At 65.1% G+C, this 111,711-nt stretch carries 106 protein-coding genes and 1 tRNA gene (2 of these 107 cut by a window edge); 49 read left to right on the top strand and 58 right to left on the bottom strand.

From position 1 onward, the window contains the following. The 3 genes in view from ACXJMY_RS00930 to ACXJMY_RS00920 are tightly spaced (at most 19 nt apart) and all read left to right on the top strand, a layout consistent with a single transcriptional unit that may run on beyond the window. Nucleotides 1-159 carry the final stretch of a DUF4153 domain-containing protein gene (locus ACXJMY_RS00930; protein ID WP_456617431.1) on the top strand. 1,350 nt of this gene lie to the left of the window's left edge, so the window shows 159 of its 1,509 coding nt (coding positions 1,351-1,509); its start codon lies off the left edge, out of view; its stop codon occupies nt 157-159. 19 nt (nt 160-178) lie between these two features. Further along, nucleotides 179-883 carry a response regulator gene (locus ACXJMY_RS00925; protein ID WP_456617430.1) on the top strand — a complete coding sequence of 235 codons (705 nt, stop codon included), beginning with the start codon at nt 179-181 and terminating at the stop codon, nt 881-883. After that, a complete protein-coding gene (locus ACXJMY_RS00920) occupies nt 880-2,466 on the top strand; it encodes an ATP-binding protein (RefSeq protein WP_456617429.1) in 1,587 nt (528 codons plus the stop codon). Before ACXJMY_RS00925 ends, ACXJMY_RS00920 begins: the two co-directional genes overlap by 4 nt. Here the strand turns inward: ACXJMY_RS00920 and ACXJMY_RS00915 are convergent. After that, on the bottom strand, nt 2,463-2,609 hold the full coding sequence (locus ACXJMY_RS00915) for a hypothetical protein (protein ID WP_369720875.1): 147 nt from the start codon (nt 2,607-2,609) through the stop codon (nt 2,463-2,465). The genes ACXJMY_RS00920 and ACXJMY_RS00915 overlap by 4 nt on opposite strands. A 272-nt stretch (nt 2,610-2,881) precedes the next feature. Between ACXJMY_RS00915 and ACXJMY_RS00910 the strand changes: the two genes are divergently transcribed. From ACXJMY_RS00910 to ACXJMY_RS00890, 5 genes are all read left to right on the top strand, one after another. Then, nucleotides 2,882-3,292 (top strand): DUF3606 domain-containing protein, encoded by a 411-nt coding sequence (locus tag ACXJMY_RS00910; protein ID WP_456617428.1) that lies wholly within the window; start codon nt 2,882-2,884, stop codon nt 3,290-3,292. A 25-nt stretch (nt 3,293-3,317) separates the two neighbouring features. Next, the gene (locus ACXJMY_RS00905) at nt 3,318-3,812 is read left to right on the top strand and encodes a hypothetical protein (RefSeq protein WP_456617427.1); all 495 of its coding nucleotides are present in this window, start codon (nt 3,318-3,320) and stop codon (nt 3,810-3,812) included. A gap of 123 nt (nt 3,813-3,935) precedes the next feature. Next, nucleotides 3,936-4,868, top strand: a complete 933-nt coding sequence (locus ACXJMY_RS00900; RefSeq protein WP_456617426.1) for an alpha/beta hydrolase — start codon at nt 3,936-3,938, stop codon at nt 4,866-4,868. Nucleotides 4,869-5,090: 222 nt separating this feature from the next. After that, nucleotides 5,091-6,095 (top strand): TRAP transporter substrate-binding protein DctP, encoded by a 1,005-nt coding sequence (gene dctP / locus ACXJMY_RS00895; protein ID WP_456617425.1) that lies wholly within the window; start codon nt 5,091-5,093, stop codon nt 6,093-6,095. A gap of 6 nt (nt 6,096-6,101) precedes the next feature. Next, a complete protein-coding gene (locus ACXJMY_RS00890; RefSeq protein WP_456617424.1) occupies nt 6,102-8,105 on the top strand; it encodes a putative bifunctional diguanylate cyclase/phosphodiesterase in 2,004 nt (667 codons plus the stop codon). A 732-nt stretch (nt 8,106-8,837) separates the two neighbouring features. Here the strand turns inward: ACXJMY_RS00890 and ACXJMY_RS00885 are convergent. Continuing rightward, the gene (locus ACXJMY_RS00885; protein ID WP_456617423.1) at nt 8,838-9,044 is read right to left on the bottom strand and encodes a response regulator; all 207 of its coding nucleotides are present in this window, start codon (nt 9,042-9,044) and stop codon (nt 8,838-8,840) included. 440 nt (nt 9,045-9,484) lie between these two features. Between ACXJMY_RS00885 and ACXJMY_RS00880 the strand changes: the two genes are divergently transcribed. Then, complete coding sequence (locus ACXJMY_RS00880; RefSeq protein WP_456617422.1) at nt 9,485-10,708, top strand: ABC transporter substrate-binding protein; 1,224 nt, start codon at nt 9,485-9,487, stop codon at nt 10,706-10,708. A 134-nt stretch (nt 10,709-10,842) separates the two neighbouring features. Here ACXJMY_RS00880 and ACXJMY_RS00875 read toward each other — a convergent pair whose 3' ends face one another. Further along, entirely contained in the window at nt 10,843-12,405 is a 1,563-nt protein-coding gene (locus ACXJMY_RS00875; protein WP_456617421.1) for an adenylate/guanylate cyclase domain-containing protein, read from the bottom strand. A 189-nt stretch (nt 12,406-12,594) separates the two neighbouring features. Here ACXJMY_RS00875 and ACXJMY_RS00870 point away from each other — a divergent pair, with 189 nt between their 5' ends. After that, the gene (locus ACXJMY_RS00870) at nt 12,595-13,686 is read left to right on the top strand and encodes an enolase C-terminal domain-like protein (protein ID WP_456617420.1); all 1,092 of its coding nucleotides are present in this window, start codon (nt 12,595-12,597) and stop codon (nt 13,684-13,686) included. A gap of 37 nt (nt 13,687-13,723) precedes the next feature. Here the strand turns inward: ACXJMY_RS00870 and ACXJMY_RS00865 are convergent, their stop codons facing one another. Next, nucleotides 13,724-14,146 (bottom strand): RidA family protein, encoded by a 423-nt coding sequence (locus tag ACXJMY_RS00865; protein ID WP_456617419.1) that lies wholly within the window; start codon nt 14,144-14,146, stop codon nt 13,724-13,726. 118 nt (nt 14,147-14,264) lie between these two features. Between ACXJMY_RS00865 and ACXJMY_RS00860 the strand changes: the two genes are divergently transcribed. After that, the gene (locus ACXJMY_RS00860) at nt 14,265-14,738 is read left to right on the top strand and encodes an NUDIX hydrolase (RefSeq protein ID WP_456617418.1); all 474 of its coding nucleotides are present in this window, start codon (nt 14,265-14,267) and stop codon (nt 14,736-14,738) included. Nucleotides 14,739-14,920: 182 nt separating this feature from the next. Here the strand turns inward: ACXJMY_RS00860 and ACXJMY_RS00855 are convergent, their stop codons facing one another. After that, nucleotides 14,921-15,166 (bottom strand): hypothetical protein, encoded by a 246-nt coding sequence (locus ACXJMY_RS00855; protein WP_456617564.1) that lies wholly within the window; start codon nt 15,164-15,166, stop codon nt 14,921-14,923. 11 nt (nt 15,167-15,177) lie between these two features. After that, nucleotides 15,178-15,663: an L-2-amino-thiazoline-4-carboxylic acid hydrolase gene (locus tag ACXJMY_RS00850; protein WP_456617417.1), complete on the bottom strand. Its 486-nt coding sequence runs from the start codon at nt 15,661-15,663 to the stop codon at nt 15,178-15,180. 211 nt (nt 15,664-15,874) lie between these two features. Here ACXJMY_RS00850 and ACXJMY_RS00845 point away from each other — a divergent pair, with 211 nt between their 5' ends. After that, nucleotides 15,875-16,399 carry a DUF4440 domain-containing protein gene (locus ACXJMY_RS00845; RefSeq protein ID WP_456617416.1) on the top strand — a complete coding sequence of 175 codons (525 nt, stop codon included), beginning with the start codon at nt 15,875-15,877 and terminating at the stop codon, nt 16,397-16,399. Nucleotides 16,400-16,676: 277 nt separating this feature from the next. On the opposite strand, the gene ACXJMY_RS00840 is transcribed toward ACXJMY_RS00845, so the two are convergent. Both ACXJMY_RS00840 and cpdR read right to left on the bottom strand, forming a co-directional pair. Then, a tRNA-Val gene (locus ACXJMY_RS00840) sits at nt 16,677-16,751 on the bottom strand. Nucleotides 16,752-16,823: 72 nt separating this feature from the next. Beyond that, on the bottom strand, nt 16,824-17,183 hold the full coding sequence (gene cpdR / locus ACXJMY_RS00835) for a cell cycle two-component system response regulator CpdR (RefSeq protein ID WP_007597092.1): 360 nt from the start codon (nt 17,181-17,183) through the stop codon (nt 16,824-16,826). A gap of 341 nt (nt 17,184-17,524) precedes the next feature. Between cpdR and ACXJMY_RS00830 the strand changes: the two genes are divergently transcribed. The 3 genes from ACXJMY_RS00830 (at nt 17,525) to ACXJMY_RS00820 (ending at nt 20,785) form a co-directional block, all read left to right on the top strand. Next, the gene (locus ACXJMY_RS00830; protein WP_456617415.1) at nt 17,525-18,415 is read left to right on the top strand and encodes an N-formylglutamate amidohydrolase; all 891 of its coding nucleotides are present in this window, start codon (nt 17,525-17,527) and stop codon (nt 18,413-18,415) included. Between the two features lie 544 nt (nt 18,416-18,959). Beyond that, nucleotides 18,960-19,742 carry a histidinol-phosphatase gene (gene hisN, locus ACXJMY_RS00825; RefSeq protein ID WP_456617414.1) on the top strand — a complete coding sequence of 261 codons (783 nt, stop codon included), beginning with the start codon at nt 18,960-18,962 and terminating at the stop codon, nt 19,740-19,742. A gap of 77 nt (nt 19,743-19,819) precedes the next feature. Continuing rightward, on the top strand, nt 19,820-20,785 hold the full coding sequence (locus ACXJMY_RS00820) for a Bug family tripartite tricarboxylate transporter substrate binding protein (protein ID WP_456617413.1): 966 nt from the start codon (nt 19,820-19,822) through the stop codon (nt 20,783-20,785). 53 nt (nt 20,786-20,838) lie between these two features. On the opposite strand, the gene ACXJMY_RS00815 is transcribed toward ACXJMY_RS00820, so the two are convergent. Next, nucleotides 20,839-21,729: a LysR substrate-binding domain-containing protein gene (locus ACXJMY_RS00815; RefSeq protein ID WP_456617412.1), complete on the bottom strand. Its 891-nt coding sequence runs from the start codon at nt 21,727-21,729 to the stop codon at nt 20,839-20,841. Between the two features lie 96 nt (nt 21,730-21,825). Here ACXJMY_RS00815 and ACXJMY_RS00810 point away from each other — a divergent pair, with 96 nt between their 5' ends. Further along, a complete protein-coding gene (locus ACXJMY_RS00810; RefSeq protein ID WP_456617411.1) occupies nt 21,826-22,581 on the top strand; it encodes a sulfite exporter TauE/SafE family protein in 756 nt (251 codons plus the stop codon). Between the two features lie 120 nt (nt 22,582-22,701). Here ACXJMY_RS00810 and ACXJMY_RS00805 read toward each other — a convergent pair whose 3' ends face one another. Then, on the bottom strand, nt 22,702-23,334 hold the full coding sequence (locus ACXJMY_RS00805) for a LysE family translocator (protein WP_456617410.1): 633 nt from the start codon (nt 23,332-23,334) through the stop codon (nt 22,702-22,704). A 226-nt stretch (nt 23,335-23,560) separates the two neighbouring features. Here ACXJMY_RS00805 and ACXJMY_RS00800 point away from each other — a divergent pair, with 226 nt between their 5' ends. Together ACXJMY_RS00800 and ACXJMY_RS00795 are read left to right on the top strand one after the other, a co-directional pair. After that, the gene (locus ACXJMY_RS00800) at nt 23,561-25,357 is read left to right on the top strand and encodes an adenylate/guanylate cyclase domain-containing protein (RefSeq protein ID WP_456617409.1); all 1,797 of its coding nucleotides are present in this window, start codon (nt 23,561-23,563) and stop codon (nt 25,355-25,357) included. Nucleotides 25,358-25,543: 186 nt separating this feature from the next. Continuing rightward, on the top strand, nt 25,544-28,300 hold the full coding sequence (locus ACXJMY_RS00795; RefSeq protein ID WP_456617408.1) for a di-heme-cytochrome C peroxidase: 2,757 nt from the start codon (nt 25,544-25,546) through the stop codon (nt 28,298-28,300). A gap of 171 nt (nt 28,301-28,471) precedes the next feature. Here the strand turns inward: ACXJMY_RS00795 and ACXJMY_RS00790 are convergent, their stop codons facing one another. After that, nucleotides 28,472-29,419 (bottom strand): alpha/beta fold hydrolase, encoded by a 948-nt coding sequence (locus ACXJMY_RS00790; RefSeq protein WP_456617407.1) that lies wholly within the window; start codon nt 29,417-29,419, stop codon nt 28,472-28,474. 221 nt (nt 29,420-29,640) lie between these two features. Here ACXJMY_RS00790 and ACXJMY_RS00785 point away from each other — a divergent pair, with 221 nt between their 5' ends. Beyond that, a complete protein-coding gene (locus tag ACXJMY_RS00785; RefSeq protein ID WP_456617406.1) occupies nt 29,641-30,111 on the top strand; it encodes an Hsp20 family protein in 471 nt (156 codons plus the stop codon). A 314-nt stretch (nt 30,112-30,425) separates the two neighbouring features. After that, on the top strand, nt 30,426-31,196 hold the full coding sequence (locus tag ACXJMY_RS00780) for an alpha/beta fold hydrolase (protein WP_456617405.1): 771 nt from the start codon (nt 30,426-30,428) through the stop codon (nt 31,194-31,196). Nucleotides 31,197-31,448: 252 nt separating this feature from the next. Here ACXJMY_RS00780 and ACXJMY_RS00775 read toward each other — a convergent pair whose 3' ends face one another. Next, nucleotides 31,449-32,237, bottom strand: a complete 789-nt coding sequence (locus ACXJMY_RS00775; RefSeq protein WP_456617404.1) for a hypothetical protein — start codon at nt 32,235-32,237, stop codon at nt 31,449-31,451. A 490-nt stretch (nt 32,238-32,727) separates the two neighbouring features. Between ACXJMY_RS00775 and gltB the strand changes: the two genes are divergently transcribed. After that, nucleotides 32,728-37,461, top strand: coding sequence for a glutamate synthase large subunit (gltB, locus tag ACXJMY_RS00770; RefSeq protein WP_456617403.1), 4,734 nt, complete (start codon nt 32,728-32,730; stop codon nt 37,459-37,461). A gap of 141 nt (nt 37,462-37,602) precedes the next feature. Further along, nucleotides 37,603-39,054 carry a glutamate synthase subunit beta gene (locus tag ACXJMY_RS00765; protein ID WP_456617402.1) on the top strand — a complete coding sequence of 484 codons (1,452 nt, stop codon included), beginning with the start codon at nt 37,603-37,605 and terminating at the stop codon, nt 39,052-39,054. A 139-nt stretch (nt 39,055-39,193) separates the two neighbouring features. Here the strand turns inward: ACXJMY_RS00765 and ACXJMY_RS00760 are convergent, their stop codons facing one another. After that, nucleotides 39,194-40,936 (bottom strand): outer membrane beta-barrel protein, encoded by a 1,743-nt coding sequence (locus tag ACXJMY_RS00760; RefSeq protein ID WP_456617401.1) that lies wholly within the window; start codon nt 40,934-40,936, stop codon nt 39,194-39,196. Nucleotides 40,937-41,127: 191 nt separating this feature from the next. Here ACXJMY_RS00760 and ACXJMY_RS00755 point away from each other — a divergent pair, with 191 nt between their 5' ends. Next, nucleotides 41,128-42,135: a KpsF/GutQ family sugar-phosphate isomerase gene (locus tag ACXJMY_RS00755; protein ID WP_456617400.1), complete on the top strand. Its 1,008-nt coding sequence runs from the start codon at nt 41,128-41,130 to the stop codon at nt 42,133-42,135. A gap of 153 nt (nt 42,136-42,288) precedes the next feature. Here ACXJMY_RS00755 and ACXJMY_RS00750 read toward each other — a convergent pair whose 3' ends face one another. After that, entirely contained in the window at nt 42,289-42,840 is a 552-nt protein-coding gene (locus ACXJMY_RS00750; RefSeq protein ID WP_456617399.1) for a carboxymuconolactone decarboxylase family protein, read from the bottom strand. A 72-nt stretch (nt 42,841-42,912) separates the two neighbouring features. Here ACXJMY_RS00750 and ACXJMY_RS00745 point away from each other — a divergent pair, with 72 nt between their 5' ends. After that, nucleotides 42,913-43,239 carry a winged helix-turn-helix transcriptional regulator gene (locus ACXJMY_RS00745; RefSeq protein ID WP_456617398.1) on the top strand — a complete coding sequence of 109 codons (327 nt, stop codon included), beginning with the start codon at nt 42,913-42,915 and terminating at the stop codon, nt 43,237-43,239. 158 nt (nt 43,240-43,397) lie between these two features. Here the strand turns inward: ACXJMY_RS00745 and ACXJMY_RS00740 are convergent, their stop codons facing one another. The 4 genes from ACXJMY_RS00740 to hemH all read right to left on the bottom strand — a co-directional run bounded on the left by ACXJMY_RS00740 (nt 43,398) and on the right by hemH (nt 47,191). After that, the gene (locus ACXJMY_RS00740) at nt 43,398-43,841 is read right to left on the bottom strand and encodes an NfeD family protein (RefSeq protein ID WP_456617397.1); all 444 of its coding nucleotides are present in this window, start codon (nt 43,839-43,841) and stop codon (nt 43,398-43,400) included. Between the two features lie 75 nt (nt 43,842-43,916). Beyond that, complete coding sequence (locus ACXJMY_RS00735) at nt 43,917-44,909, bottom strand: SPFH domain-containing protein (RefSeq protein WP_456617396.1); 993 nt, start codon at nt 44,907-44,909, stop codon at nt 43,917-43,919. A gap of 232 nt (nt 44,910-45,141) precedes the next feature. After that, nucleotides 45,142-46,116, bottom strand: a complete 975-nt coding sequence (locus ACXJMY_RS00730; protein WP_456617395.1) for an ABC transporter substrate-binding protein — start codon at nt 46,114-46,116, stop codon at nt 45,142-45,144. 37 nt (nt 46,117-46,153) lie between these two features. After that, entirely contained in the window at nt 46,154-47,191 is a 1,038-nt protein-coding gene (gene hemH, locus ACXJMY_RS00725; RefSeq protein ID WP_456617394.1) for a ferrochelatase, read from the bottom strand. A gap of 80 nt (nt 47,192-47,271) precedes the next feature. Between hemH and ACXJMY_RS00720 the strand changes: the two genes are divergently transcribed. Further along, nucleotides 47,272-47,670 (top strand): MAPEG family protein, encoded by a 399-nt coding sequence (locus ACXJMY_RS00720; protein ID WP_456617393.1) that lies wholly within the window; start codon nt 47,272-47,274, stop codon nt 47,668-47,670. 109 nt (nt 47,671-47,779) lie between these two features. Here ACXJMY_RS00720 and ACXJMY_RS00715 read toward each other — a convergent pair whose 3' ends face one another. The 3 genes from ACXJMY_RS00715 to ACXJMY_RS00705 are packed head-to-tail and all read right to left on the bottom strand — an operon-like array spanning nt 47,780 to nt 51,620. Then, nucleotides 47,780-48,904 carry a nickel/cobalt transporter gene (locus tag ACXJMY_RS00715; RefSeq protein WP_456617392.1) on the bottom strand — a complete coding sequence of 375 codons (1,125 nt, stop codon included), beginning with the start codon at nt 48,902-48,904 and terminating at the stop codon, nt 47,780-47,782. Beyond that, entirely contained in the window at nt 48,901-49,539 is a 639-nt protein-coding gene (locus ACXJMY_RS00710; RefSeq protein ID WP_456617391.1) for a DUF1007 family protein, read from the bottom strand. Before ACXJMY_RS00710 ends, ACXJMY_RS00715 begins: the two co-directional genes overlap by 4 nt. Beyond that, nucleotides 49,539-51,620, bottom strand: coding sequence for a M3 family metallopeptidase (locus ACXJMY_RS00705; RefSeq protein ID WP_456617390.1), 2,082 nt, complete (start codon nt 51,618-51,620; stop codon nt 49,539-49,541). The genes ACXJMY_RS00710 and ACXJMY_RS00705 overlap by 1 nt, the downstream gene beginning before the upstream one ends. 138 nt (nt 51,621-51,758) lie before the next feature. Here ACXJMY_RS00705 and ACXJMY_RS00700 point away from each other — a divergent pair, with 138 nt between their 5' ends. The 5 genes from ACXJMY_RS00700 to ACXJMY_RS00680 all read left to right on the top strand — a co-directional run bounded on the left by ACXJMY_RS00700 (nt 51,759) and on the right by ACXJMY_RS00680 (nt 56,562). Beyond that, complete coding sequence (locus tag ACXJMY_RS00700; protein ID WP_045004054.1) at nt 51,759-52,013, top strand: hypothetical protein; 255 nt, start codon at nt 51,759-51,761, stop codon at nt 52,011-52,013. Nucleotides 52,014-52,671: 658 nt separating this feature from the next. Next, nucleotides 52,672-53,814: a type III PLP-dependent enzyme gene (locus tag ACXJMY_RS00695; protein ID WP_456617389.1), complete on the top strand. Its 1,143-nt coding sequence runs from the start codon at nt 52,672-52,674 to the stop codon at nt 53,812-53,814. A gap of 131 nt (nt 53,815-53,945) precedes the next feature. Beyond that, on the top strand, nt 53,946-54,533 hold the full coding sequence (locus tag ACXJMY_RS00690) for a GNAT family N-acetyltransferase (protein WP_456617388.1): 588 nt from the start codon (nt 53,946-53,948) through the stop codon (nt 54,531-54,533). Nucleotides 54,534-54,680: 147 nt separating this feature from the next. After that, on the top strand, nt 54,681-55,070 hold the full coding sequence (locus ACXJMY_RS00685) for a RidA family protein (protein WP_456617387.1): 390 nt from the start codon (nt 54,681-54,683) through the stop codon (nt 55,068-55,070). A gap of 49 nt (nt 55,071-55,119) precedes the next feature. Further along, nucleotides 55,120-56,562, top strand: coding sequence for a homospermidine synthase (locus tag ACXJMY_RS00680; protein WP_456617386.1), 1,443 nt, complete (start codon nt 55,120-55,122; stop codon nt 56,560-56,562). Nucleotides 56,563-56,650: 88 nt separating this feature from the next. On the opposite strand, the gene ACXJMY_RS00675 is transcribed toward ACXJMY_RS00680, so the two are convergent. From ACXJMY_RS00675 to ACXJMY_RS00615, 13 genes are all read right to left on the bottom strand, one after another. After that, on the bottom strand, nt 56,651-57,391 hold the full coding sequence (locus tag ACXJMY_RS00675; protein ID WP_456617385.1) for an acetoacetate decarboxylase: 741 nt from the start codon (nt 57,389-57,391) through the stop codon (nt 56,651-56,653). Between the two features lie 94 nt (nt 57,392-57,485). Next, nucleotides 57,486-57,818 carry a hypothetical protein gene (locus tag ACXJMY_RS00670; protein WP_456617384.1) on the bottom strand — a complete coding sequence of 111 codons (333 nt, stop codon included), beginning with the start codon at nt 57,816-57,818 and terminating at the stop codon, nt 57,486-57,488. A 102-nt stretch (nt 57,819-57,920) separates the two neighbouring features. Beyond that, nucleotides 57,921-58,637, bottom strand: coding sequence for an MgtC/SapB family protein (locus ACXJMY_RS00665; RefSeq protein ID WP_314952911.1), 717 nt, complete (start codon nt 58,635-58,637; stop codon nt 57,921-57,923). Between the two features lie 107 nt (nt 58,638-58,744). Beyond that, entirely contained in the window at nt 58,745-61,897 is a 3,153-nt protein-coding gene (locus ACXJMY_RS00660) for an FG-GAP-like repeat-containing protein (RefSeq protein WP_456617383.1), read from the bottom strand. 203 nt (nt 61,898-62,100) lie between these two features. Next, a complete protein-coding gene (locus tag ACXJMY_RS00655; protein WP_456617563.1) occupies nt 62,101-63,120 on the bottom strand; it encodes a WD40 repeat domain-containing protein in 1,020 nt (339 codons plus the stop codon). Then, on the bottom strand, nt 63,120-64,163 hold the full coding sequence (locus ACXJMY_RS00650) for a CobW family GTP-binding protein (protein ID WP_456617382.1): 1,044 nt from the start codon (nt 64,161-64,163) through the stop codon (nt 63,120-63,122). The genes ACXJMY_RS00655 and ACXJMY_RS00650 overlap by 1 nt, the downstream gene beginning before the upstream one ends. A 53-nt stretch (nt 64,164-64,216) precedes the next feature. After that, on the bottom strand, nt 64,217-65,080 hold the full coding sequence (locus ACXJMY_RS00645; protein ID WP_456617381.1) for a metal ABC transporter substrate-binding protein: 864 nt from the start codon (nt 65,078-65,080) through the stop codon (nt 64,217-64,219). 6 nt (nt 65,081-65,086) lie between these two features. Continuing rightward, on the bottom strand, nt 65,087-65,956 hold the full coding sequence (locus tag ACXJMY_RS00640) for a metal ABC transporter permease (RefSeq protein ID WP_456617380.1): 870 nt from the start codon (nt 65,954-65,956) through the stop codon (nt 65,087-65,089). A 6-nt stretch (nt 65,957-65,962) separates the two neighbouring features. Further along, nucleotides 65,963-66,718, bottom strand: coding sequence for a metal ABC transporter ATP-binding protein (locus ACXJMY_RS00635; RefSeq protein ID WP_456617379.1), 756 nt, complete (start codon nt 66,716-66,718; stop codon nt 65,963-65,965). Between the two features lie 2 nt (nt 66,719-66,720). Beyond that, nucleotides 66,721-66,945, bottom strand: a complete 225-nt coding sequence (locus tag ACXJMY_RS00630; protein WP_456617378.1) for a hypothetical protein — start codon at nt 66,943-66,945, stop codon at nt 66,721-66,723. 43 nt (nt 66,946-66,988) lie between these two features. Further along, nucleotides 66,989-67,489: a hypothetical protein gene (locus ACXJMY_RS00625; RefSeq protein ID WP_456617377.1), complete on the bottom strand. Its 501-nt coding sequence runs from the start codon at nt 67,487-67,489 to the stop codon at nt 66,989-66,991. Further along, a complete protein-coding gene (locus ACXJMY_RS00620; protein ID WP_456617376.1) occupies nt 67,486-68,097 on the bottom strand; it encodes a permease in 612 nt (203 codons plus the stop codon). Before ACXJMY_RS00620 ends, ACXJMY_RS00625 begins: the two co-directional genes overlap by 4 nt. Nucleotides 68,098-68,349: 252 nt before the next feature. Continuing rightward, nucleotides 68,350-68,946, bottom strand: coding sequence for a superoxide dismutase (locus tag ACXJMY_RS00615; RefSeq protein ID WP_456617375.1), 597 nt, complete (start codon nt 68,944-68,946; stop codon nt 68,350-68,352). A 233-nt stretch (nt 68,947-69,179) separates the two neighbouring features. Between ACXJMY_RS00615 and ACXJMY_RS00610 the strand changes: the two genes are divergently transcribed. From ACXJMY_RS00610 to ACXJMY_RS00600, 3 genes are all read left to right on the top strand, one after another. Next, nucleotides 69,180-69,707 carry a GNAT family N-acetyltransferase gene (locus ACXJMY_RS00610; protein ID WP_456617374.1) on the top strand — a complete coding sequence of 176 codons (528 nt, stop codon included), beginning with the start codon at nt 69,180-69,182 and terminating at the stop codon, nt 69,705-69,707. 81 nt (nt 69,708-69,788) lie between these two features. Then, complete coding sequence (locus ACXJMY_RS00605; protein ID WP_456617373.1) at nt 69,789-71,174, top strand: MATE family efflux transporter; 1,386 nt, start codon at nt 69,789-69,791, stop codon at nt 71,172-71,174. Between the two features lie 93 nt (nt 71,175-71,267). Continuing rightward, complete coding sequence (locus ACXJMY_RS00600; protein WP_456617372.1) at nt 71,268-71,708, top strand: DUF2147 domain-containing protein; 441 nt, start codon at nt 71,268-71,270, stop codon at nt 71,706-71,708. Here the strand turns inward: ACXJMY_RS00600 and ACXJMY_RS00595 are convergent. Continuing rightward, nucleotides 71,705-72,853, bottom strand: coding sequence for a DUF3095 domain-containing protein (locus tag ACXJMY_RS00595; protein WP_456617371.1), 1,149 nt, complete (start codon nt 72,851-72,853; stop codon nt 71,705-71,707). The genes ACXJMY_RS00600 and ACXJMY_RS00595 overlap by 4 nt on opposite strands. 223 nt (nt 72,854-73,076) lie before the next feature. On the opposite strand from ACXJMY_RS00595, the gene ACXJMY_RS00590 reads away from it, so the two are divergent. Beyond that, nucleotides 73,077-73,466: a hypothetical protein gene (locus ACXJMY_RS00590; protein ID WP_456617562.1), complete on the top strand. Its 390-nt coding sequence runs from the start codon at nt 73,077-73,079 to the stop codon at nt 73,464-73,466. Nucleotides 73,467-73,476: 10 nt separating this feature from the next. Here the strand turns inward: ACXJMY_RS00590 and ACXJMY_RS00585 are convergent, their stop codons facing one another. From ACXJMY_RS00585 to ACXJMY_RS00565, 5 genes are all read right to left on the bottom strand, one after another. Beyond that, nucleotides 73,477-73,686, bottom strand: coding sequence for a hypothetical protein (locus tag ACXJMY_RS00585; protein WP_456617370.1), 210 nt, complete (start codon nt 73,684-73,686; stop codon nt 73,477-73,479). Nucleotides 73,687-73,812: 126 nt separating this feature from the next. Beyond that, nucleotides 73,813-74,535, bottom strand: coding sequence for an SDR family NAD(P)-dependent oxidoreductase (locus ACXJMY_RS00580; protein ID WP_456617369.1), 723 nt, complete (start codon nt 74,533-74,535; stop codon nt 73,813-73,815). After that, entirely contained in the window at nt 74,528-75,910 is a 1,383-nt protein-coding gene (locus ACXJMY_RS00575) for a class I adenylate-forming enzyme family protein (protein WP_456617368.1), read from the bottom strand. The genes ACXJMY_RS00580 and ACXJMY_RS00575 overlap by 8 nt, the downstream gene beginning before the upstream one ends. Next, nucleotides 75,897-76,142 (bottom strand): acyl carrier protein, encoded by a 246-nt coding sequence (locus ACXJMY_RS00570; protein ID WP_027552082.1) that lies wholly within the window; start codon nt 76,140-76,142, stop codon nt 75,897-75,899. Before ACXJMY_RS00570 ends, ACXJMY_RS00575 begins: the two co-directional genes overlap by 14 nt. A 196-nt stretch (nt 76,143-76,338) precedes the next feature. Then, entirely contained in the window at nt 76,339-78,153 is a 1,815-nt protein-coding gene (locus ACXJMY_RS00565) for a long-chain-acyl-CoA synthetase (RefSeq protein WP_456617367.1), read from the bottom strand. Between the two features lie 336 nt (nt 78,154-78,489). On the opposite strand from ACXJMY_RS00565, the gene ACXJMY_RS00560 reads away from it, so the two are divergent. After that, nucleotides 78,490-79,470 (top strand): Bug family tripartite tricarboxylate transporter substrate binding protein, encoded by a 981-nt coding sequence (locus ACXJMY_RS00560; protein ID WP_456617366.1) that lies wholly within the window; start codon nt 78,490-78,492, stop codon nt 79,468-79,470. A 27-nt stretch (nt 79,471-79,497) separates the two neighbouring features. Here the strand turns inward: ACXJMY_RS00560 and ACXJMY_RS00555 are convergent, their stop codons facing one another. Beyond that, nucleotides 79,498-79,983, bottom strand: coding sequence for a MarR family winged helix-turn-helix transcriptional regulator (locus ACXJMY_RS00555; RefSeq protein WP_456617561.1), 486 nt, complete (start codon nt 79,981-79,983; stop codon nt 79,498-79,500). Nucleotides 79,984-80,073: 90 nt separating this feature from the next. Between ACXJMY_RS00555 and ACXJMY_RS00550 the strand changes: the two genes are divergently transcribed. Next, complete coding sequence (locus ACXJMY_RS00550; protein ID WP_456617365.1) at nt 80,074-81,252, top strand: FAD-dependent oxidoreductase; 1,179 nt, start codon at nt 80,074-80,076, stop codon at nt 81,250-81,252. Between the two features lie 9 nt (nt 81,253-81,261). On the opposite strand, the gene ACXJMY_RS00545 is transcribed toward ACXJMY_RS00550, so the two are convergent. From ACXJMY_RS00545 to ACXJMY_RS00525, 5 genes are all read right to left on the bottom strand, one after another. After that, a complete protein-coding gene (locus ACXJMY_RS00545; RefSeq protein ID WP_456617364.1) occupies nt 81,262-81,531 on the bottom strand; it encodes a DUF3551 domain-containing protein in 270 nt (89 codons plus the stop codon). Between the two features lie 31 nt (nt 81,532-81,562). After that, nucleotides 81,563-81,847, bottom strand: coding sequence for a DUF3551 domain-containing protein (locus ACXJMY_RS00540; RefSeq protein ID WP_456617363.1), 285 nt, complete (start codon nt 81,845-81,847; stop codon nt 81,563-81,565). 221 nt (nt 81,848-82,068) lie between these two features. Then, nucleotides 82,069-83,946, bottom strand: a complete 1,878-nt coding sequence (gene htpG / locus ACXJMY_RS00535) for a molecular chaperone HtpG (RefSeq protein WP_456617362.1) — start codon at nt 83,944-83,946, stop codon at nt 82,069-82,071. 138 nt (nt 83,947-84,084) lie between these two features. Continuing rightward, on the bottom strand, nt 84,085-84,507 hold the full coding sequence (locus ACXJMY_RS00530; protein ID WP_456617361.1) for a hypothetical protein: 423 nt from the start codon (nt 84,505-84,507) through the stop codon (nt 84,085-84,087). A gap of 266 nt (nt 84,508-84,773) precedes the next feature. After that, nucleotides 84,774-85,373, bottom strand: a complete 600-nt coding sequence (locus tag ACXJMY_RS00525) for a nuclear transport factor 2 family protein (RefSeq protein ID WP_456617360.1) — start codon at nt 85,371-85,373, stop codon at nt 84,774-84,776. A 178-nt stretch (nt 85,374-85,551) separates the two neighbouring features. Between ACXJMY_RS00525 and ACXJMY_RS00520 the strand changes: the two genes are divergently transcribed. Next, the gene (locus ACXJMY_RS00520) at nt 85,552-86,406 is read left to right on the top strand and encodes an energy transducer TonB family protein (protein ID WP_456617560.1); all 855 of its coding nucleotides are present in this window, start codon (nt 85,552-85,554) and stop codon (nt 86,404-86,406) included. Between the two features lie 76 nt (nt 86,407-86,482). On the opposite strand, the gene ACXJMY_RS00515 is transcribed toward ACXJMY_RS00520, so the two are convergent. Next, the gene (locus tag ACXJMY_RS00515) at nt 86,483-87,289 is read right to left on the bottom strand and encodes a response regulator (protein ID WP_456617359.1); all 807 of its coding nucleotides are present in this window, start codon (nt 87,287-87,289) and stop codon (nt 86,483-86,485) included. A gap of 222 nt (nt 87,290-87,511) precedes the next feature. On the opposite strand from ACXJMY_RS00515, the gene ACXJMY_RS00510 reads away from it, so the two are divergent. After that, a complete protein-coding gene (locus ACXJMY_RS00510) occupies nt 87,512-87,745 on the top strand; it encodes a NepR family anti-sigma factor (protein ID WP_456617358.1) in 234 nt (77 codons plus the stop codon). Next, on the top strand, nt 87,745-88,293 hold the full coding sequence (locus ACXJMY_RS00505) for a sigma-70 family RNA polymerase sigma factor (protein ID WP_128954138.1): 549 nt from the start codon (nt 87,745-87,747) through the stop codon (nt 88,291-88,293). Before ACXJMY_RS00510 ends, ACXJMY_RS00505 begins: the two co-directional genes overlap by 1 nt. 118 nt (nt 88,294-88,411) lie before the next feature. Here the strand turns inward: ACXJMY_RS00505 and ACXJMY_RS00500 are convergent, their stop codons facing one another. From ACXJMY_RS00500 to ACXJMY_RS00465, 8 genes are all read right to left on the bottom strand, one after another. Beyond that, nucleotides 88,412-89,110, bottom strand: coding sequence for a nitroreductase (locus ACXJMY_RS00500; protein WP_456617357.1), 699 nt, complete (start codon nt 89,108-89,110; stop codon nt 88,412-88,414). Between the two features lie 141 nt (nt 89,111-89,251). Continuing rightward, nucleotides 89,252-90,496 carry an acyl-CoA dehydrogenase gene (locus tag ACXJMY_RS00495; RefSeq protein ID WP_456617356.1) on the bottom strand — a complete coding sequence of 415 codons (1,245 nt, stop codon included), beginning with the start codon at nt 90,494-90,496 and terminating at the stop codon, nt 89,252-89,254. A gap of 137 nt (nt 90,497-90,633) precedes the next feature. Beyond that, nucleotides 90,634-91,881 (bottom strand): acyl-CoA dehydrogenase, encoded by a 1,248-nt coding sequence (locus ACXJMY_RS00490; protein WP_456617355.1) that lies wholly within the window; start codon nt 91,879-91,881, stop codon nt 90,634-90,636. A gap of 121 nt (nt 91,882-92,002) precedes the next feature. Continuing rightward, a complete protein-coding gene (locus tag ACXJMY_RS00485) occupies nt 92,003-93,130 on the bottom strand; it encodes an acyl-CoA dehydrogenase family protein (RefSeq protein WP_456617354.1) in 1,128 nt (375 codons plus the stop codon). Nucleotides 93,131-93,259: 129 nt separating this feature from the next. Further along, nucleotides 93,260-95,131, bottom strand: coding sequence for an AMP-binding protein (locus ACXJMY_RS00480; protein WP_456617353.1), 1,872 nt, complete (start codon nt 95,129-95,131; stop codon nt 93,260-93,262). Nucleotides 95,132-95,175: 44 nt separating this feature from the next. Then, the gene (locus tag ACXJMY_RS00475; protein WP_456617352.1) at nt 95,176-95,982 is read right to left on the bottom strand and encodes an enoyl-CoA hydratase/isomerase family protein; all 807 of its coding nucleotides are present in this window, start codon (nt 95,980-95,982) and stop codon (nt 95,176-95,178) included. A gap of 189 nt (nt 95,983-96,171) precedes the next feature. Continuing rightward, nucleotides 96,172-96,930, bottom strand: a complete 759-nt coding sequence (locus tag ACXJMY_RS00470) for an SDR family NAD(P)-dependent oxidoreductase (RefSeq protein WP_456617351.1) — start codon at nt 96,928-96,930, stop codon at nt 96,172-96,174. A 54-nt stretch (nt 96,931-96,984) separates the two neighbouring features. After that, nucleotides 96,985-97,587: a TetR family transcriptional regulator gene (locus ACXJMY_RS00465; RefSeq protein ID WP_456617559.1), complete on the bottom strand. Its 603-nt coding sequence runs from the start codon at nt 97,585-97,587 to the stop codon at nt 96,985-96,987. A 210-nt stretch (nt 97,588-97,797) separates the two neighbouring features. Between ACXJMY_RS00465 and ACXJMY_RS00460 the strand changes: the two genes are divergently transcribed. Both ACXJMY_RS00460 and ACXJMY_RS00455 read left to right on the top strand, forming a co-directional pair. Beyond that, complete coding sequence (locus ACXJMY_RS00460; RefSeq protein WP_456617350.1) at nt 97,798-98,970, top strand: acetyl-CoA C-acetyltransferase; 1,173 nt, start codon at nt 97,798-97,800, stop codon at nt 98,968-98,970. A gap of 169 nt (nt 98,971-99,139) precedes the next feature. Continuing rightward, complete coding sequence (locus ACXJMY_RS00455) at nt 99,140-100,684, top strand: acyl-CoA synthetase (RefSeq protein WP_456617349.1); 1,545 nt, start codon at nt 99,140-99,142, stop codon at nt 100,682-100,684. 132 nt (nt 100,685-100,816) lie between these two features. Here ACXJMY_RS00455 and ACXJMY_RS00450 read toward each other — a convergent pair whose 3' ends face one another. Next, on the bottom strand, nt 100,817-101,359 hold the full coding sequence (locus ACXJMY_RS00450) for a methylated-DNA--[protein]-cysteine S-methyltransferase (RefSeq protein WP_456617348.1): 543 nt from the start codon (nt 101,357-101,359) through the stop codon (nt 100,817-100,819). 139 nt (nt 101,360-101,498) lie between these two features. Here ACXJMY_RS00450 and ACXJMY_RS00445 point away from each other — a divergent pair, with 139 nt between their 5' ends. Together ACXJMY_RS00445 and ACXJMY_RS00440 are read left to right on the top strand one after the other, a co-directional pair. After that, complete coding sequence (locus ACXJMY_RS00445; RefSeq protein ID WP_456617347.1) at nt 101,499-102,317, top strand: alpha/beta fold hydrolase; 819 nt, start codon at nt 101,499-101,501, stop codon at nt 102,315-102,317. 2 nt (nt 102,318-102,319) lie between these two features. Then, nucleotides 102,320-103,132 carry an alpha/beta fold hydrolase gene (locus tag ACXJMY_RS00440; protein ID WP_456617346.1) on the top strand — a complete coding sequence of 271 codons (813 nt, stop codon included), beginning with the start codon at nt 102,320-102,322 and terminating at the stop codon, nt 103,130-103,132. Nucleotides 103,133-103,308: 176 nt separating this feature from the next. Here ACXJMY_RS00440 and ACXJMY_RS00435 read toward each other — a convergent pair whose 3' ends face one another. Beyond that, on the bottom strand, nt 103,309-103,767 hold the full coding sequence (locus tag ACXJMY_RS00435) for a carboxymuconolactone decarboxylase family protein (RefSeq protein ID WP_456617558.1): 459 nt from the start codon (nt 103,765-103,767) through the stop codon (nt 103,309-103,311). Nucleotides 103,768-103,866: 99 nt separating this feature from the next. Here ACXJMY_RS00435 and ACXJMY_RS00430 point away from each other — a divergent pair, with 99 nt between their 5' ends. From ACXJMY_RS00430 to ACXJMY_RS00405, 6 genes are all read left to right on the top strand, one after another. After that, nucleotides 103,867-104,778: a sigma-70 family RNA polymerase sigma factor gene (locus ACXJMY_RS00430; protein WP_456617345.1), complete on the top strand. Its 912-nt coding sequence runs from the start codon at nt 103,867-103,869 to the stop codon at nt 104,776-104,778. A 136-nt stretch (nt 104,779-104,914) separates the two neighbouring features. Next, nucleotides 104,915-105,592, top strand: a complete 678-nt coding sequence (locus ACXJMY_RS00425; RefSeq protein WP_456617344.1) for a GntR family transcriptional regulator — start codon at nt 104,915-104,917, stop codon at nt 105,590-105,592. Nucleotides 105,593-105,711: 119 nt separating this feature from the next. After that, on the top strand, nt 105,712-106,512 hold the full coding sequence (locus ACXJMY_RS00420) for a phytanoyl-CoA dioxygenase family protein (RefSeq protein WP_456617343.1): 801 nt from the start codon (nt 105,712-105,714) through the stop codon (nt 106,510-106,512). A 167-nt stretch (nt 106,513-106,679) separates the two neighbouring features. Continuing rightward, nucleotides 106,680-107,993, top strand: coding sequence for an NAD(P)H-dependent oxidoreductase (locus ACXJMY_RS00415; RefSeq protein ID WP_456617342.1), 1,314 nt, complete (start codon nt 106,680-106,682; stop codon nt 107,991-107,993). Nucleotides 107,994-108,175: 182 nt separating this feature from the next. Continuing rightward, nucleotides 108,176-109,264: a TRAP transporter substrate-binding protein gene (locus tag ACXJMY_RS00410; protein ID WP_456617341.1), complete on the top strand. Its 1,089-nt coding sequence runs from the start codon at nt 108,176-108,178 to the stop codon at nt 109,262-109,264. 183 nt (nt 109,265-109,447) lie between these two features. After that, nucleotides 109,448-110,953, top strand: a complete 1,506-nt coding sequence (locus ACXJMY_RS00405; RefSeq protein ID WP_456617340.1) for a tetratricopeptide repeat protein — start codon at nt 109,448-109,450, stop codon at nt 110,951-110,953. Nucleotides 110,954-111,535: 582 nt separating this feature from the next. Here the strand turns inward: ACXJMY_RS00405 and ACXJMY_RS00400 are convergent. Further along, nucleotides 111,536-111,711, bottom strand: the final stretch of a protein-coding gene (locus tag ACXJMY_RS00400) for a hypothetical protein (RefSeq protein WP_456617339.1). 415 nt of this gene lie beyond the right edge of the window; the window shows 176 of its 591 coding nt (coding positions 416-591); the start codon falls outside the window, past its right edge; it ends in the stop codon at nt 111,536-111,538.

The raw sequence follows: 111,711 nt of genomic DNA, 5'->3' as shown, positions 1-111,711 counted from the left end.
GGCGCAAGCGAAAGCTGCCTTGTGTCGCGCCGCGACCGCCTTGTAGAACTTCAGCGTCAGGATCTGGCCTGGCGGGCCTGGGGCTTTCGCAGCTGGCGGCTACAACGCCGGCTGGATGCGCAGGCGAAGACTCAGCCCGGCGACCAACCGGCGGGCTGACGAGGAAGCGGAGAGGGTCTTGGCGCATCGCATTCTCATCGTCGACGACGAAGGCCACATCCGCGAGGTCATCCGCGTGGCGCTGAAGAAGGCCGGCATGGACGTGATCGAGGCGCGCGACGGCAAGGAGGCACTCAGCCGATTTGCCGCCGACCGGCCCGACCTGATCGTGCTCGACATCGGCATGCCGGAGTTCGACGGCCTCGACGTCTGCCGCGAGATACGCAAGACCTCGGACGTGCCGATCCTGTTCCTGTCGGCGCGCGACGAGGAGATCGACCGCATCCTCGGCCTCGAGATCGGCGGCGACGATTACGTGACAAAGCCGTTCAGCCCGCGCGAGCTGGTGGCGCGGGTCAACGTCATCCTCCGCCGCCTCAGCCCGCGCAACGGCGACGCCAAGGCCGGGCCGAGCGCGCTGTCGCAAGGCGGCCTCCTGATCGATCCCGAGCAGCATGTGGCGTCCTTTGCCGGCACGCCGCTGAAACTGACTGCGATCGAGTTCGGGATCCTGCGCGCGTTCCTGACCCGGCCGACTTCGGTGTTCAACCGCGAGCAGCTGATGCGGGCGGCCTATCAGCTCAACATCCAGGTCTCCGACCGCACCATCGACAGCCACATCCGCAACATCCGCGCCAAGCTTGCGGCGCTCGCTTGCGACAATGTGATCGAGACCATCCATGGCGTCGGCTTCAAGCTCGGCCGCTGCGAGAAACAGGCATGAGCGCGGCCCCCGACAAATGGCGGCCGTCGCTCACCCTCGTGATCTTCGCGGTGCTGACCACCGTCGGCGTGCTGCCGCTGGTCGGCCTGTTCTTCTTCCGCCTCTACGACAACCAGCTGATCCGCCAGACCCAGGCCGAGCTGATCGCGCAGAGCCGCGTGGTGGCGACGATCTATGCGCAGGAGGTCACGGCCCGGCTCGATGGCGGCCTGACGCTCGGCATCGAGGTGCCGCCCGGCGTGCTGCCCGATCCCGGCGACCAGGTCACGCCGATCCGTCCGGCGCTTGACCTCACCGCCAACGACCTGTTGCGGCGGCGGCCGGATGCGCAAGCAGCGACCCGGCCGGCGCAGCCAGCCTATGTCGAGATCGGCGCCAGGCTGACACCGATCATCCGCGAGACCCAGAAGGTGACGCTGGCGGGCTTTCGCATCCTCGATCCGCAAGGCGTGGTGATCGCAGGGCGCCAGGAGGTCGGGCAATCGCTCGCCCATATCGAGGAGGTGGCCGACGCGCTGCGCGGCCAATACCGCGCCACCTTGCGCAACCGCGTGCCGGACAAGCCGCCGCCGCCGATCTATTCCTTCAGCCGCGGGCTCGGCGTGCACGTGTTCTCGGCGATGCCCGTCATCGTCAACAACCGCGTTGCGGGGGTGATCTACACCACGCGGACGCCGAGCAACATCTTCGACCATCTCTACCAGGAGCGGGCCAAGTTCGTGCTGGCGGGGCTCGCCGTGATCCTCGGCACCATCGCGATCGGGCTGGTGTTCTCGCGCACCATCACGCTGCCGATGCGCGAACTGATCGATCGCGCCGCGCGGATCGGCCGCGGCGACCGGGAAGCCTTCAAGCCGCTCAGGCATTACGGCACCCGCGAGTTCGCCCAGCTCTCGCACAGCTTCCTCGGCATGGCCGAGCAGCTGGCGCGACGCTCGGATTACATCGCGACGTTCTCGGCGCATCTCACCCACGAACTGAAATCGCCGTTGACCTCGATCAAGGGCGCAGCCGAGCTGTTGCAGGATTCGCTTCAGGGCAGGGCCGACGGCCTGACGCCCGCCGAGCAGAAGACCTTCATCGCCAACATCCTGTCGGACACACAGCGGCTGGAGGCGATGGCGCAGCGGCTGCGCGAACTGGCCCGCGCCGAGAGCCTGCCGCAGAACGAGCGCACCGAGCTCGCGCCCGTCATCGCCGACCTCAAGAGCCGGTTTCCGGCAAGCGCGATTCTAGCCAGCGGCAGCCTCGACCGGCCGATCGGCATGTCCGGCGAAAAAGCGCTGATCGTCCTGTCGCATCTCGCCGACAACGCGATGCGGCACAAGGCGAGGTCAATCCGGCTGGAGGCGGTCGACGAGCGCACGACCTTGCTTCTGACGGTGAGCAATGACGGGGAGCCGATCTCGGCGCCGAACCGCGACAGGATATTTGACGCCTTCTTCACCACCCGCCGCGACCAGGGCGGGACCGGGATGGGGCTCGCGATTGCGCGCGCGGTGATGGCGAGCCATGGCGGCTCGATCCGGCTCAAGCCGACCGACGAGGGCGCGGCGTTCGAGCTCCGGTTTCCCGCAGCCTAGATCGCGAACACCCAGGCGGCGACGATGGTGCCGATGGTGACCAGGCCGGCGATGGTCCAGCCGGCGGCATATTCCAGCTCAGGGTGACCATTCGCCCGCATGATCTCGGCCGGATCGGCGGTATGCTTCCACTGCTCTGCCATTACAGCCTCGCACGTTTCTCCCCGCGTCATAGGTAAGTCGCCACAGCCGCCATAAGGTTCCATCACGGAAGCGCGAGGGACAAAAACGCGCAAACAACCCCATGCACAGTAGAACGACCTGGCCCGGCATGAAGCAGGGTCGCGCTGCGCAAGCGCTTGAGGCGTCGGGGCAAAACAGCCGCGACGCGCAACCGCCGCGGGGTTGGCAGGCTTGCCTTCCGAATCCGATTGCATGCTACAGTGCACGCACGCATCCATGGCGGGAGGGACGCATGGCCGACAACAAGGCAAAACGGGGCGGAGCCGATCGCGCGCTGATTGCGCTCACCGAGAGGTACGAAGTCGCCTACTGGTCGAAGAAGTTCAAGGTGACGCCGGCCAAGCTGAAATACGCCGTCAAGAAGGTCGGCCACTCCGCCAGGAAGGTCGAGGACTACATCAAGCTCCAGAAGCACCGCGCCTCCGACAAGAGCCGGATCGCCTTGAGCGAGGCCTATGAAGTCCGCTATTGGTCGAAGAAATTCAAGATCACCCCGGCAAAGCTGAAGGCCGCCGTCGCGGCGGCCGGCCATTCCTCCAGGAAGGTCGAAGCCTACCTCGCTGCCCAGAAGGCGGCGAAGAAGGCCAAGAAGGCTGCCAAGAAGACTGCGAAGAAGACGATCAAGCGGAAAAAGGCGGCCTAAGGCTTCGGGTCCGGGGGAGACAAGAATGAAATCGGGTCGCGTGATCCTCACCTGCGCCGTCGTTCTTGCCGGCGCCTTCCACGCCGCCGGCGCGTCCGCTGCGGAGCCCGCAAAGGTCTCGGGCGCCACGGCGCTGGCGCTCGCGGGCGTGATCGCACCGCTGTCGCCGGTCCTGTCGGGCGCCGAGAAGAAGGCGATGGCGATGCTGTTCGCCGCCAACAGCGACGTTCCCTACAAGAAGGCGATCGTGGTGACCGCGGACCGGATCGTCTGCCGCACCAGCAATGTCGACATCACGTTACGCAACTGCGAAGTCTCCTTCGGCAAGAAGGTCAAGAACGTGAACGGCTCCACGGCCAACGAGATCTTCGCGACCGAGGCGCTGGCCGGCGTTCCGCCGGATGGCGCGGCGGGATCGAATTTCGAGAGCCTGACCCGGCTGAGCTGCACGATCGACCCCAATGCCATCCGGCGGAAGGACGGCAGCGGGGCGGATTGCACGTTCCAGCCGGAGAATTGAGCCGAACCTGGCGGACAAAACCGGGCGCCGTGAAATCGCCTCAGACGAACTCACTAATAAGGCGAATTGAAAAGACAGGCCAAACCAGCGACGCCATATCAGGCACGCAAGGCCGGCACCAACATGAAGAATTATCTCGCATTTTTCCTTGTTCTGAGTGTCACGGCGGCGTCCGCGCACGGTCCGCTGCCGGCGCGGCTGACGGCGCCCTCCGATCTTGTCCGGGTGGGCCTCACCGATAGCGACACGACCGCCGGCGGCACCGCGCGGCTGTGCGAGCCGGTCTCGTTCTCGCGAGGCCTGCGCTACGGCGAGAGCGAGGCCAACGTGCTCGACGTCGCCACCACCGGCGAGACCAAGGCGGATACGCCCCGGCCCGTGCTGCTGTTCGTGGGGGGCGACACGTTCACCGGTGACCGCGGAGCGCCGGACCTGTCCCGCGAGATCCAGGACCAGGCGATGTGCTTTGCCGCCCGCAACGGCATGATTGGCGTGCGCGTGACCTATCGCCTGGCGCCCGCGGCCGCCTGGCCGATGGGTGCGACCGATGTCGCGGCCGCGCTGTCCTGGGTCCACCAGAACATCGACCTGTTCAACGGCGACGCCCGCGAGATCGTCGCGGTCGGCTATGGCGCCGGCGCCTTCCATGTCGCCAGCCTGCTGGCACATCCCGAATTCCAGACCGACCGCGCCGACGTCGCCGCCGTCGTGCTGGTGTCCGGTATCTACCGCGTGGGCAAGGACGCCAGCGACAGCGAGAAGGCCTATTTCGGCACCGATGCCAGCCAGTACGACAAGCGGTCGGTCTTCCCCGGCATCCTCAACGTCGATGCGCCGATCGTGCTGGCCTGGGCCGCGAACGATCCCGCGAACCTCGTGTCGCAGGGCGAGGTGCTGAAGAAGACGCTGTGCGGCGCCGGCCACTGTCCGCGCAGCACGCTGCTGCGCAGCCGCGACGGCATCGCCGCCGCGTTCGGCCTCGACGGCTCCGGCGACAGCCTCGCCGAGCCGACGCTGCTGCTGGTGCATCAGCTCGAGGCGCGCGGGCTGCCGTAGCCGCCGAAGTAAGCCAAATCGCATTGGCGCCTCCCAGACAATTGTCTCGCTCGCGTTAGCATGCCTCCAACCACGATTCGCGATTTCGTCGCCGCCCGGCATCGCCGCGTGCTATCTAGGAGAGTTATCTGGAGAATTTCTATCTGTGGGGGGTCACTAGGACTAAGGAAATCGGCGTCTCGCACCACTGTGTGACGCGCCGCCGCCACGATCGGAAAACCGATGCTCAAGTTGCTGGCACGATGCGCGGTGATCTCTTTTGTGTTGATTTCGGCGTCGGCCGCCGAACCGGTCAAGCTCAAATTGGCCTTCCCCAGCTCCGACCGCTCGACGAGTTATCTCGCCGCGGTCAGACCGTTTGTCGACGCGGTCAACGCCGAGGCAAGAGGCCTGATCGAAATCGAAACCTATTTCAGCGGCGCGCTCGGCAAGGATCCGGCTGAACAGCCCCAGCTCGTGCTCGATGGTACGGCCGACATCGCCTACGTCGTGACAGGCCTGACGCGCAACCGGTTCGCAGATAATGCAATCGTCGAGATGCCGGGTCTGTTTACGAGCATGCGGGAGTCCGTTCCTGTGTTCACCCGGCTCGTGGCCGCCAACGCATTGCAAGGATACGATGACTACACCGTGATCGGCGCCTACGTCACCGAACCGGAGACGATCCACAGCAAGATCCCGATCACGTCGCTGAATGATTTGAAGGGCAAGAGAATTCGCGTCAACAATCCCGGCGAAGCCGCCGCGCTGGAAAAGCTCGGAGCGCAGCCCGTGTTTCTGCCGGTCACCAAGATCTCGGAAGCCATCGGCAACGGCAGCATCGATGGCGCGCTCGTGCCACCGTCTCCATTGGTCGATTATGGCATCAAACGCGTTGCAACCTATCATTACCTTCTTGGAATCAGCGGCGCGCCATTGATGGTTTTGATGAGCCGGAAAACGTTCAATCGGCTGCCCGAATTGGCCCAGGCGATCATCCTCAAATACAGCGGTGAGTGGGCTGCCGCGCGCTTCATGGATACCTACGAAGCGGCGGAAAACAGCATTATGCGGGAACTGAAGTCCGATCCGAAGCGCCAGGTGATCATGCCCTCGTCGTCGGACCTCGATGCGGCAAATGCCGTGTTCGCAGCCATTGCCAATGATTGGGCTTCAAAAAGTGAGCACAATGCCGAGCTGCTGAAAACGGTCCGGACCGAGCTCACGAAAATGCGATCGACCCGGTAGCCGCGGATGCCGTCGCTCGCCAACATCTGGCCTCAGCGAAACATCGTCACCATCGTCGCTGCGCTCGCCATTCTGTTGACGGGCACCGGGATGACCCTGAAGATCACGACCGATCACCTTCTCCGCCAAGATGCGATGTCGACCGCGCGCAGCTGGGCGAGGTTCCTGGCGGCCAGCGTCACCGATCTTGAGCAGATCGCCGGCGGCGAGCAGCCTTCAGCCGCGAGTCTGAGGTTCTTCCTGTCGGCGCGAAATTCCGGCGAGGTCTTTCACTACGAAATATTCAACCGCAATGGCTACTCCCAGCTCGTTTCGACGCGCGAAAAGATCGCGCTCGTCGACTTGTCCGAATACAGCCCCGACGCGGCGCGATCAGTCGCTGACGGTCGGCCGATCGTCGACGTCAGGGAGGGCACTTCGGCCGACCGGCCGGCATTCTTCGCCCTCGCCTATGTCCCGGTCCAGACCGATGGTCGCCTCACCGCGGTCGTTGCGGCCTACGTGGATGAAACCGAGCAACGCAAGAATGTCCACAATACGTTCCTGACCGCGGCCGTATTCCTTTGCCTGCTGTCGGGCCTCGCCTTCTCCATTCCCGCGATTGCGTGGTATCGTGAAACAAAGGTGAAACAGGCTGACCGACGCATCCGATTCCTCGCCCACCATGACGCGTTGACCGGACTGGCCAATCGTCCCCATCTGATCGAAAAACTGGAGAGAGCTCTCGCTCACTTGCCGAAGCGGGGCGGCAGCCTTGCCGTGCACTTCATCGACGTCGACCGCTTCAAGGAGGTCAACGATACGCTTGGTCATGACGGCGGCGATTTTCTGCTCAAGTCCATCGCGGAGCGTTTGCGTGCAACGGTCCGGATCGACGACGTGGTGGCCCGGCTCGGCGGGGACGAGTTCGTCGTCGTGCAGTATGACGTCGCCGGCAGGACGCAGGCCGAGGCGTTTGCGCGCCATCTTGCCACCGCTGTAAATGCTCCGGTGAAGTTCAAGCAGCACGAGATCCTCACCACCGCCAGCATCGGCGTGGCCCTGGCGCCGGAGGAAGGCACCACCGCGGAGCAGTTGCTCAAGAGCGCCGATCTGGCGCTGTACGCGGCCAAGGCTGCCGGCCGCAATTGCATCCGGTTTTTCCTGCCCGAGATGGATACTGCGTTGCACGCGCGGATCGAGCTCGAGAGGACGATCCGCGAGGCGGTGCTAGATGATCGCTTCGAACTGCATTACCAGCCGCTCTTCGAAATGTCTCAGCGCCGCCTTGTCGGCTTCGAAGCGCTGATCCGCATGCCCGCGGCGGACGGAACGTTCATTCCGCCATTGACCTTCATTCCCGTCGCCGAGGAGTTGCGGCTTATCGACCAGATCGGGGCGTGGGTCTTGCGGGAGGCATGCCGCACCGCCGCGACCTGGCCGGAGCACCTGACCGTTGCAGTGAACCTGTCGCCCGCGCAGTTCGTTGCGGGCAGCATCAGCGACATCGTCGCCGCCGCACTGAAAGAGGCGGGCCTCGCGGCGCACCGGCTCGAATTGGAGATCACCGAAAGCCTGCTGCTCGGTAACACCGAAACGATCATGGCGCAGCTCCTGACGCTCAAGGCGATGGGCGTGGCCATCGTGATGGACGATTTCGGGGCCGGCTATTCGAGCTTCAGCTATCTGTGGCGCTTTCCGTTCGACAAGATCAAGATCGATCGAAGCTTCATACAGGGCCTCGACGGCTCCCATTGTCAGGTCGGGACGGTGGTGAAAGCGATCATCGCGCTCGGACGCGAGCTGCACATGCGAGTGACGGTCGAGGGCGTCGAAACCGCCAACCAGGCGGCTTTTCTCGAATCGGCCGACGGTGATCAGGCCCAGGGGTTCTTCTTCGGCCGGCCGGTCCCCGCCTCGGAGCTCGGCGCCAGCATTCTCGCGGACTTTGAGAAGACAACGCCGGCACCTTCGTCCGCGACTGCACAAGCGCCCAAGCCGCGCCTCGTCAACCTATCGGCTGAACGGTAGCACGGCCCCTTGCCTGTATCGGCAAAGCAATAATGATGCGGATTTTCGGATGACTACGTCTGCTGATGGCGCAGTTAACCGACCTCGATATTGCGCGCGATGTCGGCTTTTCGCATGATGACACAAGGCGCTGGAGCGACTTGTTGGTGCAAGGTTTCGCAACCCGTCGGGGCACCCACCAAACGGGTTGGACAACATGGCTATCCTAGCAGCAGACCCTCGCAGCGAGCAGATTCGCTACAAAGAGCATCATGTCCAAGCATCGCGACGGAGAGCGTCGTCCCGGCAAATCGGGACTTCTGATACCCAATGCGGTGGCCGTCGAAACTGAGCAATATTGACCTGCGAATCAGCGTCCTTGAGAGCATGTAGTCTTGGGGGTCGTCATGCCAAAGAGTGCGACAAGGCAGGTAGCGCTGTTGGGAGGGAGGAATGACCACGGAGCGAAGGCAGCCAACCCTTTGGCCCCAGAGTCTCGAAGACGAGATCCGAATGAGGCTCGCTCTCCACTCTCTCGAAAATGAGAACAAGGGCCTGCAAGAATTGGTCGTGCGTCTTTCGGAGACTGTCCTACGACTTGTTTGTCGAAGCGCAGCGCCAAACTCAACGCCCGATACCGATCCATACTGAGCACGTCACTGTCGTTGCCAAGCCGAGCGCTGCTATCGGTTCTTCTCGACCAATGCCCACGTTTGGGCTTTCGGCGCTCGGCCGTTCCCGGTAGCGCGCGTCCTACGTAGGCGCCCGCAATTCGCTCTGAAACCAAGCCAGGGTAATGGCCGATCTCATCGGGTCGACCAGCTCGACCGCGATCTGATCGACGAAATCGCAAGCGGGACATTCGAAGGTATGAATATCAAAACCGGCGAGGCCGGGCGTGATGCGCGCCAGCATCGTTGTTGTCTGGCATTTAGGACATGGTGGTCGCTGAATGGTCATGAGGCTCGCCTGGATGCGGCGGGAGCGCAATACTCTCCGTCACCGATGGATGCCAATGGGGGCGGTGATGGACGATCATGAAATCGTAAGCTCTGCTGCCACTGGTCAATATTGACCGCCATCCAAATTAAGGCCCGCCATCCCAAACGTGATCTTTCACAGATCGATTCATTTTTCATCGGACGATTGCCAAACCAAACCCGCCGAGTGCAAACCCGAGTTCGCCAAGACGGCCTACGGTGCCACACGACACACTCTCTCACCCTAGCGGCCCGTCGGCGCGTCAGCACGCCTGCCATTTTCTTTCGCGGATGACAGGTGCGCGGCTTCGCAACAAGCTATCAAGCCACACGATTGACAAACGCTTGACCTAGATCAAGCGGCCTTGGTGCAGATTGAGCCGACCTCGACGAGGGGCCAATATCAACAAGGTGTCGAACATGCGCGTCATCGGCAAGGTGCTGTTCGTTGGGACGATCGCCATTGCGTCGCTGGGGGCGATGTCTCAACGCGATGCGGAGCGGCCCGGAAGCGACAAGGAAATCCGCATCGGCAATGTGATGCCGTATTCGGGACCGCTTTCGGAATTCGGCGCGATCGGCCAGGCGGAGGCGGCCTATTTCGACATGATCAACGATCGCGGCGGCATCAATGGCCGCAAGGTCCGTTTCATCACGCGCGACGACAATTCCGACCCGACGACGGCGCTGGAGCTGACCCGCAATCTGGTCGAGAAGGACGACGTGCATTTGATGTTCGGGTCGTTCGGCACGCCCGGCAATCTCGCCACGCGCTGGTATCTGAACGAAAAGAAAATCCCGCAGCTTTTCGTCGCCTCCGGCGACGAGGAACTGAGCCAGGCCAAGGCGTTTCCCTGGACCATGGGCTGGCAGCCGTCGTTCCGGTCGGAGGGGCGCATCTACGCCAACTACATCCAGGCCTATTATCCGCGAAAGAAGATCGTGGTGCTCTGGCAGAACGATCAGTTCGGCCGCATGCTCTACAGGGGCATCCAGGAAGGCCTTGGCGACCTCAACCGTCTCGTCCTCGTCGACATCGCCTTCGACATCGCCGACGAGCATCTCGAAGGGCACGTCTCGATCCTCAAGCGCGCCGGCGCCGATATCTTCGTCTTTCTCGGCGTGCCGTCGACGGCGTCCAAGGTGATCAGGCTGGCGGCATCACTCAAATGGCGCCCGGTCTTCATCGTGAGCGACGCCTCCGCCTCGATCGCCAATGCGATGGCGCCCGCGGGCCTGGAGAATTCGGCCGGCGTGATCTCGGCGGCCTTTCTGAAGGATCCGAGCGATCCGGCATGGAAAGACGATCCTGCCATGAAGGACTGGTTCGCCTTCATGGACAAGTATCATCACGTCGAGAGTACGAACAACAGCGCTGCGCTCTACGGCTACGCCGCGGCCGAGTCGCTGACGCAGGTGCTGAAGCAATGCGGCGACGATCTATCGCGCGAGAACATCATGCGTCAGGCGGCCTCGCTCAGGGGTTATGAGCCCTCCGTCGCGTTGCCCAACATCAGGATGAACACCTCGCCGAACAGCTATCTCCCGATCAGGCAGATGCGGCTGGTGCAGTTCGACGGGCGCTCGTGGCAGCCTTTTGGCGAGGTGATCGAGACGGCGTTTACGGAAGGTGCGGCGCGGTGAGAGGTGAGCGTTGGGCGCACTGAAACTTCCACGGCGTCATGGCCGGGCTTGTCCCGGCCATCCACGTGTTTCTTGCGGCACAAAGAACGTGGATGCCCGGGACAAGCCCGGGCATGACGACCTCTACACCCGCCTCACGCCGGCTTCAGCGACGCCAGTGCGCTCTCCAGCAGTGAGCGCACCCGCGCCGCATCGCCGGACTTCACCACCGCAGGGTCGAGATAGAGCTCGAGCCCCGGCGCGCGTTCGGTGATCACCCCGCTCTTCTCCGCCGCGGCATCGTTCAGCGCGTCGACCGAATAGGGAATCACCTCGCGGCTGATGCCCTTCATCGTGATCGCGGGCAGCGCGTGCGCGCGCACCGTCTCGCTGACCAGCGCAAAGGTCTCGTAGCTCAGCACGATGCCGCCGGGCTCGGCGATCGATTGCAGACGCGCGGCGAGGTTCGCTTCCGCACCGATGATGGTGTAGTCCATGCGATCGCTGCTGCCGAAATTGCCGACATTGCAATAGCCGGAATTGATGCCCATGCGGGCCTTGAACGGCAGCTCGATGCCGGAGGCGCGCCATTTCGCATTGAGCTCGACGAGGCGATGCTGCATGCGCCAGGCCATCTGAAGGCAGGCCTGCGCGTCGGCACGGTCGCCCTTGGTCTCGGGGTCGCCGAAGAAGATCAGCATGGCGTCGCCGATGAACTTGTCGATGGTGCCGCCATATTGGTGGGCGATCGCCGACATCTCGGTGAAATATTCGTTGAGGAGCTGGGTCAACAATTCGGGTTGAAGCCGCTCGGCGGTCGCGGTGAAATTCTGGATGTCGGAGAAGAAGATGGTGAGCTTCTTGCGCTCGGTGTGGATGGTGACGTCCTTCTGGCCGGAGAAGATGCTCCTGTAGACCTGCGGCGGGATGTAGCGCGAGATCTTCATCGAGAGCGAGGCGAGGAAGTCGTTCGCGGATTCGAGCTCCTTGTTCATGTTCTTGATACGCCCGGCCTGGCGGCGCTGGAGCGAGAGGAAGGACAGGCCGCTGCCCGCGGCGATCAGGAAATAGGCCAGCAGGAACTTGAACGAGAAGATGTTGGCGGCGATCGGCTGCGCGATGATCACCTCCTGGATGCCTCTGACGTCGCCGACCTTCCAGTCCTTCTTCGGGCTCTCGGGATGGCTGTTGTGGCAGCTCACGCAGGCCGGTCCCATCAAGACGGGGGCGACCAGGCGGACCTTGTCGTTAAACAGCGAGGTCTCGGTTTCGACGATCTTCCGCTCGGGGTCGGCGCGCAGGGCCTCCAGCGCATCCTTCTCGAATTTGTCGAGCTGGTGCGGCGCGCGGTTCTGGAACGGGAAGTCCGAGACGAAACGGTAGGTGATGTTTTCCTGCTGCGCCCCGATCACCCGTCCGAGCTCCAGCGACAGCGTGGCCGGGATCGGGATCGCGCCGGGAACGGATTCGTAGTTGTGAACGACCCTGGTGGTGCCGTTGGGGTTGGCGAGGACACGGCCGACCACATTGGCCGCATAATAGCCGCGCACGCTCGATATGACCGAATTGAGATCGGCGGCCTGACGGCGCAACGCCGTCTTGCTGAGCTCCGTCAGGTCCAGCCACACCGCGAGCGGCAAAGCGAGCAGGAGGAAGGCGATCACGGCGCCGGTCAGGATGCCGCTCTTGTGCTGTTCTTCGGAGATCTCTTGTTTCACTCTGTGGCTCCGTTATGTGCGATTTTGTCGCAAAATCGGGGGTTTTGCGGCAAGGAATGCGGCGGCACAGAGCCAATAAACGCGGACCGGCGCAACCCCATTTTATGGTGGTCGCCTCAGGCGGCTTTTCGTTTCATCACAGATGCTTAAGATCGGCAACGAGCTGCATCCGCTCCGCCGGGAGATCCCATGACCGAATCCATCCGCATCAAACGCTTCCATGCGCGGCCCGTGATCGTGCCGATGAACCTGCCGCTCCAGACCTCGACCGGCGCCGTCGCAAAGGCACCGCTGGTGCTGATCGATTGCGAGACCGACCAGGGCGCAACGGGGCACGCCTATCTGTTCTCGATCACGCCCTCGGCCTTGAAGCCGCTGACGGCGATGGTCGCGGAAATGTCGGAGCTGCTCACAGGCGACGCGCTGCTGCCGTTCGAGATAGAGCGCAAGCTGACCCAGCGCTTCACGCTGTTGGGTTTGGCCGGCCTGCAGCGGCTGGCGCAATCCGGCATCGACATGGCGGCGTGGGATGCGCTGGCGCGCACACGCGGCCTGCCACTGGCGCGCCTGCTCGGCGGCGCGCCGAAGCCGGTCAGGGCCTACAATTCGAAGGGGCTCGGCATCATGCCGGCGGGCGCTGCGGTCGACGAGGCGCATAAGCTGCTGGCCGAGGGTTTTCACGCCGCCAAGATCCGCGTCGGCCGGCCCGATGCGCGGGAGGATCTCGCCGTGGTGCGCGCGGTGCGAAAAGCGGTCGGCGACCAGGTGACGCTGATGTGCGACTACAATCAGGCACTGACGGTGACCGAGGCCATCCGCCGCGGCGAGATGCTCGACGACGAGGGGCTGACCTGGATCGAGGAGCCGATCCGCCACGACGACTACGCCGGTTGCGCCCGCATCGCGGACGCGCTGCGCACGCCGGTCCAGATCGGCGAGAACTTCGACAGCGCCTTCGCGATGCAGTCGGCGCTGTCTGCGGAGGCCTGCGATTACGTGATGCCGGACGTGCAGCGCATCGGCGGCGTCACCGGCTGGCTCCGCGCCGCGTCACTGGCGCACGCCGCCGGCATCGAAATGTCCACCCACCTGTTCTCGGAAGTCAGCGCGCATCTGCTGTGCGTGACCCCGACCGCGCATTGGCTGGAATATGTCGACTGGGCCGACGCAGTGCTTTCGACGCGGCTGAAGATCAAGGACGGTTTTGCGCTGCCGGGCGAGGAGCCCGGCAACGGGATTGCGTGGGACGAGGCGGCGGTCGCCAAATATCTCGTGACATAGGGCCGCCTGTCGCCGCGTCGATCACCGATCGACAGGCCTACGGCCGAACAGCAGCCATCATATTCAGCTCGACCGGAGCGCCCCGCGGCAATTCGGCGACGCCAGCGGATGTCCGGGCGTGACGGCCGCGATCGCCGAGCCGTTCGATCAGCCGGTCCGAGGCACCGTTCATGACTTGCGACTGCTGGGTGAATCCCGGCGCCGAGGCGATGTATCCGACCAGCTGGAGGACCTGGACGATCCTGTCTTCGCCGCCTGTTGCGTGGTTGATCGCCGCAATGCAGAGATCGGCGCAGAGGGCCGCCGCCTCTTTTGCGGCCTCGATATCGACACCCGCCCCGACTTTGCCGGCGTACAGCAGGTCTTCACCACGACGCGGCAGCTGACCGCTGACATACGCAATTCCGCCATGGATGATCACCGGCAGGTAGTTTCCGCCCGGCTTGTTCACGCTGCTCATCTCGGTCACCTGCCTTCATTTCTCGTTGCCGTGGTGGGCGGCCGAACAATGGCAGGCGAGGAGTCGCGGATCAAGGCTGCGCATTGCACCGAGGTGGCGCGCACGATAACGATGCTCCATGACTACCTGGCGCCCGCATACCCATATCCGCGTCGTCGCGATCGGCCTGCACTGGCGGGACGGGCGGCTGCTCGCGGCCGAGGTGCGCGACGATGCGGGACGGATCAAGGGCGTGCGCCCGCTCGGCGGCGAGATCGAGTTCGGCGAGAGCTGGCGCGCCGCGCTGGTGCGTGAGTTCAACGAGGAGCTCGGCATCGACATCACCATCACAGGCGAGCCGTTGGTGATGGAGAACATCTTTGTGCACGAAGGATCGACCGGGCACGAGGTGATGTTCATCGCCGAGGTCGCGTTTCCAGAGGGCGCGTTCGCCGGCCAGGACCGGATTGATTTCCGCGAGGATAACGGCGAGCAGATTGTCGCGCGCTGGTTCGACCTTGGCGAGCTCGATATGGATGGTGGGCCGAGCCTCTATCCGACCGGGCTGAACGCGTTGCTGCTCGGAAGCAAGCTCTCCGTCCCGTCATCCTGAGGTGCGAGTGGCGCGATGCGAAAAGCATCGCGCCGGGAGCCTCGAAGGATGCACGGCCGAACTCGCAGCGGGGCCGTCGCCCTTCGAGGCTCGCCTAAGAGGCGAGCACCTCCAGCGACAATGGCTTCGCCATTGCGCGGGGGTGACGGTGTGAGATTGGGGCGCTCCGCAATGACGGAGAGCTACCAAACCTCCGCGCCGGGGATCTTCTTGCGGACCGCGATGCGCTGGATCCAGATGCAGCGGCGGACGGATTTGTTGGAGCGGCCGACGGCCGAGATGCCCTCGCCGGCCTGAAGCAGCGGCGCAACGCTTTCGCGCAGCGCGCGGCAGCGCTGCAGCTCGGCTTGCCAGTCGACGATCGCGGCATCGGTGCGCGACGCCATTAACGCCAGCGCTGCCATGGCAAGACAGCTCGCCCGCATCATCTGCATTCCCTTCACTTTGATCCGCCCGCGTCGCGCCGGTAGCGGAAATCGCAATGAGACGCGCCTTGCATGATGGTTTGCGTGCGCGTGAGCCTGATGTCGGCGCCAAATCCATCCGCGGTCGCGAAGTCGGCGGTGCAGACCAGCAGAAAGCCGAGCTCCGGTTCGCCCAGCGCCTTGTAGAATTCGGCATAGGCGCAGCGCGTGACGTCGAAGGCGAAGGCATCCTGGGTCTGCTCGAGGATGTCATAGGCGAGCGCGTCGTCGCGGGCATAGGTCTTGAAGGCGGACGCGACGGCCTTGCCGAGATCTGCCTCGTTCTCGGCCTTGTTCTTGGCGTTCCAGAATTCCGCGCCGAAGCCGCGATAGAGATCGCCGAGCGCCTTGCGCACCAGCGCATTGGCGCGCGCCTCGCCGAGCTCGGCCTGGAGCGCCTTGACCAGCGGCACCAGCACCTGCGCCTGGATTTTTGCCTGTTCGATGACGGAAACGCTCATGGGCAGGCTCGCGTCTGGGATGAAATCGTAGCCCGCGACACGATAACTCAACTTGACGCTGGCGACGAGGGTTTGCTGTTACGTCCCGCGGCATCCGACATGGTCTGAACCAACGCATCTGTGATGCAGCGGTGATCGCTGATCGTGCGATCCTGAAATGCCGGCGCGGCGATCAATGGTATGATTATCGTCATCCAAAAGAGAGGTGAACATGCCCCCGTCCGAGATGTCTCCAGTCTACGTCAGGTCACGCCCATTTGCGCGGCGCCGTCATCTTGCGGCAATTGCTGCAGCGCTGTTTCTCGCGGCGACCGTCTGGTCAGGCGGGCCCGCGCTGGCTGCCGCGAATGATGCCGAGGCGCGGACCGTCTTCGAAAAATTCATTGCCGCGCAGAATGCGCACAATGCGGACGATGTGAAGGCCATGCTCTGGAATTCGCCCGGCGCGCTGCTGTTTGCGCGAGGCATCGAGACGAGAGGCCGAGATGCGGTCGCGGACCGCTTCAAGGCGTATTACGAGGGCACCTGGCACCTCGAGCCCGACATGTCGAAATTCCACGTCGCCGTGATCTCGAACGAGGTCATGCAGGTCCTCGTGCCGATCGTCTTCACGCGTGGTCTTCCCGGCAAGCCACCGCAACAGAATACGTTTCTGATCAGCCAGACCTACGTGCACGATGCGAACGGCTGGTCCGTCGCTTCCATCCTGCCGGTGGCGAACACGGAATTGAAATAGCCGCGACCAGCGTCGGCAGGGTGCGGCTCGCTGCAGCACCGTAGCCCGGATGGAGCCAACGGGTCGGCGCAAAGCGCCGCCCGATGACAGGCTCCGCGCAATCCGGGACAGCGTCCGAGGGGATAGCCCCCGGATTGCGCTTCGCTCCATCCGGGCTACGCGCACGCTATTGAAAGTGAGATCGTGGCTTGCAGGGCCGAGATTTGCGGATGCAGGCCCGCCTGCGCCCGTTGGGCTCTAGCGTGGCATCCTCCTCTCGGCTATCGCGAGCGGAGGATGGTGGGCACGACAGGGATCGAACCTGTGACCCCTACCATGTCAAGGTAGTGCTCTCCCGCTGAGCTACGTGCCCTAGAGGTCATTTCATCGATGGGGTCCCTATAACGGCTCAGGGGACCCGGCGCAAGGACAGAGGCTGGCCGATTTAGGCCGCCAGCATCTTGTTCACTTCACTCACCAATTCGCGCAGGTGGACGGGTTTCGACAGCACCTTGGCGTTCTTGGGGGCGTCCGAATCCGAGTTCAGGGCCACCGCGGCGAAACCGGTAATGAACATGATCTTGATGTCGGGATCGAGTTCCGAGGCCCGGCGGGCGAGCTCGATGCCGTCCATCTCCGGCATCACGATGTCGGTGAGCAGCATCTCGAACGGCTCCTCCCGCAACCGCTGATAGGCGGCCATGCCATTGTCGTGGGACGAGACCTGAAAACCGGCGTTTTCCAGCGCCTTGACCAGGAAACGGCGCATGTCGTTGTCGTCTTCGGCGAGCAGGATTTTTGGCATGGCAGGAACGTTGAATCCCCAAGGCATCAGCAGAGGTCACTAAGCCCGACAGAGGGTAAATTTCGGGTGAAAATCTTTACCCTGAGCGTGCGCGGCAGGCCCCTTGTGAACCGGAATGCGGCGCGAATCAATCGAGCCGCGCCAGTGGCCCCCCGCCTCCGTGGCCGCAGGGTTAAGACACGTTCCAGTACCGATCACATCTTTTCGCTTGGCAGAATGGTTGCGATTCCGGACAATGACGACACATAAGAGCCGCTCGACCGGCCGAATCGATTCGATCCGGACCTTGCCGGATCTTGTGGCGCCGGATCTTGCGGCACGAAGGGACGAAGCCTGAGAAGATGACCCGGTTTGACGGCGACACGTCGCCAGCGTTCGAAATCGTGGAGCCCGCCGAATGGCGCGCGCCGATCATCTTCAACTCGCCCCATTCCGGCTCGACCTATCCGGACGAATTCCTCAGCGCCTCGCGAATCGACCTGCCGACGCTCCGCCGGTCGGAAGATTCCTTCATGGACGAGCTGATCGGCCATTTGAGCCAGCGCGGCTTTCCGACCGTGCGGGTCAACTTCCCGCGCTCCTATGTCGACGTCAATCGCGAGCCCTATGAGCTCGATCCCCGGATGTTCTCCGGACGCCTGCCGAGCTTTGCCAATACCCGCTCGATGCGGGTCGCGGGCGGGCTCGGCACCATCCCGCGCGTGGTCGGCGACGGCCAGGAGATCTATCGCGACCGCATTCTGGTCGACGATGCGCTGGCGCGGATCGAGACGCTCTACAAGCCCTACCACCGCGCGCTGCGCCGGCTGATCAACAAGGTGCACCAGATGTTCGGCACCGTGGTGCTGGTCGACTGCCACTCGATGCCCTCGGTCGGCGTCAGCAGAGACGAGCCGCGCCGGCCCGACATCGTGATCGGCGACCGCTACGGCACGAGCTGCACGCCGCTGCTCCCCGATCGGGTCGAGGAGACCCTGGGCGGGCTCGGCTATTCGATCGGCCGCAACAAGCCCTATGCCGGCGGCTTCATCACCGAGCACTACGGCAATCCGGCCAGCGGCCTGCATGCCGTCCAGCTCGAGCTGAACCGTGCCATCTACATGGACGAGCGGCGGCGCGAGCGCAGCCCGCGCTTTGCGCAGGTCGCCTCCGACTTCGCGGTGCTCGCCGACGTGCTGGCAACGACGATTCCGTTCGGCGATCTCGGCCCGTTCCAGGCCGCGGCGGAATAGGCGCAAGCCTTCGCCGCGCCGACGTCGCGCATCAAAGACCAGACCGAGCTGCGAGCGTATCGGGCGCCGAATCTTCGCTTCGCGTTTTCGCGCAGCTGAAGTGAAACAGATGGCCCAAAGAAAAAAGGGCCGCTTCTGATGAAGAAGCGGCCCAAGTCTAGGGAGGAAACGCCCAAGGAGGGCAGCGGTAACGCAGAGCGCTACCGCACCGCAACAATATGCGGCCGCGGCGCACAAAGTGCAAGGGCTTTTGAGCCGTTTCCCATGCAATACGGACATGGCTCAGTTGCTTCCAGAGAAACCCAGATTCAGTTTCTTTGATAAGGAAATTCAATGGGTTGATAGTCATTTGCATACGAACGAGGCATACTCGGAACTAAGTATTCAACTCAATGATCGATATTTGGCCAGCATATGGCTCGAAGGAGGCAATGGCTCCGGCATCCAAAATACCAGGGTGCAAATCAAGACAGCGCTGCACGTCACAGGCGAATTGAGATAGGCAGATGCGAGCTTCACCCGACTTTCGTTTCGAGGATTCGCCGTGACGGTGATCGACTTCTCAGCCTTCATCGGACAGCTCGCCACCGCCTCCGGCGAAACCATCCTGCCGTTCTTCCGCACCTCGCTTTCGATCGACGACAAGAGCAAGACCAAGGATTTCGACCCGGTGACGGAAGCCGACCGCGCCGCGGAGGCGGTGATGCGGCGGCTGATCAAGGCCAACTTCCCCCAGCACGGCATCGTCGGCGAGGAATTCGGCAACGAGCGCGAGGATTCGGACTATGTCTGGGTGCTCGACCCCATCGACGGCACGAAATCCTTCATCGGCGGCTTTCCGATCTGGGGCACGCTGATCGCGCTGCTGCACAAGGGCGCGCCAGTGTATGGCATGATGCACCAGCCCTTCATCGGCGAGCGCTTCTCCGGCGACAACGGCTCGGCCACCTATAAGGGCCCTTCCGGCGAGCGCCGGCTCCAGGTCCGCCGCTGCGCTTCGCTGTCGGAAGCGACGAGCTACACCACCAGCCCGCTGCTGATGAACGAGCGCGACCGCGCCATCTTCGGCCGCATCGAGACCGGCGCGCGGCTGTCGCGCTATGGCGGCGACTGCTACTCCTACTGCATGCTGGCGGCAGGCCATGTCGATCTCGTGGTCGAGACCGAGCTGAAGCCCTACGACATCGCGGCCCTGATCCCGATCGTGACCGGCGCCGGCGGCGTCGTCACCACCTGGGAAGGCAAGCCGGCCCAGGGCGGCGGCCGCATCATCGCCGCCGGCGATCCGCGCGTTCACGAAGAAGCACTGAAACTACTCAACGGTTAAAGCGACACATCGTTTGCGCATGATCCGTTCGGAAAACCGCTGCACACTTTTCCGGATCATGCTTCAGGGGACTTGGAATGAAAAACTGGCACAAGCTCGTATTCGCTAGCCTGCTGCTGTTTCCCACCCTCGCCTCCGCCCAGAATTTCCCGGCCAAGCCGATCAAGCTGATCGTGCCGTTCCCGGCCGGCGGCCCCAACGACATCATCGCCCGCGTCATCGGCCAGCGCATGTCGGAACTCTCCGGCCAGCCGGTGCTGATCGACAATCGCGGCGGACAGGGCGGCGTGCTCGGCACCGACGCGGTCGCAAAGGCTCCGCCCGATGGCTACACCATCGCGATCTCCTCGGCCGGCGCGCTCGCGATCAGCCCGAGCATGGAACGGGTCGCCTACGACACGCTCTCGGACCTGACACCGGTGACGCTGGTTGCCACCGTGCCGGAAATGCTGGTGGTGGCAACCAACGTGCCCGTCAAGGACATCGGCGAGCTGATTGCGCTCGCCAAAGCGCAGCCCGGAAAGCTCAACTTCGCCTCCTCCGGCCCCGGCAGCCTGCCGCATCTGGCCGGCGAATTGTTCAAGCTGACGGCGAAGATCGACATCGTGCACGTGCCCTATCGCGGCGCGGCGCCCGCGGTGAACGACCTGCTGGGCCAGCAGGTGCAGATGACCTTCCTCGACCTTCCGGTGCTGCTGCCGCAGGTCAAGGCGGGCTCCTTGCATGCCATCGCGGTCGGCTCGCCCGAACGCGCACCGACCGTGCCGGATGTGCCGACCACGGCGGAAGCGGGCTTTCCTGATCTGCGTATCGAGAACTGGTACGGCATGGTGGCGCCCAAGGGCACGCCGAAGGAAATCGTCACCGCGCTGCATGGCCTGGCGACCAAAGCCATGGCGGATCCGGCGGTGAAGGAGAAGCTCGCCGCCCAAGGCGCCACGCTGATCGGCGACGAGCCGGAGCATTTTCGCTCATTCATCGCGGACGAGACCAAGAAGTGGGCGAAGGTGATCAAGGACGCCGGCGTCGAGACGGCGAAGTAGGCCTCCGTCATGGCCGGGCTTGTCCCGGCCATGACGAGTTTGTGGCGCCCCCCTCACACCGCCGCCGCGCGCAGATGCTCCACCAGCATCTTGGCCGGCCGCGGCAGCGTCTTGAAGCTGCGCGCGCAGATCACGAGCTTGCGGTTGGCGAAGGCGTCGCGCAGGCGGACCATGGCGAGCGGCATCAGTTTTGCGCAGCGGCGGGCGGCCGCTTCGGGCACGAGGGCGACGCCGACATCGGCGGCGACCATCTGGCAGATCGCATCGAAGTCGCGCAAGCGTGCGCGGAAATGCGGCCGCATGCCGAGCCGCGCAGCGTGCTTGGAGATATGTACCTGGAGCGCGGTGGCGCTGGTCAGCCCGACGAACTCGCAAGCTCCCGCCTCCTTGAAATCGATCTGGCGGCGGCCGGCGAACGGGCCGCGGCGCGACGTCACCAGCGTCAGACGATCCTCGCTGAAGGGAAAGCGCTCGATATGGTCGGGCAGCGCGTGCTCGGCGGCAAATCCGAGATCGGCGGCGCCCGCGGTGATCGCCGCCGCAATGTCGGTGCTCTCGCGCTCCTCGATGTCGATGGCGACGTCGCGATGCTCGCGCAGGAAGCCGGCGAGCGCCTTCGGCAGATGCTCCGACAGGCCCGAGGTGTTGGCGAGGAAATGCACGCTCGCCCGCACGCCGCTGGCAAAGCCCGCGAGATCGCCGCGCATGGCGTCGATCTGGTGGATCACGACCCTCGCATGATCGAGCAGGCTCTCGCCCGCCGCGGTCAACTCGACACCGCGCCGTCCGCGCTTGAGCAGCGCGACACCGAGCGCGTCCTCGAGCCCCTTGATGCGCGCGCTGGCGGAGGCCAGCGCCAGGTGCGACCGCTCGGCGCCGCGGGTGATGCTGCGCTGGTCGGCGACCGCGATGAAGAGCTGGAGGTCGACGAGGTCGAAACGCATGGCAGGCCTCCTCCGGCTTAGCCTTCGCTGTTGACGAAGGCTGTCTCCGTAACCTCCAGATTGTGCCGGGCCGCGGCTTCGGTCAATGTGCGCCGCATGATCGACCCGCTCCTCATTGTCATCGCCGCCGTCTTCCTGATCGCCGGATTCGTCAAGGGCGTGGTCGGGCTCGGCCTGCCGACCGTCTCGATGGGCCTGCTCGCGGTCAGCATGGCCCCGGGCCGGGCGATTGCCATCGTCATCGTGCCGGCCATCGTCACCAACATCTGGCAGACTTTTGGCGGCCCCTATTTGCGCGACATCCTGAGGCGGCTGTGGCCGCTGATGATCGGAACCGTGATCGGATGCTGGCTCAATGCCGGTGCGCTGACCGGTCCCCATGCACGCTACGGCACGATCGTGCTCGGCGCCCTGCTCGTCGTCTACGCGGTGGTCGGGCTGAACAAGTTCCAGTTCAGCGTCGCGCCGAAGAACGAGAAATGGGTCGGCGGGGTGGTCGGCGTCGTCACCGGCGTGATCTCGGCCTCCACCGGCGTGCAGGTGATTCCCTCGATGCCGTTCATGCAGGCGATCGGCATGGAGAAGGACGAGCTGGTGCAGGCGCTCGGCGTGTTCTTCACGACAGCGACACTGGCGCTCGCCTTCAACCTCACCGCCGGCGGATTGCTGACGCCGGCCAATGCCGTACCGGGCGCCGTGGGCCTGGCCTGTGCCTTTGCCGGCATGTTCATCGGCCAGTCGGTGCGGGCGCGGATGCCGGCGGAAGCGTTCCGCCGCTGGTTCCTGATCGCGATGATTTTGCTAGGCCTGTATCTGGCGGGCAGCGCACTGCTGAAGGAATTCGCTTCGTAGGGTGGGTTAGCCGCAGCGTAACCCACCACGTCGCTCCACAGTCGCAGAAGCATGGTGGGTTACGCCTTGCGACTGCGCTTCGCGCAGCCGCGAGGCTAACCCACCCTACGCAGCCCTCACCTACCGCGTCTCCAGCATGGCGACGCGGATGCCGAGATAGATGAAGAGGCCGCCCAGCGCCCGGTTGACCCAGGCGATCGCGCCCTCGGAGGTCCGCAAGCGGTGGGCGGCCTTGGCCGCGAACGCCGCCAGCACCAGGCACCACAGCGTTCCCGTGCAGATGAAGATCAGGCCCAGCGTCAGGAAGGCGAGCGGCTTGTGGGGCGAGTCGGCTGCGACGAATTGTGGCAGGAAGGCCAGGAAGAACAGCGCGACCTTGGGATTGAGCGCGTTGGTGAAGACGCCCTGGAGAAACACGCGCCGCAGCGAGCTCCGCTCGGGCTCGTCGATGGCTGCCGCCAGCGCCGGCCGCGACCACAGCATCTGAAGTCCGGTCACGACGAGATAGGCGGCGCCGACCAGCTTCAGGATCGAGAATGCCGTGGACGAGGCCATCAGCAGGGCCGAAAGGCCAATCGCCGCGCCCGCGACGTGGAAAAAGCAGCCACAACTGATGCCGAGGGCCGCAGCGGCGCCGCCCCGCCACCCCATCTGCATGCTGCGGCCGATGACATAGACCGTATCAGGTCCGGGTGTGATGTTGAGCAGCACGCCCGAGAGGACGAACAGCCAGATCTCGTGAATGCCCAGCATGCCGGTCCCCCGCCGCCCCGACCGGGCGGCCTCAAGGAATTCGGCTTAATCGGTTCGGCCGCCACCGTCCACCGCCGCGATTGCGTAGGATTTACCGCGAATTTGCAATGCGGATCATACTTTCACTCGGCCTCATCTGCTCTATAAAGGCAGGGTTCTTGAAATGCGGGATTCGGGGCGACTGCCACACCGTGGCCGGTCCGCCCTCGCTTGGAGCTCCGAGGATATGGAAAGACGTCTGGCTGCCATCGTCTGCGCCGATGTCGCCGGCTATTCGCGCATGATGGGCAGCGACGAGGCCGGCACCCATGCCGCCTTCAAGGCCCACCGCAACGCGATCCATCCCATCATCCTCAATCATGGCGGCCGCGTCGTGAAGAACACCGGCGACGGTTTCCTGCTGGAGTTCCCGAGCATCGTCGGCGCCGCCGAGGCCGCAATTGCGATGCAGACGCTGATGGCGGAGCGCAATCACCATCTGCCGGCCGATCGCGCCATGCAGTTCCGCCTCGGCATCCATATGGGTGACGTCATCGCCGATGAGGACGAGGTCTTCGGTGACGATGTCAACATTGCCGTCCGGCTCGAATCCGTGGCGAGCCCCGGCGGCTTCGCCATCTCGGCCAAGGCCTACAAGGAGGCGAGCAAGCATCTCACCGTGCCGCTGGTCGATGCCGGCAACCATCGCTTCAAGAACATCAAGGATCCGATCGGCGTCTGGACCTGGACGCACGAGGGCGCACCGGCGCTGGCGCCCGCGCTGAAGGAGACGTCCCCCCTCTCGCCGCAGTCCCGGACCGCGATCGTCGGCGTGCTGCCCTTCGCCAATCTCAGCGACGCCCAGGATGAATATTTCTCCGACGGCCTCACCGAGGACCTGATCCACGCGCTGTCGCTGCAATCCTTCTATCGCGTGCTGAGCCGCAACTCGACCTTCGCGTTCAAGGGCAACAACGGCAGCACCCGCCTGATCGCGCGGGAGATCGATGCGACCTATTTGATCCAGGGCTCGGTGCGGCGCGCCGGAGCCAAGATCCGCGTCACCGCCGAGCTGATCGCGCCGGAGACCGGCGAGCAGCTCTGGACCGGCCGCTACGACCGCGACATCGGCGACCTCTTCGCGATGCAGGACGAGATCACCACGAACCTGTCCGCCGCCATCGCCACCGAGATCGTCCGGGCCGAGGCCTCGGCGCCGGCGCGGCTCTCGACCGACGTGACGGCCTGGGACCGCTTCCTCAAGGGGCTGTCCCACTACTACCGGCAGACCAAGGAAGATTTGACCGCCGCCGTCGAATTGTTCCGGGAGGCCATCAGGCTCGAGCCCAAACTGTCGATCGCGCATGCCTATCTCGCCACGATCCAGATCCAGAGCATCCAGTTCGGCTGGGTCAAGGGCACGCGCCAGATGTGGGCCGAGGCGATGAACCTCGCCGAGACCAGCGTCCGGCTCGACCCGCGCTCCTCCTTCGCGTTCTCGATCCTGTCCTGGGCCCACGCCATGGAGGGGCATGACGAGGCGGCGATGGACGCCGCCAAGCGCGCGGTCGCCCTCAATCCCTACGACATGGGCGCGCGCGGCGTGCTCGGCATCTGCCATTTCGTCATCGGCGAGCACCGCGAGGCGATCGAGCTGTTTTCGATGGCGGCGCAGCGCGACAACAGCGACCCGCGCTACCAATGGGCGGCGCTGAACGCCTTCAGCCATTATCTCCTGGGGCAGTATGACGCGACCCTGTCATGGGCCCGCGAGCAGCTCTACATCAATCCCAACCACATGCAGGCGCTGGCGATCCGCGCCGCGGCGCTGGCGCAATTGGGGCGGGCCGGCGAAGCGAGCGAGGCGACCTGCGTGCTCATGGGCAACTACCCGACCCTGAATGTCGACCGGCACTTGCGTAATTTTCACTGGAAACGGCCCGAGGACATCGCCCATTACCGCGAGGGCCTGCTCAAAGCGGGCGTCCCGCTCGGCAAATTGACCCTGGTCCAGAGCGACGTCAAACGCGCCGCCGAATCTTGAGGGCAAGCCGCGACCGCGCGACGACCTCACGTCCGCTCTTGTTGACAGCACAGTGAATTCGGCCACACTTTGTCACACGCTGAAGTAGTATAGTCGGCGGCGGCCGCGCTGGCGGTTTGTTAGGACTTTCCGCGCTCTATCGGCGCGCCTGCTTTTCACGATTCGCTGTTTTCAGGAATTTGGGCCATGCATCACCCCGCCTCGAAGCCCCCCTTCGATCCCTCGATCCAGGTCTCGCCCGACAATCCCTGCCCGTTCCTGCGCGGCCTGGTCGGCGAAGGCTTCGTCGACGGCGGGACCGTCCCGCTCGTCACGCTGTCGCAGACCATCGCGAATGCGAGTGGCGAAACCGGACCGACGAAGGTCTGGGCCCGCATCCAGGTCCGCGGGGTGGCGCTCATCGCCAACGGCATCCGTCACATCCTGAAGAGCATCTGGTCGGGCGCGCAGCTCGACGCGTTGCGCGGCGGCCCGCTGGACAAGCGCGGCGCCGGCTCGCGCATTCTCGGCGTCGACGGCAAGGTCAACGAAGACGAGATCGCGCGGCTTGCGAGCTTCGGCCGTACCTACACCGATCCGGACGGCGGCAACGCCGAGCAAGGTCTCAACGCGTCGGAAATCAAGACCTTCATGAGTGACAACCTCAAGCGCGCCGGCAGCGCCGCGCGCTGGTACTACCCGCTGCTGATGAAATTCGAATGGCCGGTCCTCCTGAAGATCATGGGCAAGGGCAAAGGTGAAGACCGCTACCTCAGCATCGCCGATGTGCGCACGCTGTTCAACGAACGCCAATTCCCCGATCGCATCAACCACCGGCTCGTGTCACAGCCGCTGCTGTCGGCCTGCCAGCTCAGGTTCCGCTGGGCATTCGCGTTCGCAGCGCTCCTCATCGGCCTCGGTCTTGTCGCGCTCGTCGCGGTCGCCGAATTCCCCAACCAGGTCCGCGCCATGCTGCCGCAGAAGGGAATCCTGGCGCAGCTGCTGCCGCCGCCCTTGCCGAGGGTCCCGGAGACGACGGCCGCCTATTGGCTCGAGCAGAACTGGTCGCTGAAGGACCGGCACTGGTTTCATCACGCCAGCCAGGGCACCGCGACCTTCCCGGTGCCCTACAATTGGTTCCTGGCGCTGGAGCAGCCGCGCCTCCATCTGTTCTCACGGCCCGGCATGATGAAGGACAGCGCCTATCTCGAGCGCTTCGGCTTCATCTCGAGCCCGCAGTCGATCCAGACCGACGTGACGACGCTCCGCCGCTTCGGTTACGCCAATGTCTATGAGACGACGCAGGCGTCGGACTGGTCGACCAGATGGACCCCGGCGGAGAACGTCGACGGCCTGCCGGTCGGCTTCGCGCGGATGACCGGCGTCGCCGATCCCGCGACCGGCCGTCGCGAAGAGGACAAGATCGGGCTGACCTGCGCGGCCTGCCATACCGGCCAGATCCACTACAAGGGCGTGGACGTGCGCTTCGACGGCGGGCCCGCGATGACCGACCTGAAGAAGCTCGAGCTCTCGACCGGCCTGTCGATCGCCTACACGCTGTACGTCCCGTTCCGCTTCCAGCGCTTCGCCGATCGCGTGCTCGGCCCCGAGGCCAGCAAGGCGGACCACGACGCGCTCAAGCAGCAGCTCGGCGCGATCGGCAAGTTTCTGATCGACTGGCAGAACAAGTACAACGAGACGATCGAGCACAAGGAGACCTGGGACAAGAAGGTGCAGAAGGACACCGAGGAAGGGTTCGGCCGCCTCGACGCCCTCAATCGCATCGGCAACCAGGTCTTTTCGCAGGATCTCGCGTTGAGCGGGCTCAGCGGCTTCGAGAAGAACCTGCATGCCCAGGACGCGCCGGTCAGCTATCCCGCGATCTGGACCGTGCCGTGGTTCAAGTTCGCTCAATACGACGCCTCGATCGAGCAGCCGCTGATCCGCAACGCCGGCGAAGCGCTCGGCGTGACCGCACTGCTCAATCTGTCCGACGCCTATCCCGAGGACAGGCTGTGGCGGTCCTCGGTCCATATCAACACACTCGGCTGGATCGAGGACATGCTGAGGGGGCCCGATCCGTTCAAGGCCGCCGAGCCGAAATTCGGCGGCCTGCTGGCGCCGAAATGGCCGTCGCAGATCCTCGACGACGCGTGGAAGCTGAAAACCGATCGCATCGAACGCGGCCGTGCGATCTACGCCGAGATGTGCTCCGGGTGTCACCTGCCGGCCGTCGACACCCCGGCTTTCTGGTCCTCGCGGCATTGGGAGCCAAGCGGCGACAGCAAGGTCTTGAACGCGGTGACGATTCCCACGGAGGAGATCAAGACCGATCCCGAACAGTCGCTCGTGCTCAGCAACAGGGTTGTCGATGTACCCGGCTTCCTGAAGGTGAATACGGCCGACCTCCAGACCTGGTGGCAATGCGACGTCCCGACCGCGAGCTCGCCGACCGAGATGGTGTATGCGCTCGGCCTCATGACGGTCGTCGATCTCGTGGCCCGCAAGTGGATGGACGACGACAAGACCCCGGAAGCGGAGCGGGCGAAATTGTGGAACCTCGCGCGCAAGAACTGTCTCAACCCGGCACCCGGGCCGCGCTATCGCGCGCGGCCGCTGAACGGCATCTGGGCCACCGCTCCCTATCTGCACAACGGTTCGGTGCCTTCGCTGTACTGGCTGCTCAAGCCGCAGAACGAGCGCCCGACGAAATTCTGCATGGGCCACCGCGACTATGATCCCGTGACTGTCGGCTTCGCGGTTGCTGCGGACGAGCGCTGCCAGACCGGCGAAACGCAGTTCTCGATGACGGGATCCGACGGCAAGCCGATCCAGGGCAACAGCGTGCTCGGCCATTCCTTCGAGCGCAAGGACGGCGAACCGAAACGTCCGGGCGTGATCGGCCGCGTGTTCAAGGACGATGCGGAACGCTACGATCTGATCGAGTATCTGAAGACGCTGTGAGCCTCTTCACCTCTCCCCGCTTGCGGGGAGAGGTCGGATTGCATCGAAGATGCAATCCGGGTGAGGGGGACTCTCCGCGAGTCCAGCTCTCACCGCTTTTGCGGATGCAGCCCCTCACCCCAACCCTCTCCCCGTAAGAACGGGGCGAGGGAGCGCACTGTCACGGCCCTCTCACTTGAACAGCGGCGTGCCCGGAACGAAGGCGTCGAAGGCGGCCCAGAACTGGGTGCGGTAGCGGTCCTGCTCCTGGAGGATCTCGTGCTTCGAGCCGGCGATCACGAGATGCGAGCCGGCGCGGAGATGATAGGCGAACTCCTCGATCGCGGCGGTCGAGACCACGGTGTCGTTGGAGGCCGCCAGCATCAGGATCGGCTGGCGGATCTCGGACGGGTAGCTCATGCCCTTGAAGGTGTTCATCGCCCTGAAGGCGGTGTCGGCCCAGGCGACCGTCGGTGACGCCAGCCCGAGCGTCGGATCCTCCTCCAGGATCGCGGCATTGCGCGCATAGCGCACGGGGTCGCTGGTCAGGGGATTGTTGATGAAGGGATCGAGCCCGGTCAGGCGGTCGCCGCCGCCGGGAACGTAGCGCCCGCCCTGCCCCATCAGACGCATCGTCTTGAGCAGCGCCCGCACCGGAAACGAGGTGGCGCGGCCCGGCAGGTCGATCATCGGCGCCGACAGCACCATGCGATCGAACCAACGCTTGCCCGCATGCGCCACCCGAAGCATCACCGCGCCCCCCATGGAATGAGCGAGCGCGAAGAAGGGTGGCGGGCAGTCCGGCAGCACCACCTGCTGCACGAAGGTCTCGACATCGATCTCGAAGTCGGCGAAGTCGCGGACATAGCCCTTGCGCGGATCGCGCAGACGGCGCGAGGAATGGCCCTGCCCGCGCCAGTCGATCATCGCCACCGCAAAGCCGCGGTCGCGCAGGTCGCGCACCGTCTCGAAATATTTCTCGATCTGCTCGCTGCGCCCGGTGAAGACGCAGACGGTGCCCTTGCGGTTCGCCGGCGGCGCCCAGCGCGCAAAGCGCAGCTCGGCGCCGTCGGGCGTCCTGATGGTGCCACTGACGACGTTCTCGGGCACGGGATTGGAGGGTATCGAGACCAGCGTCATGATTGGAAGTGGTTGGGCGGGACGTGCTGAAGATCGAGGGGCGGCAGCGCCGAAAAGGCGCTGTTTGCCGCCCTCTTGAACGCAGTTTCCCAAAACCCATATCACCTTGGTGCAGGCCGCTACCAGTGTTTCGGAACCGGAACATCAGGCTGCACACAGACGAAAGCCCGGCCCGATAGGCGGGCGGGTTGCCCAACAGTCGCTCAATGGAGGACTTGACCATGCGTACCTACGATCTGACTCCCTTCTATCGTTCCACCGTCGGCTTTGACCGCCTCTTCAACCTGCTCGACCAGGCGGGTTCGGACGGCAGCCCCGGTTATCCCCCCTACAATATCGAGCGCACCGGCGAGAACGCCTACCGCATCACCGTCGCGGTCTCCGGCTTCGCCAAGGATGAGCTCTCCATCGTCGCGAAGGAAAACACGCTGACGATCAAGGGCGAGAAAGTCGCAGGCGAGAACAGCAAGTCCGAGGTGCTCTACCGCGGCATCGCCGCGCGTGCCTTCGAGCGCGCCTTCCAGCTCGCCGACTTCGTGCAGGTGAAGGACGCCTCGCTCGAGAACGGCCTGCTTCACGTCGACCTCGTGCGCGAGATTCCCGAGGCCAAGAAGCCGCGCCAGATCGCGATCAACACCGGTGCGCAAGGCGCGCAGGTGATCGAGAACTCGGCCGCGAAGGCTGCCGCCTAAAGCACGCATCGCTTCCAGGTTGCGAAAACGCCCCGGTGCCCCGGGGCGTTTTTTTATGCCCCGCTCCCCCTCCAGCGTCGTCCTGGCGAAAGCCAGGACCCATTACCCCAAAAGGAAGTTTGGCGAAGACTCGTCGTTCGGTACTCCTACCGCACGCGATCGACAGACCTCGCGGTATGGGTCCTGGCTTTCGCCAGGACGACACCGTTTGCTTGGTTGCTCTATTGCCGCATCACAGAGCGGTGAACACGCGTAACGGCGCCGCCCTGCGCTCCGTCCTTTGGACATCGAACCCAAAAAGACGGAGACCGATCTTGACACTTTGGCGCAGCCTTTTCGTCGCCGCGAGCCTGCTGGCGGCCCCCATCAGCCTTGCTCACGCGCAGACCCCGCAGACCGTGAAGGCGAAGAACGTCGTGCTGGTGCACGGCGCCTGGGCCGACGGTTCGAGCTGGTCGGAGGTGATCCCGATCCTTCAGGCGGCCGGATTGCACGTCACCGCCGTGCAAAATCCGCTGTCGTCGCTTGCGGACTCCGTCGAGGCGACCAAGCGCGCGCTGGCCGAGCAGGACGGTCCGACCGTGCTGGTCGCGCATTCCTGGGGCGGCACCGTGATCAGCCAGGTCGGCACCGACCCGAAGGTCACCGGGCTCGTCTACGTCGCCGCACGCGCGCCCGATGCGAACGAGGATTTCGTCGCGCTGTCGAAGCAATTCCCGACCGGTCCGGTCCGCGCCGGCATCGTCGAGCGCGACGGCTACACCAAGCTCTCCGAAGACGCGTTCCTGAAGTATTTCGCCAATGGCGTGAAGCCGGAGCAGGCCAAGGAGCTCTACGCCGTGCAATGGCCGACGGCGGCCTCGATCTTCGCCGGCCGCACCACCGAAGCCGCCTGGCACACCAGGCCGAGCTGGTACGCGGTGTCGAAGAGCGACTACACCATCAATCCCGATCTCGAACGCTTCCTCGCCAAGCGCATGAACGCAACCACGATCGAGCTCGATGCCGGCCACCTCTCGCTGGTGTCGCATCCCAGGGAGGTGGCGAATTTGATTCTGGAAGCGGCGGGGTATGGGCGGAGTTGAGCGGCGGTTGCCGTAACGCGAAAGGCGCCCGACCTTTCGGGCGCCTTTTTGTTTTGCTCGGCCTTCTCCCCAACGTCGTCCTGGCGAAAGCCAGGACCCATTACCCGAGGGAGCAGTTTGGCGAAGGCTCATCGTCCGGTACTGGCATCTCCTACGATCGATAGACCTCGCGGTATGGGTCCTGGCCTTCGCCAGGACGACACCGTGTGTGCGGCGTGCAGCGTGCGATCAAACGAACACCGCGCGTGAGCGCTAATCCAGCCCCTGCGCTGCCGGCATGTCCTGCGTCGGCAAAATCGTCGGTGCGGGCTTCACTAGTCCAACCGTCGGCGCGGCAGCTTGCGCAGCCTCGGCGGGCTTGGGCTGCACGGCGGCGGTCTGCTGCGCGGGCTGAGCCTGCGGGGCCTGAGCCTGCGGGGCCTGAGCCTGCTGCGGCGCCGGCTCGGGCGAGGTCGGCCTGGCGGCGGCTACCGGTGTCTCGCCGCGCGGCGGCGCGGCCTTGGGCAGCGGCACGGCGCGGCTTGCGACATGCGGGATCGAGGCTGGCGGCCGCGGCGGGCCGCTGCGGATCGCGGTCGGCGGCGGCAGCGCGCCTTGCGGCCCGTACGGCGCGACCGCGCGCTCCTGATAGGCGGGAGCCATGCCGTAGGCATCGGCGGCCGGCATGAAACGCAAAATCCGTCCGTCGCGGGCGTCGATCACCAGCCGGCCGTCGTCGCCGCGGCGGTCGATCACCGCGATGGTGTAGACGGCGCCGCGCAGGCGCGGGATGCCGAGCGGCAAGAAGCCGTTCTCACGCAAGACCGCGTAGACCTCGGTAGCCGGCAGCAGCGCCGGCGCGAGCCCGCGATCATCGCCATAGCCATAGCCGTAGCGCGGCGGCGGTGGCGGGCCGGCGTCGGGCGGCGCGTATGGCCCGTCGAAATCCGACACGGCGATGCTGGCCCCTCCCGCAATACCGTTCGCCGGAACTTGCGCCTCAGCAGCCGTCGCAGCCAGCGCAAGCGCGGCGGCAGCCACACATCCTGTGAAAAACTTCATGGTCGAAACGCTCCTGTCAGGCCCCGGGACGGCTTGCGCTCTTTCGCTTCTTGTAGCGTGGCGCGCTTTTCGAAGGACCGATCCGAAGCTTCCCTCCGGATTCCGGCGTCCCCGGGGCCGGATCGCGGCGCGTTTGCTTCAAATCCGGGGCGCGCGCCCAACCGAAAGCGCTGATTGACACGTTGGGAATCGGGACTTTCGCGTGCTTGTGTGGTAGACAAAAATTTGGCAAGGTGCGGGTTAGGACAGGAAGACTGTCTCAATTTTGCCTGCGATCCCGGCATGGGGATTGCAACGAAAGTACGGTGCTCTCGAGCGCCAAGAAGGTACCAGGCAAAGCCGTTCTCGGGGACGAGGAACGCCTTGGCCTGAATCTAAGAAAATGCGGCTCGCAGCGGACGAGCGGTGGCCCAGAAGCGGGTGCCGCGGGACGCCCAAGGTGCGCCGAAGATGGCGGTGAGGCAGCTTGCCGCATGGAGAGGACGAGGACATGAACGGGTCGCAATTCGAGCGCGCAAACATCGTGGCAGAAGAACTGTCGGCGACGGTCGCCTCGAAAACGACTGATCCGATCCAGGAACACAATTCGCGCCCGCCGGCCGAAGGTCTCTACGATCCGAGCCTGGAAAAGGATTCCTGCGGCGTCGGCTTCATCGCCAACATCAAGGGCAAGAAGTCCCACGAGATCGTCTCGGACGCGCTCAGCATCCTCTGCAACCTCGAGCATCGCGGCGCCGTCGGCGCCGACCCACGCGCCGGCGACGGCGCCGGCATCCTGGTGCAGATCCCGCACGCCTTCTTCGCCCGCAAGGCCAAGGAGAACGGCTTCGCGCTGCCGCAGCCCGGCGAATACGCCATCGGCGCGCTGTTCATGCCGCGCGACACCGCCTGGCGCAACGTCATCAAGAGCATCATCTCCGACCAGATCAAGGAAGAAGGCCTCACCCTGCTCGGCTGGCGCGACGTGCCGACCGACAATTCCTCGCTCGGCGTCACCGTGAAGCCGACCGAGCCCGCCTGCATGCAGGTGTTCATCGGCCGCAACGGCACCGCCAAGACCGAGGACGATTTCGAGCGACGGCTCTACATCCTGCGCAAGTCGATCTCGCAGGCGATCTACCAGCGCCGCGACCGCGGGCTCGCGGGCTATTACCCCTGCTCGATGTCCTGCCGCACCGTGATCTACAAGGGCATGTTCCTCGCCGACCAGCTCGGCAAGTACTATCCCGACCTGCATGAGCCGGACTTCGAGAGCGCGCTGGCGCTGGTGCATCAGCGCTTCTCGACCAACACCTTCCCGGCGTGGTCGCTGGCGCATCCCTACCGCATGATCGCGCATAACGGCGAGATCAACACGCTGCGCGGCAACGTCAACTGGATGGCGGCACGCCAGGCCTCCGTCAGTTCGCACCTTTACGGCAAGGACATCAACCGGCTCTGGCCGATCTCGTATGAAGGCCAGTCGGACACCGCCTGTTTCGACAACGCGCTCGAATTCCTGGTGCAGGGCGGCTACTCGCTGCCGCACGCGGTGATGATGATGATTCCGGAAGCGTGGGCCGGAAATCCGCTGATGGATGAGACGCGCCGCGCCTTCTACGAATATCACGCCGCGCTGATGGAGCCGTGGGACGGCCCCGCCGCGATCGCCTTCACCGACGGCCGCCAGATCGGCGCCACGCTGGACCGCAACGGCCTGCGGCCGGCGCGCTATCTCGTGACCAAGGACGACCGCATCGTGATGGCGTCCGAGATGGGCGTGCTCACGATCCCCGAGGACCAGATCATCACCAAGTGGCGGCTTCAGCCCGGCAAGATGCTGCTGGTCGACCTCGAACAGGGCCGCCTGATCCCCGACGACGAGATCAAGGCCGATCTCGCCCGGAGCCATCCCTACAAGGAGTGGCTCGAGCGGACCCAGATCGTGCTGGAAGAGCTGCCCAAGGTGCCGACCACCGGCGTGCGCTCCAACCTGTCTCTGTTGGATCGCCAGCAGGCGTTCGGCTACAGCCAGGAAGACATCACCATCCTGATGACGCCGATGGCCTCCATCGGCGAGGAAGCCGCCGGCTCGATGGGCAACGACACCCCGATCTCGGCGCTGTCGGACAAGGCCAAGCCGCTCTTCACCTATTTCAAGCAGAACTTCGCGCAGGTCACCAACCCGCCGATCGACCCGATCCGCGAGGAGCTGGTGATGAGCCTGGTCTCGATCATCGGACCGCGGCCCAACCTGTTCGACCTCCAGGGGCTTGCCACCACCAAGCGCCTCGAAGCCCGCCAGCCGATCCTGACCGACGCGGACCTGGAAAAAATCCGCTCGATCTCGGACGTGGCCGAATCCCACTTCAAGTCGCGCACGCTCGACACCACGTTCCACGCCGGCCTCGGTGCCGCCGGCATGGACCAGGTGCTCGACGAGCTCTGCGCGCGCGCCGAAAGCGCGGTGCGCGAAGGCGTCAACATCATCATCCTGTCCGACCGCATGGTTGGAAGCGACCGCGTGCCGATCCCGTCGCTGCTCGCCTGCGCCGCCGTGCATCATCATCTGATCCGCACCGGCCTGCGCACCTCGGTCGGCCTCGTCGTCGAATCCGGCGAGCCGCGCGAAGTGCATCACTTCGCCTGCCTGGCCGGCTACGGCGCCGAGGCGATCAACCCCTATCTCGCGTTCGAGACCATCATCGCGATGAAGGACCGCCTGCCCGGCTCGCTCGACGATTACGAGATCGTCAAGCGCTACATCAAGTCGATCGGCAAGGGCCTTCTGAAGGTGATGTCCAAGATGGGCATCTCGACCTACCAGTCCTATTGCGGCGCGCAGATCTTCGACGCCGTCGGCCTCAAGGCCGACTTCGTCGGAAAGTTCTTCGCCGGCACGCACACCCGCGTCGAGGGCGTGGGTCTCGCCGAGATCGCCGAAGAGGCCGTGCGCCGTCATGCCGACGCGTTCGGTGAGGCGCTGGTCTACAAGACCGCGCTCGACGTCGGCGGCGAATATGCCTACCGCAGCCGCGGCGAGGACCATGCCTGGACCGCGGAGTCGGTCGGGCTGCTCCAGCATGCCGCGCGCGGCAATTCGCTGGAACGCTACCGCGCCTTCGCAAAGATTCTCAACGAGCAGTCCGAGCGGCTGCTGACGCTGCGCGGCCTGTTCCGGGTCAAGACGGCCGAGGAAGAGAAGCGCAAGCCTATCCCGCTCGACCAGGTCGAGCCGGCCAAGGACATCGTCAAGCGTTTCGCCACAGGCGCGATGAGCTTCGGCTCGATCTCGCGCGAGGCGCACACCACGCTCGCGATCGCCATGAACAGGATCGGCGGCAAGTCCAACACCGGCGAAGGCGGCGAGGAAGCCGACCGCTTCAAGCCGATGCCGAACGGCGACAGCATGCGCTCGGCGATCAAGCAGGTCGCCTCGGGCCGCTTCGGCGTCACCACGGAGTATCTCGTCAACTCCGACATGATGCAGATCAAGATGGCGCAGGGCGCCAAGCCCGGCGAAGGCGGCCAGTTGCCCGGCCACAAGGTCGACGCGACCATCGCCAAGGTCCGGCACTCGACGCCGGGCGTCGGCCTGATCTCGCCGCCGCCGCACCACGACATCTACTCGATCGAGGACCTGGCGCAGCTCATCTACGACCTCAAGAACGTCAACCCGACGGGCGACGTCTCGGTCAAGCTCGTCTCCGAGATCGGCGTCGGCACGGTTGCCGCGGGCGTCGCCAAGGCGCGCGCCGACCACGTCACCATCGCGGGCTTCGAGGGCGGCACCGGTGCATCGCCGCTGACCTCGATCAAGCATGCCGGCAGCCCTTGGGAAATCGGCCTCGCAGAAACCCACCAGACCCTGGTGCGCGAGCGGCTGCGCAGCCGCATCGTGGTCCAGGTCGACGGCGGCTTCCGCACCGGGCGTGACGTCGTGATCGGCGCGCTGCTCGGGGCCGACGAGTTCGGCTTCGCCACCGCGCCGCTGATCGCGGCCGGCTGCATCATGATGCGCAAGTGCCATCTCAACACCTGCCCGGTCGGCGTCGCGACCCAGGACCCGGTCCTGCGCAAGCGCTTCACCGGCCAGCCCGAGCACGTCATCAACTACTTCTTCTTCGTCGCCGAGGAAGTCCGCGAGATCATGGCATCGCTCGGCTTCCGCACCTTCAACGAGATGATCGGCCAGGTGCAGTTCCTCGACCAGACCAGGCTGGTCGCGCACTGGAAGGCCAAGGGGCTCGACTTCTCGAAGCTGTTCGTCAAGCAGAAGGAAGAGAAAGGCCAGAAGATCTACCACTCCGAGCGCCAGAACCATCATCTGGAAGCCGTGCTCGACCGCACGCTGATCGAGAAGGCCACGCCCGCGCTCGACCGCGGCGCGCCGGTCAAGATCGAGGCCGCGATCAACAGCACCAACCGTTCCGCCGGCGCGATGCTGTCGGGCGCGCTGGCCAAGATCTACGGCCATGCCGGCCTGCCGCATGACACCATCCATGTCAGCCTCAAGGGCACCGCGGGCCAGGCCTTCGGCGCGTGGCTGGCGCAAGGCGTCACCTTCGAGCTCGAAGGTGAAGCCAACGACTATGTCGGCAAGGGCCTCTCCGGCGGCAAGATCATCGTCAAGCCGCCGAAGAACAGCGCCATCGTGCCGGAAGAGAGCATCATCGTCGGCAACACCGTGATGTACGGCGCGATCCAGGGCGAGTGCTACTTCCGCGGCGTCGCCGGCGAACGCTTTGCCGTGCGCAACTCCGGCGCGGTCGCGGTGGTCGAGGGCGCGGGCGATCATTGCTGCGAATACATGACCGGCGGCATCGTGGTCGTGCTCGGCAAGACCGGGCGCAACTTCGCGGCCGGCATGTCGGGCGGCATCGCCTATGTGCTCGACGAGACCGGCGACTTCGACAAGCTCTGCAACATGGCGATGGTCGAGCTCGAACCGGTGCTGTCGGAGGAGCTGATCAACGCCGGCACCTATAATCACGCCGGTGACCTCGAGGCGCACGGCCGGGTCGACGTGTTCAAGAACCTGCTCGACTCCGACGTCGAGCGGCTGCACGTCCTGATCTCGCGCCACGCCAAGGCGACCGGCTCCAGGCGCGCCGCCGACATCCTTGCCAACTGGAAGGATTGGCTGCCCAAATTCCGCAAGGTGATGCCGGTCGAGTACCGGCGCGCGCTGCGCGAAATGGCCGCCAACGCGGACGCCGAGCCGAAGATCGCGATCGGGGCGTAATTCTTACAACGCGTCATTCCGGGGCGCGCAAAGCGCGAACCCGGAATCTCGCAAGGCAATCTCCAGGTTCCGGGTCTGCGCGCAGCGCGCGCATCCCGGAACGACGGCAAACAAACCTAAGCGGCAGGGACTTCGGGTTTAATGGGCAAGATCACGGGTTTTCTCGAAATCGAACGGCACGACCGCAAGTACTCCCCGGTCGCCGAGCGCGTGAAGCATTTCAACGAGTTCGTCGTTCCCTTGACCGAGAAGGAAACGCGCGACCAGGCCGCACGCTGCATGAACTGTGGCATTCCCTATTGCCACGGCACCGGCTCGGTCGCGCCCGGCACGCCCGGCTGCCCGGTCAACAACCAGATCCCCGACTTCAACGACCTCGTCTATCAGGGCAATTGGGAAGAGGCCTCGCGCAACCTGCACTCGACCAACAATTTTCCGGAGTTCACCGGGCGCATCTGCCCGGCGCCGTGCGAGGCGTCCTGCACGCTCAACATCGACGACAACCCGGTCACCATCAAGACCATCGAATGCGCGATCGTCGACCGCGCCTGGGACAATGGCTGGCTGAAGCCTGAAGTCGCCGCGGTCAAGACCGGCAAGAAGGTCGCGGTGATCGGCTCGGGTCCGGCCGGCATGGCCTGCGCGCAGCAGCTCGCGCGCGCCGGCCACGACGTGCATCTGTTCGAGAAGTTCGCCAAGGCCGGCGGCCTGCTGCGCTACGGCATTCCCGACTTCAAGATGGAGAAGGGCATCATCGACCGCCGTGTGGCGCAGATGGAAGGCGAAGGCGTCACCTTCCACTACAACAGCCATGTCGGCGCCGAGGGCAATGTCGATCCGCGCGAGCTGCTCAACGAATACGACGCGGTGGCGCTGACCGGCGGCGCGGAAGCCCCGCGCGACCTGCCGATCCCCGGCCGCGACCTCGACGGCATCCACTACGCGATGGACTTCCTGCCGCAGCAGAACCGCCGCGTCTCCGAGGAGCCGCTGGGCGGCGTCACCGAGATTCTGGCCGGCGGCAAGCATGTCGTCGTCATCGGCGGCGGCGACACCGGAAGCGACTGCATCGGCACCTCGCTGCGCCAGGGCGCCCTGTCCGTGACCCAGCTCGAGATCATGCCCGCCCCGCCCGAGCGCGAGAACAAGGGCCTGACCTGGCCGAACTGGCCGCTGAAGATGCGGACGTCCTCCAGCCAGGCCGAAGGCGCGATCCGCGAATATGCCGTGCTGACCCAGAAGTTCTCCGGCGAGAACGGCAAGGTCAAGAAGCTGCACTGCGTCCGCGTCGACGACAAGTTCAAGCCGATTGCCGGCACCGAGTTCGAGCTCGATGCCGAGCTGGTCCTGCTCGCCATGGGTTTCGTGCATCCCGTGCACGAGGGCCTGTTGAAGCTGCTCTCGGTCGAGCTCGACCCGCGCGGCAATGTCAAGGCCAACGTGCTGGACTACCAGACCTCGCGTCCCAACGTGTTCTCGGCCGGCGACATGCGCCGCGGCCAGTCGCTGGTGGTGTGGGCGATCCGCGAAGGCCGGCTGTGCGCGCGGTCGATCGATACGTTCCTGATGGGGAAGACGGACCTGCCGCGGTAGGTTTTCGCTTCACCGTCGGATTTATAAGAGCTGTCATCGCCCGCGAAAGCGGGCGATCCAGTATTCCAGAGACGTCAGTCGTAGACGGATAGGCTGCGGCGTACTGGATGCCCCGCCTTCGCGGGGCATGACAGCGGAATTAATTCTGCAGCCTCACCCCCAGCATCACCACCGTCCCCTGCGAGCTCGATCCCGGCTGGTTCGAGTTCAGGATGTCGTGGCGGAGCGTGCCCTTGATCCAGATGTTGCGGTTGAGCTTGTAGATCAGATTGCCTTCGAGCGAGTAGGTTTTGTCGTTGCGGTTCTGGTTCTGGTAGTCGTAGGTGCCGAAGGTGAACTTGCCGACGGCGGTCAGCCAGCGGCGGAAGTCGTGGTCGACCTCGGCGGCGTAGGTGTGCACCAGCACGCCGGAGGAGCCGGGGACCGTGGACTCCGCGATCTGCGTGTCGGTGGCGAATTTCACAGTGGTCAGGCCGCTCGCATTCCAGATCAGCGAGCCCGCGGTCAGGAAGCCCGCGAGCTGGCTCAGCCGCGGGTCGACATAGTTGCGCGCGGTATAGCCGACCGATATCTCGCCGGTGAGGATGCGCGAGAACTCGAAGGTCGAGCCGACCTTGGCATAGCCGCCGTTTGAGTCGCGGAAGTAGCCGTTGCGGTCGGCGGGCTGGTCGTGCACGCGGCTGTCGCCTTCGATCTCGACGAACGGCTTCAGCCCCGGCTTGAGGTCGTAGGAGAAACGGCCGATGCCGCCATATTGGTTGAAGTCGCGGTCATCGTTGCTGGACACTGTGCCGTCGGTGAGCTTGGAGTTCGTGTACGCCGTGCGGTCGACGGTGGCACCGGCCGCGACCTGGAAGCGGTTGAAGGTCTGGTCGAAGCCGAAGGTGCCGCCATAGCTGGCGTAGATCGGATATTTCAGCAGGCCGGCCTGCACGTTCGGGCTGCCGGGATTGTCGGTGGCGAGCCGCAGGCGCAATTGCGAGGTCAGCTTGAAATCGCGGGTGACGTCGACGCGGCCGTCGACATGGCCGGTGAAATCGGGGCGGTCGATCTCGACCGGCGACGGCGAGGCAAGGCCGTCGATCGTCGCCGGCATGTTGTTGGTGTAGCCCGAGAACGAGCCGCGTAAGTCAGCGACCAGCGCGTGGCGCTCCCAGTCGGACATCACGAGGAGATCGGGCGCGACCACGTAGGCCGGCGAGCCGACCGGCTTCTGGAGGCGCGCCGGATTGGTGTCGTAGCCGGCGGAGAGCTCGAGCCCGCCCTTGATCAGGAAGCTGCCGGCATAGTCGCCGACCGCGCCGAACGCATCGTCGTCGAGCTTGAGGCGGCGGCGCAGCGGCTGGCCCGGCACGGTGCCGGCCATCGCGCGCGGGATCGGCGCCTTGTTCGCAGTCTCGGAGGGCGGCGGCGCGATGCGCGGCGGCCCGAGCGTCCTGTCCGGTGTCGCGGGCGGCACCGGAGAGCCGGGACCGGCGGCACGCTTCGGCTTCGGTTGGCCCGGATAAAGCTTTGGCTGCTGCCGCTTGCGGTTGAGCGAGTCGTAGCCGGAGCTGCTCGCGCCATTGGCGGCCGGCAGGCCATAGGTCGGGACCTGACCGATGCGCGAGGTCGCCGGAGCCTGTTGGCTCCTGCGCGGATCGGCGTTGGGATCGGGCGGCGCCGGGATCGCATCCGACGGCGCCTGCGGCACGCCGGCCGTGCGGCGCGTCGGCAGCGTGTCGGGCGAGGCGAAACCGCCGCGGCTCGGATTGAACAGGTCGGGCGTGAGGCTCTGGGCCGTCGCCGGTGCGCTTTCCAGCGCGGTCAGCAGCAGGCATGGCAAAGCGGCGCGAAAGGCGTACGCGCGACGGCTCCGGCCCCTACCTGGAGGCGACCCCACGATGGAATAACTCCAACGAAATCAGACACTTCTTTGACGACCCTCCGCGAACAGCGGGAACCATCGTTAATGGAGTTAAAACAATTATGGTTAATGACCCGTTGCGTGCATTGGCGGTCGCGTCGCCTCGCGGGCCCGGGCGTGCTAAGCAGGCGCCAACCGGGCAATCGCCCACCCTCCTGGATCAAAGCATGCCGAGCTCGAAACCGCTGATGACCCCATCATCCGGCCCCACCCCTACAAGCGTCGAATCCGCGCTCCGCACGCTGGAGACGGAGAGCGGCGGCATCAACGCGCTCGCAGCCGCGCTGCGCGGCCCGCTGGGCGAGACCTTTGCCAGGGCGGTCGACCTGATCCGCAACGCAAAAGGCCGCGTCATCGTCACCGGGCTCGGCAAGTCCGGCCACATGGCGCGCAAGATCGCGGCGACCTTGGCCTCGACCGGCACGCCGGCCTTCTTCGTTCACACCGCCGAAGCCGCCCATGGCGACCTCGGCATGATCACCGCGGACGACGTCATCATGGCGTTGTCCTGGTCCGGCGAGCAGCCGGAGATGAAGACCCTCGTGAACTATTCGGCGCGGTTCGCGATTCCGATGATCGCAGTGACGTCGAACGCGGCATCCTCGCTCGGACAGGCCGCCGACATCGTGATCGAGCTGCCGAAGGCGCGCGAGGCCTGCCCGCACAATCTGGCGCCCACCACCTCGACGATGATGCAGGTCGCGATCGGCGACGCGATTGCGATCGCTTTGCTCGAAGGCCGCGGCTTCACCGCGCTGGAGTTCGCGCATTTCCATCCCGGCGGAAAGCTCGGTGCGATGCTGAAATTCGTCCGCGACTACATGCGCACCGGCGCGGAGATCCCGGTGAAGCCGGCCGGCACCAAGATGTCGGACGCCGTGGTCGAGATGTCGGCCAAGGGCCTGGGATGTGTCTGCATCGTCAACGAGGCTAACGAGATCGCCGGCATCATCACCGACGGCGATCTGCGCCGCCATATGCGTCCCGATCTCCTGACCGCCTCGGTCGACGACATCATGACGAAGCAGCCCAGGACCGTGCCGCCCTCGATGCTCGCGACCGAGATGATCGAGGTGCTGAACACGCGCAAGATCACGACGCTGGTCGTGACCGAGGCGGACAAGGTGGTCGGCATCGTGCACCTGCACGATCTGCTGCGGGCGGGCGTGGCTTAATCTTTCTTACCTCGCCCCGCCTGCGGGGAGAGGTCGGATCGCATCGCCAGATGCGATCCGGGTGAGGGGGACTCTCCACGAGTCCAACTGCCACCTCCCCCGCGGAGACTCCCCCTCACCCCAACCCTCTCCCCGCAAGCGGGGCGAGGGAGTCTATCGCGGAAACCGCGCCGCCTTGTCCTCCAGCGGCAGTCGCAGCCCGTTCGCCAGATACGACACCGTGCGATAGAAGCCGCACAGCAGCATGATCTCCAGGACCTGCGCCGCATCGTAATGCGCCGACAGCGCGGCGAATTCGGCGTCGGCAAGCGTCGCGCGATGATGCAGCGCGTCGACGGCGGCGATCAGCGCCTGCTCGGCCGGCGACCAGCAGGGTGACGCCGCATCGCCGCGTACGGTGGCGCGGACCTCGTCCTCGGTGAGCTGCGCGGCCCCGGCGAAGATCGCGACATGCACGCCCCATTCATATTCGCAATCGTTCAGCGCGGTCGTCCGGTCGATGACGATCTCGCGCTGGCGCAGGGACAGCGGCCCGGGATCGAGCAGGCCACCGGCGCGAAACTTGTCCCAGGCGCGGGTATGGCCCGCCATCACCCGGAACAGCAGCAGCGGCGGCGCGCCGCGCATGATGCGGTCGAACTGCGCCTGGATCTCCGGGGGATAAGGCGGCGCGAGCGGCGCGATGCGCGGCGTGGCCAGGGACATGGGCCGTCTCCATTGCTACAATTATCGTAGCAGTACGCTACACTATCCGTAGCATCGCGCAAGGACGCATCGATGGCGAAACAGGCCCCTTCCAGGTCACGCAACGTCCGCGGTTCGCGCACCGGACGGCCGATCATGGCGCTGCTGGACTTGCTCGGCCGGCGCTGGTCGTTGCGGATATTGTGGGAATTGCGCGGCACTCCCCTCACCTCCCGCGCACTGCGCACCGCCTGCGACGAAGCCTCGCCCACGGTGCTGCAAGCGCGGCTGAGCGAGTTGCGCGAGGCGGGGTTCGTGGAGCTGGGCGAGGCCGGCGGCTACGGGCTGACACCGCTCGGGCGGGAGCTGTGCGAGACGTTCATGCCGCTGCACAGGTTTGCGGAGAGGTGGGGGAAGTGATGGACTCCCTCTCCCCGTTCTTACGGGGAGAGGGCTGGGGTGAGGGGCTACCTCCGCAAATGCGGTGAGAGATAGATTCGCGGAAGGTCCCCCTCACCCGGATTGCATCTTCGATGCAATCCGGCCTCTCCCCGCGCGCGGGGAGAGGCGAACAGTCGTCACGCCGCCGCCACCGTCAGATTCGCGCCATCCACCCGCACCACCTTCACCCGCGTCCCCGCTGGCGTATCGGGGCCGGCCACGCGCCACACCGTGTCGCCGATGCGCACCGTGCCATTGCCGTCGATGATCGGCTTCTCCAGCGTGAACTCGCGGCCGAGCAGCGCGTCCGCGCGCTTGTTGAGGAAGGGGCTTGCGCCCGTGCCGAGTTTCGGCCGGGCGAGCCGGCGCCACACCGGCACGGCGGCGGCTGCGAACACCGCGAACATCACGAGCTGGATCTGCCAGGACACGGCGACGGTGAACGAGATCAGGCCGACCAACAATGCGGCAAGCCCGAGCCAGAACAGGAACACGCCCGGCGCCAGCACCTCTAGCGCCATCAGGATGAAGCCGAAGATCAGCCAGTTCCAGGTACCGAGCGAAACGAACATGTCGGTCATGACACGACCTCTTTATATTGGCGCATGACCTTATCGGAAAACCGGTATCCACTTTTCCGGGTCATGCGCCGAGCCCTATTGCGGCACCGCGGGCGGCGTCGGTCCGGCCGGCGGCACCGAGCCGCGGCGGGCGGCCGCGGCGGCCGAGGCCGCACTCTCGCCGAACGTCGCCTTGGCGATCTCGCCGATGCCGGCGAGCGAGCCGAGCATGCTCATCGCTTCCACCGGCAGCATGATGACCTTCTGGTTCGGCGAGTCCGCCAGTTGGCCGAATGCCTTGATATACTTGTCGGCGATGAAATAGTTCAGCGCGGCGACGTCACCCTTGCTGATGGCCTCGCTGACCATCTGGGTCGCCTTGGCCTCGGCTTCGGCCAGGCGCTCGCGCGCCTCGGCGTCGCGGAAGGCGGCCTCGCGGCGGCCCTCGGCCTGGAGGATCTGGCCCTGCTTGGCGCCCTCGGCGCGCAGGATCTCGGACTGGCGCGCGCCTTCGGCCTGAAGAATGTCGGCGCGCTTGACGCGCTCGGCCTTCATCTGCCGTCCCATCGCCTCGACCAGATCGGCCGGCGGCACGATGTCCTTGATCTCGATCCGGTTGACCTTCAGGCCCCACGGCGAGACCGCGGCATCGACCACGCGCAACAGGCGCTCGTTGATCTCGTCGCGGTGCGACAGCACCTGGTCGAGATCCATCGAGCCCATCACCGAGCGGATGTTGGTCATGGTCAGCACGATGATCGCCTGCTCGAGATTGGAGACCTCGTAGCTGGCTTTCGCCGCGTCGAACACCTGGAAGAAGGCGACGCCGTCCACCGTGACGGTGGCGTTGTCCTTGGTGATCACCTCCTGCTCGGGAATGTTGATCACCTGCTCCATCATGTTGATCTTGCGTCCGACACGATCGAAATAGGGTACGATCAGATTGAGCCCCGGTGTCAGCGTCTGGGTGTATTTGCCGAACCGTTCGATGGTCCAGTCATAGCCCTGCGGCACCGTCTTCACGCCGGCAATGAGCGTGACGATGACGAGCAATACCAGAACAATCGCGAAAATATCGAAGCCGCTCATATATCCTCCAAGGCGGGAAAAAGCCCTTTCCCGCGCTGTCATTGGTCGGGATGATCACCCTACCGGTTCAGCGGTCGCAATTCACGTCGGCATTCGTGCGATTCTTCACAAGACGCACGGAGAGGGAACGGTCACGATTAAGTATTTGCAAGACACTCTTGAAAGCGCGCAGGCGCAGACCTAGCGACAAAAGTTAACATTTCCAGCCAAACCGCCCGTCATAGGGACCAGCCTATTCGATGACCTCGTTCGCAAGCGCGAGCAGACTGGCGGGAACGGCGACGCCAAGCGCCTTGGCTGCCTTGAGGTTGATCGCAAGCTCGAACTTGGTGGGGTTCTGGACCGGGAGGTCGGCAGGCAGCGCGCCCTTCAGGATGCGATCGATGTAGGAGGCGGCGCGGCGCAGCTGCTCGGTGCTGTCGGTGCTGTAGGACATCAGCCCGCCCTCGTCGACGAAGGTGCGGCTCCAGTACACCGCCGGCACGCGCGCCTCATTGATCGCCGCCAGCAGATGCGCGCGATTGGCCATGGTGAAGAAGTCCGGCAGGATCAGGAAGCCGCCGTCCTTGCGCGAGGCCAGCGCAGCGATCGAAGCGGCGTCGTGCACCGTCGCGGGCTCGACCGCTACGCCGAGCGTGCGCGCGGCGTCCTCGATCGTGCGCAGCATGATGCCGGCGAACGGCGCGGTGGCGGGATTGTACACGACGAAGACGCGGGCGACCCGCGGCGTGACCTGCGTCAGCATCTCCAGCCATTTGCCGGCCAGGGGGCCGTCATAATCGGTGAAGCCGGTGATGTTGCCGCCGGGATGGGCGAGGTTCTGGACAAAACCCTGGCTGACGGGATCGGTCACCACGGCGAACACGATCGGGGTCGTCGCGGTGCGCTTGCGCAGCTCTTCGACGGAGGGCGTGCCGACCGCCAGCAGGATGTCGGGCTTGAGCGCGATCAGCTCGTCCGCAAGCCGCGCGATGCGCGCCCGGTCGCCGCCGCCGCTGCGCCAGTCGACCTTGAGGTTACCGTGCTCCTTCCAGCCATGCCCGGCGAGCGCCTCGACCAGGATGGCGCTGCGGGTCTGTCCGACCGCATCGTCATCGGCCGTGACGGTGAGCACGCCGAGCCGGCGCGTCGCGTTCGACTGCGCCAGTGCCGCCGGCGGCAGCGCGGCGATCGTCCCGAGAAGCGCCAGGACCTCGCGGCGGTTCATCGGGCGCCCCTCAGATCCAGACTCATCATATCCAGCCTTATATCCAGCCTTGGAGCTCGCGCAGCACCAGGGTGCGGATCACGTCCATGCCCGGCTCGCTGTCGTTGAGGCAGGGGATCGCGGAAAACTGCTCGCCGCCATTGTGCCCGAAGATCTCGGCATTCTCCTGCGCGATCTCCTCCAGCGTCTCCAGGCAGTCGGCGGCAAAGCCCGGCGTCACCACCGCGATGCGGCGCACGCCTTCCTTGGCGAGACGCTCCATCGTCTTGTCGGTATAGGGCTGGAGCCACTCGTCATTGCCGAAGCGCGACTGGAAGGTCAGCAGCAGTTTCGAGGCGTCCATCCCGAGCCGGCGGCGCAGCGCCTCGGTGGTGGCGACGCAGTGGCCCTGATAGGGATCGCCCTTGTCGACATAGGATTTCGGCATGCCGTGGAAGGAGGCGACGATCAGCTCCGGCTTGAACGGCAGCGTGGCGAGATGCGCCTCGATCGAGGTCGCGAGCGCCTCGATATAGGCCTCGTCCTCGTAGTAGGGCGGCGTCACCCGCAGCGTCGGCTGCGCCCGCAGGCGGGCGAGCACGCGAAACACCTCGTCGCAGACGGTGGCCGAGGTCGGGGCGGAATATTGCGGATAGAGCGGCACGGCCAGGATGCGTTCGCAGCCCTTTGCGATCAGCGCCTCGATGCCCGACTTGATCGAGGGATTGCCGTAGCGCATCGCCCAATCCACCACGACGTGGTCGCGGTCCAGCAGCGCGGCTGCGAGCTTGTCGGCTTGCGACCGCGTGATGGTCTTGAGCGGTGACTCGTTCTTCTCGGTATTCCAGATCTTCAGATAGTCGAGCGCCTTGGTGCGCGGCCGGCTGCGCAGGATGATCCCGTTCAGCACCAGTTGCCAGATCAGGCCCTGGTCCTCGATGACGCGGGGGTCCGAGAGGAATTCCTTGAGATAAACCCGCACGCCGGGGGCGTCGGCCGTATCGGGCGTGCCGAGATTGACCAGCAGCACGCCGACGCGCGAGGGGCCGGGCTGCGCGGCCCGCTTTGCGGTCTCGATGGGGACAATCGTGGTCATGGTCCGTTGGGTCGCGCGTTGCTCCGAACTTGTCAAGATTGGGCCGGTTTCGCTAGGGTCGGTGCACAGGGGGAGGAACCATGACGCTTGCGGAATGGTGCGTTTTCGGAGCACTGCTGCTCTATCTGGCGACGATAGCCTCGATCAAATGGATCCGGTTTGGCGGCTTCGACAATTCCCGGCCGCGCGATCCCGCCTTCTATGAGGATGCCATCGCGCAGCGCGCGCTCGGCGCCCATCAGAACGGCATCGAGACCTTTCCGTTCTTCGCCTTCGCGGTGCTGCTCGCCGAATTCAGGGACGCGCCGCAGCGGCTGATCGACGAGCTCGCGGTGCTGTTCCTGATCGTGCGGATCGCCTACGTGCTGACCTATCTCGGCAACCGCCCGACGCTGCGCTCGATCCTCTGGAGCATCGGCTTTGCGATCAATCTCGGGATTTTCTTCATGCCGATGTTGAAGCGGTTTTTGCCGGTGTGAGCTTGTCAGAGATCGTAGCCCGGATGGAGCGAAGCGTAATCCGGGGTCCTTCCGCAGCGGCACTGTCCCGGATTGCGCTTCGCTCCATCCGGGCTACGAGGCTTTCGGCTCAAAAACACGTCGTCCGTTCGGCCGCGATGTAGCCGAACAGCAGGCCCGCGCCGAACAGCAGCACGAGACCGGCGGCGCCGAATTCGATGCCGCGCATGAACAGCGCGCCGCCGCCGTCGCGCCCTGCGCTCAGGCGGCCGGCGATGTCCTTGGCGGAGACGGCGATGACCGCAATGGCCGCGACCGTGATCGCGGTGCCGAGCCCCATCAGCAGGGTCGCGGCGATGCCGGCCCAGAACAGGCCCTGGGCGAGCGCGAACACCAGCACCAGGATCGCGCCCGAGCACGGACGGATGCCGACGGTCAAGATCGCGGCAAAACCGCGCCGCCAGCCGCCGGGACCGGCGAGCTCGCTCGGCGCGGGACCGTGGGAATGGCCGCAATGTTCGTCATGGACGTGCTCATGTGCGTGATGGGCGTGGGCGTGACCATGATCGTGGTGACGATGATCATGGCCGTGAGCATGGTCATGATGGTCATGCGCATCATGATGGTGATGGCCGTGATCATGGTGATGCGGCACGCCCGCGATCGCCGGCACCGGCTGCGCGGCCTGGAGCGCGCGAATAAAGGCGCCGCCCTTGACCCAGACTAGGCGCAGGCCGAACAGCGCGATCAGGGCGTAGCTGGCGATCTCGATCGCGCCTTCCGCCTTGCACATGGTTTTCGCCGTCGCATTCAGCACCCAGGCCGAGATGCCGACGATCAGGATCGCCACCAGCGACTGCATCAGGGCCGAGGCAAACGACAGCGCGATGCCGCGCCGCGCGGTCTCGCGGTTGGCGACAAGATAGGAGGCGATCACCGCCTTGCCGTGGCCGGGACCGGCGGCGTGGAAGATGCCGTAGGCAAACGAGATGAAGAGCAGCGTCCACACCGCCGAGCCGTCGGTCTTGGCGGCGCGGATCGTCGCCGACATCTGGCGATAGAATTCCGACTGTTTTGCCAGCAGCCAGCCGATGATGCCGCTGGCCTCGGGTTCGGCCGCCTGCGCGGGGCGCGGCGCGCCGAACGGATTTTGCGCGAGCAGATCGTGAAGCGCGGCATCGGCCACGATCGCGACCAGCAGAACGGCCACGCAGGCGATCAGCCCGCGGGTGAGCAGGGAGAGATGCTGCTTCAAGGGCAATCCACCGTGATCTTGTTGGCGAACATCATGCCGAAATTGGAGTTCTCGCCGTTCAGGAAGGTCTGCTCATTGAGCTTCTGGGCGGTGGCCGAGCCGTCGCTGGGACGGTCGAGCTTCATCTGGCAGCCCGCGGGGGCGCCGACCAGCTTGACCGGGTTGTCCTTGGCCATCTGGAAGTCGATGAAGAAGGAGCGGTCGAACACCTCGAGCACCAATTGCCTGGGCTTGACCGGGTTCTTCAGCGGCAGCGTGAAGTGCAGGGTCAGCACCGTGTCCTTGTAGTCGAGGAAGTAGTCGACCGGCTCCTGGAATCGCTCCTTCTTGCCGTCGGCTCGCGCAAAGGTGAAGTAGGCATATTCCTTCAGCGACTCGACATTGGTCTGCGCCAGCGGCCCGAGTTCCTCGCGCGTATAGGCGCCCTTGGTCTTGCTCTCGAGCCCCTGCACCGCATAGGCCGAGAACATGTCGTCAAACGTCCAGGCGTGGCGCACGCCGGTGATGGTGCCGTCCGCGGCATAGAGCAGCTCGCTGGTCGCCGTGATCCAGACATGGGGATGCGCGCTCGCTGCGCCCGCCGCAAGCGACAGGACGGCGGCGAGCAGCAGCCCGAGAAGGGCGCGCATGCGCATCAGGCCGCCTTCGGGGCGTCGAGCAGGCCGCGGCGGCGGAGCAGCGCGTCGGGCTCCGGCGGGCGGCCGCGGAAGGCCTCATAGGCGGCTTCCGGATCGACCGATCCGCCCGAGGAGTAGATGTCGTCGTGGAGGCGCTTTGCGACCGCCGGGTCGAAGATGTCGCCGGCCTCCTCGAACGCGCCGAACGCGTCGGCGTCCATCACCTCCGACCACATGTAGCTGTAATAGCCGGCGGCATAATGATCGCCGGTGAAGATGTGGCCGAACTGCGTCGGCCGGTGCCGCATCGCGATCTCCTCGGGCATGCCGATCTTCTCCAGCTCGCGCTTCTCGAAGGCGCGCACGTCCTGCGCGGCCGAGGCCGGCTGGGTGTGGAATTCGAGATCGACCAGGGCCGAAGAGACGAACTCGACGGTGGCGAAGCCCTGATTGAATTTTCGTGCGGCCAGGAAGCGTTGCAGCAGGTCGTCGGGCAGCGGCTCGCCGGTCTGATAATGACGGGCGAACTGTTGCAGCACCTCGGGCCGCTCCTGCCAGTGCTCGTAGAGCTGCGAGGGCAGCTCGACGAAGTCGGTGAACACGGAGGTGCCCGACAGCGACGGATAGGTCACGTTGGAGAGCATGCCGTGCAGGCCGTGGCCGAACTCGTGGAACAGGGTGCGGGCATCGTCGGGCGACAGCAGCGAGGGCTCCCCGTCCGCCCCCTTGGAGAAGTTGCAGATATTGAGAACCAGCGGCGCAGTGTCGCCGTCGAGCTTCTGCTGGTCGCGCAGCGAGGTCATCCAGGCGCCGGAGCGCTTTGACGGCCGGGCGAAGTAGTCGCCGTAGAACAGCGCCTTGTGCTTGCCGTCGCGGCCCTTCACTTCCCAGACCCGGACGTCCGGGTGCCAGACGGGCACGTCCTTGCGCTCCGCGAAGGTGATGCCGAACAGGCGCGTGGCGCAGTCGAAGGCCGCGTCGATCATGTGATCGAGCGCGAGATAGGGCTTGATCGCGGCGTCGTCGAAATTGGCGCGCTGGAGGCGGAGCTTCTCGGCGTAGAAGCGCCAGTCCCAGGGCGCGAGCTTGAAATTGCCGCCCTCTTCCGTGATCAGCGTCTGCATCTCGTCGCGATCGGCGAGCGCCCGGGCGCGAGCCGGCTTCCAGACGCGCTCGAGCAGGCCCCGCACCGCATCCGGCGTCTTGGCCATGGAGTCCTCGAGCCGGTAGGCGGCGAAGGTCGGATAGCCCAGCAGCTTGGCGCTCTCCTCGCGCAGCTGCAGGATCTCGACGATCGTCGCGTTGTTGTCATTGGCGTTGCCGTTGTCGCCCCGCGCGGTGAAGGCCTTGTAGACCTTCTCGCGCAGGTCGCGCCGCGCCGAGCTCTTCAGGAACGGCTCGACCGAGGAGCGCGACAGCGTCACGATGGCCTTGCCGGCCATGCCGCGCTCGTCTGCCGCGGCCTTGGCGGCGGCGACGAAACTCTCCGGCAGGCCCTGGCGATCGGCCTCGCCGAGCTCCATGAACCACTCCTGCTCGTCGCCGAGCAGATGATGGCTGAAGCCGGTGCCGAGCTGGGCGAGCTTCTCGTTGATCTCGGCCATCCGCGCCTTGGCCTCCTCGGAGAGGCCGGCGCCCGAGCGGTGGAAGCGGGTGTAGGTGCGCTCGAGCAGGCGGAGCTGCTCGGGATCCAGACCAAGATTGGCGCGGTTCTCGTGCAGCTGGGCCATGCGGCCAAACAGCACGGCATTCATCATGATCGGATTCCAGTGCCGCGCCATCCGCAAGGAGACCTCCTTGTCGATCTCCAGGATGGCCGGGTTGGAATGCGCCGAGACGAGGTCGTAGAAGACGGAAGCGACTTTGTTCAGAAGCTTGCCGGAGCGCTCCAGCGCCGTGATGGTGTTGGCGAAGTCGGCCGCGGCCGGATCATGGGCGATCGCCGCGATCTCGGCGGAATGGTCGGCGAAGGCCTGCTCGAAGGCCGGGAGGAAGTGCTCCGGCCTGATCTCGTCGAAGGGCGGGGTCGCGAACGGCGTCACCCAGGCCTTCAGCAGCGGGTTGGTCTCGGGGTCCGTAGTTTGGCGGGGGTCTGACATCGCAAGTCCCGGTTTTTGAGGCTCGATTGTTGGGGGCCAGCTATAGCACGCGATGGGGCTTTTTTGGGCCATTTGGCCTTGCTCCCGCCCGCCTTTTCGGGGAGATTGCGGCCCTCGAAGCCTAGGACCCCTGAGCTCATGAACGCGCCTTCCTCGTCCTCCCGCCAGATCGTCTGGCCGAGCGTCATCACCGTCATCAGCGCCGCCATCCTGATCGGCGCCGAAGTGTTCGGCGCGGCGTTTGCCGGTGGTTGGGCGCTCGCGATCCTGTTCGGGCTCGGCGATCAGGGCGCACACATCCTTCAGGCCGTGCTGTTCGCACTCGGCGTGCTCGTGATGACCGCCTTCATCCGCGCGGCTCAGCGCGTCGAGCCCTTCACCAAGCGCGGCTGAAGCGTGCACGCGCGCGAGACGCGCGCGCGGCGCAGAAAAACTTAACGCCTGTTCATCTTCCCCGTCGCTCGCGCAACACAGCGCAAGCAGATGTTAGGTAATCTTGTCGCCAGCCTAAAAAAATTCTTGCGATCGAGATTCAAAACGCTTATGTGCGTTCTTGCCCAATTTCGCACGTGCCTGTGGTCGTGTGTCAGTCGGTAGGTATCCGGACAAGAGGCCGGACAGCCGCCAAGGGGTGAAGAAGCCGAGGGGCTCTTCGGAAGTGCGGAAGTCGAAAGACCCAAGCAAACCCGGAGCGTCCAGCATCTCTCTCAAAGAGATGCCTTGTCGAAGGTGACTTCACTTTTTGCAACCGTGACTGGCAGCCGGAGGCGAACCGGCGCACCCCGCTCTCAACGGGGGACGCGACTTAAAGCAACGACGGATCGGGCTTTTTTGGTCTCTACCGGCAGTCCAACGCCGGCGCGGGCTACTGAAAAGGCTTGTCCTTCATTGCCAGGTGTGCGGGCGGGAAATTCCCAACCAATCCACGGCAGCACAGTCTGATGTGAGTCTTTGGCTCGTCACGCCTCCATCGCGTGATCTGGCCGGAGCGCTCTTATCCGACGTCATTTTTTGAACGGATCCCCGTCGCTGGGCCGTTTGGGAGAGTGCTATGACCGAACGTATTCAGGAATTCCTGCGCAACCGCCGCAGCGAGGGCCGGGACACCGAGCCTTGCCTCGTCGTCGACCTCGAGGTCGTGCGCGACAATTACCAGAGCTTTGCCAAGGCGCTGCCCGACAGCCGCGTGTTCTATGCCGTCAAGGCGAACCCGGCGCCGGAAGTGCTGGCGCTGCTCGCCTCCATGGGCTCCTGCTTCGACACCGCGACGGTCGCCGAGATCGAGATGGCGCTGGCCGCTGGCGCTACGCCCGACCGCATCTCCTTCGGCAACACGATCAAGAAGGAGCGCGACATCGCGCGCGCCTTCGCGCTCGGCATTCGCCTGTTCGCAGTCGACTGCGCCGCCGAGGTCGAGAAGGTTTCCCGTGCCGCTCCCGGCGCGAAGGTGTTCTGCCGCATCCTCTATGACTGCGCCGGCGCCGAGTGGCCGCTGTCGCGCAAGTTCGGCTGCGACCCGGAGATGGCCGTCGAGGTGCTCGACGTCGCCAAGCGCCTGGGCCTGGAGCCGTGCGGCATCTCGTTCCATGTCGGCTCGCAGCAGCGCAAGGTGAAGGCGTGGGACCGCGCGCTGGCGATGGCCTCGCAGGTGTTCCGCGACTGCGCCGAGCGCGGCATCAACCTGACCATGGTCAACATGGGCGGCGGCTTCCCGACCAAGTACCTGAAGGACGTGCCGCCGGTCGTCACCTACGGCCGCTCGATCTTCCGCGCGTTGCGCAAGCACTTCGGCAACCAGATTCCGGAGACCATCATCGAGCCGGGCCGCGGCATGGTGGGCAACGCCGGCATCATCGAATCCGAGGTCGTGCTGATCTCGAAGAAGAGCGACGAGGACGAGGTGCGCTGGGTCTATCTGGACATCGGCAAGTTCGGCGGTCTCGCCGAGACCATGGACGAGTCGATCCGCTACGCCATCCGCACCCCGCATGACGGTGCGGACATGACGCCGTGCGTGCTCGCGGGCCCGACCTGCGACAGCGCCGACGTGCTGTACGAGAAGAACCCGTATCCGCTCCCGGTGACGCTCGAGATCGGCGACAAGCTGCTGATCGAAGGCACCGGGGCCTATACGTCGACCTACTCGGCGGTGGCGTTCAACGGCATCCCGCCGCTGAAGACCTATCACATCTGATCCGCCTCTTGTTCTGAGGCCTGACGAACCCGGGAGCCGGCTTGCCGGCTCCTCCCTGACATTTCGATTTCTGACGACGCCTTGGACCGGCGTGCTTCGCGCACGCAGGTCCAAGCGGGGACTGACGCGCCATGACTGCTTTTCGGAAGCCACAAGTCGCCCTCACTTCGAAAGCCGCTCCGTTCGCGATCCGTGCGGAACGTGCTGCCGACGTCGCCGCCCGTGAAGCGCTGCTGGATGCCTCCTTTGGCGAGAACCGCCATGGCCGCACCTGCCAGCGCCTGCGCGACGGACGTGCACCCGCCGCCGGCCTTGCGCTGGCCGCCGTGCACGAGGGACAATTCGTGGGAACCGTGCGTCTCTGGCACGTCAGCGCCGGAGGCAGGCCCGCTCTGGTCCTCGGACCACTGGCGGTCGATCCTGCCTGCCGCGAGCTCGGGATCGGCGCCGCGCTGATGCGACAAGCGCTGGCCGCCGCCCGGGCGCGCGGGCATGCCGCCGTGATCCTGCTCGGCGATGCCCCCTATTACGCCCGCTTCGGCTTCTCGGCTGAGAAGACCGGCGCACTGGTGCTGCCCGGCCCGTTCGAGCGCGACCGCCTGCTGGCGGTCGAATTCGAGGCCGGTGCGCTGGATGGCGCCGAGGGGATGATCGCCCCGACCGGCGAGGCCCTGCCCAAACGGAGGGTAGTTCGCGCCCTCCAGGCGCACGCGGCCTAAGGGATCGTCATGATGGCGACGACCGAAGCCGCGTTGAGCGGCAACGTCCGGCCGCGCCTGCCCTAAGCTCCGTTCCTTTGGGGTTGCGCAGGCCCCAGAAACGCCCTTTAACCCCGCGAAACACCTCTTTCAGTCGAGGTCCAAACCATGTCCCGTCGCCTGATCTCCACCGGCTCTCCCCTCGAGAAGACCGTCGGCTACAGCCGCGCCGTGATCGACGGCGATTTCGCCTTCGTCGCCGGAACCACCGGCTATGATTACACGACGATGACGATGCCGGCCGATGTCACGAGCCAGTCACGCAACTGCTTCAAGACCATCGAAGCCGCCCTAAAGGAGGGCGGATTCGAGATGGCCGATATCGTCCGTGCGACCTACTACGTCACCGACGCCAGCTACATCGATGCCCACTTCGCCGTCTGCGGCGAGGTTCTCGGCGACATCAGGCCGGCTGCGACGTTGCTGGTCGTCACCGCCCTCGCCAAGCCCGAGATGAAGGTCGAAATCGAAGCGACCGCCAAGCGCCGCAGCGCCTGATCCACCCCTCACCCTTTGCCCGCCAGCACGTTCCGGAGAAACCATCCCCATGAGCCACCCCTCGCAGATCTACGCGAAGATTACTGGTCCCATCGTCATGGTCGGCTTCGGCTCCATCGGCAAAGGCACCTTGCCGATGATCGAGCGGCATCTCGATTACGACAAGTCGCGCATCACCGTGATCGATCCCAAGGACGAGGGCCGCAAGGCGCATTGCGAGAAGCACAATGTGCGCTTCATCCAGAAGGGCGTGACCAGGGACAATTATCGCGAGTTGCTGACCCCGCTGCTCACTGAGGGCGGCGGCCAGGGCTTTTGCGTCAATCTCTCGGTCGATACCGGCTCCACCGACATCATGGAGCTCTGCAACGAGCTCGGCGCTCTCTATATCGACACCGTCAACGAGCCCTGGCTCGGCTTCTATTTCGATTCGTCGAAGGGCCCGGAAGCGCGCTCCAACTACGCGCTGCGCGAGGTGACGCTTGCCGCCAAGAAGGCACGCCCCGCGGGCTCGACGACGGCCGTCTCCTGCTGCGGCGCCAATCCAGGCATGGTCTCCTTCTTCGTCAAGCAGGCGCTGCTCAATGTCGCCGCCGATCTGAAGCTCAATGCCCCCAAGCCGAAGACCAAGGCCGAGTGGGCGGATTTGATGCGGCAGGCCGGCATCAAGGGCATCCACATCGCCGAACGCGACACCCAGCGCTCCAAGTCGCCGAAAGAGCCCGATGTCTTCGTCAACACCTGGTCGGTGGAAGGTTTTCTGTCGGAAGGCGTGCAGCCGTCCGAGCTCGGTTGGGGCACCCACGAGAAATGGATGCCCGAGAATGCGCGGACCCACGAAGCCGGCTGCGGCGCTGCCATCTATCTGATGCAGCCCGGCGCCAACACGCGCGTGCGCACCTGGTGCCCGACCCGCGGCGCGCAGTATGGCTTCCTCGTCACCCACAACGAGTCGATCTCGATCTCCGATTACTTCACGGTGCGCGACGCATCGGGCACGGCGGTCTATCGGCCGACCTGCCACTATGCCTATCATCCGGCCGACGATGCCGTGCTGTCGCTGCATGAAATGTTCGGCCGCGCCGCGAAGATGCAGGAAAAGCACCACATCCTCGATGAGAACGAAATCGTCGACGGCATCGACGAACTCGGCGTGCTGCTGTTCGGCCATGACAACAATGCCTATTGGTACGGCTCGCAGCTCTCCATCGAAGAGACCCGCAAGCTCGCGCCCTACCAGAACGCCACCGGCCTGCAGGTGACCTCGGCCGTGCTCGGCGGCATGGTGTGGGCGCTGGAAAACCCGAACGAGGGCATCGTCGAAGCCGACGAGATGGATTTCGATCGCCTGCTGGAAATCCAGCTGCCGTATCTCGGCCCGGTGAAGGGTTTCTACACCGACTGGACGCCGCTCACGGATCGTCCGGGACTGTTTCCGGAGGACATCGATACCAGCGATCCCTGGCAGTTCCGGAATATCCTGGTGCGCTGATCGCGCACCACGCCTGACCGATCATGATGCCCGGCCTCGCGCCGGGCATCTCGTTTCGCGGCCTACCTCGCCTTGTTACTTCGCCAGATTACTTGGCCAGGTAATCGAACGCCACGCTGCCGAGCCCGAGCGTCAGGTCCGCTTTGAAATGCAGCGCCGAGACCACCTCGCGCACCGGCAGGCGGGCGACGTCGCAGAGTGCGTGGGGAAACAGGCCGAGTGCAGCAGGGCCGGTCCATGCTTCCTTCAGCACGACGTCATCGAGATAAAAACGCACCAGCTCGCAGATCCGCGGGCTGCCGTCGACATGCGGGATGATCTTCAGGATGAAGTTCGGCGTCGCCATCGACTTCAGCACCGCGTCGTGGTCGACCTTGCGGTGCTTGTAACCCATCGTGGCCGAAGCGCAGAGGACCGAGCCGTAATGCAGCGAGCCGACCAGGACGTCGCTCTCGACCTCGATCTTGGGCCTTGCAAGCTTCTTCGGAAAGCCCCACAGCTCGCGGCCGCCGGCGATCGGGGCCTCGTCGTCCAGATACATCGCGTGGGTGTAGCCGCCCTCCTCGCCCTTGAAGCGGACCGGGATCACCTGCCCGGTTTCCGTGTAGTCGCCGAAGCCGGTCGAGTCGGGCATGCGAATGAATTCGTATTTCACCAGCGGCTCCGCCACCTCAAGCGGCTCGGGCACGATGGCGGCGAGGGCTTCGGGATCGGTCCTGTAGGTGATGATGAAGTATTCGCGGTCGAAGAAGCGATATGGCCCCGGCGGGAATGACGGGTTGGTGAGCGGCATCGAATAGGCGGTGCGGCGGACGTCTTCGATCTTCATGGGAGGCCCCATCTGTCGTTGGCGCGACGGATTATGGATCGGGCCGCCGGCAGAGGCGAGGTCAAATGCGCGTCACAATGCGCTAGCCGCCGAACTACTTCTCCTTCATCGGCGGCGCGATCTTCTCGGCCGGCGCCTGCGGCAGCGCCGGCTTGGTGGCCGCGCCTTGCGTTTGCGGTTCGGGGCGCGCGGGCTCGGGGGCCGGCGTGGTCGGCCGGTCGCCGCCGGGCTTGGCTTCCGCGGGCGTCTTGTTCTGATCGTCGGATGGCGTGCCCTGGAGCGGCCCCGTCGCCTGCGCCGTCTGCATCCGGCTCTCAGCGCGGATTTGCGCCAGCGAGAGGCCCGAGACCACGATGCCTGCCGCAAACAGCGAGCAGGCGATCAGGATATCTCGTCGAAATCCGCGCTTGTCATATTGGCCGGGCATGTTGATCACCACCAATGGTTGGCAGGATCAACGAAATTCGCGGACGGCGGTTCCTTACGCCGGAAGCCGGGAACCGCCCGTTCGCGTGCCAAAACGCCGCGCTCAATCCGTCGTGCTGACTTCCCAGGTGGCGTGGCGCACGCCCGGCAGGTGCTGGAGATCGGTCGCCACCGCATTCAGCTCGTTCGGATCGACCGCGGTCGCGACCAGCTTTGCGACGATCTCGATCAGATCGTCCCCGGTCTCGACCACGTCGATATCGGCCACCGGATATTTTGCGCCCTCGAGCTTCTCGACGAGCCGGTCGCGCATGTCGGGCAGGGCGTCCGGCGCGACCGCGAGCTTGAAATAGTAGGTCGCCTCCGACGCCTTCTCGTTCAGCGGGATGCGGTTGATGGCATTGACCAGCGGACGCAGCATGGTGTTGCCGGCGATGACGAACACGGTGAGCGCGGCCGCCTGCGCGACCATGTCGGCGCCGGCGCAGGAGCCGACCGCCGCCGAGGCCCACAGCGTCGCCGCGGTGTTGAGCCCGCGCACGTCCATGCCCTGCTTCATGATGACACCGGCGCCGAGGAAGCCGATGCCGGACACGACATAGGAGATCACCCGGACCGCGCCGTCGGCACCCGTCAGATGCATGGCGAGATCGACGAAGGCAGCGGCGCCGACCGCAACCAGCACGTTGGTGCGCAGGCCCGCGGTGCGCTGCCGGTATTGCCGCTCGGCGCCGATCAGCGTGCCCAGCACGAAGGCCGTGAACAGGCTGACCAGCGTGTCGGCGAAATCAGCAATCTGGAAGGTCGTCAGAAACCGCATGGCCCCTCGCACAGTCGCCACACGATCTATGCGAGAGTGCCGCTGAGGTCAATTTGAACGGGCACCGGCCGTGGAAGCCGATGCCCGTTCGTCTTGGTTTGCCTGCCTTAGTGAGCGGCCGCGAGCAACGTCTGCTGGGGCGGCGTGTAGCTCAGCACAGTGCCGCCATTGCCGTCGGCCGACAGCGCGAAGGACGAGGCCGCGTATTGCGCCAGCAGAGCCCAGGAGTAGCTCTGGCCGCCGTCGGTCGTGACCGTCAGATTGTTCGAGCTGTCGACATCGACGCTGCTGATCACGGTGTTGCGGAAGTCGATGTGGTCGTCGGCGCCGAAATTGGCGATCGCGCCGGCGAGACCGGACGGCACGTCCAGCACCAGCGTTGCGCCGTCGGAGCCGCCGAAGTCGACGTTCTGGAGCAGGCCGCCGGCGTAGACGTGCTCGCTGCCACCGTCCAGATGCGAGTTCGAGGCGATGCCGCCCGCCCCCACTTCCTGCTCGCCACCGCCGCTGACGGTCGCGGCGGTCGCAGCACCTGCGACGAACTGATAGCCGCCATTGATCGTCGCGCTGCCGTCGGTCGCGCCCGCGTCCACATACTGGAAGCCGTCGGCTGCGATCGTCGTGCCCGTTGTCGCACCACCGGAGCCGACATATTGCCGCCCACCGGCATTGATGGTGGTGCCGGCGGCATGGCCGTTGCCGAGCACCTGCTGATTGCCGTCGAGCACGGTGTTGGTGACGGTCCCTTGGTAAACATCCTGGTAGCCACCGGCCGCAACCGTCGTGGCATCGGCGCTACCGCCCTGATAGACGTGTTGTGCGCCGCCACTCGCGACGAGGACGCCGTTTGCCGTGCCGTAGTCGTATTGATTGCCGCCGGCGCCCACCGTCGTGCCCGTCGCCGTTCCGCTCAGATATTGCGTTCCGCCGTCGATCGTCGAGTTGACGTCGCGGCCGCCGGCGGCAACGGACTGCTGTCCGCCAGCCTTGATCGTGGTGTGGGCGGAGGTGCCGTTAGCGTAGACCTGCCCGAAACCGTAGAGCAGGGTATCGGTCGCGGTTGCGCCGGCGCGCACGTCCTGATAGCCGCCGGCTTCGATCGTCGCAGCGGTTACGGTACCGCTCAACACGTGCTGCTCTCCGCCACTCTTGACCACAGATCCGGTCGACGTACCTCCGCGGACCTCTTCGACGCCCTTACGAAGGACGGTCGCCCCGACCGAGGTCGCGCCACCGCCGACGACGAGGCTCGGGCTGAAGGACGAGGAGGCCGCCACGACGATCGCGTTCTCAAGTGAGGCCCCGCTCGCTATCGTGTAGCCGAAGGCCAGCGGGATCGACTGCGACACGCCGGTATTGCCGGCGGCGTCGCGCAGACGGGCCGTCACATAGGAAAGTCCGGTGGCCGGAGACAGATTGTCCAGCCGCCAGGTGCCGTCGGTGCTGGTCACGGAGAGATCCGTCGCACCGAACGACAGGGTGAGCGCGGCCGGCGTGTCGGCAAGATCGAGCGTGCCCTGGATGTTGACGCGGCTGGATGTTGCATCGGAGCTTTCGATGCTTGTGATCGCAAGGACCGGAGCGGTGACATCGACCTTGAAAGTGAGCGCCGCCGCGGAATTGCTGTGGCCAAGCGCGTCCGTCGCAGTCGCGACGTAGCTGTAGGTCGAGCCGTCCTGCAGGCCGGACACGCCAAGGCTCCAGTTGCCGTTGCTGCCAACCGTGGTGACGCCAACGACGGAATTGCCGCCGGCATTCGTGACCGTAACGGTGTCTCCGGCATTGCCGGAACCGGACAGGGTCGTCGTCCCGCCATGAAAGTGCGCCGCGTTGATGTAGTAGCTGCCGTCGGCCCCCGGCGTCACGTCCGCATCGACGATCGTCAGAGCCGGAGGCGTGCGGCTGATCGTATATTGCGTGGTGGTCGAATTGGGCGCGGTGAGGAAAACATCCTCGCCGGTCGAGGAGTTGCTCGTTGTCCACTCCACCACCACGTCGGCTTTTCCGTCTCCATTGAGGTCACCGACGGTGATTCCGTTGGCGCCCGAATCGAGCGGCAACGTCACCGCCGGGCCGAACGTGCCGTCGCCGCGACTGTAAAAGGTCGAAAGCGTATTGTTGCTGGTAGCGACCACGGCGAGGTCCGTTTTACCGTCGCCATTGAAGTCCGCGGCCGCCAAGTTCCAGATGGGCGCCGGTGTCTGGAAGGTCTGCGGCGAGGCGAAAGTGCCGTCGCCGTTGCCGAGCAGGATCGCAATCGAGTTGTTGGTTCCGAGTGCAAGATCAAGCTTGCCGTCGCCGTTGAAGTCGCCGCTGATCGTTCTAGATGAGGTGCCGGCCGCGATCGGGGATTGGAACGTGCCGTCCCCGTTGCCAAGCCGCACGGCAACCGGCGAACTTGACGAGTCCTGCACCAGCAGATCGATCTTTCCATCGCCGTTGAAATCGCCGCTCGCGAAGGCGTTGGAGGCATCCGTGGCAACGGGCGATCCGAAAGAGCCATCGCCGTTACCGAGCAGCAGCGACGTGCCGATGTTGTTCGACATGATCACGTCGGCCTTGCCGTCGCCATTGAAGTCGGCAAACGCCCTGATAGAGCCGCCATTACTGCCACCCGTCGCATACTTCGTCGTCGCCGCGAACGTGCCGTTGCCATTGCCCAGCTTGACGTCCAGGGTTCCGGTGCTGATGTTGCCCATCAGCACGTCCAGTTTGCCGTCGCCGTTGACGTCGCCGAGTCGAATCGACCCTTCCAGCTCCGAGGCGCCGGTCAGCGAGGTTTGCGTGAACTGGCCCGTGCCGGTATTGGTCCTGACATCGAGAAAATATGCGGAAGCGCTGACGGTCCGGATATACACCATATCCTGCTTGCCATCGCCGTTGACGTCGCCGACCGCCGCCGTGTTGATGATGCTGAAGCGCGGGCCGGCCATCTGCGTCTCGGACTGGAATGGTCCGACATAGTAGCCGCTGGAATCGTGCACGTTAGTGCCGCTGAGCTGAAGCCCCAGTGAGCCGCTCCCCGAACCAGTGTTCACCGTGACCACGTAGCTCGCGCCATTGCTGCCCGCCACCGGCGTGATGTCCGCGATACCCGCACCGCTGATGCCACCCGTCGTCGCGAGGGTGAACTGGTCGACCGTGACCCCGGACACCGGCTTGGAAAAGGTGACGGTGTAGTGCACGACGGAAGCATCGGTCGACGACGGATCGGTGCCCGTGATGCTGACGAGCGTCGGAAGAACGGGGATGAGCGGCATGGCGATTCCCTGAGGTGAGCGTCGATGCGGGGGTCGACTGCGCACCGGTACCRGACGAACCAGCACCAAGCGCAAACCGATCGGAGCCGACGGCAATCCAAGATTGCCCATCGCGCTCCCTGCATCTGCGACTCTACAGGGACTGCTTGTAAGTTATGTTACACGATAACATAAATAACATAATGGGGGAAAGGCAGCGAGCCTCACAGCTCCAGCAATCCACCCTCGCCATCTTCATCGGAGAACGCGAGCAGCGTGCCCTTGGCGTTCCAGGCCAGCGCGGCCACGGGCGAAGTGCCGTTACGGCGGACCAGGATCTCGGCGCCATCCTCCAGCCGCACCATCAGCACGGTGCCGTCGCTGTAGCCGGCGGCGAAGATGTCGTTCTTGGGGTGGCAGGCAACCACCGACACGCGCGCCTGCAGCGGCGCAAGCATCGCGGGCTCCTTGCCCATCGGGCCGTCCTTGCTGGCGAACGGCCACAGGATCACCGTGTCGGCGCCCGACGTCGCCAGCGCCTTGCCGCCCGCGCTCCAGGACATCGAGCGGACGCGGCCGGGATAGCCGGTCATGCGCATGTGCCGGTTGTCGGCAAGCCGCCAGCCGTGCAGCGCCGCCTCATGCATCGTCGTGACCAGGAATTTGTTGTCCGGGCTGAAGGTGACGCCGAGATGCGAGCCGGYCCAGGGCAGGAATTCGGCCGATCCTTCCATATTCGGAAACCACAGCGTCGCGCCGTTGTAGTGCGCGATCGCGAGCCGCAGCCCTTTCGGCGCAAACGCAAGCCCGCCGACGGTCGAGGGCACCTCGAGCGACTTCTCCTCGTTCTTGCCGCTCTTGACGAACGCGAATTTCCCGGCCGACCAGGCGTAGGCGCCGTCGGCATGCAGCGCCACCGCATCGATCCAGCGCCGCTTCGGGTCGGTCGCAAGCAGCGTCACCTCGCCCTTGGCATCGAGCGAGACGACCTTGCCGTCGTCACCGCCCATCACGAGGCGCTTGCCGTCGGAGGCGGTCGAGAGAATGCCGCCGCTGTGCACGGCGATCGTGCTGATCTCGCCCTTGGCATCGACCAGCGCGACGTTCTCCTCGCCGCCGACGAAGGCGGCACGAGGCCCAAGGAAATGCACCGAGGTCACGGCCATCCCCAGCGCGACCGGCTTGACGCGGTCGGTGACGGAGACGATCGAGGCGGAATCGGGGGCCGGCGTAAACTCTTTCATCACGAGACGATGCAGCTCTCAAAACCCTCGCGAATGGCCTGTTCCGGCAATTCGCGGCCGATGAAGACGAGGCGGCTCTCGCGCGCCTCGCCGTCCTTCCATTTCCGCTGATGGTTGCCCTCCAGCATCATGTGGACGCCCTGGAAGACGTAGCGGTCGTCATCGTCGTGGAAGGCGAGGATACCCTTGGAGCGCAGGATCTTGCCGCCCTCGACCTGCACCAGATTCTGGAGCCAGGGCATGAACACGTTCGGATCGAGCGGCTTGTCGGTCTTGAGCGACAGCGACTGCATGTCCTCGTCGTGATAGTGCTTCAGGCCGTGGCCGTGATCGTGGTGGTGATGGTCGTGACCATGATGATGATCATGGTCGTGGTCATGATCGTCGGCATTGAGGAAGTCCGGCTCGATATCGAGGATGCGGTCGAGGTCGAACGCGCCACGATCGAGCACGTCGGCCAGCGCCACCGAGCAGCGCTCGGTGCGGTGCAGCTTCGCATAGGGGTTGATGGCGCGGATGCGGGCCTCGACCTCGGCAAGCTCGGGCTTGGTGACGAGATCGGTCTTGTTGAGCACGATGACGTCGGCGAAGGCGATCTGGTTCTTGGCCTCGGGCGCGTCCTTGAGCCGGTCGGACAGCCATTTGGCGTCCGCGACCGTGACGACCGCATCGAGCCGGGCGTTCCTCTGCACGTCCTCGTCGACGAAGAAGGTCTGGGCCACCGGCGCCGGATCGGCAAGGCCCGTGGTCTCGACGATGATAGCGTCGAACTTGCCCTTGCGCTTCATCAAGCCGTCCATGATGCGCACGAGGTCGCCGCGCACGGTGCAGCAGATGCAGCCATTGTTCATTTCGAACACTTCCTCATCGGCGCCGATGATGAGGTCGTTGTCGATGCCGATCTCGCCGAATTCGTTGACGATGACGGCGTATTTCTTGCCGTGGTTCTCCGACAGGATGCGGTTCAAAAGCGTGGTCTTGCCGGCGCCGAGATAGCCGGTCAGGACGGTCACGGGAATCTTGCTGGAAGTCGCTTCAGACATAACTACTCCGACATCGGGCTGGTCGCGCGACGCGAGGCGGGGTGGCCCCTGCCCTAGTGGTCAAGCGCGCTGGTCAGGGCCTTTATATTGTGCCTGACCATATCAATGTAAGTGGGGGCGAGCCCCTTTTCGCCGGTCAAACCGTCCGAAATCAGGGTCCCGCCGACCTTTGAGCCGGTCTCCGCCGCGATCCGCCGGATCAGCCGGTCGTCGCTGATATTCTCCAGGAACACCGCCGGGATCCTCGCGGCCTTGATCTGGCCGATAATACTAGCGATATCCCGCGCGCTGGGCTCGGTTTCGGTGGAAACCCCAAGCGGCGCGATGAACTGGACGCCGTATTCGGCGGCAAAATAACCAAAGGCGTCGTGAGTCGAGATCACCTTGCGCCGCTCCGGCGGGATCTTTGCAACGGCCTCGCGGACCTCCCGGTCGAGCGTTTCGAGCTTTTCCAGATAGGCTTTGGCCTGCGCACGGAAGACGTCCGCGCCGTCCGGATCGGCGGCGGCCAGCGCGTTGGCGATGTCGATCACGTAGATTTTGGCGTTGGGGACGGACTGCCAGGCATGGGGGTCTGCGGCCGCGCCGAGCTTCAGGGGCGCGATGCCGGCGCTCACGGTGACCACCTGCGCCTTCCTGCCGGAGGACTGCACCAGCCGCGGCAGCCAGCCTTCGAGGCCGAGCCCGTTGACGATGACGAGCTTTGCGTCCGCGATCCGCTTCGCATCGCTCGGCGCGGGCGTGTAGACGTGGACGTCGCTGTCGGGTCCAACCAGCGTCGTGACGTTGACCCGGTCCCCGCCAACGTTACGGACGAAATCGCCGAGGATCGAGAAGCTCGCGACCACGTTGAGCCGCTCCGCGGCATGCAGCGGCGAAGCGATCAGCAACAGCACACAAAGCAGGACACGCAGCATTGCCGGTCACGCTTCCAGATGCCGGCCGGGAAACAGCTGCCGGACGATGCCGCCGACGCGGCCGAACAGGACGGAGACGATGTAGAATACGCTCGCCACCAGAATGATCGCAGGGCCCGACGGCACGCGGGTCTGGAACGACAGCACGAGGCCGGCATAGCCCGAGACCGCGGCGGCGATCACGGCGATGCAGATCATGGCCGTGAGATCGCGCGACCAGAACCGCGCGATCCCGGCGGGCAGGATCATCAGGCCCACTGCGAGCAAGGTGCCGAGCGCCTGAAAGCCGTTGACGAGGTTGATGACGACCAGCGCGAGGAAGGCGAGATGCGCGGGTCCGCCGGCGCGGCTCACGGTGCGCAGGAACAAGGGATCGACGCTCTCGATCACCAGCGGGCGATAGATCACGGCGAGCACCAAGAGCGTGACGGTGGCGTTGAAGGCGACCACCAGCAGCGTCTGGTCGTCCATGGCGAGGATGTTGCCGAACAGCACGTGCAGGAGATCGATATTGGTGCCCTTGATCGAGACGATGGTGACACCCAGCGCCAGCGAGGCCAGATAGAAGGTCGCCAGCGAGGCATCCTCCTTCAGCCCGGTCGAGCGCGCGACCACGCCGGCGAGGATTGCGACCGCAAAGCCGGCGATCAGGCCGCCGGCGGTCATCGCGAACAGATTGAGGCCGGAGAGCAGGAAGCCTACGGCTGCGCCCGGCAGGATCGCATGTGCCATGGCATCGCCGACGAGACTCATCCGCCGCAGCATGAGGAACACCCCGATCGGGGCGCCGGCCAGCGACAGCGCAATGACGGCGGCGAGCGCGCGCCGCATGAACTCGAATTCGGTGAACGGGCCGATCAGCGCGTCGTGGAGCATCTCGGATCACGCCGCCCGCGAGCTGGCGTCATCGGCCGCGCAGGCGGCTGCGCTGTCGTCGAAGGCCTCGCACATCCGCATCGCGACCATCAGGTTTTCCGGCGTCAGAACCTCCGCCGTCGGCCCCCAGGCCACGGGGCCACGCGCCAGCACCAGTGTTTCGCTGAAATGGTTGCGCACCATCTCCATGTCGTGCAGCGCGGCGAGCACGGTGCGGCCCTCGCCGTGCCAGTGCTTCACCAGCGCGAGCAGATCGATCGTGGTCTTGCTGTCGATGGCGTTGAAGGGCTCGTCGAGCACGATGAGGCTCGCGTCCTGGAGCAGCACGCGCGCGAACAGCACGCGCTGCATCTGGCCGCCGGAGAGCGTGCCGATCGGGCGGTTCTCGAAGCCGTTGAGGCCAACGGCGCCGATCGCATGCAGGATTTTCTCGCGCGCCGCCTTGCCGATGCCGCCGAACAGGCCGGTCGCGCGCCAGAGGCCGGTGGCAACGAAATCGAACACCGAGATCGGAAAGCTGCGGTCGATCTCCGTACTCTGCGGCAGATAGGCGATGTCGCGGGAGTCGAGCTCGCCGAGATGGATGCTGCCGTCGAGCGGCTTGAGGATGCCGACGATGCCGCGCAGCAGGGTCGACTTGCCGGCGCCGTTCGGGCCGATCACGGCGACCAGCGCGCCAGAGGCGACCTCGCCATTGAGGTGATGCACCGCCGGGTGCCGGTCATAGCCGAGCGTGACGTTGTGGAAATGCACGGCCGCCATGGTCACCTCATCGCCAGCCACACCATGGCCCAGAGCACGGCGCAGACGGCAACCGCCGCCGACAGCCGCGCAGCCATGGTCATGCGCAGGATCGACCACGGTGCCGCCTGCGCCGGATGCGGGGAAGCCGCATCGTGGACATGGGCATGCGTGTGGTCGTGCCCGTGCGAATGCCCGTGGGCATGGGAATGGTCGTGCTGGTGGGTGTGGGACGCGGCGGGAACCATTTCAGGACGTTATATTATAACATTACGCCTGTCCACGCCGGCTCTAGGGCTTCCCAATCACCATTGCGATGGCCGCCGCCACGAAGGGAAACGGAACCGAAGCCGCGCAGCGGAACCAGACGAAACGGGCGGGCATGAACGGAATTTCCCACAAAATCACCCGCTGGAAGGCGAACAGCGCCCAGGCAACGACATAGGCGACCACCTGCGGCACCCCGCCGCCCGATTTCAGCGCCACCGTGCCGATGGAGAAGCCGATCACCGGGCCGCCGGGCGTGGCGGCGCCGGCGACCACGGCGGTCGCGACCCCAAGCCAGCAGCTGTCAGGCCCGAGCCAGCCGGTGATCACCTCCTGCGGGATGATGGCGGCGATATAGCCGGAGCCGATCACCCCCAACGCAATCCGCGGCACGATGTTGATGAAATCCATCGAACCTTCGCGGAGCGAGGCCTTGAACACCGGTGGGCCGCGGCGGAAGGCGATCAAACCGACGCCGAAGACCGAGCCCCACAGCAGGATGTCGATGAGAAGCGCGGCGCTCAAGTCTCGTCGTCCTTCATGGCTGGCTTCGGATACATCCGGACATAGACGAAGCGGCCGAGCGCGCCGGCGAGCACCGGCAGCGGCAGCGAGATGACGATGCGCCACAGCGTGAAGTCGGTGCCCATGATCGGGATTTCCCAGGCCACCGCCCGGCCATAGCCGATCAGGGTCCAACTCACGACCATGGCGATGGTGGCGCCGAAATCGGCCCCGACCGCCAGCAGCGCGCTCGCCACCGGGTAGGCCGTGAAGGGTCCGCCCGGCAGGATCGCGCCGAAGGCGGTGCCGATCAGGAGGCCCTTCAGCCCGGACTTCGGCCCCAGCGAGCGCGAGACCTTTTCGTGCGGCAGGATCTCGGAGATGAAGGCCCCGAGCAGGCAGCCCGCCAGCACGCGCGGCAGGATGCCGCCGAACAGCGAGAGGTCGTGGGTGAGGATTTCGAGGACACCGCTGGTGCCGTCACGCCGCCAGACCAGCGCCGCGCTCACCGCCACCAGGGCTGCAATGATGATCGTCGACCAGCCGATCGGCTTGCGCACACGGCCCGGCCGCGGCTCGGACTCGGCGTCAGCGGCAGGCGCCGGGTCTTTTGGGGAAGATTCTGACAACGGGCTTGGATCGGATGGAGGGAGGCCCGTCCTGATTAAGGAGGCCCTGCCCCCGATGCAAACGGAACGATGACGGGGCCCATGCGCGCCCTGCGCAGGGCTATGCGGGCGGCAGGCAGACTGTGCGCAGCAAAAAGGCGGCCGCATGCGGCCGCCTTTTCTGTCATTCCGGGGCGCACGCAGTGCGAACCCGGAATCTCGAGATTCCGGGTCTGGTGCTGGCGCACCATCCCGGAATGACGAGGTGAGATCTCACGCCTTGTCGAACAGCGACTCGACGTATTCCCAGTTCACGAGGTTCTCGACGAACGCCTTCAGATAGTCCGGGCGACGGTTGCGATAGTCGATGTAGTAGGAATGCTCCCAGACGTCGCAGCCGAGGATCGGGGTGGCGCCGTGCACCAGCGGATTCTCGCCGTTCGGGGTCTTGGAGATCTCGAGCTTGCCGTTCTTGACCTGGAGCCAGCACCAGCCGGAGCCAAACTGGCCGACGCCGGCCGCCTGGAAGTCGGTCTTGAACTTCTCGAAGCCGCCGAGGTCCTCGTTGATCTTCTTCTCGAGCTTGCCCGGCAGCTTGGTGCCGCCGCCATTGGGCTTCATCCAGCTCCAGAAGTGGATGTGGTTGTAGTGCTGGCCGGCATTGTTGAACACCGCGGGGTTCTTGCCGAACGAGCCCTTGACGATCTCCTCAAGGGACTTGTCTTCCCATTCGGTGCCCTTGAGCGCGTTGTTGCCGTTGGTGACGTAGGCCTGATGATGCTTGTCGTGGTGGAATTCCAGCGTCTCCTTCGACATGAACTGGCCGAGGGCGTCATAGGCGTAAGGGAGTGGGGGCAGCGTAAAGGTCATGGGTTGTTGTCCGCGACTGATGGGGAACTGGCTTAACGGGGACTCTTATAGAAGGTTCCACGGCCGTAAAATACCGCCAATTTGCGAAAATGCGTGATGCGGCCGATTGGCCGGATTGCATAAAATCGACGCAAGCGTGCGGGGCGCTTCGACAGGCCGTAAAATATCATTGCCTTTGAGGCGCTTATGGCAGAACGAACGCACCACGACGCGGAGATGCGGAAGAGAGAGCGATGAGCATCGAGATCGACATTCTGAACGGCGACGCCGCGTGGCCGATCGCAAAGCCGCTGCTCAGCGCGGTCTGGGGCCAAGACGCCGCGGAGAAGCCAGCCTGGGCTCACATCAAATGGGCCAATGCCGATCTTCGCGTGCTGATCGAGACGCCCGAGGACGGCCTGGTCTGCCATGTCGGCATCTATTTCCGGACCGTCACCTGGAACGGGCAGAAGGTCCATGCCGGCGGCATCGGCGGCGTCTGCACGCGCGAGGATCGGCGCGGTCGCGGCTACGCGACCGTGGCGATCGACGCGGCCATCCACACCATGCGCGCCAACGAGGCGGTCCGCTTCGGGCTGCTGTTCTCCGAACCGCACAATTTTGCGTTCTACGAAGCCCGCAGCTGGCTACCCTTCAAGGGCGAGGTCTATTGCGAGCAGCCGGAGGGTCGGATCCGCTTCGACGACATGGCGCCGTACGTCTTCAACATCGTCCGCGCGCCGACGCTGGGCACCATCGACCTCTGCGGCCTGCCCTGGTGAGCCCTGCGTGACGAGCGGCTGGCGCGGGCGCAGACCACCCGGTAATATGTCGATCATCATCTGATATTCCGCCCGGTGGACATGACGATCGACGCCCCGATAGACACCGTCCCGCCGCGCGCGCCGGTCGCTTCTCCCATTGCCAGCCTGCTGACGGCGCCGATCCTGCCGACGCTGCTGCGGCTGGCGATCCCCAACATGATCGCGATGGTCGGCAGCACGCTGGTTGCGATCGCCGAGACCTCCTATATCGCCCGGCTCGGCACCGTGCCGCTCGCCGCCATCGCGCTGGTGTTTCCGTTCGCGATGCTGACGCAGATGATGAGTGCGGGCGCGATGGGCGGCGGGGTCTCGTCCGCGATCAGCCGCGCGCTCGGCGCGGGCCATCGCGACCGTGCGGCGACGCTGGCGCTGCATGCCGGCATCATCGGCCTCTCCGGCGGACTGTTGTTCACGGTGATGATGCTCGCTTTCGGCCGCTCGCTCTTCACGCTGCTCGGCGGCCGCGAGCGCGTGCTCGAGGAGGCCTCCGGCTATTCCCAGGTGCTGTTCTCCGGCGCGATCGCGATCTGGCTCGTCAACACGCTGGCCTCGGTGATCCGCGGCACCGGCGACATGCGCCTGCCCTCGATGACGCTGATCGGGGCGAGCCTGGTGCAGGTCGCGCTCGGCGGCACGCTGGGGCTCGGCCTGTTCGGCGTGCCGCAATTCGGCATGCGCGGGGTCGCTGCCGGCCAGTTGATCGCCTTCAGCTGCGCCGCGATCTTCTTCCTCTGGTATCTGCTGTCCGGCCGCAGCCGGCTGCCGCTGAATGTCCGCGCGTTTCATTTCGAGCGCGCGATGTTCTTCGACATTCTCAAGGTCGGCGCGGTCGCCTGCCTGTCGCCGCTCCAGACCGTGCTCACGATCCTGATCTTCACAAAAATCCTGGCGACCTTCGGCACCGAGATGCTGGCCGGCTATGGCATCGGCTCGCGGCTGGAATTCTTGCTGATCCCGATCACTTTCGCGTTCGGCATCGCCTCGGTGCCGATGGTCGGCATGGCGATCGGCGCGGGACAGTTGAAGCGCGCGCGACGTGTCGCCTGGACCGCGGCTGCGGCCTCCGGGATCACCGTCGGCCTGATCGGCCTCGTCGTCGCACTCGATCCGTCGCTGTGGGTGTCGCTCTTCACTGGCGATCCCGGCGTCACCGCCGCCGCACACAGCTATTTCCACTGGGCCGGCCCAGCCTTCGTGTTCTTCGGCATCGGCGTGTCGCTGTATTTCTCCTCGCAAGGCGCGGCGCGCGTCGGCGGCCCCGTGCTCGCCTCCACCGCGCGGCTTCTGATCGTCGCGATCGGCGGCGTTGGCCTCGTCGTGGCGCAGGCGCCGGCCTGGACGCTGTTCGCGCTGATCGGCGGCGCGATGGTCGCGTTCGGGCTCTTGACCGCGGCCTCGGTCGCCCTGGTGCGCTGGGGCAAATGAGCGCAGGCAAATAAGCGCGGGAATGTGATTCCATCGGACGTTGCACTATCCTGACGGGCTGCTATGGAGGCGCTCCATTTCGGGGCTGTCTCCATGACATTCAGATTCGCTGCTTTTCCTCTCCTCCTGGCTGCGCTCCTCGGTGCGACAGCCGCCCATGCGCAGAGCACTGACGCAAGCGGGACCTGGCTGACCCAGGCGGGCGATGCACGGGTGAAGATCAGCAAGTGCGGCGGCGGCATCTGTGGCGTCATCGTCTGGCTGCGCGAGCCCCACGACACCGCGACCGGCCAGCCCGCGACCGACAGCAAGAACCCCAATCCCGCGCTGGCCAGGCGCCCGATGCTCGGATTGCCGCTGTTCAGCGGCATGCAGCCCGCCGGCCCGAACAAATGGTCCGGCCAGATCTACAATGCCGACGACGGCAGCACCTATGCGAGCAGCGTCACCGTCACGGGCGCCGACGCGCTGCGGGTCGAAGGCTGCGTCGGCGCGCTCTGCGGCGGCGAGACCTGGACGCGGGCCGGACGCTAACTCGCCAGCATCGCCTTCAACGCCGTCGCCGCCGAGGCGTAACCGCCCCGCGCGCCGTCGATGAAGTGCACGTGATCGCTGCGCAGCGCCGAGGGCGTGAAGCATGTCATCATCGCCGCGTCCTGCTGGTAGAGGCCGTAGCGCACGATGCCGTCGCGCGCCGCCGCCGCAAGGCGATCGCTCAGCGCGCGCGCGAGCTCCGGCGTGCAGTCCAGGATCATGCGCAGGCTGTCGTCATATTTTCGGAAGTCGGAATTCTCGACCACCTGCCGCGTGTAGAGCTTCGGCACGAAGCCGCCGACCTTGAGATCGAAGCGCATGATGAGATAGACGAACAGCGTGTAGGCCAGCACGCTGGCGCGACGCGTGAGCAGCGAACCACCGCGCTTGGTGCGAGCTTCATAGTCCAGCCCCTGCGGCGGCCATTTCAGCGGCGGCCCCTGCGACGGCACGGGCCGGCCGGCATCCGGACTGCGCTCGACGAGATGGATGACATCCTCGATCACCTCCCGGAACGCCTCCGCCTCGGCGCCGCGCGCCGGCACCACCAGCACCGACAGGATCGTTCCGCGCGAGGCTGGAATCTCCTCGAACCGGCAGGACAGCCCGGAGAGATCGGGCTGCGTGCCGGCGGGCGCCTCGGTGACTGCGAACTCGCCGCGCTTCATCGCGGCATCGGCCCAGCCGAGCCCGCCGCCGGAGAACATCGCATAGGACAGGTTCGCCGACGGACCGAAGCGCGCGACGCGCACGTCGAGGCCCCGGGAGCGAATGGCACTCACCGGCACCAGCGCGACGCGCATCTTCAGATCGAGATCTTCCCGCACCCAGGTCGCGGTCGCGGCCAGCGCGTCGCGGGCGGAAACGAGATCGCCGGGCGCGACCGCAAAGCTCGCGCCGTCGCCGCCGAACACGAAGGGGAATTCGCGCCCCTCTAGCGCATTCGTCACCGCCGCGATCACCGCGGCTCCCGCCATATTGACCGCCTTGTAGCGCTGCGCCGCGATCGCCTTGGTGGACTCGACGATGTCGGCGACGCCGATGGTCCAATCGTCAGGCAGCGGCGAATACAGCTTGGGATCCATCAGGCTGGTGAAGCCGCGGAAGACGGGAATGCTGCCGTAGAAGGATTCGCCTGATGTCATCGGGGAATGCCGGATGGTTGGGAAGCGTGTCCGAAGCAGATACGTGGCAGGATCGATCCGGGTTCGCGGCGGGCGCGGCCCTCGTAGTCCCGATCATTGGCTGAAATTCAGGCGGACAACAAGGTCACGCCGCGCCGCATTGCCGCAGTTCGTCATTGATCGGCATCAAACAGCCGGCCGCAAAGGGCGCCTAGGATCACCCGATCTGGCGTCGTCGCGAGGGATCATCGCCGTGTCTGACTTCGGCAACAAGGACCGGACGCCTCCGCTGCGCCGGCGAACGGGGCTCGACCCGATCAGCGCGGTGAAGATGCCGGAACAACTGACCTCGGCCGTCGATGCCTGGGCCGAAGCGCGCCATCTGTCACGCTCTGATGCGATCTGCAGGCTGGTCGAGCTCGGCCTGAGGATCGCGCCCGCGGCGCCTGCAGCATCGGCGCACACCACCGCGTCGGAGGCGGCCAGGATCGAAGAGCTGGCGGTGCACGAGATCGACAGCCTGCTCGATCCCGCGTTGCCGCCGGACGAACGCGAGCGCCGCATTCGTCGCCTCACCGAGGGACCGCCGGAATTTTCACACGAACGGATTGATCTGCCGAAGCACGAGACGTGAGCGATGCACGCTAGTGCAGCTTCTCGTCCTGACGCTTGCGCAGCGAGGGCGCCGGCACATCGTGGCAACCCACGAGCCGTACGAATTGCTGCGGATACATTTCATGGCCGTGACCGCCGGAATTTTGATGTGTCATCGGCGGGCAAAGAGAGTCGTCCGGCTTCGCGCGGGATTGCTCGGTCCGGCCCTGATGTGAAGCGGTCATGTTCGACGCGGTCATGCACTGCTCCCTGTCGATTAGGGCAGATCGATTGACGTAACCCAATCGATTGCGGGGCATCTTACGACCAAATCCGGCTTGATGTCATTGAGCCGGATCAACTCAATTGTGGCGGCGGAGTTCCGATTACGCCGTGTTCCCCGCATCGATCGTGAACACGGTGCCGGTTACGTTGCGGCCGCCCTCGCCCAGGAGATATTCCACCATGCGCGCAACGTCGTCCGTCTCCGGCAGGCGCCGCAGCGCGCTGCGGCCGGCGATGCGCTTGCGTCCTTCATCGGAGAGATTATGCGTGAGCTCGGTGTCGATGAAGCCGGGCGCGATCGCATTCACGGTGATGCCGAGCTTGCCGACCTCGCGCGCGAGCGAGCGGGTGAAGCCGGTGGCGGCGGCCTTGGTCGCGCCGTAGACCGCGAGGCCATTGTAGCCTGTGGTGGCGATGATGGAGGAGATGTTGATGATGCGGCCCGCACCGTCCGCCATCATCTGGCGCGCGACATATTTGGTGAGGATGATCGGCGACAGCACGTTGAGCTGGACCAGCGCCTCGATCTGGGAATTGTGCATGGTGGCGAGCAGGCCTTCGGTACCGAGGCCGGCATTGTTGACGAGGCCATAGATCGCGCCGAACTCCTCGCGGACGAGCTTCGCGAATGCCGGGATCGCATCGATCACGGCAAGATCGCAGGCGCGGAAATGCAGGCGGCCCTCGGACTCGGCGATCGCCGCCTTGAGCTCCTCGCTCTCGCGCCGCGCCGCCGCGATCACGTTGTAGCCGGCGCCAGCCAGGCGCCTGCCGATCGCAAGGCCGATGCCGCGGCTGCCGCCGGTGACGAGAACATTATGCATCGGTGCGCGCCAATTTGCCGGCCGGGGTGACGTCGAGCGCCTCGACGAAGCGGATCACCGCCGGCACCTTGTGGGAGGCGAGTTGCGCGCGGCACTGATGGACGATCTGCTCACGGATCTCTTTCGCCCGCGCCGGATCGGTGCCGTCGGCGAGGATCACGTCGGCAACCACGATGCCGCCGGTGATCGGGCTGCGCCGCGATTTCGCCCGCGACATCCTTACGTCGGGATGACGATTGATCACCGCCTCGATCTCCTCGGGATGAACCTTCAACCCGCCGATATTGATGATGCCGCCACGGCGGCCGACGAAATAGTAGCGGTCGCCGCGCAGCTCGACCATGTCGCCGCTGTCGACGAACCCGTCGTCGTCGGCCAGTGCGGACGCCTCGCGGCCGATATAGGCATGCGCGGTGCGGTTGGAGCGGATGCGGAGCGAGCCATCGACGACCTTCATCTCGACCCCGTTGCGATTGCCGAGATAGTTTTGCGGAAAGCCTTCCAGCCCGTCATTGACGGCGAAGCCAACGCCCGCCTCGGTCGACGCATAGGCATGGCCGATCGAGGAATCCGGGAACGCCACCTTCAGGCCGTCGAGCACCGCTTGATCCGCGATCTCGCCGGAGAGACGGACGTAACCCGGCCTGAATTGCGCGGCCGAGCCGCTCATCAACAGCTTGCGCCAATGCGAGGGCGTACCGGAAATGTGGGAGACACCACGCGCATTGAGCCGCGCGACATGATCGGCGAGCGCCTCATGCGGATCCGACAGCACCATCGAACCGCCGGAGAGCACGGCGCGGAGGAAGATTTGCAAGCCGCCATAGCGGCGAATGTCGTAGAATGTGGCCCACACCGGCGCCGGCACGCGCGCGGGACCTTCGGCCACGATGGCGCCGGTGAGTGCTTCCAGCGTATGCCCGGCGATCTTGGGCACACCGGACGTGCCCGAGGTGAGCATCAGCCATTCGGTGGCGCGCTCGGTCTGGGCGGGAGCGGTTGATACCAGCGGCAATTGTGCGGTGACGACCAGCGGAACGCCGGTCTCGGCCCAGCGATCGGGCTCATCGGTGATGACGGCATCGATCCCGGCATCCGCGATCAGCGCGTCCAGATGCGCCGGGTTGAGATCCGGCGGGCACAGCAGCATGCGGCGGGCGATGCCGTCGAGCTCGATCATGGCAAGGCCCGACCGGAGCTGGTCGGACAGTTTCAACAGCACCGACCGGCCGGACAGCTCGCGCAGGCGGCCGCCCAGAACCGTGTGCGACAGGATGTCCGTCAGCGACACGACATCGTGTGCATCGGACAGCGTGCGGCCCGTCAGCTCCGCGCCGAGATGGTCGCGAAGCGCGAAGATTTCACGCGGGGACATTTTCGTAGGCCCGCACGAAATCGCCCACGGTGGCGGGGAACGCAGCGTCCTCGGAAATGGTGAAGGGATCGACGCCGGTCTCGTCCTCCAGGCGCGCGACCAGGATCGCGAAGGCGAGCGAGTCGAAGCCCGTCTCGTGCAACGACAAATCGTCCGAGAGTTCGGGGAGCGTGACGTGCTGCTCTTTGGCGATCTGCTTGATCGCTTCAATAACCTTTAACCTTACCGACATGGCTGGCTCGCTTCTGTTATCGATCGTTCGTGTTGCGGCGGCTCTTGATGACCGCCTCCCCATGGCCGTCTGTTTACCCGACAGAAGTAAATGTCCTCTTGGACAATTCAGATAAAATTGGACCTATCTCCGGATTTGCCGTGAGCTCACTGTGAGGTGAGCACTACTCTCTCATTCCCTCCCCCCTTTTATCCGTTTAGAACCTGATCGCACCGTCGACGATTTGGGCATAAGCCTCGGAAGTCAGTGCGACATAGTCGCCGGATTTCGGCTCCGCCACGAACAGCGGGTCGCCGATCGCGACCGGATCGAATCCCTCGCGCGCGAGCTCGCCCTTCTTCTGCTTGAAGGTCTCGGTCGCATCGAGCTCGTGCGAGATGCGGATGAAGAGCGGCCGCGCATAGGCCGGCAGGCGTTGCGCCAGATGCGCAGGCAGCGCCGCGATATCAAAACCCTCGTTCACGACGATCGCGCTCATGCCGGCGCGGCCGTCGGTGCCGGGAACGCTGACGCCGTAGGTGGTGGCATCGACCACCCCGGTGAAATCGCGCACGGCGTCGTTGACCTCCGAGGTCGCGACGTTCTCGCCCTTCCAGCGGAAGGTGTCGCCGATCCGGTCGACGAAATGGAAGAAGCCCTTGTCGTCGAGCCGCATCAAATCGCCGGTGCGGAACCAGGAATCGCCCTTGGCGAAGACGTTGCGCAAAATCTTCTTCTCGGTCTCGCCGGCATCGGTATAGCCCTCGAAGCGGCCGCCGCCCTGGTCTGCGGTGCCGATGCGACCGATGGCTTCGCCGGCCTCGCCGCGGGCGCAGGCGAAGCAGAGCCCGTCTTCGTCGCGCAGCGGCGCACCGCTGTCGGGATCGAGCTTGACGAGGCTCGCCGGAAAACGGTGCGCGAGCAGCGGCGGAATCCGGCCGATCGCGCCCGGCTGGCCCTCGACGTTGAACAGCGAGAAATTGCCTTCGGTCGCGGCGTAGAATTCGAGGATGCGGGGGATAGCGAAGCGCGTCTGGAAATCCTGCCAGATGTCGCCGCGCAGGCCATTGCCGCAGGCGAGCCGCAGGCGATGGCTGTTCTCGTATTCCGACGGCGGCGCTTTCAGCAGATAGCGGCAGAGTTCCCCGATATACTGGAACAGCGTGCAATCATGCCGCGCGACGTCATGCCAGAAATTCGACGCCGAGAATTTTTCCGCGATCACCACCGAGCCGCCGGCGGCGAGCATGCTGCACGGCGCGACGATGCCGCCGACCGAGTGGAACAGCGGCAGGCAGTCATAGAGCCGGTCTTGCGGCGCGGCCCCCGTGAGGCCGGCGAACCAGAAACCCCAGTTGAGGATGCGGCGGTGGCTGATGCTGGCGGCCTTTGGCAGGCCGGTGGTGCCGGAGGTGTAGATCAGGAGCGCACGGTCGTCGATGGTGACGTTGCCATGCTCATCCGGCGCGAGCGGGCCGTCGTCGAGTGCCGCGAGCGCAACGTCGATGGCCCGCTCGCTGCGGGCATCGCCGTGGGTCCAGATTTTTGCGTCGGTCTTCAGATGCGGTTTTGCACTCTCCAGCGTCTCCGCCAGGTCGTGCGCGACGATGATGTGCGAGGGCTTTGCGACGTCGATGCAATGGGCCAGCGACTGTCCCACCAGCTTTATGTTGATCAGCGCGACAACACCGCCGACGCGGCTGATGCCGAGCCAGGCGGCGACGTAATCGATGCCGTTCGGCATGATCAGCCCGACGGTGTCGCCCTTGGCCACGCCGACCGAGCGCGCCCATCGCGCATAGCGGTTGATGCGCTGCGACAGGCCCTGATAGTCGAGGCTTGTGTCATCGGTGACCAGCGCGGCGCGATCGGGCTGGCGCCGTGCCCAGTCGTCGACGACGTCGGCGAACAGCCGGCCCGGCAACGTCTCGATCCGCGCGGTGAGCTCGATCGCCTTCAGCCAGATCTTTGAGGCCGAAGGTGCGCGCGCGGTTTTCGGGGACTCGATGACACCGGTGGTCATGCCGTTCATTCTTTCGGAACGTATTTGCTGGTTCCGGCAGCTTAAACCCGCGCGCCCTGCCCAGGTGTTAAGAGACAAGGTAAAACTCGGTTAGCTCACGATTAACTCCAGTCATCCTTTACCAAGCCGACGGGAACGGCGTGCGGCGTGGGACGATTCTTGCGATAGCAAATCCAGTCATTCGGACGCTGTGCGCGTGTCCCCTCGCCCCGCTTGCGGGAGAGGGTCAGGGTGAGGGGGACTCTCCACCAGGTAGGTGACAGACGACTCGCGGAGAGTCCCCCTCACCCGGCGCTTCGCGCCGACCTCTCCCCGCAAGCGGGGCGAGGTGAACTGGAGGCGACCATGATCACCAGGCGACATTTCATTCAGACCGCCGCCTGCGCCGCAGCCGCGCTGGCCGCGCCGCGCGCATTCGCGATCGGCAACCCGTCCTATCCCTCGCGCAGCGTGAAATGGGTGGTGCCTTATCCGCCGGGCGGCGCCACGGACGTGCTGTCGCGGCTGATCTGCCAGCGGCTGTCCGACCGGCTCGGCCAGACCTTTGTGGTCGAGAACAAGCCCGGCGCCGGCAGCAATATCGGTACACAGGCGGTGATTACGTCCACACCGGATGGCTATACGCTGCTGCTGACCTCGACGGCGAATGCGATCAACGCCTCGTTCGATCCGGCGCTGCCATATGATTTCGCCAAGGGCATCGCACCGGTCGCCGGTGTCGCGCGCATTCCGCTGGTGCTGGTCGTCAACAACGACCTGCCGGTGAAGACCGTCGCCGACTTCGTCGCCTACGCCAAGGCCAATCCCGGCAAGATGTCGATCGCCTCCTCCGGCATCGGCACCTCGCTGCATCTGTCCGGCGAATTGTTCAAGTCGCTCGCCGGCGTCCAGTTCACCCACGTGCCCTATCGCGGCTCGGCACCGGGACTGACCGATGTGATGAGCGGCCAGATCCAGGGCATGTTCGACAACGTCACCTCGTCCTTCGAGCTGGTGCGCGCCGGCAAGCTGCGTGCGCTCGGCGTCACCACGCGCGAACGCTCGGAGATTCTGCCGGACGTGCCGCCGATCGCCGCGACCCTCCCCGGCTACGAGACCAGTTCGTTCTACGGCGTCGGCGCCCCGCATGACACGCCGCGCGAGATCGTCGATCTCCTCAATCGCGAGATCGACGCCGCCCTCTCCGATGCCGGGATCAAAGCGCGCATCGCCGAGCTCGGCGCTATCCCGCTGCACGGCAATGCCGACGAGTTCGCCAGCATGCTGACCGCGGAGACCGACCGCTGGCGCAAGGTGGTGCAGCTGTCGGGGATCAAGAAGGAATAGCGGCGGACAACTTCGCCACGGCAGCATCTATTCGGCGATCTCCCTGCTAATCCCGCGATCCAGATTGCGATTGAGACGTTTCAGGAGGTCGCACAAGGTCGCGACCTCGGCATCGCTAAAGCCCTCGACCAGTTCGGCCCGACCGGCGTGCAGCGCCGCGCGCAGCGCCGGCATCCTGGCCAGCGCCTTCTTCGTCAGCGAGACCAGGCTGCTGCGGCCGTCCGTGGGATCGGGCGCCCGGCGGATCAGGCCGTCACGCGCCATGCGGGCGAGCGTCTGCGCCATCGAGGGTTGCTCGATCCGCGCCAGCCGGGCCAGGTCCCGCTGCGACATTGCGCCACCATCGCGCAAGAGATAAAGGACCGGGAGCTGGCCGGCGCTGGCGCCGAACGGCTTCAGGCGGCGCTCGGCAAGCCGCATCAATCCGCGCGATGCCATGTTGATGAGCGGCGCCGGCGTGCTGAACAATTCCAGATCGAAGTCAGCAAGCGGCGCCTGCTCGTCGGTCGCCATCGTCGCACCTTCCCGCTTCGAATCAGCCATTGCATAGGTACCTATGTTTAATATATAGGAGCCTATATATCAGTTGTCAGGAGTCTGTCCATGGTCTCGCGTCCCCGTATCGCCGTCATCGGCGCCGGTCCCGGCGGGCTGACGCTCGCCCGCATCCTGCATTGCGCCGGGATCACTGCGACGGTCTTCGAGAAGGAGACGCATGCGCTGGAGCGCCCGCAGGGCGGCACGCTCGACCTGCACGCCGATGACGGCCAGCTCGCGCTGAAGCGCGCCGGGCTCGAGGCCGAATTCCGCCGCATTGCCCGCTACGAGGACCAGGGCAGCCGGCTCTGCGACAAGCACGGTACGCTGCTGTTCGCCGACGACGATGCCACCGACGGTGACCGGCCCGAGGTGGACCGCACCGCGCTCAGGGAGATCCTGCTTACGTCGCTGCCCGACGGCGCCGTCCGCTGGGACCGCGCGTTGCGCGAGGTGTTTCCCGAAAGCGACGGCACGTTCACGCTCCAGTTCGAGAACGCGACCGAGGGCCCGTTCGATCTCGTGGTCGGAGCTGACGGCACCTGGTCGCGCGTGCGCCCGCTGGTCTCGTATTATGAGCCGCAATATACCGGCATCACGTTCATCGAATTCGGCATCGACGATGCGGACGCGCGCCACCCGGCGCTTGCAGCGCTGGTCGGCCGCGGCAAGCTCGGCGCAGAGGGCGACGGCCGCGGCCTGATCGTGATACGCAACGGCAACGCTCATCTCCGCGGCTACGCCATTTTTCGCGTCCCGGGCGATTGGGCTGCGCGGACCTTCGATTTCACCTCGCCCGCAGCGGTCCGCACGCGGCTGATCGCCGAGTTTGCAGGCTGGTCGCCAAAACTGCTCGATCTCATTCGCGCCAGCAACGATATGCTGGTGGCGCGCTCGATCTATGCGCTGCCGGTCGGCCATCATTGGCCGAACCGTCCCGGACTGACGCTGCTCGGCGACGCCGCGCACGTGATGTCGCCGTTCGGCGGCGACGGCGTCAACATGGCGATGCTCGATGGTGCGGAGCTCGGCCGGCATCTCGCCGAGCATGCCGACTGGCGCGTGGCGGTCCGCACCTACGAGCGCGAGATGTTCGCGCGCGTGGCGCTTCCTGCCGCCCACGCTGCAGAAGCGGTCGCGACCGAGCTCTCCCACATCGGGCCGGAGCTGTCGTTGCAACACATGCAAGGCTACCTCGCCGCCCGCGCGGCAGCTGGCGCCGCGGTTACTGGAGAGCAGCGATAACGTCCGGCGCTAGCCGCTTCTGTTGTGGCGCCAACGCGGCGGCGGTGCGTTCACGGGATAGTAGGGATTGAGATCGCAGGTCGCGGCGCGGCCCGCCGCCGTGGCGCGGCACTGCGGCAGCGAGGTGAAGGAGCAGTCATACCACTCCCCGCCGCCACCGCTCGAGCCGGAATAGACGTGCATGCAGACGGGATAGCGGGGATCGAAGGTCTGCGCATGCGACGGTGCGGCGGTGAGCAATGCACCGACGGTCGCGATCAGGCCGAATGAGCGACGCATGAAAACCGTCCCTGGAAGCCGCATCGCGGCGCTACTGCTGCACCTTCTTGTGACGCCGGCGCGGCGGCGGCGGCGGTTCGTCGAAGGCATAATAAGGATTGAGGTCGCAGCTCGCCGAGCGGCCAGAAGCCGTGGCGCGGCACTGCGGCAGCGAGGTGAAGGAGCAATCGAAATAGTCGCCGCCGCCACCGCCGAAGCCGCCCGGCATGTAGACGTGCATGCACACCGGGTAGCGCGGATCATAGGTCTGGGCGCTGGCATCCGCCGCAACGAACAGCGTGGCAATCGCGGTGAGGGTCAGGATCGGCAAACGCATGGAAACATCCTCGAATCGGTGGCGTCGGCGACCTGATGCCGACGGCCTCATATGGCATAACACCACGCCGGAGGCGACTGTTCCGGGGGACAGATGACGGCAAGGTGAGTGCGGCGCGTGATGCACCGCACGGAAGCGATCGGTCCGCTCCGTCACCCTCCGCCAGCGGCCTCGCAGCATATCGTCGTCAAGCCCGGGCACGACGACTGCGATCAATGGCGCTAACCGCCGAGCCCCTGCAACACCAGCCGGTTCAGCCGCGCGGCAAACGCAGCCGGATCCTCCGGCAGCTCACCATCCAGAATCTGCGCCTGTTCGAGCAGCAGCATGCTGAGATCGTCCACCGCCCTGGAGCCGGCCTGCGCCTTGGTGATCGCCGAGACCAGCGCATGGCGCAGATTTATCTCCAGGATCGGCTTGGTGTGCGTGCCGCGGTTCTGCTGCGCCAGGATGCGCTCGAGCTCGCGGCTCGGACCCTGGCTGTCGGCGACGAGGCAGGAGGCGGAGCTGGTCAGGCGCGTCGAGGCCTTGACGTCGCTGACGCGGTCGCCGAGCGCGGCCTTGATCACGGCGATGGTGGCGGCTTCATCGACGGCCGGCTCGTCCTTCTTCGCGTCATCGGCCGCGTCGACGCGCGGGATCAGGTCGAGGTTGAGATCGCCCTGGCTCAGCGACTTCAGCGGCTTGCCCTCGAAGTCCGATGGCATCGAGGTCCAGAAGGCATCGACGGGATCGGACAGCAGCAGCACCTCGATGCCGCGCGCGGTCGCAGCTTCCAGCCGCGGATTGGACTTCAGCCGCTCGATGCTGTCACCGACGAGGTAATAGATCTCGGTCTGGTTCGGCTTGAAATCGGCGATGACCTCCTTGAGCGAGCGCCTCTCGCCCGACGTCGTGGTGAAGCGCGACAGCGCCAGCAGCTTTTCGCGACGCTCGAAATCCTCGTAGATGCCTTCTTTCAGCACCGCGCCGAAGGCGTCCCAGATCTTTGCGAAATTCTCGGCGTCCTTCTCGGCGAGGCTTTCGAGCTCGTTGACGACGCGGGTGGCCACCGCCTTGCGGATCTGCGCGAGCTGCGGATTGTTCTGGAGCATCTCGCGGGAGATGTTGAGCGGGAGATCCTCGCTGTCGACGACGCCGCGGACGAAGCGCAGATATCCCGGCAGCAGATCGGCATCGTCGGTGATGAAGACGCGACGGACGTAGAGCTTGACGCGGCCCTTGCGCGACGGCTCGAACAGGTCGAACGGCTTGGTCGCCGGCGCGAACAGCAGCACGGCGTAGGAGTAACGCCCCTCGGCGCGATAGTGCAGCGTCATCGCGGGATCGTCGAAGGCGGAGGCGATCTGCTGATAGGCCTTCTTGTAATCCTCCGCCGAAAGCTCGGATTTCGAGCGCTGCCACAGCGCGCTCGCCGAGTTGATCTGGCGCGGCTCGCCCTCATCCGGCACGAGCTCGATCGGGAACAGGATGTTGTCGGAATAGGCGCCGACGACCCGCTCGATCTCGTAGGTCTCGAGATATTTCCTGGCGTCGTCCTTCAGGTGCAGGACGATCTCGGTGCCGCGCTGCACGCGCGCGGCATCCTCGTCGCTGGCGCGGGCGATCTCGAAGCCCGAGCCGCCCGAGGAGGTCCAGGTCCAGACGTCGCTCTCGCCGGCGCGGCGGCTGACCACGACGATCTTCTCGGCGACCATGAAGGCGGAGTAGAAGCCAACGCCGAACTGGCCAATCAGGCCGAGGCCATCCTTGGCCTCCTTCAGCTTCGACACGAACGCCTTGGTGCCGGAGCGGGCGATGGTGCCGAGATGGTCGATCAGCTCCTGCCGCTCCATGCCGATGCCATTGTCGGCGACCGTGAGCGTGCCGGCCGTCTTGCTCGGGATGATGCGGATCTTGGGCGCGTCGCCCTCACCCAGCAGCGCCGGACTTTCGATCGCCTCGTAGCGCAGTTTGTCGCAGGCATCCGAGGCGTTGGAGACGAGCTCGCGCAGAAAGATATCGGTCTCCGAATAGACGGAGTGCACCATCAGGTGCAGGAGCTCGGAAACCTCGGCCTGGAAGGGCTGCGTATGCGCAGCCGTGTCTGACGTCGTCATGCGTTTACCCGGTCAAAACGAAGGGGAAGAAACCCGGGATATAACGCGAAGGGATAGGGGATCAAGTGGACGTGAAGGATCGCCCTCCCGGCGGGAGGGCGAATGGCCCCGGGGCCGATCGCGGAGGCCGATCGCGGATCAGGTCACGCAGCGGCCGGGCTGGAGCAGCTTGGCGACCTCGGTCAGGGAGCTGACCATCGGCTCGCAGGCGATGGTCGGCTTGTTGCGCCCCTGCTTCTGGTTCTGATTCTGGAGCATCGTCGCCGGCTTGGCATTGCCGGTCTCGATGACGGCGGGGACCCGCAACAGGACCGACGTTTCGGCCAGGTCGTTCAGCCGCATCGACACGGTGCGGGTGGGAACCGCCGCCTGCTTGAGATCGGAGAGCCGGTCGGCCTTGCCGGAACGGTTGACGGCATGAGTGGGCTTCTCGGCCTGGCCGGGCTTGTCGGCGACCCCCTGCCAGCGGTCGGCCAGATCATGGCCGAAGGCCAGTTGCGCGGCGCCAAGCGTCGCGGCGATTGCAATAGCGCTCAAAAATGCCTTGAAAATCTGTGACATGGCTGTCGGTCCCTCGCCCCATGGCGATCGTGGGAACAACGCAGGGGGAGGACCGGGAGTTCTCAACAGTTAAGATCACTTAACCGTGTGCAAAAAGTCGCGAACCCACCAAAAAAAATCGCAACCGCCGGGAACGACTTCCGCGCCCGGGAGTCGTCTCAACAGCCGGCTATTCCCCCCTGCCCCATAAGCCGGCGACGTAGGGCGCGACTGTGGTGATGCCAGTCGCGCCTTACTTTTGTCTGGGGTTCACTTCTGTCTGGCGTCTACTTCGCTTTCCCCGCGAGCCAGTTCCGCCCCTCGCCATAGAGCTTCTCGACCTCGGCGCCGGTAAGCCCCGGCATGTCGCGCTTGACCTTGTAGCCGATCAGCTCCTGCATGTAGGCGAGGTGGCGGTAGCCTTCGGGCAGCGCGGCCAGCGCCTTCTGATCGAGTTGAAGCGTCGCGGCGGGGTCGACCGGATCGATCCGGTCCTTCTCGTAGATCGGCTGGCGGCGGACGATGCCCCATGTGCCCTGCCGCTTCTCCAGGAAATCGTAGAAGCGCCCGGTGCAGACGACGTCGCAGAGCACGTCGTGCACGGGGGCGCGCTGCGAGATCGTCATCTTGGTCTGGGCGATGGCCCGCTCGCCTGAAAGATCAATGCTGGTGCCGCCGAGGAAATGCAGGATACGCACCCCCTTGGCAAACCCCTCCTGGCTGACGCGCATGAAATCCCGCGCCGGCCCCTGAAACCAGGTGGCGGACATCCAGCCCTCTTCGTGCCAGACGGTAGCAAAGCGCTCCCAGTCACCGGCATCGCGCCACACCGCCCAGTTCTCGACGAGGTCGCGGATGGCGAGACGATCGAGGAGTTGCTGGTCCATGGTACGTCTCTCCCGGCGGCTTGAGGCTGCGATGATTGTCATCGCTCCGAAATATCAACGGGGCAATTTGGCCGCCGTCAAGCGGGCCTTCCAGCCCTTCGAATTGCCCACACCTGCGCGAACGCCATACGAGCAGCGAGCCTTGCAATCAACCTGATGGCGATTAGTATTGGCATCGATGCAGATGAAATTCCCTTTGCTTGCCGCCCTCCTCGGATTGCTCGCGGCCTTTCCCTCTTATGCCCAGACTGAACCGCAGAGCGACAGCGTCAAAGCCTGGAAGGCGGGGGTGGCGGCGCACATTAACAGCAACAGGTTTTTCCCAGTTGAAGCATGGGGGCAAACCGGCCAAGCCAAAGTCGCATTCATCATCGACCGGTCCGGCAGGTTGATCTCGCGGGCGGTGGCTGAAAGCGCCGGCTCGCGGCCGCTCGACGATGCTGCGCTGGCGATCATCGCCCGCGCCGAACCGTTTCCGGCGCCGCCTTCGGAGCTGAAGGACAACTCGTTCTCTTTCACCGTGCCGATTGTCTTCAGCGGTCGTCAATTTCAGGTGCCCTCCTTTCGGGTCGTGCTGAGCGGAGCGGATCCCGCCCCCACGGCGTCTGATCCCATGGCCGCCTGGCGCAAGGCGGTCACCGAACATGTCTGGCGCCACAGGGTGTTCCCTCCGGGGGCGATAGGGCAGAAAGGCGATGCCGGTGTCACATTCGTGGTCGATCGTTCGGGCAAATTGATCTCAAACGCTTTGGTGGAAAGCACCGGCTTCGCGCCGCTGGATGCCGCGACGCTCGCCATGGTCGAGCGATCCGTGCCGTTCCCGAAACCGCCCGCCGAGGCGAAGGACGATCTTCAGAGAATGACCGTCCTCATAACTTTCGACGGGACGCAACAAAGCTTGGCCCCGTCGCCGGAACGAGAAAAATTGCTCCAATCCTGGATCGAGGACCAGGCCAAGCTGAATGCGAAGTCCCCGAGGCCAGACGATACCAAGCTGAATTCCATACTTCGCGGCATCTGCCGCGGCTGTTGAAGCAAAGCGACATCCCGCCACATGCAAAGACGGCGCGCCTTGCGACGCGCCGTCTTCATGTTCGATGCAAGCCTTATCAGGCCGCCGGCGCCTTCGGCGCGCGGTTGCGGGAGTTGCGCTGGAAGAACAGCGCCTGGCTCGCCACCGCCGACACCATCGCCGGCTGGAACGGTTTCGAGATCAGGAACGCCGGCTCGGGGCGCTCACCGGTGAGGAAGCGCTCCGGATAGGCGGTGATGAACACCACCGGCACCTCGAAGGTCCGCAGCAATTCGTTGACGGCGTCCAAGCCCGACGATCCGTCGGCGAGCTGGATGTCGGCGAGGATCAGGCCGGGCCGCCTGTTCTTGGCAAGCGCCACCGCGTCGGCATGGGTGCGCGCGACACCGACGACATTATGGCCGAGATTCTTCACCAGGCTCTCGAGGTCCATGGCGATGAAGGTCTCGTCCTCGATGATCAGCACGTCGGTGGCGATCTCGGCCGCCATCTCGCGGCCCGCGGCATCCGCCAGCCGCCGCGTCTCGGCGACGTCGGTACCGAGGATGTAACCGACTTCCTCTTCCGAAAAGCCCTCGAGCGACAGCAGCAGGAAGGCCTGCCGCGGCAGCGGGGTGATGTTCGACAGCCGCCGCTCGGGCGGCATCGGCAAGGTCGCGACCTCGGCGTCGTCATTGACCGAGACCGAATTCCAGATCTGGGTGAACAGCCGGAACAGGCCGGCGCGCGGCCCATGGCTCTCGTCGAGCACCGACGGGTCCCCCAGCATGGCTTCCAACATGGCTGCGACATAGGCGTCGCCGGAGGGCTGGCTGCCCGTCAGGGCACGTGCATACCGGCGCAACAACGGCAAGTGCTCAGCAACAAGCTGTGAACGGGACATCCCCACTCCATTCCTCATCGGGCCAATCCTTCAGAACCAGGCATAACAGGGGGAGGCCCGGGTTCCCCTGCTGGGGCTGACTACGCCTCAGGACAAGAAAAGTTCCGTATGAGGCGGAACTTTTGTTCGAACCTGGAATTGTGCCTATCCAGGGAACGGCTCCCGGTTGAGAAAACTTCTCGATACTACAGTCACTTAACTCGGGGAAACGTGGAACAGGTCATGAAAGATCTCAAGTCTCAAGCCAGCAAAAGCACGACCCCCGGCAAGGGAGGGCTCACTCCGGAGATCCAATCCCGGATCGGGCACCAACTCCGCGCCATGTACGACGACGTCGTACGGCAGGGGGTTCCTGACCGGTTTGCGGAACTGATCAAGAAGCTTGATGCGCCGGGAGGCGTACCCCAAGTGGAAACTGACGGGGGCTCTAACGACAACAACAATGGGAGGGATTAATGCCTCTCACGAATTCCCTGCGCGACGACATCCTGGCGGCCGTGCCGAGCCTGCGCGCGTTCGCCATCTCTCTCAGCGGCAATGCGGACCGCGCTGACGATCTGGTCCAGGAGACGCTGCTGCGCGCGCTCGCCAACATCGACTCGTTCCAGCCCGGCTCGAACCTGCCGGCGTGGCTGTTCACGATTCTGCGCAACCTGTTCCGCTCCGACTATCGCAAGCGGCGGCGGGAGGTCGAGGATGCGGAAGGCAACTACGCCAAGACGCTGAAGACGCAGCCCTCGCAGAATGCGCATCTCGAGTTCGAAGAGTTTCGCACCGCGCTCGAAAAGCTTCCGCAGGACCAGCGCGAGGCGCTGATCCTGGTCGGTGCCTCCGGCTTCTCCTATGAGGACGCGGCCTCGATCTGCGGCTGCGCGGTCGGCACCATCAAAAGCCGCGTCAACCGCGCCCGCTCGAAGCTCGCAGCACTGCTCTATGTCGATGGCGCCGAAGATTTCGGGCCGGACGAGACCGTGCGCGCCGTGATCGGCGGCAGCGGCGGATAGCGGCCGCCGTCAAACGGATCTCGTCAAGTCAAGAGGCGGCCGTTCACGCGGCCGTCTCTTCGTGCGTGGCTGGGAAACCCGTTGCGCCGTGAACCGCAGGTTATTCGTCCACGCCAGGTCATTCCTCCACGAACGTCACGGTATCAGCGACGCTCGCGCGCGAGGTGCGGTAGCTGTTGACCTTGTGGGCGTTGTCGGCATAGCCGAACGAGATGCCGCAGACGACGCGGCGATCGTCGGGCAGATTGAAGTGGCGGCGGATCAGGCCGGAGTGGCGCGCCAGCGCGGCCTGCGGAATCGTGCCGAGCCCGAGGGCCTGGGCGGCCAGCATGAAATTGGAGACATAGGCGCCGCAATCGATCGCACCGTAGATGCCGAGCGGCTCGTCGGTGTGGATGATCGCCACATGCGGCGCGCCGAAGAAATTGTAATTCTCCAGCGCTTGTTTCGCATACGCCATTTTGTCGCCGCGGGCGATGCCAAGCGTGTTGTAGAGCTGGAAGCCGCTTTCACGCCGGCGCTCGAGATAGGCGCCGACATATTCGCGCGGCGGCGTGAAATCGTAATCGTCGCCGAGACCGCCCGAGGCCTCGGCATAGATCGCCTTGCGGAAGCGTTCCTTGGCCTCCCCGCTGGCGATGACGACCTGCCACGGCTGGCTGTTGCACCAGGACGCGGTGCGTTGCGCGGTCTTCAGCACCTGCTCGATGGTGGCGCGGTCGACCGCTTTCGGCAGGAAAGCGCGCACGGAGTAACGCTCGTTGAGGAGCTCCTCGAGCACGCCGATGCGGTTATTCTGGTTGACTTTAGCATCCATGGATCAGCTCGCATTGTTCTCTTCGTAGGGTGGGCAAAGGCGCCGTAGCGCCGTGCCCACCAACAGACGCGCCCCGGAGCATCTGCATATGGTGGGCACGCTTCGCTTTGCCCACCCTACAAGATGCGGAGACGCAAGGGCTCAACGCCCCTTGGTCGGGATCTTGTTATACGGCACGTCCTTGTCGACGCGAATGTCGCCCGGCAGGCGGAGCACGCGCTCGGCGATGATGTTGCGCAAAATCTCGTCGGTGCCGCCGGCGATCCGCATCGAGGGCGAGGACAGCAGCATCTGCTGGAACTGGCCGTGCACGGTCTCCTCATCGCTGCCGGTGAGAACGCCGGCCGCGCCCTGGAGGTCCATGGCGTAGGTCGCGATGTCCTGGAGCATCATGCCCGACACCAGCTTGCCGATGGAGTTTTCCGGACCCGGCTGCTCGCCCTTGGACAGCGCCGAGATCGCGCGGTAGCTGGTGTATTTCAGCCCGCTCGACTTCACCGCCCAGCTCGCGAGCTTGGAGCGCACGGCGGGATCGTCGATGGCAAGCCCGTCCTCCAGCATCAAATTGGAGCAGAACTCGAACATCTCGGGCACGCCGGTCGCGAGCCGCGAGCCGATCGACATCCGCTCGTTCATCAGCGTGGTCAGCGAGACGCTCCAGCCCGCGCCGACCGCACCGAGGCGCTGGCTGTCCGGGATCACGACGTCGGTAAAATAGACCTCGTTGAACTCCTGCATGCCGTTGGCCTGCTTGATCGGGCGGACCTCGACGCCCGGGCTCTTCATGTCCAGGAAGAACATGGTGAGGCCCTTGTGCTTGGGCACATTCGGATCGGTGCGCGCGATCAGGAGGCCGAAGTCGGAATAATGCGCGCCCGAGGTCCAGATCTTCTGGCCGTTGACGACCCAATTATCGCCCTTCTTCTCCGCGCGCGTGCGCAAGCCCGCGACGTCGGAGCCGGCGGACGGTTCGGAGAACAGCTGGCACCAGATCTCCTCGCCCGAGGCGAGCTTCGGCAGATGGCGCCGCTTGGCGTCCTCGCTGCCCCAGGCCATCACGGTCGGGCCGCACATGCCCTCGCCGATCTGGAACGGCTGCGTCAGCTTGCCGTAGACGCCCTCCTCCTGCTGCCAGATCACGCGCTCGATCGGCGTCGCACCGCGGCCGCCATACTCCTTCGGCCAGTGCAGGCAGGCCCAGTTGCCTTCGAACTTCTTCTTCTGCCAGGCCTTGCCGACATCGACGATGTCGTGGTGAGCGAGCCGGATCCGGCCGAGCGAGGACTTTGACAGCTCCGCATGGAGCTCTTTCGGCGCGTTGGCGTCGACCCATTTGCGCGCGGTCTCGCGAAAGGCGGCTTCCTGCGGCGTGTCGTCGAAATTCATTTTCGAACTCTCCTCTCTCGTGCCCCGGACGCAGCGCAGCGCCTAAGCGGTGCGCTGCAGAGCCGGGGCCCATTGTGGCTTTCTGGGTCCCGGCTCTGCGAAGCAGCGCGGCGCGCTGCATCGCGTCCGGGACACGATCAGTTTCTTCCCTTGGTCGGGATCTTGTTGAACGGCACGTCCTTGTCGACACGGATGTCGCCGGGCAGGCCCAGCACGCGTTCCGCGATGATGTTGCGCATGATCTCGTCAGTGCCGCCTTCGACACGGGTGCCGGGCGCCCGCAACAGCATCGCCTGGAAACGCCCGGCGACCTCGGCATCCTCCGGCCCGCTGACCACGCCGGCGGCGCCCTGCAGATCCAGCGCATAGGTCGCGACGTCCTGGATCATCGAGCCCGCCACCAGCTTGCCGATGGAATTTTCCGGTCCCGGCCGCTCGCCCTTCGACAGCGCCGAGATCGCGCGCATGCTGGTGTAGCGCAAGCCACTCGCCTTTACCGCCCAGTTCGCGAGCTTCGAGCGCACCGCGCGGTCCTCGATCGCCGGACCATCGTCCAGCACCAGGCTGGAGCAATAGTCGAACAGCTCCGGGAAGCCGGTCGAGACGCCCGCGCCGATCGACATGCGCTCGTTCATCAGCGTGGTCAGCGAGACGTTCCAGCCGTCATTGACCTCGCCGAGGCGCTGGTGATCGGGAATGCGAACGTTGGTGAAGTAGACCTCGTTGAAGTCGGAGGCGCCGCTCGCCTGCTTGATCGGCCGCACCTCGACGCCGGGGCTCTTCATGTCCAGGAAGAACATGGTGAGGCCCTTGTGCTTGGGCACGGTCGGATCGGTGCGGGTCAAGAGGATGCCGTAGTCCGAGTAGTGCGCGCCCGACGTCCAGATCTTCTGGCCGTTGATGACCCAGTCGTCGCCGTCCTTCTCGGCGCGCGTGCGCAGGCCCGCGACGTCGGAGCCGCCGGCAGGCTCGGAGAACAGCTGGCACCAGACCTTTTCGCCGGAGGCGAGCGGCGGCAGATAGGTGCGTTTATGCTCCTCGCGCGCGAACGCCATCATGGTCGGCCCGCACATTCCGTGGCCGATGATGAACATGCCGGAGAGCTTGCCGAACGGGCCCTCCTCCTGCTGCCAGATCACGCGCTCGATCGGCGAGGCGCCGCGGCCGCCATACTCCTTGGGCCAGTGCAGGCAGGCCCAGCCGGCATCGGCCTTCTTCTTCTGCCAGGCCTTTGCGACTTCCAGGATGTTGGCGTTCTTGAGCTGCGTGCGGCCGAGCGAGGATTTGCGCAGCTCATCCTCATATTGCTTCGGCGCGTTCGCCGCGATCCAGGCGCGGGCGGTAGCGCGGAATTCGGCTTCCTGCGGGGTGTCGTCGAAGTTCATGACGTCTCTCTTTATCCGTCATTCCGGGGCGCGCGCAGCGTGAACCCGGAATCTCGATGTAATTCGCTCATCTCTGGATTCCGGGTTCGCCGCGTCGCGGCGCCCCGGAATGACGACATCATCACGCCGCGTTCTTCTTCCGCATGCGGTCGATCAACTGGTCTTCCCAATAGGACAGGCTGCCGAGCCCGAGCGCCATCGCATTGGCGCGGCGGTAGTACATGTGGCAGTCGAACTCCCAGGTGAAACCCATGCCGCCGTGAACCTGGATGTTGTTCTTGGCGCAATGCTGGAACGCCTGCGTCGCGCTGATGCGCGCAGCCGCAGCCGCTTCCGGCAATTCGGCCGCGTTGGTCGACAGCGCCCAGGCGCCGTAATAGCTGTTGGAGCGCGCCAGCGTCGCCGAGACGTACATGTCCGCGAGGATGTGCTTGACCGCCTGGAACGAGCCGATCTGGCGGCCGAAGGCGATGCGGTCGAGCGCGTAATCGCGGCCCATCTCCAATGCCCGGTCGGCACCGCCGACCTGCTCGAATGCGCACAGCACCGCGGCGCGGTCGAGCACCTGGGTGAGAATGCTCCAGCCCTCGCCGGCGGCGCCCAGCGGCTCGGCCTTGCAGTCGTTGAAGGTGATCTCCGCCTGGCCGCGGGTCGGATCGAGATTGGTCAGGCTCCTTACTTCGACGCCGCCGGCCTTGAGATCGACCAGGAACAGCGAGATCTCGCTCTCGCGCCCGCCCGATCCGGTGCGCGCAGCCACCACCGCGAAATCGGCGATCGCACCATCGGCGACCGGCTTCTTGACGCCATTGAGCACGCCGCCAGCCGCAGCGAGCTTGATGTTCTTCGGCGACGGATTGCCCTTGCCCTCGAACAGCGCCAGCGTGCCGATCGCATCACCCGAGGCGATCGCCGGCAGCCATTTCTTCTTCTGCGCGTCGCTGCCGGCGATCAGGATCGCTTCGGCCGCGAGATAGACGGTCGACGAGAACGGCACCGGCGCATTCGCCCGCCCCATTTCCTCGGCGATCACGCAGAGCTCGAGATGGCCGGCACCAGCGCCGCCGAACTCCTCGGGAATCGCGACGCCGAGAAAGCCCATCTCGGCAAGGCCCTTCCAGAGTTCCTTGTCATATGGCGCCTTGCCGTCGAGCACGACGCGTACTGCCTTCGGGGAGCATTTTTCGGCGAGGAACTTGCGCGCCTGATCGCGGAGCTGTTTCTGGTCGTCAGAGAAATCGAAGTTCATGGCGGGCAGCCCTTTCACTTGCTGTCATTCCGGGGCGGCGCGGAGCGCCGAACCCGGAATCTCATCTACGTAACCTCTGGATTCCGGGTTCGCGCTACGCGCGCCCCGGAATGACGAATTCACTCGGACTCATCGCAGCACGATCACGTCTTCATCCAGCTGATCCGCATAGAGCCGCTCCACCAGCGCGGCTCGTCGCTCCAGGCCGGCGCGCTGGTTGATGTAGCCCTTGTCGGTGAGCTCGTTGCCGTCGATCGAGGGTGGCTCGGCCATCAGCATGGCGCGGGCGATGATGCGGCTGCTCGCGCCTTCGCACTCCTTGTTATGAGCCTCCAGCCCGCGCCTGAAGCAGGCGATCACCTCGGGATGCTTCACCGCATCCCCGAAACTCAGGTCGGGATTGCCGACGAGCTGGCGGCAGGCATGCAAATTGGGCCAGGCGAGCAGGCCGATAAAAGGACGGTCCTGCCCGGCGACCAGCGCGTCGTGCACGACGGGCGTTGCGGCGGCGATCGTGTCAGTGCGGAGCGAGCCGACATGGACGAAGGTGCCGGTGGTGAGCTTGAAGTCCTCGACGACGCGCCCCGCGAAGATAATGCCCTGCACCGGATCGCTGTCGTCGACGAAGATGCCGGCATCGCCGATGCAGTAATAACCCTCCTCGTCGAACATCTTCCTGGTGAGATCAGGCTGGCCGAAATAGCCGGGCGTGACATTGACGCCGCGCAGGCGCAGCTCGTATTTCGAGCCGCACGGCACCATCTTCAATTCGACGCCGGGGAACGGCAGGCCGATCAGGCCGACGCGCTCGGTTTCCCAATAGGTGCCGGTCGAGGTCGGCGCGGTCTCGGTCGAGCCCCAGCCGGTGTAGAACACGATGCGCTCGCCGGTGGTCTTCACGGCGAGGGCCTGCATGCGGTCGTAGAGATCGTCGGGCAACCGCGCGCCGCCATAGGCCATGATCGAAAGGTTCTTGAAGAACGAACGGCAGAGCGCGTCATCCTTCTCCATCGCTGCTGCCAAAGCAGCGTAGCCGGCCGGCACATTGGCGTAATAGGTCGGCGAGATCTCGCGAAGATTGCGCAGCGTCTCCTCGAACTGGCCCGGCATCGGCCGGCCATCGTCGATATAGAGCGTGCCGCCGTCGACCAGGATGGGATGGAACGCCGCGTTGCCGCCCATGGTGTGATTCCAGGGCATCCAGTCGAGCATGGTCGAGATCGGGCCTTGCGGATCGCGTGGCCGCACCTGCATCATCATCGCCGCATTGGCACACATCATCGCATGCGTGTTGATGACGGCCTTGGGCATGCCGGTCGAGCCGGAGGTGAACAGCAGCTTGCCGACCGTGTCGGGTGTGATCTTCGCGATCGATGCTTCGACGCCGTTTGTCACTGGCGTCGCCGCAAGCTCAGCGAAGCTGACGCTCTTGATGCCCTCGCAAGGGCGCACGACATGAACGACGGTGACGCCGGCGAGGTCGATCGCCCTAAGCGCCTTCTCGAACGTGGGCCCGTCCTGCACCATCACGACGGCCGGCTTGATCAGGTCGAACAGATATTTCAGCTTGACGTGATCGTGGCTCATCAGGGAGTAGGCCGGCGACACCGGCGCGGCCGGCAGCCGCGCCTGCATCGCCGCCTGCGTCATCAAGGCATGCTCGATCGAATTGCCGGAGAGGATTGCGACCGGGCGGCCATCAAGACCGAGATTGAGCAGGCCTTGCGTCAGCGCATCCACGGTGCGCTTGGCTTCGCCATAGGAGACTTTTCGCCACTCGCGGTTCGGACCACCGCGCTGCGCCAGCCAGATGCGCGCCGGCGCCTGCTTCGCCCATTTGGCGAGCGAGGCCGGGATGTGCTTCTCGTAAACTTGCAAGGGAATGCGTGACTTCAGCACGACCGTGCCGTCGTCGCGGCGCTCGACATCGATGTCGCGCGCCAGCCACTCGACCTTGCGAAAGGCGGGTTTYGTCATCGCCACCGCCGCACTCCCACTCATTTTGCGCCTCCCGGAATTTCTTGTCCTTTGCGGATCTTTGTGGTTCAGCGCCTGATATAGACAGGCTTTCGCTTCTCTAGGAAGGCCCTGATTCCTTCCGAAAATTCCTCGGAGCGGCTGCACAGGACCTGGTTGCGGTCCTCCATCGCGATCGCCGCTTCCAGCGATCCCGCGTCCACGCTGATGTTGAGACATTCCTTCGACAGGCGCAGGCCCACGGGCGAGGCCGTGATCATCGCATCGACATAAGGCTCGGCGGCTTCATCGAGCTTGTCTTCGTCGACGACCTCGGAAACGAGACCCACAGCCAGTGCGCGCTCGGCGCCGATGAAGCGTCCGGTGAGGATCAGCTCGGATGCCACGGAGACCCCGACAAGCCGCGGCAGGAAATAGCTGGTGCCGATGTCGCAACCGCCGAGGCCGAGCTTGATGAAGGCGCAGTTCATCCGCGCCGATCTCGTCGCGATGCGGATGTCGGATGCGAGCGCCAGCGCAAAGCCGCCGCCGGCGGCCGCGCCCTGCACCAGGGCCAGGATCGGCTGCGGACAACGCCGCATCAGCATCACGATGTCGGCGATGCGCCGCTGCGAGTCGAGCGACTCGGTGACGCCGGGCGGCTCCTGCTGGCCGGCACGGCGCGCCATCGCCGCTTTGAGATCGAGGCCCGCGCAAAAATTCTTGCCGGCACCCTTCAGCACCACCACGCGCGTGTCGCGGTTGCGCTGGAGGCCCTGGAAATAGACGTTGAGCGCATCGATCAGCGCGGGATCGAGCGCGTTGAGGTTTTCGGGACGATTGAGCGTCACCCGGTCGACGCCGTCATGGTGCTCGATCAGCAGCGGTTGGGACATGCTCAATCTCCCCATCGTCGTCCTGGACAAGCGAGTGCTTGGCAACGCGCAGCGTTGTCCAATAGCGAGCGCTGATCCAGGACCCATAGCCACAGGCCCGCGTTGTTGGACCACCGGCGTTGGTTGATCTCGTGTGACAACTCACGCTGGTGGTAATGGGTCCTGGCTTTCGCCAGGACGACGGCGGAGTTACCGCGGCGCCATCCGGATCGCGCCGTCGAGGCGGATGGTCTCGCCGTTGAGCATCGGGTTCTCGACGATGTGCACGGCCAGCGAGCCGTATTCAGCGGCATCGCCGAGGCGCGCGGGATGCGGCACCTGGGCGCCAAGGCTCTTGCGGGCCTCTTCGTTCAGGCCCATCAGCAGCGGCGTCAGGAACAGGCCGGGCGCGATGGTGTTGACGCGGATCTTCTGGCTCGCAAAGTCGCGCGCGGCCGGCAGCGTGAGGCCGACGACGCCGCCCTTCGACGCCGCATAGGCGATCTGGCCGATCTGACCTTCATAGGCGGCGACCGACGCGGTGTTGATGATGACGCCGCGCTCTTCGCCAATCGGCTCGATGGTGACCAGGCGTTCCGCGAACAGCCGCAGGCAGTTGAAGGTGCCGATCAAATTGACGTTGATGATGCGGGCGAACTTGGCCAGCGGATAGACACCGTCCTTGCCGACGATGCGCTGCGAGCCGCCGATGCCGGCGCAGTTCATCAGCACCCGCGCGACGCCATGGGCGGCTTCGGCCTTGGCGATCGCAGCCTTGATGCCGTCCTCGTCGGTGACGTCGGCATGGAGGGCTACGCCCTTCACCTCGGCGGCAACCTTCTCGGCGTTTTCCTTGCTCTGGTCGATCACGCCGATCCTGGCACCCTTGGCGGCCATGGCGCGGGCGGTCGCGGCGCCAAGGCCCGAACCACCGCCGGTGATGAGAACGGCTACGTCTTTCAACTGCATCGTAAGCTACCTTTCCTTGGACGTTTCTTCTCTAGACTTTGAGAGTTGGCCGGATCATCCGGCCGCGACAGCTTCCTCGGCTTGCGTGAGGATGCCGCCGCAGATCAGCGTTTCCATGTGCTTGATGTATTGCCGGCAGACTTCGTCGGTGACCGGGCCGACGCCGGTCGCGCGAGACATCGCGTGCCGGCCGAAGAACAGATGATCGCAGGCGCCGATCAGGCTGGTGTAGAACAGCACCGGATCGGTGGCGCGGAACTCGCCGCGGCTGACGCCTTCGGCGAGCAGGCGGCGATGAAAATCCAGCAGCGGCGCGACGAAGAATTTCGAGACTTCATCCGCGGAGCCGGCAACGCTCTCGTGCAGGAGATAATGGATCAGCCGGTTCATGTAGGGGAACCGGTGATAGGCGCGGATGATGCCGGCGATATGCAGCTTCAGCTTCGCCGTCGGCGTGATCGGCTGCGCCAGCAGATATTCGAGATTGGACAGTTCCGTCCCCGCGTCGCGCTCGAGCAGCGCCAGCAGCAGGCCATCCTTGTTGCCGAAATGATATTTGACCAGTGCGGCGTTGGCGCCCGACTTCTGCGCGATGTCGGAGAGCGAAATCTCGATCGAGGAGCGTTCGATCATCAGCTCGCTCGCGGCCACGAGCAATTTCTCTGCCGTGGAATTCTTTCCGCTGGGGAGCCTGTTCGGTACGCTGGTAGTCACGGAGATCCCTGTTCTGGCCGCACGAGCGGGCGCAGATAAGCCCAAGCAGCGCCTCCCCACAAGAGTTAATTGATCGATTGACTAAACGATCAGCCGCCTCTTAAATCCGCGCCGACAACCAACTCATTCAGAATAATCCAGGGAGAAACCGACATGGCCGAGGCTTACATCGTCGCCGCCGCGCGTACCGCCGGCGGGCGCAAGGGGGGCCGCCTCGCCGGCTGGCATCCGGCCGATCTCGCCGCAAAAGTGCTGGACGAGCTGGTCGACCGCACCAAGGTCGATCCGGCCCTGGTCGAGGACGTGATCATGGGCTGCGTCATGCAGGTCGGCGAGCAGTCCAACAACGTCGCGCGCAACGCGATCATGGCGTCGAAACTGCCGGAGAGCGTGCCGGGCACCTCGATCGACCGCCAGTGCGGCTCCTCGCAGCAGGCGCTGCACTTCGCGGCCCAAGCGGTGATGTCCGGCGCGATGGACGTGGTGATCGCGGCAGGCGTGGAATCGATGACGCGCGTGCCGATGGGCCTGTCCTCGCAGCTTCCGGCCAAGAACGGTTTTGGCAACTACAAGAGCCCGGGCATCGAGCAGCGCTATCCGAACATCGTGTTCAGCCAGTTCACCGGCGCCGAGATGATGGCCGAGAAGTACGGCCTCTCCAAGAACGAGCTCGACGAGTACTCCTACAACAGCCATCAGCGCGCGATCGCGGCAACCCAAGCCGGCCACTTCAAGAAGGAGATCGTGCCGCTCGAGATCACCCGCGCCGACGGCAGCAAGGACACCCACCACATCGACGAGGGTATCCGCTTCGACGCCACGCTCGACGGCATCAAGGGCGTCAAGCTGATCGCCGAGAATGGCAAGCTCTCCGCGGCCAGCGCCAGCCAGATCTGCGACGGCGCCTCCGGCGTCATGGTGGTGAACGAGCGCGGGCTGAAGCAGCTTGGCGTGACGCCGCTGGCGCGCATCCACCACATGACCATGATGGGCGGCGACCCCGTGATCATGCTGGATGCGCCGCTGCACGCCACCAAGCGCGCGCTGGAGAAGGCCGGCATGACGATCGGCGACATCGACCTGTTCGAGGTCAACGAGGCCTTCGCCTCGGTGCCGACCGCCTGGCTCAAGACCACCGGCGCCGATCCGGAACGTCTCAACGTCAACGGCGGCGCCATCGCGCTCGGCCATCCCCTCGGCGGCTCCGGCACCAAGCTGATGACGACGCTGGTCCACGCCCTGCACCAGCGCGGCAAGCGCTACGGCCTGCAAACCATGTGCGAAGGCGGCGGCATGGCGAATGTGACGATCGTGGAGCGGGTGTAAGCTGCTGCCTCGTTAAAGGTGTCGTCCCGGCGAAGGCCGGGACCCATAACCACAGCCGTCTGTGGTTATGCCGGGCTGGGGCGACATCTTCGCTTGACCATTGCGTTCGGTGGTTATGGGTCCCGGCCTTCGCCGGGACGACAGTTACTTTGCCTCGGGACCTGCGCTAATGACTCACCCCTCCATCCACGCCCGCACCACGCCGAACAAGATCGCCTACCAGATGGCCGGCACCGGCAAGGCCATCACCTATCGCGAGCTCGACGAGCTTTCGAACCAGGGCGCAAACCTGTTCCGCTCGCTGGGGCTGAAGGCCGGCGACCACATCGCGCTGCTGATGGAGAACCGTCTCGCCTTCATGGAGCTCTGCTGGGCGGCGCAGCGCAGCGGGCTCTATTACACCGCGATCAGCCGTTACCTGAAGCAGGACGAGATCGACTACATCATCGCCGATTGCGGCGCCAAGGTCGTGATCACCACGCCGAAATGCGCCGACCAGGTCAAGGCCCTGATCAAGGGCGCGCCCGGCGAGCCGGTCTTCTACATGATGGACGAGCCGCTGCCCGGCTTCCGCTCCTACGACAAGGAAGCCGCCGCGCAGCCGACGACGCCGATCTCCGACGAGGTCGCCGGCTACGACATGCTGTATTCGTCCGGCACCACCGGCCGGCCCAAGGGCATCAAGAAGGCGTTCGAGGGCAACAAGATCGACGTGCCGAACGCCTTCCTGCGCGTGCTCTGCGCCGACATGTGCGGCATGAATGCGGAGAGCACGTATCTCTCGCCGGCGCCGCTCTATCACGCAGCTCCCTTGCGCTTCAACATGATGGCGATCGTGCTCGGCGGCACCTCCATCATCATGGAGCATTTCGACGCCGAGGAATTCTTGAAGCTGGTCGAGAAATACAAGGTGACGCAATCGCAGCTGGTGCCGACCATGTTCGTGCGCATGCTGAAGCTGCCGGACAAGGTTCGCGCCAAGTACAACGTCTCGACGCTGAAGGGCGCGATCCACGCCGCCGCGCCCTGCCCGGTCGACGTCAAGGCAAGGATGATCGAGTGGTGGGGTCCGATCCTGATCGAGTATTACGCCGGCTCGGAAGGCAACGGCGTCACCGTCTGCAACTCGAAAGAATGGCTGGAGCACCGCGGCAGCGTCGGCCGCGCCGTGGTCGGCAAGATCAAGATCCTGGACGAGAGCGACGACGAGCAGCCGGTGGGCGAGATCGGCACGGTCTATTTCGCCGACGCGCCAGCCTTCACCTATCACAACGATCCCGAAAAGACGAAGAAGGCCTACAACGCCAAGGGATGGTCGACGCTCGGCGATGTCGGCTATCTCGACAAGGACGGTTTTCTGTTCCTCACCGACCGCAAGTCCTACATGATCATCTCGGGCGGGGTGAACATCTACCCGCAGGAGACCGAGGACGTGCTGATCACCCACCCCGAGGTCGCCGACGTCGCCGTGTTCGGCGTGCCGAACGAGGAGATGGGCGAGGAGGTGAAGGCTGTGGTGCAGCCGCATGATCCGAAGCGCGCCGGCAAGGAGCTCGAGGCCGACCTGATCGCCTACTGCAAGGCGCGCCTTTCCGCGATCAAATGTCCGCGCTCGATCGATTTCGAAGCCGAGCTGCCGCGTACGCCAACGGGCAAGCTGGTGAAGCGGCACTTGCGTGACAAGTATTGGCCGAAGACGGCGGCGAAGATTTAAATGGTTTCGTAGGGTGGATTAGCGAAGCGTAATCCACCTCTTCTGCACCCGCAGAGACAGACAGTGGTGGATTACGCCAACGGACTGCGCTTCGCGCAGCCGCGGGCTAATCCACCCTACGACGCCGTAGCCTCAATCAAACAGACTCGGCGTGTGGTTCACCAGCGCGCCTTCGATCTCGAGCATCTTCAATTTCGTCACCACGCCGCCATTCGCCGAGAAGCCGCCGGGCTTGTTGCCGGCCGCCAGCACGCGATGGCAGGGGACGACGATCGGGCACGGGTTGCGGCCGAGCGCCTGGCCGACATCGCGCGACAGCTGGACACCGCCGAGCTGTTTTGCGATGTCGCCATAGGTGATGGTCTTGCCGGGCGGGATGGCGCGGGCGATCTCGTAGACGCCGCGGTTGAAGTCGGGCACGCCGTCGAGATCGAGCGGGATGTCGGTGAGGTTATCCGGCTCGCCCGCGAGCAGTTTTGTGATGCGGTCGATCGCCTCTCGCACCTCGGCGGTCGGCTCGGCTTCGGTGGCGTCCGGGTGGCGCTGGCTGATGCGGGTGCGGATCTTCTCCTCGCCGCCCATCGGCAATTGCGTGCCGTTGATGCCGCGCGGGCCCCAGGCGATGGCGCAGAGGCCGATCCTGGTGTCGAACAGGGCAAAATGCTGGTCGGTCATGGCTTGGTTCCTGAGCTTACGTCCTTGTCGCATGCCCCCAATGTGATCTCCGCCTAAATCTAGGCTTGGAAATAGTTGCGATCCACCCGGTTTCCGGGAATCTTGCACAGGAGTTCCGCCCCCCTTCCGCGAGCCCAGAATGCAAAGCCTCCACGTCAACGGATACGACATGCCCTATCTCGACGTGGGCGAAGACAGGGGTAGACCACCACTGGTCTGCGTACATGGATCGCTCTCGGACTTCCGCATCTGGGGCTGCGTGCTCGGGCCGCTGACGCAGCGGCACCGGGTGATCGCTGTCAGCTTGCGACACTTCTTCCCCGACCGCTGGGATGGCGTCGGCGATACCTATTCGATCGCCCAGCATGTCCAGGACGTCATCGCCTTCATCGAGAAGCTCGACCTCGGCCCGGTCGACCTGATGGGCCATTCCCGCGGCGGGCACATTTGCTTCCGCGTCGCGCAGCAGCGGCCGGACCTGCTCCGGCGGCTTGTCCTGGCCGAACCCGGYGGCGAGCTCGATGCGAGTCTCGATCCGGACTATGCCGGCGGCCCCTCGCCGCTGCTGGCACGGTTCACGGCCTCGGCCGAGAAGATCGCGGCCGGCGATGTCGACGGCGGCCTCGCCGTCTTCGTCGACACGTTGGAGGGCGCCGGCACCTGGCCGCGGCTGCCGGCGATGGTGAAGCAGAATCTGCGCGACAACGCCTATACGCTGATCGGCCAGATCCGCGACAACCGGCCGCCCTTCTCGAAGGAAGATGCGGAGGCGATCAAGATGCCGACGCTGTTCATCCTGGGCGCGCGGACCAAGGGCCTGCTGCCAAAGGTGCTGCACGCGCTGGCCGCGCACGTGCCCTATTCCAAGACGGCGATCATCCCGAACGCGACGCATCCGATGTTCGAGCAGGCGCCGCAGAAATACTCCGAAGTGGTCCTGGATTTCCTGGCGGGCTGATCATGCAGACGTTTCGCGTCAACGATTACGACATGGCCTATCTCGAAGTGGGAGAAGGGCCGCCGCTGGTCTGCGTGCACGGCACGTTAGGGGATTTCCGCACCTGGTATTCCATGCTCGGCCCGCTGTCGAAGGCGCATCGCGTGATCTCGGTCAGCCTGCGGCATTTCTTTCCCGCGCATTGGGACGCCGTCGGCGACGATTACAAGATGGCGCAGCACGTCTCTGACATGATCGCTTTCATCGAGCAGGTCGGGCCCGGGCCCGTCGATCTGATGGGCCATTCGCGCGGCGGGCACATCGCGTTTCGCGTGGCGCAGGCGCGGCCTGATCTGTTGCGGAAACTGGTGCTGGCCGAGCCCGGTGGCGATCTCGATTCCAGCCTGCCGGTGCCGGCCGGCACGCCCGCGCATCCGCCGCTCGCCGCGCGCACGGCACGCTCGGTCGAGATGATCCGGGCCGGCGACATCGAGGGCGCGTTGCAGAACTTCTATGAAGGCATCGAAGGCGACGGCTCATGGCGACGCGTGCCGGCGGCGGCGAAACAGCAATTGCGCGACAACGCCATCACCTTCCTCGGCCAGATCAACGAGCAGCGAAAGCCCTATACGCTCGCGGACGCGCAGGCGATCAGGACGCCGACGCTGCTGATCGGCGGCGGCGCGACGACGGGAAGCCTGGCGGTGATGTGGCGCGTGCTGGCCGAGCACATCGCAGGCAGCAGGACGGCGGTGATCCCGAATGCCGGCCACTGGATGTTCGAGCAGGCGCCGCTGGAGTATGGCGAGGCCGTGAACGCGTTTCTGGCGGAGTAGCGCGTGTAAGGAGCGCACCGCCGTTGATCTCCCTCGCCCCGCTTGCGGGGAGAGGGTGGGGTGAGGGGGAGCCTCCGCGAGGACGGTAAGAGTTAGAATCGCGGAGACTCCCCCTCACCCGGAATTTGCTGCGCAAATTCCGGCCTCCCCCCGCGCGCGGGGAGAGGCGAAGAAACTCACGCCACCTTCCACACGCCGACCGGCATCTTGATCGTCGCGTTGAGCCGGTTCCAGACATTGATCGTCGCGATCGAGAGGATCAGGGTTGCAAGCTCGCGCTCGTCAAAATGCTTGGCGGCCGCGTTCCAGATCGCGTCCGGCACCGGATCTTCGCGATCGGCGAGACGGGTGACGGATTCGGTGAGCGCCAGCGCCGCGCGCTCGGCGTCGGTGAAATAGGGCGCATCGCGCCAGGCCGACACCGCGAACAGGCGCTCGTCGGTCTCGCCCGCCTTGCGGGCGATCTTGGGATGCATGTCGACGCAGACGCTGCAGCCATTGATCTGGCTGGCGCGCAGGTGCACCAGTTCCAGGAGCTTTTCCGGCAGGCCCTGCTTGGTCAAATTGCCGAGAGATTGCAGGACATTCATGGCCTCGGGCAGGACCATGACGGGGTGATTCATGCGGGCGTGCATCATTGTCGTCTCCATCGGTCGAATTTCGAAGGTTCCGGTCACATCGGCCGGATTGGCTTCGTCATGGGCATGACGGATCGCGATGAGGGAATGTGACCGATGACCGAAAAAAACGTCGAAGAAAATTTTCTCAGCTGGCAGTTCGAGGCCAACCGGGACCATTTGCGCAGCGTCGCCTACCGGATGCTGGGCTCGCGCGGCGAGGTCGACGACGCCGTGCAGGAGGCCTGGCTACGGCTCAGCCGCAGCGACACGTCCGATGTCGCGAACCTGCGGGGCTGGCTGACCACGGTGGTCGCGCGCATCTGCCTCGACATGCTGCGTGCCCGCAAATCGCGCCGGGAAGACCCGATGGGCCCGCACGTGCCGGAGCCGGTGGACGAGACGCGGGAGCGCGAGGCGGAGTTGGCCGATTCCGTCGGCGCGGCGCTGCTGGTCGTGCTGGAAACATTGCAACCGGCGGAGCGGCTCGCCTTCGTGCTGCACGACATGTTCGCCGTTCCCTTCGAGGAGATCGCGCCGATCGTCGGCCGCTCGGTCGACGCCTCGCGGCAGCTCGCAAGCCGCGCGCGGCGGCGTGTGCAGGGCGCGCCGGTGCCGGAGACGGATCTGTCCCGCCAGCGGAAGATCGTCGATGCCTTCCTCAAAGCTTCGCGCGAAGGCAATTTCGAGGGCCTGCTCGCCGTGCTCGATCCCGACGTCGTGTTCCGCGCCGACCAGGCCGCGGTGCGGCTCGGCGTGCTGCCTGAAATCCGCGGCGCCGATGCCGTTGCGCAGATCTACAAGGGCCGCGCCCAGGCCGCACGGCCCGCGCTGGTCGATGGCGAAATGGGCGTGGCGGTCATCCTCGGCGGCCATCTGCGCATCGCGCTGCGCGTCACCTTCAACGGCGACCGGATCGCCGGGATCGAGGCGATGGCGGATGCGGAGCGGATCGCGGCGCTCGAGGTCGAGGTGCTGGAGCGCGGAGACGGGCACGCAATTTCGCGCAAACAACCCCATGCACAGTAGACGGGCCAAGCAATATCAATGGCTTGGCCGACCCAAAAATGTGTGCGTCGGGGCGCCCTTGACGCCCTCGCCGGCCCGGGATACCTTCGAATACGGAATTCCGTATTCCATTTGCGCATCCGTTGGAGCCACCGGCGTGATCCCTCTCGACCCGCTTCCGAACCTGATCGACCAGGTCTATGCGCGGATCCTGGAGGCGATATCCGACCGCACGCTTCAACCTGGCCAGCGCATCCGGCAGAACGAGCTCGCCGACAAGCTCGGCGTGTCACGTCAGCCGGTGTCGCATGCGCTGCACCTGCTGCATCGCCAGGGGCTCGTCGCCGAGAGCGGCCGGCGCGGCTTTGAAGTCACCCAGCTCGACCCCTCGCGCATCCGCCAGCTCTACGAGGTGCGCGGTGCGATCGATGCGCTGGCCGCCCGGCTCGCCGCTCAGCGCGCGGCAAGCGACGCGGCGGGACGCGCGCGGCTGGATGCGGCGCTCGCCGCGGGACGCGGTATCGACCGCAACACGACGCTCCCCGAGCTGATCGCGCTCGACGTCGATTTTCACCGCGCCATCTATCAGCTCGCCGGCAATCCCGTGATCGAGGAGACGATCACACCGCAATGGCCACATATGCGCCGCTCGATGGCGACCGTGCTCTCCGAGCTCGACTACCGCGACAGCGCCTGGGCCGAGCATGCGACGATCGCCGGACACATTCTGGCCGGCGACGCCAGCGCCGCCGAGCGCGCCGCGCTCGCGCATGCGCAGACGGCGGGACGGATGACCGAGGAGAGATTGCGGGCGACGGAAGAGGCGGCGGCGTAGCGATAAGCGCCGTCATTCCGGACGCGCGAAGCGCGATCCGGAATCTCGAGGTTCCGGGTTCGGTCCTGCGGACCGCCCCGGAACGACGAACAACAAAAAACAGAACAGGAGGACGACCCATGAAACTGTCCGAGGCACAATTGGAGTTCTTCCACCGCGAGGGCTGGCTGTTCCTGCCCGAGCTGTTCAGCCAGGAGGAGGTCGATTTCCTCGCGCGCGAGGCGGTCGGCATCTACGACGCCGACCGGCCCGAGGTCTGGCGCGAGAAGAGCGGCGCGCCGCGCACGGCGTTTGCCGCGCATCTCTACAACGAGGCGTTCCGCATTCTGGGCGCGCATCCGCGCATGATCGACCCGGTCGAGCAATTGTTCGGCGAGCCGGTCTACATGCACCAGTTCAAGATCAACGCGAAATCGGCCTTCACCGGCGACGTCTGGCAGTGGCACCAGGATTACGGCACCTGGAAGCGCGACGACGGCATGCCGGAGCCGCGCGCGATGAACATCGCGATCTTCCTCGACGAGGTGATGCCGATCAACGGCCCCTTGATGCTGGTGCCGCAGAGCCAGAACGCCGGCGATCTCCAGGCCTCGCATGACCTTGCCACCACGTCCTATCCGCTGTGGACGCTGGACGAGGCGACCGTGACGCGCCTCGTCAAGCAGGGCGGCATCGTCGCGCCGACCGGCAAGCCCGGCGGCATGCTGATGTTCCACGGCAATCTCGTGCACGGCTCGGCCGGCAACATCACGCCCTACCCGCGCAAGATCGTCTACCTGACGCTGAACGCGGTCTCGAACTACATTCGCACGCCGACGCGGCCGGAATACATCGCCCATCGCGATTTTGCGCCGATCAAGACGGTAGAGGACGACGCGCTGGTGCGGCTCGCGCGTGCGCCGCGCCAGGCGGCGGAGTAGCCTTATTCGCGCAGCATCCTCAGTCGTCATGCCCGGGCTTGACCCGGGCATCCACGTCTTGACACGATCCGCCGCAGCAAGACGTGGATGGCCGGGTCAAGCCCGGCCATGACGAACTGGATGGAGACACGCGCCTCACGAACCTCTGCAGCACCGGAAACATTCCCATGAACCTCCACCGCCTCCTCCAGGCCCGCGCCGCCACCGGCAAGCCAGTCCGCGTGGCGCTGATCGGCGCCGGAAAATTCGGCTCGATGTTTCTGGCGCAGGTGCCGCATGTGCCGGGGCTGGAGGTGCCGATCATCGTCGACATCGACCGCGACCGCGCGCGCGAGGCCTGCCGCACCGTCGGCTGGGATACGGCGCGCATCGCCGCGACCGTCTTCACCGATGACGGTGCCCGCGCCATTGCCGGCGGCGCGATGGATGTGGTGGTGGAGGCGACCGGCAACCCTGCTGTCGGCATCAAGCATGCGCGCGCCGCGATCGCGGCCGGCAAGCACATCGTCATGGTCAATGTCGAGGCCGACGTGCTGGCGGGTCCGCTGCTCGCCGAGGAGGCGCGAAGAGCGGGCGTGGTCTATTCGCTCGCCTATGGYGACCAGCCGGCGCTGACCGCGGAGATGGTCGACTGGGCGCGCGCCACCGGCTTTCGCGTCGTCGCCGCCGGCAAGGGCACGAAATATCTGCCGACCTATCACGACGTGACGCCGGATGGCGTCTGGCAGCATTATGGTCTCACCGCGGGCGAAGCGCAGTCGGCCGGGATGAACCCGCAGATGTTCAACTCCTTCCTCGACGGCACCAAGTCCGCGATCGAGACGGCCGCGATCGCCAATGCCTGCGGGCTCGACGTGCCCGCGGACGGATTGCTGTTTCCGCCCTGCGGCGTCGACGATCTGCCGCATGTGATGCGGCCGCGCTCGCGCGGCGGCGTGCTGGAGCAATCGGGGGTGGTGGAAGTCGTCTCCTCGCTCGAGCGCGACGGACGGCCGGTGTTTCGCGACCTGCGCTGGGGCGTCTACGTCGTGCTGGAGGCGCCGAACGACTACGCCGCCGATTGTTTCAGGCAATACGGGCTGAAGACCGACGCCAGCGGACGCTTCGCTGCGATGTACAAGCCCTATCACCTGATCGGGCTCGAGCTGAACATCTCGGTCCTGTCGGCCGCACTGCGGGGCGAGCCGACCGGCCAGGCCAACGGCTTCCGCGGCGACGTCGCGGCGGTGGCAAAACGCGACTTGCGCGCCGGCGAGATGCTGGACGGCGAAGGCGGCTACACGGTGTGGGGCAAGCTGGTACCGGCGGCGGCGAGCCTCAAGGCCGGCGCGCTGCCGATCGGCCTCGCGCATCGGCTGACACTGAGGCATGACGTCGCGCACGGCGCGATCGTGCGCTGGAGCGACGTCGAATTCGACGCTGCCAACGAGACGGTGAAGATCCGCAAGGCCATGGAAGCCGCCTTCGCAGCGCAGCAATAAGAGGCTACGTCGGTAGCGCAACCAAAGTGCGCTTGATTTGCGGAACCCCTTTCGTCATCCTGACCGCGATCCGGGAATTTGAATTTCGGACGCCAAGGAACGTCGGCCACCGGCGAAGACAAACGCGGCGACAAGACCGCGATCCCTCGTCGAGGACTCGACACCACAGAGAGGGGAAATGCATGGAACGTCGTAAATTCCTGACGGCAGGCGGCTTGGGCCTGGCCGCGAGTGCCGTTGCTGCGCCGGCGATCGCGCAATCGTCGCCGGAGGTGAAATGGCGGCTCGCCGCGAGCTGGCCCAAGGCGCTCGATACGCTCTATGGCGGCTGCGAATATTTCTGCAAGCGCGTCGCCGAGGTCACCGACAACAAGTTCCAGATCCAGCCGTTCGCCTCCGGTGAAATCGTCCCCGGCCTGCAGGTGCTCGACGCCGTGTCGAACGGCACGGTCGAGATGGGCAATACGGCGCTGTACTACTATTGGGGCAAGAACCCGGCCTTCACCTTCGGCACGTCGCTGCCGTTCGGCCTGAATACGCGCGCGCACATCTCCTGGCTGCTGTTCGGCGGCGGGCAGGACCTGCTCAACAATCTCCTCAAGGAGCACAACGCGATCGGCATTCCGACCGGTTCGACCGGCGCCCAGATGGGCGGCTGGTTCCGGAAGGAGATCAAATCGATGGAGGATTTCAAGGGCCTCAAATTCCGCGTCGGCGGCTTCGCGGGCACGATCATCGCCAAGGTCGGCGGCGTGCCGCAGCAGATCGCCGGCGGCGACATCTATCCGGCGCTGGAGAAGGGCACCATCGACGCCGCCGAATGGGTCGGTCCCTATGACGACGAGAAGCTCGGCTTCGTGAAGGTCGCAAAGTACTATTACTATCCCGGCTGGTGGGAAGGCACCGGCCAAGGCCACAACGTCGTGAACTTGGACAAGTGGAACGCGTTGCCGAAGCCTTACCAGGCCGCGGTCGAGACCGCCTCGCGCGATACCTTCACCTGGGTCACCGGCAAATACGACTACGTCAATCCGCCGGCGTTGAAGCGCCTGCTGGTGGCCGGCGCGATCCTCAAGCCGTTCCCGCAGGAGGTGCTGGAGGCCTGCTACAGCGCCGCCAACGAGATCTACGCGGATCTCAGCAAGACCAACCCGCACTTCAACAAGCTGTACGCGAGCCTGTCCGCATTCCGGAATGAATCGCTCGCCTGGATGCAGGTCGCAGAGCTCAGCTACGACAGCTTCATGATGCGGATGCGCACAAGGACGTAATCGCGCAGCGTCGCGAGCGGCGAAACGATGAAAGCCCCGGAGATGTCTCCGGGGCTTTTTTCGTGACCCAAGCAAACAACTTGGGAGGAGGCAAACTTAGTCAGCAACCTTGACCAACCCGAAGCCGCGAAAATCTGCTAGTGTTTGAAATCCGGGCGTTTGGCCCCGGGCGAGGCAACGGTGATGAACTCGGAAGCCTCCGACGACCTACCGGACAAACCGACATCCGATAGCGAGCAACCGGACAAAGCGACGCCCGATAAGGAGCAACCGGGGCAACCGCCATCCGACCGCAATCTAAAGAGTCGCCTGCGGGCACGATTGCAGTTGATCGGCGCGGCGCTTGCCTCGATTGCCGCAGTCGGCGCCATCGCTGGCGGCCTCGTCGGCTACTGGAATCTATGGAAGACGATCCGAACGGACGTTTTTCCCGACAAGCAACAGACCCAGAAGGAGGCTGCGGCGCGACCCGACATCGCCCCCCGTCTGTCGCTCGTCGCCCTGCCATTCGCAAACCTCAACAACGATCCGGAGCAGGACTATTTCGCCGACGCCATTACGACCGACTTGACGACCGATCTCGCGCAAATGCCGGGCGCATTCGTCATCGGACGCGGAACGGCCTTTACATACAAGAACAAGCAGATCGACTTTAAGACGCTCGGCAAGGAACTCGGCATTCGGTGGGCTGTTCAAGGCGCGGTACGGCGCAATGGAGATCAGGTCCGGATCAACGTTTCGCTTACGGATCTTTCGACCGGACGCGACATCTGGTCGGATCGTTTCGATGGCGATCGAACCAATGTCGCCGCGTTGCAGGACCGGATCACGGCGCGGCTCGCCCGCTCGCTCAACATTGAACTGATCCAGGCCGAAAGCCGCCGTAGCGAAGCGGACCGATCACGCAATCCTGACGCCATGGACTTCGGTATGCGCGGCTGGGCAAGGTTCTATGAGGCGCGGTCGAAGACGGAAAATGCTCAGGCAAAGGACTTGTTCGACAGTGCGCTACGGCTCGATCCGGACAACGTTGAGGCCATGGTCGGGAAAGCGCAGTGTTTGGCCGCAGATGTGAACAACGGATGGTCTGCGTCCGTTGTTGAAGACAAAAAGCAAGCGATCGACCTCATCGACAGAGTTCTGTCCAAAAGCTCGCCAAGCGCGAGGGCCCATGCGGTCAAGGGAAACATTCTTGTATTTGGATACCCGGAGGAGGCATTGGCTGAATACGATGCTGCGCTCGAAATTGATCCGAATTATCCAACTGCCCACGGTAGTAGAGCAATCGCATTGATCGTCTCCGGGCGGGCGCGCGAAGCCTCGACCCCGGCCCAGTTGGCTCTCCGCATCAGTCCCAGAGATCCTGTTGCTTTTCTTTGGCGTTTCTGGCTCTGCCATGCACACTTGCACCTGCACGAATATGGAGAAGCCATCGAGGAATGCAGGCGCTCGCTCAATCTGAACAACTTGTACGCGTACGCCTATGTAGATCTGGTCTCGGCTTACGGAGCTACCGGACAATTGGAGCAGGCACGGCAGGCGTTAGCCGAATTGAACAAGGTTCGACCAAACTTCACCGTGCAGGCGTACGGTCAACTTGTTTATGCATTCTCAACTAACCCGCAGTTTCGGCGTGAGATCGACGACATTGTCGATGGGCTGAGGAAGGGAGGCGCGCGGGAGCAATGAATGAGGTGAGAGCTAGAACTTCTTGACGAGGAGATCTAACGGAGGGCAGCGGGAAGACGGCAAGGGCTCGCGGCGTGAACTTACCGGCAGGTCTGCTCACCCGCGCTGACGAGGTGACCGAATAAAACGCAATCTGCTGCGATGCATGAGCCCGAATCTGGCCCATCAGCGAAGTGGCGACCCGGCCCGTTGAGGTCCGCTCAGTGGGACATGGCGGACTTGATTTGCTCGCAGCGCGTTCTTCCGACCGGGCGATTCCAGAGGCCTGCTTTGGAGAGCTCGCTCTCACCACATTCGCCGCGGCGTACTGGATGCCCCGGTCTTCGCGGGGCATGACGGCAGTGGGCTTGGGAGGCATTTTCCAGAACAGCAATCGTAGGGTGGGCAAAGGCGCAATAGCGCCGTGCCCACCATCCTCCTGCGTCAGGCAGAGGTGGTGGGCACGCTTCCGCCTTCGCTCTTCGAGCTACGGCGGACAAGTCGCTTTGCCCACGCTACGGCGCCTGCATTGGAGAGCTCGCTCTCACCACATCGCCGCGACGTACTGGATGCCCCGCCTTCGCGGGGCATGACAGCGGGCGGTCAGTTCTCGTCGTCGCCCAGCGCCGCCACAAGCTTGTCGTAGTACTTGCCGACGAGATCGATGTTGGCCTTGTTCTCGACGGCGGGCGCCGGCGTCTTCAGCGCCTCGTTGAGCTCGTCGATCGCTTCCTTCTTGTCCTTGGCCGGCATCTTCTTGTCGGCCTGGACCTGCGCGA

The organism is Bradyrhizobium sp. P5_C12 (assembly GCF_054049735.1).
Note: the sequence above shows the minus strand (reverse complement) of the source record. Positions and strands in the feature narration are given on the sequence as shown.

What these genes read in the sequence shown, in the direction of transcription:
- ACXJMY_RS00920 (WP_456617429.1), top strand. Translation starts at nt 880, where the DNA reads ATGAGCGCGGCCCCCGACAAATGGCGGCCGTCGCTCACCCTCGTGATC.
- ACXJMY_RS00915 (WP_369720875.1), bottom strand. Translation starts at nt 2,609, where the DNA reads ATGGCAGAGCAGTGGAAGCATACCGCCGATCCGGCCGAGATCATGCGG.
- ACXJMY_RS00910 (WP_456617428.1), top strand. Translation starts at nt 2,882, where the DNA reads ATGGCCGACAACAAGGCAAAACGGGGCGGAGCCGATCGCGCGCTGATT.
- ACXJMY_RS00905 (WP_456617427.1), top strand. Translation starts at nt 3,318, where the DNA reads ATGAAATCGGGTCGCGTGATCCTCACCTGCGCCGTCGTTCTTGCCGGC.
- ACXJMY_RS00900 (WP_456617426.1), top strand. Translation starts at nt 3,936, where the DNA reads ATGAAGAATTATCTCGCATTTTTCCTTGTTCTGAGTGTCACGGCGGCG.
- dctP (WP_456617425.1), top strand. Translation starts at nt 5,091, where the DNA reads ATGCTCAAGTTGCTGGCACGATGCGCGGTGATCTCTTTTGTGTTGATT.
- ACXJMY_RS00890 (WP_456617424.1), top strand. Translation starts at nt 6,102, where the DNA reads ATGCCGTCGCTCGCCAACATCTGGCCTCAGCGAAACATCGTCACCATC.
- ACXJMY_RS00885 (WP_456617423.1), bottom strand. Translation starts at nt 9,044, where the DNA reads ATGACCATTCAGCGACCACCATGTCCTAAATGCCAGACAACAACGATG.
- ACXJMY_RS00880 (WP_456617422.1), top strand. Translation starts at nt 9,485, where the DNA reads ATGCGCGTCATCGGCAAGGTGCTGTTCGTTGGGACGATCGCCATTGCG.
- ACXJMY_RS00870 (WP_456617420.1), top strand. Translation starts at nt 12,595, where the DNA reads ATGACCGAATCCATCCGCATCAAACGCTTCCATGCGCGGCCCGTGATC.
- ACXJMY_RS00865 (WP_456617419.1), bottom strand. Translation starts at nt 14,146, where the DNA reads ATGAGCAGCGTGAACAAGCCGGGCGGAAACTACCTGCCGGTGATCATC.
- ACXJMY_RS00860 (WP_456617418.1), top strand. Translation starts at nt 14,265, where the DNA reads ATGACTACCTGGCGCCCGCATACCCATATCCGCGTCGTCGCGATCGGC.
- ACXJMY_RS00855 (WP_456617564.1), bottom strand. Translation starts at nt 15,166, where the DNA reads ATGATGCGGGCGAGCTGTCTTGCCATGGCAGCGCTGGCGTTAATGGCG.
- ACXJMY_RS00850 (WP_456617417.1), bottom strand. Translation starts at nt 15,663, where the DNA reads ATGAGCGTTTCCGTCATCGAACAGGCAAAAATCCAGGCGCAGGTGCTG.
- ACXJMY_RS00845 (WP_456617416.1), top strand. Translation starts at nt 15,875, where the DNA reads ATGCCCCCGTCCGAGATGTCTCCAGTCTACGTCAGGTCACGCCCATTT.
- cpdR (WP_007597092.1), bottom strand. Translation starts at nt 17,183, where the DNA reads ATGCCAAAAATCCTGCTCGCCGAAGACGACAACGACATGCGCCGTTTC.
- ACXJMY_RS00830 (WP_456617415.1), top strand. Translation starts at nt 17,525, where the DNA reads ATGACCCGGTTTGACGGCGACACGTCGCCAGCGTTCGAAATCGTGGAG.
- ACXJMY_RS00820 (WP_456617413.1), top strand. Translation starts at nt 19,820, where the DNA reads ATGAAAAACTGGCACAAGCTCGTATTCGCTAGCCTGCTGCTGTTTCCC.
- ACXJMY_RS00815 (WP_456617412.1), bottom strand. Translation starts at nt 21,729, where the DNA reads ATGCGTTTCGACCTCGTCGACCTCCAGCTCTTCATCGCGGTCGCCGAC.
- ACXJMY_RS00810 (WP_456617411.1), top strand. Translation starts at nt 21,826, where the DNA reads ATGATCGACCCGCTCCTCATTGTCATCGCCGCCGTCTTCCTGATCGCC.
- ACXJMY_RS00805 (WP_456617410.1), bottom strand. Translation starts at nt 23,334, where the DNA reads ATGCTGGGCATTCACGAGATCTGGCTGTTCGTCCTCTCGGGCGTGCTG.
- ACXJMY_RS00800 (WP_456617409.1), top strand. Translation starts at nt 23,561, where the DNA reads ATGGAAAGACGTCTGGCTGCCATCGTCTGCGCCGATGTCGCCGGCTAT.
- ACXJMY_RS00795 (WP_456617408.1), top strand. Translation starts at nt 25,544, where the DNA reads ATGCATCACCCCGCCTCGAAGCCCCCCTTCGATCCCTCGATCCAGGTC.
- ACXJMY_RS00790 (WP_456617407.1), bottom strand. Translation starts at nt 29,419, where the DNA reads ATGACGCTGGTCTCGATACCCTCCAATCCCGTGCCCGAGAACGTCGTC.
- ACXJMY_RS00785 (WP_456617406.1), top strand. Translation starts at nt 29,641, where the DNA reads ATGCGTACCTACGATCTGACTCCCTTCTATCGTTCCACCGTCGGCTTT.
- ACXJMY_RS00775 (WP_456617404.1), bottom strand. Translation starts at nt 32,237, where the DNA reads ATGAAGTTTTTCACAGGATGTGTGGCTGCCGCCGCGCTTGCGCTGGCT.
- gltB (WP_456617403.1), top strand. Translation starts at nt 32,728, where the DNA reads ATGAACGGGTCGCAATTCGAGCGCGCAAACATCGTGGCAGAAGAACTG.
- ACXJMY_RS00765 (WP_456617402.1), top strand. Translation starts at nt 37,603, where the DNA reads ATGGGCAAGATCACGGGTTTTCTCGAAATCGAACGGCACGACCGCAAG.
- ACXJMY_RS00755 (WP_456617400.1), top strand. Translation starts at nt 41,128, where the DNA reads ATGCCGAGCTCGAAACCGCTGATGACCCCATCATCCGGCCCCACCCCT.
- ACXJMY_RS00750 (WP_456617399.1), bottom strand. Translation starts at nt 42,840, where the DNA reads ATGTCCCTGGCCACGCCGCGCATCGCGCCGCTCGCGCCGCCTTATCCC.
- ACXJMY_RS00745 (WP_456617398.1), top strand. Translation starts at nt 42,913, where the DNA reads ATGGCGAAACAGGCCCCTTCCAGGTCACGCAACGTCCGCGGTTCGCGC.
- ACXJMY_RS00740 (WP_456617397.1), bottom strand. Translation starts at nt 43,841, where the DNA reads ATGACCGACATGTTCGTTTCGCTCGGTACCTGGAACTGGCTGATCTTC.
- ACXJMY_RS00735 (WP_456617396.1), bottom strand. Translation starts at nt 44,909, where the DNA reads ATGAGCGGCTTCGATATTTTCGCGATTGTTCTGGTATTGCTCGTCATC.
- ACXJMY_RS00730 (WP_456617395.1), bottom strand. Translation starts at nt 46,116, where the DNA reads ATGAACCGCCGCGAGGTCCTGGCGCTTCTCGGGACGATCGCCGCGCTG.
- hemH (WP_456617394.1), bottom strand. Translation starts at nt 47,191, where the DNA reads ATGACCACGATTGTCCCCATCGAGACCGCAAAGCGGGCCGCGCAGCCC.
- ACXJMY_RS00720 (WP_456617393.1), top strand. Translation starts at nt 47,272, where the DNA reads ATGACGCTTGCGGAATGGTGCGTTTTCGGAGCACTGCTGCTCTATCTG.
- ACXJMY_RS00710 (WP_456617391.1), bottom strand. Translation starts at nt 49,539, where the DNA reads ATGCGCATGCGCGCCCTTCTCGGGCTGCTGCTCGCCGCCGTCCTGTCG.
- ACXJMY_RS00705 (WP_456617390.1), bottom strand. Translation starts at nt 51,620, where the DNA reads ATGTCAGACCCCCGCCAAACTACGGACCCCGAGACCAACCCGCTGCTG.
- ACXJMY_RS00700 (WP_045004054.1), top strand. Translation starts at nt 51,759, where the DNA reads ATGAACGCGCCTTCCTCGTCCTCCCGCCAGATCGTCTGGCCGAGCGTC.
- ACXJMY_RS00695 (WP_456617389.1), top strand. Translation starts at nt 52,672, where the DNA reads ATGACCGAACGTATTCAGGAATTCCTGCGCAACCGCCGCAGCGAGGGC.
- ACXJMY_RS00690 (WP_456617388.1), top strand. Translation starts at nt 53,946, where the DNA reads ATGACTGCTTTTCGGAAGCCACAAGTCGCCCTCACTTCGAAAGCCGCT.
- ACXJMY_RS00685 (WP_456617387.1), top strand. Translation starts at nt 54,681, where the DNA reads ATGTCCCGTCGCCTGATCTCCACCGGCTCTCCCCTCGAGAAGACCGTC.
- ACXJMY_RS00680 (WP_456617386.1), top strand. Translation starts at nt 55,120, where the DNA reads ATGAGCCACCCCTCGCAGATCTACGCGAAGATTACTGGTCCCATCGTC.
- ACXJMY_RS00675 (WP_456617385.1), bottom strand. Translation starts at nt 57,391, where the DNA reads ATGAAGATCGAAGACGTCCGCCGCACCGCCTATTCGATGCCGCTCACC.
- ACXJMY_RS00670 (WP_456617384.1), bottom strand. Translation starts at nt 57,818, where the DNA reads ATGCCCGGCCAATATGACAAGCGCGGATTTCGACGAGATATCCTGATC.
- ACXJMY_RS00665 (WP_314952911.1), bottom strand. Translation starts at nt 58,637, where the DNA reads ATGCGGTTTCTGACGACCTTCCAGATTGCTGATTTCGCCGACACGCTG.
- ACXJMY_RS00660 (WP_456617383.1), bottom strand. Translation starts at nt 61,897, where the DNA reads ATGCCGCTCATCCCCGTTCTTCCGACGCTCGTCAGCATCACGGGCACC.
- ACXJMY_RS00650 (WP_456617382.1), bottom strand. Translation starts at nt 64,163, where the DNA reads ATGTCTGAAGCGACTTCCAGCAAGATTCCCGTGACCGTCCTGACCGGC.
- ACXJMY_RS00645 (WP_456617381.1), bottom strand. Translation starts at nt 65,080, where the DNA reads ATGCTGCGTGTCCTGCTTTGTGTGCTGTTGCTGATCGCTTCGCCGCTG.
- ACXJMY_RS00640 (WP_456617380.1), bottom strand. Translation starts at nt 65,956, where the DNA reads ATGCTCCACGACGCGCTGATCGGCCCGTTCACCGAATTCGAGTTCATG.
- ACXJMY_RS00635 (WP_456617379.1), bottom strand. Translation starts at nt 66,718, where the DNA reads ATGGCGGCCGTGCATTTCCACAACGTCACGCTCGGCTATGACCGGCAC.
- ACXJMY_RS00630 (WP_456617378.1), bottom strand. Translation starts at nt 66,945, where the DNA reads ATGGTTCCCGCCGCGTCCCACACCCACCAGCACGACCATTCCCATGCC.
- ACXJMY_RS00615 (WP_456617375.1), bottom strand. Translation starts at nt 68,946, where the DNA reads ATGACCTTTACGCTGCCCCCACTCCCTTACGCCTATGACGCCCTCGGC.
- ACXJMY_RS00610 (WP_456617374.1), top strand. Translation starts at nt 69,180, where the DNA reads ATGAGCATCGAGATCGACATTCTGAACGGCGACGCCGCGTGGCCGATC.
- ACXJMY_RS00605 (WP_456617373.1), top strand. Translation starts at nt 69,789, where the DNA reads ATGACGATCGACGCCCCGATAGACACCGTCCCGCCGCGCGCGCCGGTC.
- ACXJMY_RS00600 (WP_456617372.1), top strand. Translation starts at nt 71,268, where the DNA reads ATGACATTCAGATTCGCTGCTTTTCCTCTCCTCCTGGCTGCGCTCCTC.
- ACXJMY_RS00595 (WP_456617371.1), bottom strand. Translation starts at nt 72,853, where the DNA reads ATGACATCAGGCGAATCCTTCTACGGCAGCATTCCCGTCTTCCGCGGC.
- ACXJMY_RS00585 (WP_456617370.1), bottom strand. Translation starts at nt 73,686, where the DNA reads ATGACCGCGTCGAACATGACCGCTTCACATCAGGGCCGGACCGAGCAA.
- ACXJMY_RS00580 (WP_456617369.1), bottom strand. Translation starts at nt 74,535, where the DNA reads ATGCATAATGTTCTCGTCACCGGCGGCAGCCGCGGCATCGGCCTTGCG.
- ACXJMY_RS00575 (WP_456617368.1), bottom strand. Translation starts at nt 75,910, where the DNA reads ATGTCCCCGCGTGAAATCTTCGCGCTTCGCGACCATCTCGGCGCGGAG.
- ACXJMY_RS00570 (WP_027552082.1), bottom strand. Translation starts at nt 76,142, where the DNA reads ATGTCGGTAAGGTTAAAGGTTATTGAAGCGATCAAGCAGATCGCCAAA.
- ACXJMY_RS00565 (WP_456617367.1), bottom strand. Translation starts at nt 78,153, where the DNA reads ATGAACGGCATGACCACCGGTGTCATCGAGTCCCCGAAAACCGCGCGC.
- ACXJMY_RS00560 (WP_456617366.1), top strand. Translation starts at nt 78,490, where the DNA reads ATGATCACCAGGCGACATTTCATTCAGACCGCCGCCTGCGCCGCAGCC.
- ACXJMY_RS00555 (WP_456617561.1), bottom strand. Translation starts at nt 79,983, where the DNA reads ATGGCGACCGACGAGCAGGCGCCGCTTGCTGACTTCGATCTGGAATTG.
- ACXJMY_RS00550 (WP_456617365.1), top strand. Translation starts at nt 80,074, where the DNA reads ATGGTCTCGCGTCCCCGTATCGCCGTCATCGGCGCCGGTCCCGGCGGG.
- ACXJMY_RS00545 (WP_456617364.1), bottom strand. Translation starts at nt 81,531, where the DNA reads ATGCGTCGCTCATTCGGCCTGATCGCGACCGTCGGTGCATTGCTCACC.
- ACXJMY_RS00540 (WP_456617363.1), bottom strand. Translation starts at nt 81,847, where the DNA reads ATGCGTTTGCCGATCCTGACCCTCACCGCGATTGCCACGCTGTTCGTT.
- htpG (WP_456617362.1), bottom strand. Translation starts at nt 83,946, where the DNA reads ATGACGACGTCAGACACGGCTGCGCATACGCAGCCCTTCCAGGCCGAG.
- ACXJMY_RS00530 (WP_456617361.1), bottom strand. Translation starts at nt 84,507, where the DNA reads ATGTCACAGATTTTCAAGGCATTTTTGAGCGCTATTGCAATCGCCGCG.
- ACXJMY_RS00525 (WP_456617360.1), bottom strand. Translation starts at nt 85,373, where the DNA reads ATGGACCAGCAACTCCTCGATCGTCTCGCCATCCGCGACCTCGTCGAG.
- ACXJMY_RS00520 (WP_456617560.1), top strand. Translation starts at nt 85,552, where the DNA reads ATGCAGATGAAATTCCCTTTGCTTGCCGCCCTCCTCGGATTGCTCGCG.
- ACXJMY_RS00515 (WP_456617359.1), bottom strand. Translation starts at nt 87,289, where the DNA reads ATGTCCCGTTCACAGCTTGTTGCTGAGCACTTGCCGTTGTTGCGCCGG.
- ACXJMY_RS00510 (WP_456617358.1), top strand. Translation starts at nt 87,512, where the DNA reads ATGAAAGATCTCAAGTCTCAAGCCAGCAAAAGCACGACCCCCGGCAAG.
- ACXJMY_RS00505 (WP_128954138.1), top strand. Translation starts at nt 87,745, where the DNA reads ATGCCTCTCACGAATTCCCTGCGCGACGACATCCTGGCGGCCGTGCCG.
- ACXJMY_RS00500 (WP_456617357.1), bottom strand. Translation starts at nt 89,110, where the DNA reads ATGGATGCTAAAGTCAACCAGAATAACCGCATCGGCGTGCTCGAGGAG.
- ACXJMY_RS00495 (WP_456617356.1), bottom strand. Translation starts at nt 90,496, where the DNA reads ATGAATTTCGACGACACGCCGCAGGAAGCCGCCTTTCGCGAGACCGCG.
- ACXJMY_RS00490 (WP_456617355.1), bottom strand. Translation starts at nt 91,881, where the DNA reads ATGAACTTCGACGACACCCCGCAGGAAGCCGAATTCCGCGCTACCGCC.
- ACXJMY_RS00485 (WP_456617354.1), bottom strand. Translation starts at nt 93,130, where the DNA reads ATGAACTTCGATTTCTCTGACGACCAGAAACAGCTCCGCGATCAGGCG.
- ACXJMY_RS00475 (WP_456617352.1), bottom strand. Translation starts at nt 95,982, where the DNA reads ATGTCCCAACCGCTGCTGATCGAGCACCATGACGGCGTCGACCGGGTG.
- ACXJMY_RS00470 (WP_456617351.1), bottom strand. Translation starts at nt 96,930, where the DNA reads ATGCAGTTGAAAGACGTAGCCGTTCTCATCACCGGCGGTGGTTCGGGC.
- ACXJMY_RS00460 (WP_456617350.1), top strand. Translation starts at nt 97,798, where the DNA reads ATGGCCGAGGCTTACATCGTCGCCGCCGCGCGTACCGCCGGCGGGCGC.
- ACXJMY_RS00455 (WP_456617349.1), top strand. Translation starts at nt 99,140, where the DNA reads ATGACTCACCCCTCCATCCACGCCCGCACCACGCCGAACAAGATCGCC.
- ACXJMY_RS00450 (WP_456617348.1), bottom strand. Translation starts at nt 101,359, where the DNA reads ATGACCGACCAGCATTTTGCCCTGTTCGACACCAGGATCGGCCTCTGC.
- ACXJMY_RS00440 (WP_456617346.1), top strand. Translation starts at nt 102,320, where the DNA reads ATGCAGACGTTTCGCGTCAACGATTACGACATGGCCTATCTCGAAGTG.
- ACXJMY_RS00435 (WP_456617558.1), bottom strand. Translation starts at nt 103,767, where the DNA reads ATGCACGCCCGCATGAATCACCCCGTCATGGTCCTGCCCGAGGCCATG.
- ACXJMY_RS00430 (WP_456617345.1), top strand. Translation starts at nt 103,867, where the DNA reads ATGACCGAAAAAAACGTCGAAGAAAATTTTCTCAGCTGGCAGTTCGAG.
- ACXJMY_RS00420 (WP_456617343.1), top strand. Translation starts at nt 105,712, where the DNA reads ATGAAACTGTCCGAGGCACAATTGGAGTTCTTCCACCGCGAGGGCTGG.
- ACXJMY_RS00410 (WP_456617341.1), top strand. Translation starts at nt 108,176, where the DNA reads ATGGAACGTCGTAAATTCCTGACGGCAGGCGGCTTGGGCCTGGCCGCG.
- ACXJMY_RS00405 (WP_456617340.1), top strand. Translation starts at nt 109,448, where the DNA reads ATGAACTCGGAAGCCTCCGACGACCTACCGGACAAACCGACATCCGAT.